This window comes from Pseudomonas sp. NPDC090201 (assembly GCF_044746825.1).
GTDB lineage: Bacteria > Pseudomonadota > Gammaproteobacteria > Pseudomonadales > Pseudomonadaceae > Aquipseudomonas > Aquipseudomonas putida_AD.
In genome coordinates this window covers 1-114,142 of sequence record NZ_JBIVCX010000006.1, presented here as the reverse complement: position 1 = coordinate 114,142, position 114,142 = coordinate 1, and the positions used below count along the sequence as shown (strand labels likewise).

Genomic DNA, 114,142 nt, shown 5'->3' with positions numbered 1-114,142 from the left:
GGTGTGTCAGACACAGGCGTTGGTTGCGCAGGTTCTTCTGCCTGGGGGGTGTCAGGCTTGTCTGTGTCAGGCGCCGGTTTCACCCGTTCCTTGAGGGATGGATCGAACACGTCGATGTAGTCGTCCAGCTTGCGCCTGGCCTTGCGCAGCGCACTTTCTGACTCCGTTTCTTCGGCAGGCGGCGCGTCCTGGGGCGTGTCGTCGACCCACTCGCAATCAGCGTGATGTTCGTAATTGGGATTGGCGCGAAAGTGCGCAGCGATAAACGCCGGATTTTCCTGCGGCTTGACGTCATACCGTACGCCGGTGACCTTCACCCCCAGCGCCCGGCAGGCCTCGGAAGAGCACAGGAAACTGAAGCGCGCCCGCGGCGGCTCCTGGGAAAAGTATTCACGCCGCGCCGCAACGATCGACAGCTCCTGCTGCAGTTCGACACAAAACGCGCGAGTGATGCTCTTGCTGGTCTTCATGAAAGCGGCCGGTTCCTTTGCCCAGGTGACATAAGGGCATGATGCGTAATCGCCATGAACCGGGCAATGGCTTGTGACCGCTTTTGCAGGATCAAGCTCACGCCTACAGGCTTGTCATTGGCCCGGGACCGCCAGCCATTCGCCGACCACTTTCTGATAGGTACCGGTGGCCTTGGCCAGATGCAGCCATTGATCGACGTAGGCCTTCCAGCTCACATCGTCGCGAGGGAGCAGGTAGGCCTTTTCGCCGTACTGCATGTAGCGTGACGGGTTGACTGTGCACAGCCCCGGCAAGCGTTTCTGCTGGTACAGGGCTTCGGACGCATCGGTAATCATCACGTCTGCCTGCTTGTCCAGCAATTGCTGAAAGATGGTCTTGTTGTCATGAAAGGCCAGCTTCGCGTTGGGCAGAAACGCCCGGGCGAACGCCTCGTTGGTGCCGCCCTGAGGTTCGATCAGACGGACATCGGGCTGATTGATCTGCGCAACGGTCTGGTATCTGGCCTCGTCCTCGCACCGTACTAGCGGCACCTTGCCGTCGATATCCAGCGTGTCGCTGAAAAACGCCTTCTTCTGCCGCTCCAGCGTCACCGAAATCCCGCCCACCGCGATGTCGCACTTGCCCGCGGTGAAGTCCGTCATCAGCGTCTTCCAGGTGGTCGGCACCCACTCGACCTGCGCCCCGAGGCTCTGCGCCAGCGACTGCGCCAATTCAATGTCGATGCCCTCGTAGCCACCGTCCGGTCTGTGGAAGGTATACGGCTTGTAGTCCCCGGTGGTGCAGACCGAAAGCTTGCCACTTTGCTGCACCGAATCCAGACGCGAAACCGCCTCGCCCGCCTGCGCCTGCGCCATCCCGAGCAGGCTAACCAGCAGGGTGGCAGTGATGTTTTTGTTGTTCATGTGATCGATCCCTGTGAGGTGACATCCGGGGTGTTGTTATAGAGGTGGGGGAGAGGGATGGGAAGCGTCAATCTGCCACAAGATAGTCGCAACACCAGGGACTGATCTATTTACTGGGTGCCCGAGCCGCCCGGACCTTCGCTCGATGATGCCGCACCAGCGCGACCACTGCCGCAATCACCACCACGCCGATGAAGATCGGCAGGCGGTAGGGTTTGAGGTTGCCCAGCAGGTTCTGCAGCGCTTCGCCGGCCCAGTAACCGGCCATGACGAAGAGGGTGGCCCATACGGCGGCGCCGAGCAGGTTGATCGCGGAAAAACGGATCGGTGACAGGCGACTGGCGCCGATCACCAACGGGCCGATCAGGCGCATGCCATAGAGAAATCGCACCGAGAACACCGAGGCCATAGGGTAACGTTCGATCAGCCCTGACACTCGGTCAATGGTGGCTTGCTGGCGATGCAGGCGCGGCAGGATGCGGGGCCCGAAATAGCGACCGGTCCAGAACAGGATCTGGTCGCCGAGCATGCCGCCCAGGGTGGCGATCAGGATCACATCGACAAGACGCAGGGATGTCTGGTGCGCAGCAAGCCCGCCCAAAATCAGAATGGTTTCGCCTTCCAGCAGGCAGCCTATGAACACGGCCCAGTAGCCGTAGTTGACGAGCAGCGCGTTGATGTCGATATGTTCGAACATGGGGGAAAGCGGCCTCAAGGCAGGGACCTGCCGCAACGGGCGGAAGGTTTGCCGTTCGACCTGATCGGTTCGTCAACAGTTCTATCCCGTTTTCTGCCCCGAAGCCACTCACTCGCTGTATTCGGCTTCCAGTGCCGCGAGATCTTTCTCTATCACCTTCATCAACATTTCCCACTCGCCCTGGGTACGTTTAATCGCCTCACCTTCGCGGGAGTAGAGAAAATCGATGACGTTCGCGGTTTCCTTGGCCTTGGTGGTCGGGCGGAAGGCGTCCATGCTCAGCACCCGCGCCAGCATGTCCAGCTCGGTGGCGTGGTTGACCCACTGCCAATTGTCCTTGATCACCAGCTTGTCGATGAGAATGCATTGCTTCTTGAAGCTGCGCAGGCTGGCGCCAAAGGGGCTGGCCGCCAGTAGCGAAGTGATGCGCGAACCTTCGTTGTTGGCCTTGTCCACCGCATTGGGGCCAAAGAACCACTCGTTGAAGCTCAGTTCGATCTCACGAAAGGCGACATTGGCATCCCAGATGATGCCCAGCGCCTTGTTGTGGATCATCTCGTTCTTCCAGGCGCGATAGGCCTTGAACGCAAGGCCCACCAGGCCTATGGCTGCCAGCGCCTGCACCAGGGCCGAACAGGAATTGATGACGTCGTACGCGCGGGCCGAGCCTGAGACACCAGCGCCCGTGTAGGACTCGTAGAAGACAGCCCCGGTCATTGCCGCGAGGGCAAAGAGGGCACAGTAGAAACCAAATGCATAGGGATCTTTCATTGTTGTTTTTATCCGATCAGCGAGGTTAAACGTATGGTCCATTTCGCTCTGGATCAGTCATTTTTCAGGCTAGTTGAGAACTGGGGATTTGCAGGAAGGGTGACGAAATGAATTCTTACAACCGCCACGAAAACCGTAGCAGCACGGCTTGCCGGCGGGGCGATCCTGAGCCATTCGGCGCCTTGGAAGACGACACGCCGGCAAGCCGGACTGCTACGGGTTGCGGCGATGCGGGAACAGTCGGGGGTCAGCAAGACAGTCCTTCAGGTGGTCATAGACCAGTCGCACACGTGGAGGTACCGGGCCTGACTGCGTGCGGTAAATAATCAGGTCCGTGGAGGGCGGCGCGCAGTCGGCCAGCACTTCGATCAGCCGTCCCTCGCTCAAATGTGGTTCGGCCAGATAATGCGGCATCTGCGCAAAAGCCAGCCCACCGAGAATGAATTCAAGCTCCGTTTCCGGATCGTCGCAGCTGAACGCGGGGGAGGGCGGCAGGTAGTCCTGACCCTGGGCAAAAAACCACGGCCATGGCCGACCATGATTGCGGTCGATCAACAACGACATGGGCAAGGCTTTCAGATCCTCGATGCTGGTGGGCGACCCCACCCTCTCGATCAACGAAGGCGCCGCGACGATTTTCAATGGCACCTGCGCCACCGCCCGCGCGATGTAGCGCCGGTCCCGCACTGCACCGACCCGGATGCCGATGTCGATACGCGACGCCACCGCATCGGTCAGTTGGTCCTCCAGGCTCAACTCGATCCGCAGCCCAGGATGCTGCTCCATCAGCGGCCTGAGAAACCCCGGCAGGTACAGCTTGCCAATGGCATGGGGTGCAGTAATGCCTACCCGCCCCGTGATTTCGGCACTGCGGGATTTGCTGTGGGCCACGAACAGCTGATCGAACCGGTTCAGCGTCTCTCGCGCTTGCTGGGCGATCTCCCTGCCGAACGCGGTGACATGAGCCTGGCGTGTGCTGCGGTGAAACAACGGCTCGGCAAAGGTGCGCTCCAGTTCCTTGATCGCCCGCGTCACCTTCTGCGGCGACGTCCCAAGGCGATGGGCCGCCTCGCGAAAGCTTGGCGCATCTACTGCAACCAAAAATACCCGCAGCATCTCCATGCGATTGAGCATTGCACGCCTCGTGTTCCAGAAAGTGGAATTCTCAAATCCTAACTCTTCCATTTTCTGGATCGGATATCCACTGCAAACTTCTTCTCAAGCACTTACCACTCGCTTGAGGAGATTCAAAATGAGCAATGGCATTCAAAACAAGGTTGTTGTCATCACTGGCGCCAGCAGCGGTCTGGGCGAGGCCACCGCGCGTCACCTGGCCCGCCTGGGCGCCAAGGTTGTTCTGGCTGCGCGCCGTCAGGAACGCATGGACGTCATCGTCAGCGAAATCAAGGCAGAAGGCGGCCAGGCCTCGGCCTACACCGTCGACGTCACCCGCCGCGAAGACCTCAGCACCCTGATCGAAAACGCCGTGCGCGACTTCGGCAAGGTCGATGTCATGATCAACAACGCCGGCTTCATGGCCATCGCCCCCATCTCCGAACTGCGCGTCGAAGAATGGGATCGCATGATCGACATCAACATCAAGGGCGTACTCTACGGCGTGGCCGCCGCGCTGCCCAAGTTCGAAGCCCAGGGCTTCGGCCACTTCATCAACATCTCGTCGGTGGCCGGGATCAAGGTCTTCAGCCCGGGCGGCTCGGTCTACAGCGGCACCAAATACGCCGTACGCGCCATCTCCGACGGCCTGCGCCACGAAGTCGGCGGCAAGATCCGCACCACCACCATCGAGCCAGGTGCCGTTGAATCCGAACTCAAACTCGGCAGCGGCCACCAGCCAAGCGCTGACGTGGTGAACGAGTTCTACAAAATGGCCATCCCGGCCGAGTCGGTCGCACGAGCGATCGCCTACGCCATCGAACAGCCGGGGGATGTGGACATCAACGAAATCGTGTTGCGGCCGACTGCGCAGGATTTCTGATCAGCGCATCACCTGCCAGCGTGGCGCTGTCACCAACGCCTCGCCGGCAAGCCGGACTGCTACGACTCTGCTGTGAAATCTAAACCGCAACCACACCCCAAATCCCGTAGCAGTCCGGCTCGCCGGCGTCAGCGATCTCAAGGCCGCCCCCGCCCGGCAAGCCGTGCTGCTACGGATCTGCAGTGCAATCCAAACCGCAGGCACACCCCGTTCCCGTAGCAGCACGGCTCGCCGGCGTCAGCGATCTCAAGGCCGCCCCCGCCGGCAAGCCGTGCTGCTACGGATCTGCAGTGCAATCCAAACCGCAGGCCCCCCCGTTCCCGTAGCAGTCCGGCTCGCCGGCGTCAGCGATCTCAAGTCCGTCCCCGCCGGCAAGCCGGACTGCTACGGTTCTGCAGTGCAATCCAAACCGCAAGCACACCCCGATCCCGTAGCAGCACGGCTTGCCGGCGGGGGCGATTTCATCAACTCCACACCTCCGAAATCGGATACCCAAGAGCGCCATGGTGGTGGGCCGCCGGTTCGGCATTGATCGCAATTCTTCCAGAAGGAAGCCGGTTCAGCGCTCAAATGCGTCTTCGAGTTCAGCGACAGAATTCTAAAAAAAAGCGGTCATCAAGATGGCTGGCTTTCGCTCTACCTAGGTGGATCCTGTTCTTGGCATTGGCGTTATGATTGGAGTTCCTAATAGCCCACCTGATATGTACAGGCTTGTCGGAGTCACTAGTGTCTCCACTTAGCGTTATCCCAAGGTGCTCGGCGTAGATTCGCCTCTCCCTCACAACATCTTCTTCCCTCATGCCCTCGGACTTGGCAGCAGCAACCACTGCGAGCTCGCAAAGCCGACCCGCCGCATGAGCTCTGATTTTTAGATCTGCACCACATTCCTCTCTGAGCCATCTAATTGCACCGCAACGGTTGCAATCGCAGCTATAGATCTTGTCTCGAAGCTCATCATTCGCTGAAGTGGCCATCCTGACTCCTAAAGCTCATTGGTGTGGGCTCGAAAGCCAACCAACGGATGAATTGACAGAGCGGGGCTGGCTAGCATAGGAAGATTGTATCTTTGTAGGGCGTTTTTGATCGGTGCGACCTACTACTTTGCTCGGGAGGCGCTGATCGACGCGCTGGTGACCGGGCGCAACCAGATTTTCCTGTCGGCTCCGAAGAATCAGGTGCATATCTTCAAGGCGTAAGTTCAAGGCTTTGCGCGCGAGGTGTGCGGCGTTGAGCTGACCGGGGATCCAATCATCCTGGCCAACGGCGCCGAGCTACATTTCCTCGGCACGAACGACCGAACCGCTCAGGGTTATCACGGTAATTTCTACTTCGACGAATTCTTCTGGACCTTCAAGTTCAACGAGCTGAACAAGGTCGCCAGCGGCATGGCGATGCAGAAACAGTACCGCCGCACGTATTTCTCGACGCCGTCGAGTATGGTACATGAGACTTATACGTTCTGGACCGGCGAGCGCTTCAACAAGGGCAAGCCTGCGGCGCAGAAACTCAAGATCGATGTCACGCATGACGCCCTGCAGCAGGGCCGGCTCTGTGAAGACCGGATCTGGCGGCAGATCGTCACCATCTTGGCTTCGACCTGTTCGATCTGGAAGAGCTGCGCCTTGAGTACAACGCCGACGCCTTCGCCAATCTGCTCATGTTCCAGTTCGTTAACGACGGCGCGAGCATCTTCCCGCTCAACGTGCTGCAGCCGTGCATGATCCATAGCTGGGTTGAGTGGTCCGAGGACTACAAGCCCCTCGCCGCCCGCCCGTTCGCCGATCTGCAGGTATGGTTGGGTTACGACCCGGCCGAGACCTGTGACACTTCCGGCCTGACCATTGTCGCGCCGCCGCTGGTGCCAGGTGGAAAATTCCGGATCCTGGAGCGCCACCAATTCCGAGGTATGGACTTCGCAGCCCAAGCCGAGGCGATCCGCCAGGTCACGATGCGGTACTGGGTTACCTACATCGGTATCGATATTATCGGCATGGGTTCGGGCGTCGCCCAACTGGTGCGCCAGTTCTTCCCTGACCACGTTCAGCTACTCGCCCGAAATCAAAACGAAATTGGTGCTGAAGGCCTAAAACGTCATCCACAAGGGCCGGCTGGAATTCGATGCCGGTTGGACGGACATGGCGCAGGCACTGATGGCGATTCGCAGGACCATCACCGCCTGCGGCCGGCAGTTCACCTACACCGCAGGACTTACTGACGAAACAGGGCACGCGGACCTCGCTTGGGCGCTATTCCACGCACTGCAGAACGAACCGCTTGAGGGGCAAACCTCAACGAACACCGGATTCATGGAGATTTACTGATGAGCAAACGCCGAAACAAGGCCCTGCACGCAAGCGGCTCGACTCCACCTGCAATCGAAGGGCAGCTGCTGCCGGCTGCTGGTGGAAAGATGGAGGCATTCACGTTCGGCGATCCCACGCCTGTGCTCGATGAGCGCGGGATCCTCGACTACCTGGAGTGCTGGCTGAATGGTCGCCGGTACGAGCCGCCGATGTCTCTCGATGGCTTGGCCAAGTCTTCCCGGGCAAGCGTGTACTTGCAGTCTGGCCTGAACTTCAAGCGCAACATGCTCGCCCGCACTTTCATCCCGCACCGGCTGCTGTCGCGGCAGACCTTTGAGCAATTCGCCTTGGACTTCCTGAGGTGCGGGAATGGTTTCCTGGAAAAGCGGGAAAACATGCTGCGCAGCACACTCGGTTTGCAGCCGCTCTGGGCAAGTACATGCGTCGTGGCGTCGACCTCGATATCTATTACCAGGTGCGCACCTGGCGTGATGAGTACGAATTCAAGAAGGGCAGCGTGTATCACCAGCGCGAAGCGGACATCAATCAGGAGATCTACGGCCTGCCTGAGTGGTTACGAGCACTGCAGAGCGCGTTGCTCAACGAGTCAGCGACGCTGTTCCGTCGCAAGTACTACAACAACGGCAGCCACGCCTGTTTCATCATGTACATGACCGACACCGCGCAGAACGAAACTGACGTGGCGGCGCTGCGCACGGCGCTCAAGTCAGCGAAGGGCCCCGGTAACTTCCGGAACCTGTTCATGTACGCACCTGGTGGGAAGAAGGATGGTATCCAACTGATCTTGGCCAGCGAAGTGGCGGCCAAGGACGAGTTCGGCTCGATCAAGAACATCAGCAGGGATGACATGCTCGCTGCGCTGCGTATCCCGCCGCAATTGATGGGGATCGTCCCGCAGAACGCAGGAGGCTTTGGATCGTCAAGGAAGCCGCGTAGATCTGGGCGATGAATGAATTGGAGCCGCTTCAGGCCCGGCTCCAGCAGGTAAACGACTGGGTAGGGGAGGAGGTTGTTCGGTTCCGATCGTTTGAGGAAACATCTGGTGTACCAAGCATTCTGAACCGTAGCGCGTCGACGGAATGTGCTGGTCTGATCGGCCGGGTTGATGCAGGCTACTGTAAATAAAAACAGTAGTTTGACGTTCATGAAACCGGACCTTCCGCCATTCCAGCCCCTTACTCAGGATGAATTGCGCCGAATTTGGGTCGAGCGCCCGGAGAGCCGCCTTGTTTTGGAGATCGAGCGGTACCGCCGCGTCATTGCAGAAGTCGACCAACTCTACAAAACCACACATCAAGCGTGGCGCGACAACATAGGCGGCAATCTGATGTCTCTACATCTGCTTGGCCAGGTAATGCTTGATGAACGTATGCGTCTCCCCTGATTCAACCTCATAATGCAGTGAGTTTAAAGTCTCTCGATATTCCTACCGCGCGGTCGAAGTCTAGGGAAAACCACAACATGTGAGCAGGTCCACTAAGTGGTGGTTTGATTGATGCGAGACTGGCGTCGCACCACTCTTCTGCCTCTAGGTCTGATTTAAATACAACGAAAGAGATTGTCCCCATAGATCCGTCACCACGCTTTACTGGGAAGCCACAGAGGACATGTAGCTTCCCAAGTGCCTTATCGATCTGGACAGGTTGATCATTTTCGTCGACATATGTAACTCCAATCGGATAGCCGCCATTTTCAGTGGCAATTTCACAGTTTGCTTCGAAGCCATCATCTGCATCCTCAAGCGTGTGTGTTCTTTTGTGGAATAACGCCAGAATACAAGCCGTTATCTTATCGGATCCAGACTCAATGGCGGATGCGTACTCGCTTAACCCCTGAGCATCGAGTATTTTGAGCAGGCCATGAATGACGTCATGTTGATCGTATGCGGGCATACCGCTTAGCGTACTGAGTAGTTCTTTTACAAGTTCAAAGGTGGGATTGGTAAGTTTTCCTTTCAGTTTCGCTGTGCCTGTTTTTTTATCCTCTATGAACAAGTTGTTCAATCTAGAGATTATTGTTTTTTGTGACTCTTTGTATCGCTTTTCGATATCTGCGGCCGGCGCGGATTCGATTTTTTTTATCAGGATTTTCTTGACGTAAATGGGGAGTCCGGCAAAATCCAATGGTCGCTTTGGGAACGTGTATTCTTGTAGAAATCGCCAGTGGCGATAAAAAATATTAATGTAGGTGTTGGCTGGCCCTTTGTTTCGTTCTTCAGGGTGGGCCACCATATCAGCGATGTCCCTCAACGCGGGGGCGTTTCTAGAGTATGGTCGTAACCCGATTAGCAAACTGTCAATCGTGATTTCATCGAACTGTCCGTCTCGTATGTTTCGTAATATTTTCTCAATTTTGTAACGGTCGTTTCCTTGAATTTCCATTCCGTATCGTCCGTATTTGTAGGTTTCTTATTGATGATTGGATGTTTAGAGAATTGCTACCGGCCCGCCGACGGTTACCTGCGGAAATCATGATCAGGGATAGAACCGAAGCCAGGTCCCAGCTCTAATCTCGTAGGATTCCCCGGCATAGGGCCTACAACTAGATCGTCAACACCGTTTTCAGGTTTGAAATCATACAAATCATAGCCGCCGAATTTTGTGGTGTGGCGGATTTGCCCATCACCGTTGAACGCTTCAAAACCGGCGCGATATTTCCCATATAGATCACCTGATTGGTTTTGTGCCAAAGACTGTGCGATCTTCTGGGCCAGTTCTTCTGGGCTGCATGCAGTAGACGAGTCGAAGATCCCATGACGGGCGCATGTGTCCTTTAGGTAGTACACGGTCATGGCTCGGGAGTCGACCTTTACCTTAACGAAGTACGCTTTCTGGAGCGGATATGTCCGATCTTCCTTAGGTGTTCCCCGGGAACCGAAAATGGTGCAGCAGTCCTGGTATGACCTGTGTTTCTCTATGCCCGCGTCAGCCATGTCGGCGTACCGAACCGAGGTGGTTTGAATCAACGGGTTCGGTGCTGGTAGTGCAACTGGGTCGTCGCTGCGGGCGGCTTGAGCAGCGCAAGTCAGTGCCGCTGCTGATGCGAGAATCCTTATTTTCATAACGGCTGCATATCAGAACTATGCGGGCGATTTCCGTCCCGCGAGCAGCACTCTAAGCCATCACGCTGGCGATGAGCCATAAAAAAGCCCTGTTTTATAAACAGGGCTGTCTTTGCTTACCACCAAATTACTCAAGGGTAAGGCTACTCAAGCGCTATGGTTGGTTCGGCGAAGACCCAGCATTTTACTGTCGCCTTACGGATGACGCTGTCCACGGCTTTCATCTCCAAGAAGCGCGGTTCCGTGCAACGCTTGAGCGCGGAGGTCATGTTACTGCCGATCAAGAGCCTGATACCGTTGGTCGCAAACAGGCACTGTCTCGCTCTCGTGAATACATGCGTTCATGCACGGTGTAACGAGAATCATCAGCAGTGCCGCTGCCAGCCTCATCAATCGTCAGTCGGATCCTCTCCCGGAGATGAAGCCAATGGGGCAGGCGCTTCTATGAGATGCCTTTTAGCCGCTTCAATTTCTTGAAGGCGAGCAAGCACTCGTGCGTGTTCAGCATTCAGCTCGTTAACGTAACGTATGCCATCGTTCAACGTAGCCACGTTGACAGATCTGGCGGCTCTGGCTGCGATGTCTGCCGAGTGCTGGAAGCCTGCCAAATAAGACCGCTTTAACTCTCTGCCAGCAGCCAGAGCCGCGTCGATCGCGGATGTCGTGGGGCGTGCAGAATCGGGGGATCCTGGCAAAGGTCCATTTGGGTATTCCAGATTTTCTCCAGCAGGCCTATTCCAGGGTAGGTCGTCTGAAAATCTTGAGGTGTCTAGCACTGACTCGCTGTTTCGACCGTGGGCGCGTTCATTCAAGCTTCTGGAATACTCAGCTCTGGCGCGATTAAGTGCGGCTTGCGCCGTTTCAGAAAACGGCTCCGCAAAGCCTAGGGCTTTGGCGAGTTCTCCGCGAAGCGGATATGGCAAGTCAGCAATACTCGGAGCGTTGATGCTCACCGGGTGTTTAATAGTCGCGTCGTCAATGGAGCTTTGGTTTATCTTGATTTTTAGAATCTTGCTGCCGTTTCCGAGAAAGTCAGACGTCGAGTACATATGAAATAGCTCGACGTTCTTATGTTTGTAAATTTCAGAACGAAGTGCCTCATGCGGTCCGATGATTTTGTCACCACCAGAGTCGATACTTGACCACCAGTCGTCTTTTGCATCGTCAGTGATGAAAAAAAACATTTCGGGCGTTACCTTTGGAGGCTTCTGCTAAAATTTGCTTCCAAATAATAAGGTCGCCAAACTTTCTTTCATACTTCAGAGAGTTATGAATGAAGGTGGCCTGGTACCTTTGGCTGTCTTTGTCTTTTCCAGCGTCTCGGAAGCCAGGAGGGATTTGGTTGGCATATCTATCCGCCCCCTCCAAATAGAGTTCATCCAGCCATGCTTGATCTGGAGGTGGTCCTATGCGGCCGTCGCTGAAGCCGTCGATGAGCTCGAGGATTTTATCTTCAGAGCGAACATCGGGTTGGCTTTTGTTCCAGGGCTCGATCTTTTTTGAAAACTTGTCGAGGGGAACTTTGATGCTTTTTCTGAGTTCGTTGGCAAATTCAGAAAGCTGCGGAAATTTTTCTCGCAGCCTTAGCTGTTCAAGATCGTCACCGAGTTTTTTTTCAGTGTTAGCAATGAGTTTTGTAAGCTCTCGGAAGGTTTTCTTCTCGTTGCTTATGACTGACAGGCGGCGGAGGTTATATTCCAGTCCGACATGATAGGGTATGAAAATTCTTCCGCCGAGCTTGGCAGTGGTGGCAAAAAAGTCAGTTCTGGTTTGCTCTTCGAAGCCGTAAAGGTTTAACAGAACATTCGTGTCAAAGATAAAGATTGAGTCATCTGATAGCCAAGCTGCCTCTAATTCGGCGACGGATGGCGTCAGGAAGCTTTTAAAAGCAACTCTCATAAGATCCCTCTCTGTACCGCCGCTATGAATGCTGGCGACCGACACGCTGCGTCGCGGAGCTCCAAGGTTGCCAAGTCATGTTTGGCTCGGAACGCACGCCTGAGCTCAGTACGCCATTTTTACGCCGGAAACAAAAAAAGGCCTTGAAATCCAAGGCCTTTCTATTCTGTTCTGGTGCCCCGAGGGAGACTCGAACTCCCACTCCTTTCGAAAACGGATTTTGAATCCGCCGCGTCTACCAATTCCGCCATCAGGGCTTGTGGCGGCGGAGTATAGAGACGCGCCTACCGTTGGTCAATCATGTTTCATGGTCAATTTTGTGCTTTTCCGCTAAACTTCCCGGCCCTGCTAGACGAACCCCATCATGCGTGTCGCCGACTTTACCTTCGAACTCCCTGATGCACTGATCGCTCGCCACCCTCTGGCCGAGCGTCGCAGCAGCCGCTTGCTGACCCTGGACGGGCCGAGCGGTGCGCTGGCACATCGCCAATTCGCTGATTTGCTGGAGCATTTGCGCCCCGGCGATCTCATGGTTTTCAACAATACCCGGGTGATTCCGGCGCGGCTGTTCGGGCAGAAAGCCTCGGGCGGCAAGCTGGAAATCCTGGTGGAACGGGTGCTGGATCAGCATCGTGTGCTGGCCCATGTGCGGTCGAGCAAGTCGCCGAAGGCGGGGTCGACGATCCTCATCGACGGCGGTGGCGAGGCCGAGATGGTGGCGCGCCATGATGCGCTGTTCGAACTGCGTTTTGCCGAGCCGGTGCTGCCGCTGCTCGAGCGCGTCGGGCATATGCCGTTGCCTCCTTATATAGACCGCCCGGATGACGACGCCGACCGCGAGCGCTATCAGACCGTTTACGCCCAGCGTGCCGGCGCGGTGGCGGCACCGACGGCGGGGCTGCATTTCGACCAGGTGATGATGGAGGCGATTGCTGCCAAGGGCGTCGAGACGGCCTTCGTCACGCTGCACGTGGGCGCGGGGACGTTCCAGCCGGTGCGCGTCGAGCGCATCGAAGATCACCACATGCATAACGAGTGGCTGGAAGTCACTCAAGAGGTGGTCGATGCCGTGGCGGCGTGCCGTGCTCGCGGTGGCCGGGTGATCGCGGTGGGCACCACCAGTGTGCGTTCGCTGGAAAGTGCGGCGCGTGATGGCGTGCTCAAGGCGTTCAGCGGCGACACCGATATCTTCATCTACCCGGGCCGTCCCTTCCATGTGGTCGATGCCCTGGTCACCAATTTCCATTTGCCTGAATCCACGCTGTTGATGCTGGTTTCAGCCTTCGCCGGTTACCCGGAAACCATGGCGGCCTACGCGGCTGCGGTGGAGCACGGATACCGCTTCTTCAGTTACGGGGATGCCATGTTCATCACCCGCAATCCGGCGCCGACTGCACCTCAAGGATCAGATGCGGCCCCCGAGGATCTCGCATGAGTCGCACCTGTCGTATGTCGTTTGAGCTGCTGGCCACTGATGGCAAGGCTCGTCGTGGTCGCCTGACCTTTCCCCGTGGCACGGTCGAGACCCCGGCGTTCATGCCGGTCGGTACCTATGGCACGGTCAAGGGCATGCTGCCCCGTGATATCGAGGCCATCGGCGCCGAGATCATCCTGGGCAACACCTTCCACCTGTGGCTGCGTCCTGGCACCGAGGTCATCAAGGCCCACGGCGACCTGCACGATTTCATGCAGTGGAAAGGCCCGATTCTGACCGACTCCGGTGGTTTCCAGGTGTTCAGCCTGGGCGCGATGCGCAAGATCAAGGAGGAAGGCGTGACCTTCGCCTCGCCGGTGGACGGCTCCAAGGTATTCATGGGGCCGGAAGAGTCGATGCAGGTCCAGCGCGACCTGGGCTCGGACATCGTGATGATCTTCGACGAATGCACCCCGTATCCGGCCGACGAAGACGTGGCGCGCACCTCCATGGAGCTGTCGCTGCGCTGGGCCAAGCGTTCGAAGATCGCCCATGGCGAAAACACCGCGGCACTATTCGGCATCGTTCAGGGCGGCATGCATGAAAACCTGCGCATGCGCTCGCTGGAAGGCTTGAGCGAACTGGATTTCGACGGCCTGGCCATTGGCGGCCTGTCGGTGGGCGAACCCAAGCACGAGATGATCAAGGTGCTGGATTATCTGCCTGGTCGCATGCCCGCTGACAAACCTCGTTACCTTATGGGTGTAGGCAAGCCCGAAGACCTGGTTGAAGGTGTGCGCCGCGGAGTCGACATGTTCGACTGCGTGATGCCTACGCGCAACGCCCGCAACGGTCATCTGTTCATCGACACCGGTGTCCTGAAGATTCGTAATGCGTTCCATCGCCACGATGATTCGCCGCTGGATCCGACGTGCGATTGCTACACCTGCAAGAACTTCTCCCGCGCTTATCTGCATCACCTGGACAAGTGCGGCGAAATGCTGGGGAGCATGCTCAATACGATCCACAATTTGCGGCATTACCAGCTGCTGATGGCTGGTTTGCGCGAGGCTATTCAACAGGGTACATTGGCCGCCTTTGTCGATACGTTCTATGCCAAGCGCGGGCTTGCAACGCCGCCCCTGGATTGATTGACAGCCGGTCTATCCGCTTCTTATTAAAATTATGCAACTGGAGTGCTAAATGAGCTTTTTCATTTCCAACGCCATGGCGGACGCAGCCGCGCCTGCCGCTGCGGGTCCGGCGGGTTCGGGTTTCGAGTGGATTTTCCTGGTCGGCTTCCTGGTCATCTTCTACCTGATGATCTGGCGTCCACAGGCCAAACGCGCCAAAGAGCAGAAGAATCTGCTGGGTAACTTGCAGAAGGGCGACGAAGTCGTTACTTCCGGCGGTATCGCGGGCAAGATCAACAAAGTGACTGACGATTTCGTGGTGATCGAAGTTTCCGACACTGTAGAACTGAAGATCCAGAAGGGCGCCATCGCTGCCACCCTGCCCAAGGGCACCCTGAAAGCCATCTGATTCCAGTCTTTTACCAATCGACGGGGCGCGCAAGGCGCCCCGCGTTATAAGCAGGCGGCGTGATGTTGAACAAATACCCACTGTGGAAATACTTCCTGATCCTGGTCGTACTGGGCATCGGCTTTATTTATTCCGCACCCAATCTCTACCCTGACGACCCGGCCATCCAGGTCAGCGGCGCAAGCACTGCGTTGCAGGTCAATCAGGCGGATCTGGATCGCGTAAGCAAGGCGCTTACCGATGCTGGCATCGCGGTCAAGGGCGCGTCTCTGGCCGAGAATGGCAAGGGCGGTTTGTTGCGTCTGACCAAACAGGAAGACCAGCTGCCCGCCAAGGATGTTGCGCGCAAGGCGCTGGGTGACGACTACGTCGTTGCACTGAACCTGGCACAGACCACGCCGAAGTGGCTGCGCAACGTGGGCGCAAGCCCGATGAAACTGGGTCTTGACCTCTCCGGTGGTGTGCACTTCCTGCTGGAAGTCGACATGGAGAAGGCACTCAGTGCGCGTCTGAACGTCTATGAGGGCGAAGTCAAAAGCCTGCTGCGCAAGGAAAAACTGCGTTATCGCAGCCTGCCGCAGGATGGCAATGCCATTCAACTGGGCTTCAGCGACACCGATTCCCGCGAGCAGGCCCGTAGCCTGATCCGCAAGGATTACAGCGATTTCGACATCACCACCAGCGAGCGTGGCGAGATGCCGATCCTGCGTCTGGCCATGACCCAGGCCAAGATCGCCGAGATTCGCGAATATTCGATCAAGCAGAACCTGACCACGGTGCGTAACCGTGTCAACGAACTGGGCGTGGCCGAGCCACTGGTTCAGCGCCAGGGTGCCAACCGCATCGTGGTCGAGCTGCCAGGCGTGCAGGACACTGCCGAAGCCAAGCGTATCCTGGGCAAGACCGCCAACCTTGAGTTCCGTCTGGGCGCAGGCCCCGATGACACCAAGGCCACCACTGAAATGTTCGAGTTCCGCGAAGGCGGTCGTCCGGCTGCAGCGGTGGAGCGTGGCCTGATCATCACCGGTGACCAGGTCACCGACGCCAAGGCCGGTTTTGACGAGCACGGTCGCCCGCAGGTGAACATCAAGCTCGACGGCCACGGTGGTGACCTGATGAGCCGCGCCACCCGCGCCAACGTCGGTCGCAGCATGGCGGTGATCTTCATCGAGCAGCGTCCGCAGACCACCTACGTCAAGCAGATGGTCGACGGCGTCGAGAAAGACGTGCCGGTGCAGACCTTCAAGGAAGACAAGAAGATCATCAGCCTGGCGACCATCCAGTCGCCGCTGGGTGCGCAGTTCCGCATCACTGGCCTGAACGGCCAGGGCGAGTCGTCGGAGCTTGCACTGCTGCTGCGTGCCGGTGGTCTGGCCGCTCCCATGTACTTCGCTGAAGAGCGCACCATTGGCCCGAGCCTGGGTGCCGACAACATCACCAAGGGTGTCGACGCTTCCCTGTGGGGCATGCTGTTCGTCTCGCTGTTCATCCTCGCCATCTACCGTTTCTTCGGCTTGATCGCGACCGTGGCACTGGCATTCAACATGGTCATGCTGCTGGCGCTGATGTCGATCCTGGGTGCCACGCTGACCCTGCCGGGTATCGCCGGTATCGTGTTGACGATGGGTATGGCGGTGGACGCCAACGTGCTGATCTTCTCGCGTATACGTGAGGAGCTGGCCAATGGCATGACCGTGCAACGTGCGATCAACGAAGGTTTCGACCGCGCCTACACCGCGATTCTCGACGCCAACCTGACCTCGCTGCTGGTCGGCGGCATTCTCTACGCCATGGGCACCGGCCCGGTCAAAGGCTTCGCCGTGACCATGTCGCTCGGTATCTTTACCTCGATGTTCACGGCCATCATGGTGACCCGCGCAATGGTCAACCTGATTTATGGCGGCCGTGACGTCAAGAAGCTGTGGATCTAAGGGGCTGCCATGAAACGTACAATCAACTTCATGGGCGTTCGCAACGTTGCGTTCGCCCTGACCATGCTCCTGACCGCACTGGCGTTGTTCAGCTGGTTCCATAAGGGGCTGAACTTCGGCCTGGATTTTACCGGCGGTACGCTGATCGAGCTGACCTACGAGCGTCCTGCCGATCTTGGCAAGGTGCGTGACGAGCTGACCAATGCCGGTTACCACGAGGCAATCGTGCAGAGCTTCGGCGCGACCACCGACCTGTTGGTGCGCATGCCGGGTGAAGACCCGCAGCTGGGCGCCCAGGTAGCCGACGCACTGCGCAAGACCGGTGCCGATAACCCGGCCACGGTCAAGCGCGTCGAGTTCGTCGGCCCGCAGGTGGGTGAAGAGCTGCGCGACCAGGGCGGTATCGGCATGTTGCTGGCACTGGGCGGCGTTCTGATCTACCTGGCATTCCGCTTCCAGTGGAAGTTTGCCGTGGGCGCGATCGTTTCCCTGATCCACGACGTGGTCGTGACCATGGGTATCCTGTCGTTCTTCCAGATCACCTTCGACCTGACGGTGCTGGCGGCGGTCCTGGCGATCATCGGTTACTCGCTCAACGACACCATCGTGGTATTCGACCGGGTTCGCGAGAACTTCCGTCTGCTGCGCAAGGCTTCGCTGATCGAGAACATCAACATCTCCACCACCCAGACCCTGCTGCGTACCATCGCCACATCGGTGTCCACGCTGCTTGCTATCGGCGCGCTGTGGATCTTCGGCGGCGACAGCCTGCACGGTTTCTCGGTGGCGCTGTTCATCGGCGTCATGGCCGGTACCTACTCCTCGATCTACATCGCCAACGTGGTGCTGATCTGGCTGAACCTGCGTACCGAAGACCTGCTGCCACCGGTTGCAGCCGAGCAGGTGGATGATCGTCCATAACGATTTGATCTGACCGGTCGTCACGTTAGAAGGCGCGAGTTTGAACTCGCGCCTTTTTTTGTGCTCCAAGGCTGGGAGTAGCGTAAGAAATTGCGCTGAAAATGGTCAGGAGGTTCACGTGAACAAATCGTTGCTAGTTGGTGCTGTATTGGGCGCTGTCGGTGTGACTGCCGGTGGGGCTTTGGCCACCTATAGCCTCGTTAAAAACAACGGCCCTGAATATGCCGACGTGCTGGCCGTCGAGCCTGTAAAAGAACAGATCAAGACCCCTCGTGAAGTGTGCAAGGACGTCGCGGTGACCCATCGCGCTCCGGTCAAGGACCAGCACCAGATCGTCGGTACAGTTGTCGGTGCCCTGGCAGGTGGCCTGCTCGGTAACCAGGTGGGTGGCGGTAACGGCAAGAAGATCGCCACCGTGGCCGGTGCGGTCGGCGGCGGCTACGCCGGCAACAAGGTGCAGGAAGGGATGCAGAACCGCGATACCTACACCACCACCGAAACCCGTTGCAACACGGTCAACGACATCAGCGACAAGGTCGTGGGCTACAACGTGAAGTACAAGCTGAACGACAAGGTCGGCCAGGTGCGTATGGATCGCGATCCGGGCAGCCAGATTCCGGTCAACAAAGACGGTCAGTTGGAATTGAGCCAGGCCGGTCAGTAAGTTTCGGTCAGCTCCCCAAAAACGCCCCTCTCGCAGGGGCGTTTTTTTTGGCCCATCCGGCCATCCCGTATGAGCGCGCTTGCCCGCGAATGGCCGGTACATCCGATGGCGATGCGTCGAATGCACCACCACCGTCGCGGGCAAGCGCGCTCCTACAGGTTTGGGGTGGAATACATTCCTGCGCCATACACGGCACGGTAGGAGCGCGCTTGCCCGCGAATGGCCGGTACATTCGATGGAGATGTGTCGGATGCGCCACCGCCGTCGCGGGCAAGCGCGCTCCTACAGGTTTGGGGGGAAATACATTCCTGCGCCATACCGCGGAATTACCTCTATATCTAAAACGTATTCAACCGGTACTAACTATATATTTTTTATTTGAATTCTCGCCGCGTAAGCTTTTTGCAGGTGGTCATCCACCTGACAAAACCAATAAAAAACAGCTACGCCACGCGGGAAACAATAATGCAAAAAAGCCCTGTATCTCTTGGCCTCACGTCTGCTGCCGCCCTTGGGTTGAGCCTCACATTTCCAGGTTTTGCCGAAGCCGATTTCCTGGAAGACAGCAAGGCCGACCTCGAATTTCGCAACTTCTATTTCAACAGCGATTACCGCCAGGACAACGCCAGCCAGTCCAGGCGCGATGAATGGGCCCAGGGCCTGATCCTCAACTACGAATCCGGTTTCACCGAAGGCACAATAGGCTTCGGGGTGGACGCCATCGGGCTGTTCGGCCTCAAACTCGACTCGGGCCCCGAGCGCCGCAACTCCGGCCTGCTGCCAGTGGGCGATGAGAAGGCCCCGGACGACTATGGACGCGCCGGTGTAACCGCCAAGGCGCGGATTTCCAAAAGCGTGCTGCGGGTCGGCACGCTGATGCCGAAATTGCCTACGGTCCTGCCCAACGATGGACGACTGCTGCCGCAGACCTTTCGTGGCGCGCAGGTGACATCCAAAGACATCACCGACATGACCCTCAATGTCGGGCGCCTCACCAGCAACAGCGAACGCAACGACAGCGGCCACGAAGACATCGAGGCTGAGGGCAAGGGCATCAAGGGCGGGCGGCCCAGCGACAAGTTCGATTTCGCCAGCGCCAGCTACAGCTGGACCAAGGGACTGACTACTTCCTACAACTACGGCGGACTTGAGAACAACTACAAGCAGCACATCGTGACGCTGCTGCACAATTTCCCCCTGAGCGAGTCGCAGTCGATCAAGAGTGACCTGCGCTATGCGCGCTCGCTCAAGGACGGCAATACCAACGTCGACAACACCGCCATCGGCGCGCGTTTCACCTACAGCGTGCTCGGCCATGGTTTTGGTGTGGCCTATCAGAAGATGAGCGGCGACACAGGATTTCCGCACTTGGCGGGAACCGACTCCTTCCTCGTCAACTACGTGATGATCTCCCCCGATTTCGCCAACCCCGAAGAGCGTTCGTGGCAAGCCCGCTACGACTATGACTTCGCGGCGGCCGGTCTGCCGGGGCTGACCTTCATGACCCGTTACCTGCAGGGCGACAACTTTGCCCGTGGCGCCAAAGAAGGCACCGAGTGGGAACGCAACACCGACATCGCCTATGTGTTCCAGAGCGGCGCGCTGAAGAACCTCGAACTCAGGTGGCGCAACGGCACTTACCGCAGCAATGGCGGCAACAACATCGACCAGAACCGCGTCATCGTCAGTTACACGCTGCCGCTGCTCTGAGTCGCACCTGTGAACAATTTTCCTCAAACGCTCACCCTCGGCTGTTGCCGCAACGGAGCCTGAAATGCCAACCAGAAAGACCCTGATCCATCTCGCCGTCGCCTTCGCGCTGTTCAATAGTCATGGGGCCTGGGCCGCCAATACCGCCGAGGTGCCCTGTGCCACCACCGAAAAATGTGCCGCACAGGCGGCGAAGATCGGCGCGACTGTCGACAAGTCCAAGGCGCGGGCCAGCAAGGGCGAGAGCCAGTTCTCCTGGCTGAACCGCATCAACAAGGCCTCCATCGTCATGCTCACGGAGGAGGGCATCGTCAAACCGGAGATGGGGCAGAAGATCGCTACCGGTGTGCGCTACGCCATCGATCAGGCCGACCAGCCCAACGGCAAGCGCCCCAGCGATGTGCTGCAACTGGAGCAGATCATGACCGACAAGATCGGCCCTGAAGCTTCGCTGATCCACTCTGGCCGCAGCCGCCAGGACATGCTCGCCACCTACCGCCTGGCCAAATTGCGTTCTGACGTGCTGGCCTATAGCGAGGCCTTGAATGCGACCCGCAAGCGCCTGCTGGATCTGGCCGACAAGAACGTCGATACGCTGATCCCGGCGTACACCAACGGCGTGCAGGCGATGCCGATCACCTACGCGCATTATCTGCTGGCGTTCGAGGCGGCATTCGACCGGGACGGCCAGCGGATTCGCGAGTTGTATCAGCGTCTGAACCAGAGCCCGATGGGCACGGCGGTGCTGGCCAACTCGGCCTATCCGCTGAACCGCGAGCGCATGGCCGAGCTGCTGGGCTTTGATGCGGTGCGCGAAAACTCGCTGGATTCGAGCCAGGTTTCCACCTATGACATCCCTATCGAGGCGGCGAACATTGCGTCGTCGTCGGCTATCCGGGTGGGCGCGATGATTGGCGACATTCACACCCAGTACCACCAGATTCGCCCGTGGCTGCTGCTCGATGAAGAGAAAACCTACACCAGCAGCGCCATGCCGCAGAAACGCAATCCGGGGTTGCTGATGCGCGCACGGGAAAGTGCGTCCGATGTGGTAGGACTGGCCCAGACCGTGACCCTGCGGGCGCACAACGTCACCACCGGCATGACCGACTACAAGTTTGCCTTTGATTCGCTGGGAGTGTTCGATTCCACCAGGGAAATGTTCGCCGCGACGGACGCGGTGCTCGATGCCTTGCAGGTCAATCCACAGCGCGCCCGTGAAGAGCTCGAGAACGAGTGGACCACGTCCATGGAGCTGGCCGATACCCTGGAGCGCACGCAGAAAGTGCCGTTCCGCATTGGCCACAGCTTTGCGTCGCTGATCGTCGAGCAGGCCCGCGACCAGGGCCTGACGCCCAAGACATTCCCCTATGCCGACGCGCAAAAGCTTTACACCAAGGCGGCCGACAAATATCAGTGGAAACAGAACACGTTGCCGCTGGATGAGGCGACGTTCCGCGCCTCGCTGTCGCCTGAAAACATGGTCAACACCCGAAAGGGCACCGGCGGCCCGCAACCGCAGGAGGTCAAGCGCATGCTGGCCGAAGCCCACAAGAACCTGGAAGCCGATCAGGCCTGGCTGAGCGAGCGTCGGGGCAAGCTGACCGAGGCCGAAGGCAAGCTGGACCGGGCGTTCGAGAAGTTGTTGTCGTCCAAGGGGTGATACCCCAGGCTCGACGAAACCTGTAGGAGCGCGCTTGCCCGTGATCTGCCGCATTGGCGGCAGCAAAACCTGACACCTCGGTTTGGCTGACACGCTGGGGTCGTCAGGTGTTGCTGCCGCTTCGCGCCAGATCGCGGGCAAGCGCGCTCCTACGCGATGTCAGCGCAGCGCATTTCGGGCAGCATCAAAGACGAAGCCATTCTGCCAGCGCGCAATCGCCAGACACGCCACGCAGTTGCCTAGCACGTTGGTCAGCACGCGGCATTTCATCAGGCGTTCCACGCCCAGCAGCAACCCCACGCTTTCCACAGGCACCAGATTCAGCAAGTTGAGTGTGGCAACGAGGGTGAAGAACGCAGAACCCGCCATGCTGGTAGAACCCAGCGACGTCACCATGGAAATCAGCAGCAGCGTGAGCAGTTGCGCAGCAGTCAGATCGACCCCCGCCATCTGCGCCAGGAACATCACCGCTGTCATCAGGTAAATGTTCGAGCCGCTGAGGTTGAAGGTGTAACCGGTGGTCAGCACCAGGCGCGTCAGTTGGCGGTTGCAGCCGAGCATTTGCATCTTCTCGATCAGGCCGGGCAGGGCAGCGACCGAAGAGCCGGTGAAGGTGACCAGCAACAGTTCGTCCTTCAGATGAAGCACCAGCGACCACAGTGAAATTCCGCAGGCGTGGGTCAGGGGAGTCAGGATCAGCAGGATGAACGCCGCAGACGCCAAATAGATCACTGCAACGAACTTGAGCAGGGGCAGGGCCGAGGCCGGGCCGAATTTGCCGATGGTAAAGGCGATGGCGCCGAAGGCGGCCAGCGGGGCGAAGCGCAGAATCAGCTTCAGGGCGCTGAACAGCCACTGGACGACTTTTTCCAGGGTCAGCCGTAGCGTTTCGGCATGCTGAAAGCCACTTGCACGACCGATCAATACTCCGGTCAACAACCCGGCCAGCATCACTTGCAGGATCGGGTTGTGCATCAGCCCGCGTGCAATCAGCGACCCGAACCCGGTCCACGAAAACCCGCCCGCTGCCTGAGTGCCGAGGGTCAGGGCTGACGCTGTGCCTGAGCCTGGCTGCGTGAAGTCGGCGATCAGGCAGGCCAGTGACAGCGACAACAACGCCATGCCTTGAAAATAGACGAATACCTTGCCCGCCAGTCCACGCTGGCGCACCTGCAGGCCCGCCACGCCGGAGGCGATCAACAGGAACATCATGAACGGCATGAGCCAGCCGATCACCCGAATGAAACCGTCGCTCAGAGGCTTCATGGTCACGGCAAGGGCGGGATCGACAACGCCCAGAAGCGCACCGCAGGCGATGGCCAGCAGAAGTTGCAGGGTGCTGCTGCGAAGAAGCCTTGCAGGCATCGGCGTACCGGTCTGGACGTGCTTATTGTTATTGGTGGACGTGCCTTGTCAGCGTCAGGCGGATTAGGCACGCTTGCCGGCCAATGTCGCATTGACCGGGCGGCAATCATAAAACCTCGCTGCGGGATAGACCACCATGGAGCTTCGTCATCTGCGTTATTTCGTCATGGTGGCCGAAGAGCGACATTTCACCCGCGCCGCCGCGCGCCTGAACATGCAGCAGCCGCCATTGAGCCAGCAGATCCGCGCGCTGGAAGAGGAACTGGGTTTCGATCTGTTCAAGCGACATCCCAAGGGTGTGGATCTGACGGCAGGTGGGCAGGTTTTCCTGCAAGAGGCCCGGGAGATTCTTGCCCGTGTCCAGGAAGGTTCGCTCAAGGCGTCACGGGCCGCCCACGGCATCGAGGGGCAGTTAAGTGTCGGCTTTACCAGCTCGGCGGCGGCCCACCCGTTGATCCCGCGCATCATCCGCGCCTATCGCGAGCGTTTTCCTGCGGTGGCGGTGTCGTTGAAAGAGGGCAGCGCCCAGCAACTGACCGAGGCGGCCATCGAAGGCAGCGTTGATGTGGGCATTGTGCGAGCGCCGGTCGGTCGCCATCAGAGCCTTGAATTTCACCGGCTGCTGAACGAAGAGATGCTGCTGACTTTGCCGGTCGGCCATCCCTTGCTGGCCGACTATGACGGGCACGGCGAGCCACCGGCTGTTGCGCTGGAAAGCCTGAGCCAGGAGCCGTTCATTCTAGTCCGTCGCCCCGGCGCGCCGGGGATGTACGCCAATCTCATCAAGGCATGCCTGAATGCGGGCTTCAACCCGAAGATCGCGTTCGAGGTCGAGCGTATGCTCACCAACGTCAGCCTGGTGGCGGCGGGGGCGGGGGTTTCCATCGTCCCGGCGTCCATGAGGGATGTGCACAAGGAGAGCGTGGTCTATTGCCCGATTGCCAACGCCAAGCCCAGGCTGCACGCGCCGATCACCCTGGTGTGTCGCAGTTTCAACCAGTTGCCGCCGTTGAAGAACTTCATCGATTTGTCTCGGCAGTTGAGTGCGAGACGACCCCGCCGGGGTTAGTCGTTGCCTTTTCATTGGGACACAAAAAAACCGGCACAAGGCCGGTTTTTTCACTGCTGCAAACAAGCTTAGCGCTTGAGCGAAGCCGGTACGAACGGTGCGATCGAGGTCAGTACGGCCTTGAAGCACTTGGTGTTGCCCGCAACGATGTGACCCTTCTCGAGGAATTCATGGCCACCGTTGAAGTCGCTGACCAGGCCGCCTGCTTCCTGGATCAGCAGGGCGCCGGCTGCCATGTCCCACTCGGACAGGCCCGACTCCCAGAATGCGTCGAAACGACCGGCGGCGACGTAGGCCAGGTCCAGGCTCGCGGCACCGGCGCGGCGGATGCCGGCAGTCTGGCCAACCAGCGAACGGAACATGTTCAGGTAGTTTTCCAGGTTGTCCATCTGGTTTTCGCGGAACGGGAAACCGGTGCCCAGCAGGGCGCCTTCCAGGCTCTTGCGCGGGCTGACGCGCAGGCGACGGCCATTGAGCTGGGCGCCACGGCCACGGCTGGCGGTGAATTCTTCCTGGCGGACAGGGTCCAGGACCACGGCGTGCTCCAGGCGACCACGGTATTTGCAGGCGATGCTGACGGCGAAGTGCGGGACGCCGCGAACGAAGTTGGTGGTGCCGTCCAGTGGGTCGATGATCCACAGGTAGTCTGCGCCTTCGCCGCTGCCAGCGTGCAGGCCGCTTTCTTCGCCGAGGATGCCGTGGGTCGGGTAGGCCTTGAGCAGGGCGTCGACGATGACTTTTTCAGCGGCGCGATCGATTTCGGTGACGTAGTCTTTCGCGTCTTTTTCGTCGACCTTGATGGAATCCAGGCGCTCGATGGAGCGGAAAATCAATTCGCTGGCGCTGCGGGCGGCGCGCAGCGCGATATTCAGCATGGGCTGCATGGATGTATCACCTAGGTCGTTAAAGAGAGCCGGCCATTCTATTGGTTCTTGCCGATGATTTCCAGCGCCGGAACCTGCTTTAAGCTGCGTCCGGTCGCCTCACGGGCAGTGGCAAAGCGCAGAGTCCGGGTGTATGAAGGTGATGTCGTGCAAGGGTTCATAGCCTTGGGCCGGGTGCTTCTGTAACATTCGTCCCCCTTTTCACCTGCTAGCGAGACTCCACCATTGCTGCAAAATATTCGTGTTGTCCTGGTCGGTACCAGTCATCCGGGAAATATCGGTGGCGCTGCTCGTGCCATGAAGAACATGGGGCTTTCGCGTCTGGTGCTGGTCGATCCGGCTCACTTTCCCCACGATGACGCCAATGCGCGTGCGTCCGGGGCCAACGACATTCTGGAAAATGCCCAGGTCGTCGGCACGCTGGAGGAGGCGCTGGTGGGTGCCAATCTGGTCATGGGCACCAGCGCCCGCGACCGCAAGATTCCCTGGCCACTGCTCGATCCCCGTGAAGCGGGCGCCATGACCGTCGAGCACGCAGGGCAGGGTGAAGAGATCGCGCTGGTCTTCGGTCGCGAATACGCAGGCCTGACCAACGAAGAGCTGCAACGCTGTCACTACCACGTGCACATCCCGTCCAACCCTGATTTCAGCTCGCTGAACCTGGCGGCGGCGGTGCAGGTGCTCAGCTACGAGACGCGCATGGCGTGGCTGGCGGCGGATGGGCAGGCGACCAAGGTCATGAAGTACGAAACGACCTCGCCGCGCAGCACCGAACTGGTGGCAATGGATGACATGGAAAAATTCTATGAGCATCTGCAAAGCACCCTGGTGGACATTGGCTTCCTCGATCCGGAGAAGCCGCGTCACCTGATGGCCAGGTTGCGCCGGTTGTACGGTCGCTCGGAAATCAGCCGGTCTGAAATGAGCATTTTGCGTGGCATCCTCACCGAGACCCAGAAAGTCGCCCACGGTGAGCCCTACAAGCGGAAGGATCAGTGATGTTCGAGCGTCTGAGAGAAGATATCCAGAGCGTATTTCACCGGGACCCGGCAGCACGCAATGCCTTTGAAGTGCTGACCTGCTACCCCGGCATGCACGCGATCTGGCTGCATCGCCTGTCTGGCTGGTTGTGGAACAGGGATCTGAAATGGCCGGCGCGCATGGTGTCCAACTTCGGGCGCTGGCTGACCGGTATCGAGATTCATCCGGGCGCCAAGGTGGGCCGGCGCTTCTTTATCGATCACGGCATGGGCATCGTCATTGGCGAGACGGCCGAGATCGGTGACGACGTGACGCTGTATCAGGGCGTGACCCTGGGCGGCACCAGCTGGAATAAAGGCAAGCGCCACCCGACCCTGGAATCCGGCGTGGTGGTAGGGGCGGGCGCCAAGGTGCTCGGCCCGTTCACTGTGGGCGCGGGCGCCAAGGTCGGCTCCAATGCGGTGGTGACCAAGCCGGTTCCGGCGGGTGCGACCGTGGTGGGGATTCCGGGACGGATCATCGTCAAGGCTGACGCGGACGATGCCGAAGCCAAGCGCAAGGCCATGGCCGAGAAGATCGGCTTCGATGCCTATGGGGTGGGCGAAGACATGCCTGACCCGGTCGCACGGGCCATTGCCCAGTTGCTCGATCATCTGCAGGCGGTGGATGTGCGCATGGAAGACATGGGCAAGGCGCTCAAGAGCCTGGGCTGCGAGTACCGCGAGAAGGAGCTGCCGGAGCTGCATCAGGATGTCTTCGACTGCATGAAGGAGCGCAGCGAAGCCAAAGTCGCTCAGGAATAAGCGCCCGACGCACCGGGCAAAATGCAGGCATGCCTTTTGCCCCAGTCTTTGCTACCATACCGCCGCGTTTTTGCGGGTAATCCTGAGTGCTTTACTAGGTCTTATAGTTGACTTAAATACTCGGGAATAGCATACTCGCCCTCATTCCGAACCTCCGCGGTACACGTCATGCGATTGACTACAAAAGGCCGATACGCCGTAACCGCCATGCTCGACCTGGCGTTACACGCGCAGCATGGGCCAGTGTCCCTGGCCGATATCTCCGAGCGGCAAGGGATTTCCCTTTCCTATCTCGAGCAACTGTTCGCCAAGCTGCGCCGCGGCAATCTGGTGTCCAGCGTGCGTGGTCCGGGCGGCGGCTACCAGCTGTCGCGCAGCATGCAGGGGATCCAGGTGGCGCAGGTGATCGATGCGGTCAACGAATCGGTCGATGCGACGCGCTGCCAGGGGCTCGGTGATTGCCATGCTGGCGATACCTGTCTGACCCACCATTTGTGGTGCGACCTCAGCCAGCAGATTCACGAATTTCTAAGCGGTATCAGCCTGGCCGACCTCGTCACTCGCCGTGAAGTGCAGGAAGTCGCCCAACGCCAGGACCTGCGTCGTTGCAACAGCAAGGCACAGTTCCTGGACAAGATTGAAACATCCGCCGTTGAGTGAACGCAGATGAACGCGCGGCGCGCCTGCCCGATAGGAGATATTCAATGAGATTGCCGATTTACCTCGATTATTCCGCGACAACCCCGGTCGACCCACGTGTCGCCCAGAAGATGAGCGATTGCCTGCTGGTTGACGGAAACTTCGGTAACCCGGCCTCGCGTTCCCACGTCTTTGGCTGGAAAGCCGAAGAGTCGGTCGAGAATGCCCGCCGTCAGGTGGCCGATCTGGTCAACGCCGATCCGCGCGAAATCGTCTGGACTTCCGGTGCCACCGAATCCGACAACCTGGCCATCAAGGGCGCCGCGCATTTCTATGCGACCAAGGGCAAGCACCTGATCACCAGCAAGATCGAACACAAGGCGGTGCTCGACACCATGCGCCAACTGGAGCGCGAAGGTTTCGAAGTCACTTACCTTGAGCCGACCACCGACGGTCTGATCACTCCGGCGATGATCGAAGCTGTACTGCGTGACGACACCATCCTGGTTTCGATCATGCACGTGAACAACGAAATCGGCACCGTCAACGACATCGCTGCCATTGGCGAACTGACCCGTTCGCGCGGCGTGCTGTTCCATGTAGACGCTGCACAGTCCACCGGCAAGGTCGAGATCGACCTGTCGAAGCTGAAAGTCGACATGATGTCCTTCTCTGCCCACAAGACCTACGGTCCCAAAGGCATCGGCGCGCTGTACGTCAGCCGCAAGCCTCGTGTGCGCATCGAAGCGACCATGCACGGCGGCGGTCACGAGCGCGGCATGCGTTCGGGCACCCTGGCTACTCACCAGATCGTCGGCATGGGCGAAGCCTTCCGTATCGCCAAGGAAGACATGGCGGCCGAGAACGCTCGCATCAAGGCGCTGAGCGACCGTTTCTACAAGCAGGTCGAGCATCTGGAAGAGCTGTACGTCAACGGCAGCCTGACTGCCCGCGTGCCGCACAACCTGAACCTGAGCTTCAACTACGTCGAAGGCGAGTCGCTGATCATGGCGCTCAAGGACCTGGCCGTTTCGTCCGGTTCGGCCTGTACCTCGGCCTCGCTTGAGCCTTCGTACGTCCTGCGCGCCCTGGGCCGCAACGACGAACTGGCACACAGCTCGATCCGCTTCACCTTCGGCCGCTTCACCACCGAAGAAGAAATCGACTGGGCTGCGCAGAAGGTCTGCGAAGCCGTCACCAAGCTGCGCGCTCTGTCGCCGCTGTGGGACATGTTCAAGGACGGCGTCGACATCTCGAAGATCGAGTGGGCCGCACACTAATTTAAAGTCGCCACATGAATGCGGCGCTTTGAAAACCGGGTTTTTGAAGTGTCGCCAGAGCGACAGTCTGATTTGATGAGGATATGAACCATGGCTTACAGCGAAAAGGTCATCGACCACTACGAGAACCCGCGCAACGTCGGCAAGATGAACGCGGAAGACCCTGATGTCGGCACCGGCATGGTCGGCGCCCCGGCGTGCGGCGACGTTATGCGCCTGCAGATCAAGGTCAACGAGCAGGGCATCATCGAAGACGCCAAGTTCAAGACTTACGGCTGCGGTTCGGCCATTGCTTCCAGCTCCCTCGCTACCGAGTGGATGAAGGGCAAGACCCTGGACGAAGCAGAGACCATCAAGAACACCCAGCTGGCTGAAGAACTGGCCCTGCCGCCAGTGAAAATTCACTGCTCCGTACTCGCCGAAGACGCCATCAAGGCCGCCGTTCGCGATTACAAGCAGAAGAAAGGCCTGCTCTGAGCAGTCTTCATCCCGCTTGCAAGTAAGGAGTCACGATGGCTATCAGCATGACCGAAGCTGCCGCCAACCACGTGCGCCGTTCCCTCGAAGGGCGCGGCAAGGGTGATGGCATTCGTCTGGGCGTTCGCACGACTGGCTGTTCGGGCCTGGCGTACGTACTCGAGTTCGTCGACCAGCCGGAAAGCGAAGACACGGTGTTCGAGCACCACGGCGTCAAGGTGATCATCGATCCCAAGAGCCTGGTTTACCTGGACGGCACCGAGCTTGATTTCGTCAAGGAAGGGTTGAACGAAGGCTTCAAGTTCAACAACCCCAACTCGCGCGGTGAATGTGGCTGCGGCGAAAGCTTCAACGTCTGAGGCTTATCGTGGGTACTCCTTGTCACTTTGCTCTGTTCGATCTGCAGCCGGGTTTCCTGCTGGACCTCGATTTGCTGGCCACGCGCTATCGCGAGCTTGCCCGTAGTGTGCACCCCGACCGTTTTGCCGACGCTTCCGAGCGTGAGCAACGTGTTGCGCTGGAGCGCTCGGCAAGCCTGAACGATGCCTACCAGACGCTCAAGAATGCGCCTAAGCGGGCGCGTTACCTGCTGGCGCTCAAGGGCGAAGTGCCCCTGGAAGTCACAGTGCACGACCCTGACTTCCTGATGCAGCAGATGCAGTGGCGCGAAGAGCTCGAAGACCTGCAGGACGAAGCGGACCTGGATGGCGTGGCGACGTTCAAGCGTCGCTTGAAGGTGGCGCAGGAACAACTGAACGATAGCTTCGCGGCCTGTTGGGACGATGCTGCACAGCGTGAGCAGGCCGAAAGGCTGATGCGCCGCATGCAGTTCCTCGACAAGCTCTCCTACGAAGTGCGCCAGCTCGAAGAGCGCCTCGACGATTAACCCCGCGCCGCCTTTTGGGCGGCGCGCCAGTGATATCAGAAAAGCAATGGCTCTACTGCAGATCGCCGAACCCGGCCAAAGTCCAAAACCACACCAGCGCCGTCTGGCCGTCGGGATTGATCTCGGCACCACCAACTCGCTGGTTGCTGCCCTGCGCAGTGGCATCAGTGAGCCGCTCCCGGATCAGGATGGCCAGGTCATCCTGCCGTCGGCCGTGCGTTATCACGCCGATCGCGTCGAGGTCGGCCAGTCCGCCAAGGACGCTGCCGCCACCGATCCTTTGAACACCATCATTTCGGTCAAGCGCCTCATGGGGCGTGGTATTTCCGATGTGAAGCACCTGGGCGAGCAGTTGCCTTACCGCTTCATCGGCGGCGAGTCGCACATGCCGTTCATCGAGACCGTTCAGGGTGCGAAAAGCCCGGTTGAAGTGTCCGCCGACATCCTCAAGGTGCTGCGCCAGCGCGCAGAAGCCACCCTGGGTGGCGAGTTGGTCGGTGCGGTGATTACTGTTCCTGCCTACTTTGACGATGCTCAGCGCCAGGCCACCAAGGACGCCGCCAAGCTGGCGGGTCTGACCGTGCTGCGTCTGCTCAACGAGCCCACCGCTGCGGCGGTGGCCTATGGTCTGGACCAGAACGCCGAAGGCATCGTGGCCATCTATGACCTGGGCGGCGGCACTTTCGATATTTCGATTCTGCGCCTGACTGGCGGTGTGTTCGAAGTCATGGCCACCGGCGGCGACAGCGCCCTGGGCGGTGACGACTTCGACTACGCCATTGCCAGCTGGATCATTGCCGAGGCGGGTCTGTCGGACGACCTGGATCCTTCAGCCCAGCGCAGCCTGATGCAGACCGCTTGCGCCGCAAAAGAAGCGCTGACCGATGCCGATTCGGTGGACGTCGCTTATGGCTCGTGGACTGGCGTGCTGAGCCGCAGCGGTTTCGACGCGCTGATCGAACCGATGATCGCCCGCAGCCTCAAGGCCTGCCGTCGCGCCGTGCGTGACAGCGGCATCGAGCTGGACGAAGTCGAGGCGGTGGTCATGGTCGGTGGATCGACCCGCGTGCCTCGCGTACGTGACGCCGTTGCCGAGCTGTTCGGTCGCCAGCCGCTGACTGAAATCGATCCGGATCAAGTGGTTGCCATTGGTGCAGCGATCCAGGCCGATACGCTGGCAGGCAACAAGCGCGATGGTGGCGAGTTGCTGCTGCTGGATGTGATTCCATTGTCCCTGGGTCTTGAGACCATGGGCGGCCTGATGGAAAAGGTCATTCCGCGCAACACCACGATTCCCGTGGCCCGTGCCCAGGAATTCACCACTTACAAGGACGGCCAGTCGGCCATGATGATTCACGTGCTGCAAGGCGAGCGTGAACTGATCAGTGACTGTCGTTCGCTGGCCCGCTTTGATCTGCGCGGCATTCCGGCCATGGTGGCCGGCGCTGCGAAGATTCGTGTCACCTTCCAGGTCGATGCCGATGGATTGCTGAGTGTTTCCGCTCGCGAGCTGGCTTCGGGCGTGGAGTCGAGCATTCAGGTCAAGCCGTCTTACGGCCTGACCGATGGCGAAATCGCCCGCATGCTCAAGGATTCGTTCCAGTATGCCGGCGATGACAAGGTGGCCCGTGTGCTGCGTGAGCAGCAGGTCGATGCCCAGCGGCTGATCGAAGCCGTCGAAGGCGCGCTGCAGGCCGACGGCGAGCGTTTGCTCGACGCCGAAGAGCGCATGGTCATCGAGATGCAGGTCGAAGAACTCCGTGAATTGATGAAGGGCACCGACGGTGCGGCCATCGAGCAGCAGACCAAGCGTCTGTCGCAGGTGACCGATGCGTTCGCGGCCCGCCGCCTGGACTCGACGGTGAAAGCCGCGCTGGCCGGGCGCAACCTGAATGAGATTGAGGAATAACGATGCCGCAGGTGATTTTTCTGCCCCACAAGGAATTCTGCCCGGACGGGCTGGTGGTCGAGGCTGAGCCGGGCACGTCGATCCTGGAGCTCGCCCACGAGCACCATATCGAGATGGAAAGTGCCTGCGGCGGCGTCTGTGCCTGCACCACTTGCCACTGCATCATCCGCGAGGGCTTCAACTCGCTGGAGGAAGCCGACGAGCTGGAAGAAGACTACCTCGACCGTGCCTGGGGCCTTGAGGCGACTTCGCGCCTGGCGTGCCAGGCCAAGGTCGGGACCGAAGACCTGACCGTCGAAATTCCGAAATATTCGCTTAACCATGCAGCCGAAGCGCCGCACTGACCGAGGGATTGTCATGAGCTACGGTTGGAATGACGTACAACGCATCGCCGAAGAGCTGGCCGAAGCCCATCCGGGCGTCGATCCGTACTCGGTAGGGTTCGTCAAACTGCAACAGATGATTCAGCAACTGCCGGATTTCGATGACACTTCTGGCCGGGTCGGCGAGAAGGTCCTGGAGGCGGTTCAGACCCTTTGGGTCGACGAAATAGACTGATCGTCTCTGCAGGTTAGGCAATACATGAGAACCCGCGTATAATTCGCGGGTTTAATTTTTCGCAAAACTCACTGTTTCTGGAGTTACACCATGGCTGTTCAACGTACTTTCTCGATCATCAAGCCTGATGCCGTTGCCAAAAACGTAATCGGCGAGATCACCACCCGCTTCGAAAAAGCCGGTCTGCGCGTCGTGGCTTCGAAACTGAAGCAACTGTCCAAAGCCGAAGCAGAAGGTTTCTACGCTGAGCACAGCGCTCGCGGTTTCTTCGGTGACCTGGTTGCCTTCATGACTTCCGGTCCAGTTGTCGTTCAGGTTCTGGAAGGCGAAAACGCCATCCTGGCAAACCGTGAGCTGATGGGCGCTACCAACCCTAAAGAAGCTGCTGCCGGCACCATCCGCGCTGACTTCGCCGAGTCCATCGACGCCAACGCCGTTCACGGTTCGGACTCCGAAGCTGCTGCTGCTCGCGAAATCGCTTACTTCTTCGCTGCTACCGAGGTAACCACTCGCTAAGCTGCCGCTGCGAGTGAGGGTGAATCCATGACTGATACAACTGGTAAAATCAACCTGTTGGGCCTGACCCAGCCGGAAATGGAAAAATTCTTCGAGTCCATCGGGGAGAAACGCTTCCGTGCCGGTCAGGTCATGAAGTGGATTCACCACTATGGCGTCGATAACTTCGAAGCCATGACGAACGTCGGCAAGGCGCTGCGCGAAAAGCTCGAGCGTCGTGCCGAAATTCGTGGTCCTGAAGTCGTCAGCGAGGACATCTCCAGCGACGGTACCCGTAAATGGGTCGTTCGCGTGGCGTCCGGCAGCTGCGTCGAGACCGTCTACATTCCGCAGGGCAAGCGCGGCACCTTGTGCGTGTCTTCCCAGGCGGGCTGCGCCCTGGATTGCAGTTTCTGCTCCACCGGCAAGCAAGGCTTCAACAGCAACCTCACCGCCGCCGAAGTCATTGGCCAGGTGTGGATTGCCAACAAATCCTTCGGCAGTGTCCCGGCGACCGTCGACCGTGCCATCACCAACGTGGTGATGATGGGCATGGGCGAGCCATTGCTGAACTTCGACAATGTCATTTCGGCCATGCGTCTGATGATGGACGACTTTGGCTATGGCATTTCCAAACGTCGGGTGACCCTGTCTACCTCCGGCGTGGTGCCGATGATCGACGTGCTGGCCCAGCACATCGACGTCTCCCTGGCCCTGTCGCTGCACGCACCAAACGACGCGCTGCGCAACCAGTTGGTGCCGATCAACAAGAAATACCCGCTCAAGATGCTGCTCGAGTCCTGCCGCAACTACATGTCGGCGCTGGGCGAGAAGCGCGTTCTGACCATCGAGTACACCTTGCTCAAGGATATCAACGACAAGCCTGAGCACGCGGTCGAGATGATCGAACTGCTCAAGGACACTCCTTGCAAGATCAACCTGATTCCGTTCAACCCGTTCCCGCATTCCGGTTACGAGCGCCCGAGCAACAACGCGATCCGTCGTTTCCAGGATCTGCTGCACCAGGCTGGATTCAACGTCACCGTGCGCACCACCCGCGGTGAAGACATCGATGCTGCCTGCGGCCAGTTGGTCGGGCAGGTAATGGACCGCACTCGTCGCAGCGAACGCTACATCGCTGTGCGCGAACTCAGCGCCGAGCCCGACGGGGCCCAGGCCGCTGCCGCTCGCAACTGACTGCGAACTTGACCGAGAGGATCTCTATGTCCCTGCGCGCTGCGCTGCTGCTGTGTCTTGTCACGTTGATGGCCGGTTGTGTGTCCACCGGCAATGTCGATCCGCTGAGTACCAGCAAGGGACGTGATGAGGCTCGTCAGGCGTATGTGCAACTGGGGCTGGGATATCTTCAGCAAGGTCAGACGGAACGGGCCAAGGCGCCGCTGAAGAAGGCGCTGGAACTCAACAGCTCCGATGCCGACGCCAACGCCGCCCTGGCCCTGGTGTTCCAGACCGAGCTCGAGCCGCAACTGGCCGATGAGTATTACGCCAAGGCGCTGTCCTCGCGGCCTGGAGATGCCCGCATCCTCAACAACTACGGCGGTTTCCTCTACGAGCAGAAGCGCTACAAGGAAGCCTACGCGCGCTTTGAGCAGGCCGCCGATGATAATCTCTACGCTGAGCGTGCCAGGGTGTTCGAAAACCTGGGCATGACGGCGCTCAAGCTCGATGACCGCGCCCAGGCGCTGGAGCACTTCAACAAAGCCTTGAGGCTCGATCGTCAACAACCACGCGCTTTGCTGGAAATGGCTGAGTTGTCTTACGAAGACAGGCATTATGTGCCGGCGCGTGACTATTACGACCGTTTCAGCCAGCTTAGCGAGCAGAATGCACGCAGTCTGTTGCTCGGCACCCGGTTGGCGAAGATTTATGACGATCGCAACAAGGCGGCCAGTTATGGCCTGCTACTCAAAAGACTCTATCCCGGTACCCCGGAATATCAGCAATACCTGTCGGAGCAATGATGAAAGCGGCGCATCCCGAAGTTGTAGCAGCCACTCGCACGAACCCTGGTGAAACCCTGCGCCAGGCTCGCGAGAGCAGAAACTGGTCGCTGCCAGATGTGGCTTTGAGGCTGAACCTCACCTCGACTTCCCTGGGTTATGTGGAAGCGGGCGATTTTGACAAGCTCCCCGGCCATACATTTGCCCGGGGCTACATCCGTGCCTACGCGAAATTGCTGGGCCTGGACCAGGCAGCCTTGGTCAACGATTTCGACCAGTACACCGGCACCGACGGCAAGGGCAGCAACGTCCATGCCCTGGGGCGCATCGAAGAACCCGTGCGCCTGTCCCACAACATCCTGCGCATCGTCAGCCTGTTGCTGCTGGTTGCCCTGATCGGCGGCGGCTTCGTCTGGTGGCAGGATCAGGCGACCCTGCGCGGCAAGGAACCGACCAGCCTGGGCATGGAACACGTCGAAGTCGAAAGCGCCGACGGCACCACCCAGATTCACCCACTGGACGAGCCTGAAGACCAGGCTGCGACCCAGGCCCAGAACAGCACCACCGCGCCGCTGCCGCTCAACAATGTCGAGCCGGCCGCGCCCGCCACCACGACGCCTGCTGCGCCAACCGCGCCTGCGCCGTCCACCACTGCGCCTGCCACGGCCACCGCCACAGCGCCTGCCCACGGCACCGTTGCCAACCCGGCCGCACCGGTTGCGCCTGCGCACACTGCACCTGCACCAACCACTGCGGCGACCGCAACTGCTCCAGCCCCGGCCACTGCGCCTGCGCCTGCAGCGACTGAAACTGCACCGACCCCGGCAGGTTTTGGCCAGGTCCAGATCCAGTTCAGCGCCGATTGCTGGTTCCAGGTCACCGACGCCAATGGCAAGGTCCTGACCAGTGGCCTCAAACGCAGCGGCGACAGCATCAACGTCAGTGGCAAGCCGCCGCTGGCCGTGCGCCTGGGCGTCGCCCGTGCCGCGCAAGTGAGCTACAACGGACAGCCTGTGGACGTCGCACCATTCACCTCGGGCCAGACCGCCCGTATGAAGCTGGGGCAATAAGTCATGCACGGCCAATCTCCGATCAAGCGTCGCGAATCTCGTAAAATCTGGGTCGGCTCCGTGCCGGTTGGCGGCGATGCGCCAATCGCAGTACAGAGCATGACCAACAGCGACACCAACGATGTGGCCGCCACGGTCGCCCAGATCAACCGTCTGGAAGCGGCGGGCGTGGACATCGTTCGCGTTTCCGTTCCGGACATGGACGCCGCCGAGGCGTTCGGCCGCATCAAGCAACTGGTCAAGGTGCCTCTGGTCGCCGACATCCACTTCGACTACAAGATCGCCCTGCGCGTGGCTGAGCTGGGTGTCGATTGCCTGCGCATCAACCCGGGCAACATCGGCCGCGAAGACCGCGTGCGTGCTGTGGTCGATGCTGCGCGTGATCGCGGCATCCCGATCCGGATCGGCGTCAACGCAGGCTCCCTGGAAAAGGACCTGCAGAAGAAGTACGGCGAGCCGACGCCGGCGGCCCTGGTCGAGTCCGCCCTGCGCCACGTCGAACATCTGGAGCGCCTGAATTTCCAGGACTTCAAGGTCAGCGTTAAAGCCTCCGACGTGTTCATGGCCGTTGAAGCCTACCGCCTGCTGGCCAAGGAAATCGTCCAGCCGCTGCACCTGGGCATCACCGAAGCCGGTGGTTTGCGTTCAGGCACAGTGAAATCGGCCGTCGGCCTAGGTATGCTGCTGGCCGAAGGAATCGGCGATACCATCCGTATCTCGCTGGCCGCCGATCCTGTGGAAGAAGTGAAAGTCGGCTACGACATCCTCAAGTCGCTGCACCTGCGTTCCCGTGGCATCAACTTCATCGCCTGCCCGAGCTGCTCGCGGCAGAACTTCGATGTGGTCAAGACCATGAACGAGCTGGAAGGGCGCCTTGAAGACCTGCTGGTGCCGCTGGACGTGGCGGTGATCGGTTGTGTGGTCAACGGTCCAGGCGAAGCCAAGGAGGCCCATGTCGGCCTCACCGGCGGTACGCCGAACCTGATCTACATCGATGGCAAGCCGTCGCAAAAGCTGACCAATGACAACCTTGTGGACGAGCTTGAACGCCTGATCCGCGAGAAAGCGGCCGAAAAGGTCCAGGCCGACGCAGCGCTGATCGTTCGCGGCTAACCCGTTTTCAAGGAATTTTTGTGAGTAAGTCTCTGCAAGCCATTCGTGGCATGAACGACATCCTGCCGGACCAGACGCCACTGTGGCGCTATTTCGAGGGCACCGTGGCCGGTCTGCTGGATAACTACGGTTATCGCCAGATCCGCATGCCGATCGTCGAGTTCACCGACCTGTTCAAGCGCTCCATCGGCGAAGTCACCGACATCGTCGAAAAAGAGATGTACACCTTCGCCGATCGCAACGGCGACTCGCTGACCCTGCGCCCCGAAGGCACGGCAGCCTGCGTGCGCGCGGTGCTGGAACACGGCATCACCGGCGGTGGCCAGGTGCAGAAACTCTGGTACATCGGCCCGATGTTCCGCCACGAGCGCCCGCAGAAAGGCCGCTATCGCCAGTTCCACCAGATTGGTTGCGAAGTGTTCAACCTGGACGGCCCGGACATCGACGCCGAGCTGATCGTGCTGACCTGGCGCCTGTGGGGCCTGCTGGGCATCCGCAACGCCGTCAAGCTCGAACTCAACAGCCTGGGCACCAGCGAGGCCCGTGGGCGCTATCGCGAAGCGCTGGTCGAGTACCTCTCGGCCCGCCATGACCAACTGGACGAAGACAGCCAGCGCCGCCTGAAGACCAACCCGCTGCGCGTGCTCGACACCAAGCACCCTGAAACCCAGGCCGTGCTGGTCGATGCACCCAAGCTTGCGGACTACCTGGACGAAGAATCGCGGGTTCACTTCGAAGGCCTCAAGGCGCGTCTGGACGCTGCCGGCATTCCTTACGTGATCAACCCGAAACTGGTTCGCGGCCTGGATTACTACAGCAAGACCGTTTTCGAATGGGTCACCGACCAGCTCGGCGCCCAGGGCACCGTGTGCGCGGGCGGCCGTTACGACGGTCTGGTCGAGCAGATGGGCGGCAAGCCCACCACCGGCGTCGGTTTTGCCATGGGCATCGAGCGCCTGGTGCTGCTGCTGGAAACCCTGGAGCAGGTCCCGGAAGAAATCTCGCGCACCATCGACGTTTACGTCTGCGCCTTCGGCGAAGCCGCCGAACTGGCCGCACTGGCGCTGTCCGAGCGCCTGCGTGACCAGGCGCCGAACCTGCGCCTGCAGGTCAATGCCGGCGCCGGCAGCTTCAAGAGCCAGTTCAAGAAAGCCGACAAGAGCGGTGCGTTGTACGCGCTGATCCTGGGCGATGAAGAACTGGCGCGCAAGGAAGTGGGCGTCAAGCCTCTGCGTGGTCAGGGCGAACAACAAAACATTGCCTGGGATGCTCTGTCCGAGCACTTGGCCACCTGCATTGCGCAGGGTTGAAGCCAGGCCAGGCCTGATAACAAGCAGAATTAGCGAATAGGAGTGTTGGGGTGTCGAATACTGATGATGAGCAGTTGGCCGCGGTCAAGGACTGGTGGCAGCGTAACGGCAAGCCCCTGGTCACTGGTGGCCTGCTGGCAGTGATCGTTGTGCTGGGCTGGCAAGCCTGGCATCGCTATCAGAACAACCAGGCGCAAGGCGCTTCGGCCCTGTATCAGCAATTGCTGGAAACAGCCCTGACGCCAAGCGGCCAGGCCGATGCTGGCCAGGTGGCCCAGATCGCCGGCAAGCTGAAAAGCGATTTCGGCGGCACTGCCTACGCCCAGTACGGCAGCCTGTTCGTGGCCAAGGTGGCTGTCGACACCGGCAAGCTGGACGACGCGGCGAGCGAATTGAAGGCCGTCAGCGACAAACCGGCCAACCCGACGCTGGGCGAGATCGCCCGTCAGCGTCTGGCCCGTGTACTGGCGGCGCAGAACAAGGCTGACGAAGCCCTGAAACTGCTCGACGGCGACGCTGACAAGGCGTTCGCCGCCAGCCGTGAAGAACTGCGTGGCGACCTGCTGGTTCAGTTGGGTCGTACCGACGATGCCTACGCTGCATACAAGAAGGCCAAGGCTTCGCTGTCCGAGCAATCGGCAGTGGGCGGCCTGCAAATGAAGCTCGACGATCTGGCGAAAGGGGATGCGTGACGTGATTCGTTGGAAACATGCGGCAGTGCTGGCTCTGGTCGTTCTGGCCGCGGGTTGCAGCAGCAACAGCAAAAAGGAATTGCCTCCTGCGGATCTGGTCGACTTCAAACCCGAAGTGACCCTGCAGAAACTGTGGAGCCGCTCGGTCGGTGATGGCCAGGGCGACATCTACAACATGCTGGTTCCGGCCATCGACGGCGAGCACATCTACGCCGCCGACGCCAATGGTCTGGTCATGGCCATCGACCGCAGCAACGGCGACGTGCTGTGGAAGAAAGAAATCGAACAGCCTGTTTCCGGCGCCGTGGGCGTAGGTTCCGGCATGGTCATGCTCGGCACCCTGCGTGGCGAAGTGATCGTGCTGGACCAGTCCACCGGCGAGCAGAAGTGGAAGGCCAAGGCCACCAGCGAAGTGCTGTCGGCTCCTGCCACCAACGGTGACGTGGTCGTCGCCCAGACCCAGGACGACAAGGTCATCGGCTACGATGCCGCGACCGGCAACCAGCGCTGGATCTACGAAAGCAGTCCTGCGGTGCTGACCCTGCGCGGTACCGGCGCACCGATCGTCACCGGCCAGCTGGCCGTTGCCGGTCTTTCCACCGGCAAGGTCGTGGCGCTGGACACCAGCAACGGCGTGCCTGTGTGGGAGCAGCGCGTAGCGATTCCACAAGGTCGCTCGGAGCTGGATCGTGTGGTGGATATCGACGGTGGTCTGCTGTTGTCCGGCAGCACGCTGTATGTCGCCACCTACCAGGGTCGCGTTGCGGGCCTGGAGCTGCAGAGCGGCCGCGTGCTGTGGCAGCGTGATGCATCGAGCTACTCGGGTGTCGCCCAGGGCTTCGGCAGCGTCTACGTTTCCCTGGCCAGCGGCACTGTGGAAGGCGTCGACGAGCGTTCGTCAACTGCACTGTGGAGCAACGACTCGCTGGCCCGTCGTCAACTGGGCTCGCCGGAAGTGTTCTCCAGCTACGTGGCGGTCGGCGACATGGAAGGCTATCTGCACCTGCTCAGCCAGGTCGACGGTCACTTCGTCGCCCGTGAAAAGATCGACAGCGACGGCCTGCGTGCCCGCCCTCTGGTGTCGGGCAACACCATTTACGTCTTTGGCAACAGCGGCAAGCTGGAAGCCCTGACGATCAAGTGATGGCTGTCTATGCTTGGGGAGGCCGGTGACCGGCGTTCCCCTCGCGGCCCCGCCTGACGGGGCTTGCGGCACTTCGGGTGCCGCCCCGAACTCCGGCCGCTGCCTTGCAGCGGCTTTTGTATTTTCTGAAATAACGAAGTGGAGAGCCGCATGGTTCCCGTAATCGCCCTGGTGGGTCGACCGAACGTCGGCAAGTCCACCTTGTTCAACCGCCTGACCAGGAGTCGCGACGCCATCGTCGGTGACTTGTCCGGTCTGACCCGCGATCGCCAGTACGGTGAGGCCAAGTGGCAAGGGCGTTCCTACATTGTGATCGACACCGGCGGTATCTCCGGTGACGAGCATGGCATGGACGAAAAGATGGCCGAGCAGTCGCTGCTGGCCATCGAAGAAGCCGATGTCGTGCTGTTCCTGGTGGACGCCAAGGCCGGCTTCACCGCTGCCGACCAGATGATTGGCGAGCACCTGCGCAAGCGCAACAAGACCTCGTTCGTGGTCGCCAACAAGGTCGACAACATCGACCCTGACATGGCCCGCGCCGAGTTCGCCCCGCTGGGCATGGGCGACGCGATCCCGATCGCCGGTGCTCACGGTCGCGGCATCACGCAGATGCTGGAAGTCGCGCTGAGCCGTTTCCCCAAGGACGCCGACGAAGTCGAAGAAGGCGAAGAAGAGGAAGTCGCCGAGGGCGAGGAAGCCAAGCGCATTCCGGGCCCGGGCGAGAAAGACGGCATCAAGATCGCCATCATCGGTCGTCCGAACGTGGGCAAATCCACGCTGGTCAACCGCATGCTGGGTGAAGATCGGGTCATCGTCTATGACCAGCCCGGCACCACCCGCGACAGCATCTACATCCCGTTCGAACGCAACGACGAGAAGTACACGCTGATCGACACCGCCGGTGTGCGCAAGCGCGGCAAGATCCACGAGGAAGTCGAGAAGTTCTCGGTGGTCAAGACGCTGCAGGCGATCAAGGACGCCAACGTGGTGATCTTCGTCATGGACGCCCGCGAAGGCGTGGTCGACCATGACCTGAACCTGCTGGGCTTCGCGCTGGAGGCCGGTCGTGCGCTGGTCATCGCGCTGAACAAGTGGGACGGCATGGAGCCGAGCGAACGCGACTACGTGAAGACCGAACTGCAGCGTCGGCTGTTCTTCGTCGACTTCGCCGACATTCACTTCATCTCCGCGCTGCACGGCACCGGCGTCGGCAACCTGTACCAGTCGGTGCAGGCCTCGTTCAAGTCGGCGGTCACCCGCTGGCCGACCAGCCGCCTGACCCAGATTCTCGAAGACGCCGTCAGCGAGCACCAGCCACCGATGGTCAATGGCCGCCGGATCAAGTTGCGCTACGCTCACCTGGGTGGTGCGAACCCGCCGCTGATCGTGATCCACGGCAACCAGGTCGAGAAGGTGCCCAAGTCGTACATTCGTTACCTTGAGAACACCTATCGCCGCGTGCTCAAACTGGTCGGTACGCCGATCCGCATCGAGTTCAAGGGTGGCGAAAACCCGTACGAAGGAAACAAGAACACGCTGACCGACCGCCAGGTCAACAAGAAGCGTCGCTTGATGTCGCACCACAAGAAGGCCGAGAAGAAGCGCAAGGACAAGCGCTGATTCTGTAACGGACTTTCTTCGAAAAGGCGCCAATGGCGCCTTTTTTTGTGCTTGTCATTCGGGCTATCCTGCGGGTTCCCCTGCCGTTCTTGAGTGGGGTGTGGAGCAGGAAAACCCTATGATCACCAGCAAATTACCGAATGTTGGCACCACCATCTTCACCGTGATGTCCCAGCTTGCAGCCGAGACCGGGGCGATCAATCTTTCCCAGGGTTTTCCCGATTTCGACGGGCCCGACGCACTGCGTGAGGCCCTGTGCCGCCACACGATGGAAGGCCACAACCAGTACGCGCCCATGGCCGGCCTGCCTGCGTTGCGCGAGCAGGTGGCCGCCAAGATCGCCCGTTCCTACGGCCGCCAGGTCAATCTCGACAGCGAGATCACCATTACCCCCGGTGCGACCCACGCCATTTTCTGCGCCATCCAGACCGTGGTGCGGCCAGGTGATGAAGTCATCGTCTTCGATCCGAGCTACGACAGCTACGAGCCTTCGGTGGAACTGGCCGGTGGCCGCTGCGTGCACGTCCAGCTCACCGACGGCGACTTCTCCATCGACTGGGAAAAGCTCGGCGCCGCCTTAAGCCCGCGCACCCGCATGATTATCATCAACAGTCCGCACAACCCCAGCGGCGCGCTGATCACCCGCAGCGAGCTGGACAAGCTGGCCGCGCTGATTCGCGATCGGGATATCTATCTGGTCAGCGACGAGGTGTACGAGCATCTGGTGTTCAATGGCGTGAAACACGCCAGTGTGCTGGCCCATGATGAGCTGTATCAGCGTGCGTTCGTGGTCAGTTCCTTCGGCAAGACCTACCACGTCACTGGCTGGAAAACTGGCTACCTGGTGGCGCCGCCCGCGCTGACCGCCGAGATGCGCAAGATTCACCAGTTCGTCGGCTTCTGTGGCGTGACGCCCTTGCAGTGGGCGCTGGCGGATTTCATGGCGGCATGCCCCGAGCATGTCGAGGAGTTGCCTGCGTTCTATCAGGCCAAGCGCGATTTCTTCTGCGACCGCCTCGAGGCTTCGCGTTTCAGCTTCACCCGCGCCAGCGGCACCTACTTCCAGCTGGTGGACTATTCGAAGATCCGCCCGGACCTCAACGACGTCGAGATGTCACTGTGGATGACCCGCGAGCATGGCGTGGCCAGCATCCCGATTTCAGTGTTCTACCAGAATCCGCCCGAAGGCCAGCGTCTGATTCGCCTGTGCTTTCCCAAGCGTGAGGAGACGTTGCTCAAGGCAGCGGAAAAACTATGCGCGATCTGAGTCAATTGCCCAACCTGAACATCGCCCTGGTGCAGACCACGCTGGTCTGGCACGACTGCAAGGCCAACCACGCCCACTTCGAGGAGTTGCTCGACCAGGCCCAGGGTGCTGATCTGGTGATTCTGCCGGAGATGTTCACCACCGGTTTTTCCATGGATTCCGAAACCCTGGCCGAGCCTGAGCACGGTGTCACTGCCAAATGGCTGCTCAACCAGGCCAAGCGTATCAATGCCGTGGTCACCGGCAGCGTGATCGTTCGCGCCGCCGACGGCAGTCATCGCAATCGCCTGCTGTGGGCGCGGCCGGACGGCGAGTTGCTGCATTACGACAAGCGCCACCTGTTCCGCATGGCTGGCGAGCATGAGCATTACAGCCCGGGTGACAGGCAGGTGCAGTTCGAGCTCAAGGGCTGGCGGATTCGTCCGCTGATCTGCTACGACCTGCGCTTCCCGGTCTGGAGCCGTGGTTCGCAAGACACCGACCTGCTGCTGTACACCGCGAACTGGCCGGGAGCCCGTCGCCAGCACTGGAACCGTCTGTTGCCTGCCCGGGCTATCGAGAATCTGTGCTACGTCGCGGCGGTCAATCGCATCGGCACGGATGGCAAAGGCTTTGCCTACACCGGCGACAGCCAGGTGCTGGACTTCCAGGGCGAGAGCCTGCTGAACATCGGCGAGGCCGACGGCGTGTTCCATGTCAGCCTGTCTGCCGAGAGCCTGGCGGCGTACCGGCAGCGGTTCCCGGCATATCTCGACGCTGATACATTCGAGATACACTAAGTGCATGGAGTTTGCGGGGTGTGCGGTCGATAGCGGTTGTACCAAAACAGGAGATCGGTATGACCACCATCAGTACATCCTCATTGAGTGCCTACACCAGCAGTTTCACCGTAGCGGTCAAGAAAGACACCACGACCACCGACGCCACTGACACTGACAGCTCGACCACCGCAGCCGCCTCGACCACTTCCGCTTCTCCAGCGGGCGGGGCGGGTGGGGCGGCCGGTGCTGGCGGCGCAGGCTCAAGCTCTGATTCCTCCAGCGAAAGCGAGCAGGCCATCGAGAAGCTCGAGCAGCAGATCAAGGAAACCGAGAAGCGCCTGCAAGAGCAGGAGCAGCAACTGGCTGCGGCTCAGGCGAGCAAGGGTTCCGATGAAGAGAAAGCCCAGCGGGTAATGGCCATTCAAGGGCAGATTTCCACTACTACCGCCAGCCTGGCGACCCAGGAAGCGGCGCTGGTTCAATTGCAGAAATCCGGCAGCATCAACACCACCGCCTGACGAACGCTTGAAGAAGCACTCCATGGCCAACGCCGTGGGGTGTTTTCGTGCGTGCTCGATCAGTGGACTTCAGTTCTTTGTAAGCCGGCCGATACAAAGGGCACTGAAAAAGGAGTTCATCATGACAACGATCAATGTCGGTGGCCTGAGCGCTTATCCCAGCGTTTTCACGGCTGGCTTCAAGAATGACGAGTCCACGAAAGACGACTCGGTGAAGGTGGCGGCTGACCTGAGCACAGCTGTTGCGCCGAGCAAGCCTTCGACCGTGGGCACCACCACGCGCGAGCAGATGATCAAGCAGATTCAGGAACAGATCAAAGAAGTGCAGAAACGGCTCCAGGAACAGCAGAAACAACTGGCGGCGATTCAGCACAGCAAACTGGCGGAGCAGGACAAGGCCGCGCAGGTGTCGGCCATTTCGCAGCAGATTGCCAACACCACGTCACAATTGATGGCGTTGCAGGCGTCGTTGCTGGAGCTGATGAAAGGCTCCGTCAACACTACCGCCTGACCGATCCGCATCCACAAAAAAGGCCCTGAAGCGTTTGCGTCAGGGCCTTTTTTATCGCCTCAAGATCGCCCCGCGGGCAAGCCCGGCTGCTACGGGATGTGGGCGTTCACAGATCTATCGACCACCTCAACACCCGTAGCAGCACGGCTTGCCGGCGGGGGCGTCCTTGAGAACGCCCCCGGCCATCAGGCAGCTTTGGCGGCCACTTCTGCCTGGATCAAACCACGGTTCAGCGCACTGAACAGCGCCTTGAAGCTCGCAGTAGTGATGTTTTCATCGATGCCCACGCCGTGTACCGCACGGTCGCCGTTCACGCGCAACTCGATGTAGGCAGCGGCCTTGGCTGTGGTGCCCGCACCGATGGCGTGTTCGTTGTAGTCCATGATCTCCACCGGAACCGGCAGGCCGGCGACCAGTGCTTCCAGCGCACCGTTGCCCTTGCCGCGCCAGTGCAGGTTGCTCTCGCCGTCACCTTTGCCAGTGACCTCGACTTCCACCGCACTGTGGCCGTTCTCTTCCTGCAGGCGATGGCTGACCAGCGCGTACGGCTTGTTGGCTTGCAGGTACTCGTTCTTGAACAGCGAGTAGATCTGCTGCGCAGTCATTTCCAGGCCCAGACGGTCGGTTTCACCCTGAACCACCTGGCTGAACTCGATCTGCATGCGACGAGGCAGGGAGATGCCGTATTCCTGTTCCAGCAAGTAGGTGATACCACCCTTGCCAGACTGGCTGTTCACACGAATCACCGCTTCGTAGCTGCGGCCGATGTCTGCCGGGTCGATCGGCAGGTACGGCACTTCCCACAGCGCATCTTCTTTCTGCTGGGTGAAGCCCTTGCGAATGGCGTCCTGGTGCGAGCCGGAGAACGCGGTGTGAACCAGGTCACCGACGTACGGATGACGTGGGTGAACCGGAATCTGGTTGCACTCCTCGACGACCTTGCGCACGCCGTCGATGTCGGAAAAGTCCAGTTGCGGGTTCAGACCCTGGGTGTACATGTTGAGGGCAACAGTCACCAGGTCGACGTTACCGGTGCGCTCGCCGTTGCCGAACAGGCAGCCTTCGACGCGATCGGCACCGGCCATCAGGCCCAGCTCGGTCGCGGCAACGCCGGTGCCACGGTCGTTGTGGGTGTGCAGGCTGATGATGACGCTGTCACGACGGTTGATGTTGCGGCAGAACCACTCGATCTGGTCGGCGTAGATGTTGGGCGTCGCCACTTCAACGGTGGCCGGCAGGTTGAGGATCACCTTGTTCTGCGGCGTGGCGTTCCACACTTCGATCACGGCGTCACACACTTCCTTGGCGAAATCGAGTTCGGTGGCGCTGAAGGTTTCAGGCGAGTACTCGAACTGCCACTGGGTTTCCGGCTGCTGGGCGGCGTATTTGACGAACAGCTTGGCCGCGTTGACCGCGATGGCCTTGATGCCGTCCTTGTCCTGGTTGAACACGATGCGACGGAAAGAAGGGGAGGTGGCGTTGTACAGGTGAACGATGGCCTTCTTGGCGCCACGCAAGGATTCGAAGGTACGGGCAATCAGGTCTTCACGGCCCTGGGTCAGCACCTGGATGGTGGTGTCGTCCGGGATGTGGCCATCTTCGATCAGGGTACGCACGAAGTCGAAGTCGGTCTGCGAGGCCGCAGGGAACGAGGCTTCGATTTCCTTCACGCCCACCTGCACCAGGGTTTTCCAGAAGCGCAGTTTCTTGACCGAGTCCATTGGCTCGATCAGCGATTGGTTACCGTCGCGCAGGTCAGAGCTGCACCAGATCGGCACTTCGGTGATGGTCTTGGAAGGCCAGGTGCGATCAGGCAGGTCGATGACAGGAAACGGACGGTACTTCTTCGAGGGATCTTTGAGCATGGTCATGTGAATAATCCTTTTTGTACTCAGGGCCGAGAGAAGGCGGCCAACCGGTTGTTACGAATAGAGGGGGCGAGGCACCGCAATTCAACCTGGCAGTCGTGCACTGACGAGACTGAGGCAGCGATGTTGACGCAGCAGGATGAGGGTTTGAGCGGTTTTCATAGGTCCAACCGTAACCAATGGGGTGAAAGCTGGCAAGTAGTTGGAAAAAATTGGGAGGAAATGTCGAGAATGGGTGTTTTAGGTGATCTGCTAGCGAATTTCGGTGTGAGATTGAGATTTTATTGCCGGACATATTTAGTCCGCGCAACTCAATCATGTAGGAGCGCGCTTGCCCGCGACCGCAGTGTGTCAGGTTAATCATCCTGGATGACACACCGCGGTCGCGGGCAAGCGCGCTCCTACAGTTCGGTGTTACGGCTGGAAGGCGTTAATAAAAATTGCCGGATCCACTCGCGCATCGTTCAGGCTCACGTTCCAGTGCATGTGCGGCCCTGTCGCACGCCCCGTCGAACCCACACGCCCGACCACACCACCACGAGCCACGGCGTCCCCGACCTTTACGTCGATCTTCGACATATGGCAGAACATGCTGATAAAGCCCTGGCCGTGATCCACGAACACCGTGTTGCCATTGAAGAAGTAATTGCCGATCAGGATCACCTTGCCGGCTGCTGGCGATTTGATCGGCGTGCCCGCCGGCACCGCGAAGTCCAGACCTGCGTGGGGGTTGCGCTCTTCGCCATTGAAGAAGCGGCGCACGCCGAACTTGCTCGACAGCGGGCCATCGACCGGTTTGTCCAGCAACAGGTTGCTCGGCGTAACCGGGCTGAAACTGCGATAGGCGCGAACCTGCACGTCCAGTTCCTGCTCGATACGCTTCAGATCATCCGGATTCGGATTGACCTGGCGCTGATTCTTCAGGGTGATGTGCTGCTCGGGGTATTTCTTGTTGCCCACGCTGAACGGCAGGTTGCGACCGCCGCTGCTGACCTGCTGTGAGGTGCCCGGTTTGACGCTCAGCGGGATGCCGACAATCGCCAGCCAGCGCGCGTCCTGATCCTTGACCACCAGCACCGGTTTGCCTTGGAACGTGGCCTTGGGCGCTTGCGCCGACGTGCCCAGATCGACCACGGCAACGCCACCCGGCACGGGCTTGTTCAGCAGGCGGGAAATGTAGCTGTCAGCATGGGCCGGAAGCGCCAGGCACATCGCCAGCGCAGCGCCAGCCAGAGAGCGGGAAATAAAAGGCAGCATCGATCAATCCAGAAGAGAAAGGGTGACGGGCGTCAGGTGGTTGTCTTCCACACGCACTTGCAGTTCGCCCTCGGCCAGCTTCGCGGTCAGGCGTTGCCCGGTTTGCGTCTGTTCGGCCGAGCGAATGGCCCTGCCGCGATCATCCAGCAGAATGCTGTAGCCACGGCCAAGGGTCGCCAACGGGCTGACCACGTTCAGCGTCTGCACCTGGCTTTGCAGTTGCAGGCGGCGGGTCTTGATATTTTCCTTTATGGCCCGGGGCAGGCGCTCGGCCAGCACATCCAGGCGCTGGCGCAGGAAGGCCAGGGTACGCCCCGGGTGCTGCGCGGCCAGCCGGCTCTCCAGATGGCCCATGCGCACCTGGCGTTTGTGCATCTGCTGCTCGAAGGCGCGACGCATGCGCATGTCCAGATCATCCAGACGCTGGGCACGCTGACGCAGACGCTCGCCGGGATGGCGCAGGCGGCGGGAGATGCCGTCCAGCCGCAGCTTCTCGCGCATCAGACGATCCTGCATGCGGCTGACCAGGCGCCGTTGCAAACTGTCGACGCGCCGATGCAGGTCGCTGGAATCCGGGGCCAGCAGTTCGGCGGCGGCCGAGGGCGTGGGGGCGCGCACGTCGGCCACGAAATCACTGATCGAGACATCGGTTTCGTGTCCGACCGCGCTGACGATGGGCGTCACGCAGGCATCGATGGCGCGGGCCACGGCCTCTTCGTTGAAGCACCACAGATCTTCCAGCGAACCGCCGCCACGGGCCAGAATCAGCGCATCGAAGCCTCGGGCATCGGCGAGCTTGAGCGCGCGCACGATCTGGGCAATCGCCTCGCGGCCTTGCACGGCGGTGGGGATCAGGGTCAGCTCGACCTGCGGCGCACGGCGGCGGAACACGCTGATGATGTCGCGGATCACCGCGCCCGTGGGCGAACTGATGATGCCGATGCGCTGCGGATGCAGGGGCAGGGCGACCTTGCGTTCGGCGCTGAACAGCCCTTCGGCGTTGAGCTTGTCCTTCAGGGCATCGAACGCCATCCGCAACGCGCCATCGCCGGCGGGCTCCACGGTGTCGAGAATCAGCTGGTAATCGCCGCGCCCTTCGAACAGCGAAACCTTGCCGCGCACTTTGACCGCCAGGCCGTCCTTGAGCACCTGCCGAACCCGCGCCGCATTGCTGCGAAACAGCGCGCAACGCACTTGGGCACCGCTGTCCTTGAGGGTGAAGTAGACGTGGCCCGAGGCCGGGCGCGACAGGTTGGAGATCTCGCCCTCGACCCAGATGTTCGAAAACACATCTTCCAGCAGCACGCGCGCACGGCCGTTGAGCTGGCTGACAGTGAGGACTTCCCGGTCAAGGCCGAGTCTTGCGAAGGGGTCTTTGATCATGGCAGGCATGATAAAGGCATTGCGGGCTAGCCCACCACCGTTGTCACGCTTTTGCCCGTGTAGGAGCGCGCTTGCCCGCGATTGCGGTGTGTCAGGTTCAACGCCGTCAATGTCACACCGCAATCGTCCGCATGCGGCCCAGACCAAGCGCGCTCCTATATTATCCTCCCCGCACCGTACCCCTTCCAAGGAGGAAACAATGCTCGCCGCGCTCAACGACCTTTCGGTCGCCTTCGACCAATTGGGCCTGACCCCGACCGACTGGCTGTTCATCGAAGCCGGCGTCATCGCCGCTTACCTGGTCTTCGCCATCGCAGGCTTCGGCACGGCGCTGGTCGCAGGCCCGGTGCTGATCCACTTCATGCCGCTGTCGCGGATCATCCCCCTGCTGGTGATGCTGGATTTTCTCGCCGCATTCAGCCACCTGCTGCCGTCGCGGCAATCGGTGGTGCGCTCAGAGCTGTTTCGCATGGTGCCGTGCATGGCGGTCGGCTGCACCCTGGGCGTGCTGTTTCTGCTCAACCTCAAATCCGACGTCCTTCTATTAATGATGGGCCTGTTTCTGATCGGTTATTCGGTCTACAGCCTGGCCGTGAAAGTGCGTCCGACCCAGTTGTCTGCCGCATGGTCGATTCCCATGGGTACCACGGGCGGGCTGTTCGGCGCGCTGTTCGGCAGCGGCGGCTTTCTCTACGCGATCTACCTCAACGGCCGGCTGACCGACAAGGTCCAGGCCCGCGCCACGCAGAACGCGCTCATCAGTTGCAGCACCATCGTGCGTCTTAGCCTGTTCGTGATCACTGGCGTTTACGCGCAGATGTCCCTGCTGGTGCTGGCGGTCTGTCTGTTACCGGCGATGATCGTCGGCTCGTGGGTGGGGCGGCATCTGGTCATGCGCATGTCGCGGGAGATGTTCGTGCGCTTGGTGACCTGGATGGTGCTCATCAGCGGCATCACCCTGATCGGTCGCTACCTGGCCGGTTAAGGTCAATACTTGACGTGACCGGCGCGGGCATTAAGCTGCGCGCCCCGATTCAATGTCAGTGGCAGGCCCGTCATGAACACCCAGAGCATCATCGTCCCGCAAATCTCCAGCTTTCCGGCCCACGAAGCCAAGGCCCGGGCGATCCTGCGCTGGCTGGTGAAGCTGGACGTGGTTGAAGAGTCGCTGACCACCTGTGGGCGCAGCTTCAATCGCATGGCCTACGCGATTGCCCCCGGCGCTCGGCGTTTTGTCGAGAATCCCGACGCGCTGCCCTATGGCCAGGCCATCAACGGGCTGGAGATCGTGCTCAAGCGCTGCATCTACACCCCGCAGCAGGGGTTCAAGGAGGAGGCGGGGTGCCCGGAGTGCCGGCGCGAGATCGGCGAAGCGCTGTTTGACAGCCTCGAAGAATGGACCCCTAAGCACACCGACAACTTCATGTGCCCCGAGTGTCGCTTCGAAGACGACATCAACGGCTTTCTGTTTCTCGACCCCTGCGGCTTCTCCAACCTGGGCTTCATCTTCAATAACTGGCTGGATGCAGGCTTCAAACCGGCGTTTCTCGAAGAATTCGCCGAGCGGCTGGATCGCCCGGTGTCGTGGGTCAAAGTCCGTCTGTAGACAGGTTTTCGGTCGATAGCGAGCAACTATCAAGAACATTATCAAATTGCCTGATCTTTACATTGAGCAAGGGCAGGTGTCTGGGTATAATGGCGCGCTTCCATTTTCCCGCTCGGGAGCCCAGCGATGCTGCGTATCAGCCAAGAAGCCCTTACATTCGACGACATTCTCCTTGTGCCCGGTTATTCCGAGGTGCTTCCCAACGAAGTCAGTCTGAAAACCCGATTGACCCGTGGCATCGAACTGAACATCCCCCTCGTTTCCGCCGCTATGGACACCGTCACTGAAGCCCGTCTGGCAATCGCCATGGCTCAGGAAGGCGGCATCGGCATCATCCACAAGAACATGACCGTCGAGCAGCAAGCTGCCGAAGTGCGCAAGGTCAAGAAGTTCGAAGCGGGTGTGGTCAAGGATCCTATCACCATCGAGGCGGATGCAACGGTTCGTGACCTGTTCGAACTGACCCGTCTGCACAACATTTCCGGCGTACCGGTCCTGCATGACGGCGAACTCGTCGGCATCGTGACCTCCCGTGACGTGCGTTTCGAAAACCGTCTGGACGTGCCTGTCCGCGAAGTGATGACGCCTAAAGAGCGCCTGGTCACTGTCCGCGAAGGCGCCGACAAGAACGAAGTGCGCGAGCTGCTGCACAAGCATCGCCTTGAAAAAGTCCTGATCGTCGACGGCAAGTTCGCGCTCAAGGGCATGATGACCGTCAAGGACATCGAAAAAGCCAAGGCCTACCCGCTGGCCAGCAAGGACGATCAAGGTCGTCTGCGCGTCGGCGCTGCCGTCGGCACCGGTAAAGACACCGGCGAGCGCGTCACCGCCCTGGTCGCAGCCGGCGTTGACGTCATCGTCGTCGACACCGCCCACGGCCACTCCAAAGGCGTGATCGACCGCGTTCGCTGGGTCAAGCAGAACTTCCCTGAAGTGCAGGTCATCGGCGGCAACATCGCCACCGGCGCTGCCGCTCGCGCACTGGTCGAAGCCGGCGCTGACGGCGTCAAAGTCGGTATCGGCCCAGGCTCCATCTGCACCACCCGCATCGTTGCCGGTGTCGGCGTGCCGCAGATCAGCGCCGTCGCCAACGTGGCCGCTGCACTGGAAGGCACCGACGTTCCCCTGATCGCCGATGGCGGCATCCGTTTCTCCGGTGACCTGTCCAAGGCCATCGTGGCCGGCGCCTCGTGCGTGATGATGGGTTCGATGTTCGCCGGTACCGAAGAAGCACCGGGCGAGATCGAGCTGTTCCAGGGCCGTTCCTACAAGGCTTACCGCGGCATGGGTTCGCTGGGTGCGATGTCCCAGGCGCAAGGCTCCTCGGACCGTTACTTCCAGGATTCGTCGGCAGGTGCCGAGAAGCTGGTGCCGGAAGGCATCGAAGGCCGTGTCGCCTACAAGGGTTCGCTGTCTGCCATCATCCATCAACTGATGGGCGGCCTGCGTTCTTCCATGGGCTACACCGGCAGCGCCGACATTCAGGAAATGCGCACCAAGCCTGAATTCGTCCGCATCACCGGCGCCGGCATGGCCGAATCCCACGTCCACGACGTACAGATCACCAAGGAAGCGCCGAACTATCGCGTAGGTTGATCTGAAATACGCCTGATCTTTCAGGCGTATTTCTGGAATTCTGTAGCGGGGCTGTTCATTACAGCCCCGTCTTGTTTCTGATTTTCGACGAGAATGACTCATGGCCCTCGACATTCACGCCCACCGCATCCTGATCCTGGACTTCGGTTCCCAGTACACCCAACTGATCGCCCGTCGCGTTCGCGAGATCGGTGTCTACTGTGAGCTGCACCCTTTCGACATGGACGACGAAGCGATTCGCGAATTCGCTCCCAAAGGCGTCATCCTCGCCGGTGGTCCCGAGTCCGTACACGAAGCCAACAGCCCGCGCTGCCCGCAAGCCGTGTTTGACCTGGGCGTTCCGGTTTTCGGTATCTGCTACGGCATGCAGACCATGGCCGAGCAGCTGGGCGGCAAGGTCGAAGGCTCCGAGCTGCGTGAGTTCGGTTACGCCCGTGTCGACGTGGTCGGCAAGAGCCGCCTGCTCGACGGCATCGAAGACCACGTCGACGCCGACGGCCTGCTGGGCCTGGACGTCTGGATGAGCCACGGTGACAAGGTCACTAAACTGCCGTCCGAATTCCACATCCTCGCCAGCACCCCAAGCTGCCCTATCGCCGGCATGGCCGACGACGCCCGTGGCTACTATGGCGTGCAGTTCCACCCTGAAGTGACCCACACCAAGCAGGGCGGTCGCATCCTGTCGCGCTTCGTGCTCGACATCTGCGGTTGCGAAGCACTGTGGACCCCTTCGAAGATTGCCGAAGACGCCATCGCCCAGGTTCGCGCCCAGGTCGGTACCGACAACGTCCTGCTGGGCCTGTCCGGCGGCGTCGACTCCTCGGTTGTCGCGGCCCTGCTGCACAAGGCCATTGGCGACCAGCTGACCTGCGTTTTCGTCGACAACGGCCTGCTGCGCCTGCACGAAGGTGAGCAAGTGATGGCCATGTTCGCCGAGAACATGGGCGTCAAGGTCATCCGCGCCAACGCCGAAGAGCAGTTCCTCAGCAACCTGGAAGGCGAAGCCGACCCGGAGAAGAAGCGCAAGATCATCGGCCGTACCTTCATCGACGTGTTCGATGCAGAGTCCACCAAGCTGCACAACATCAAGTACCTGGCCCAGGGCACCATCTACCCTGACGTGATCGAGTCCGCTGGCGCCAAGAGCGGCAAGGCTCACGTCATCAAGTCGCACCACAACGTGGGCGGCCTGCCGGAAGAGATGAACCTGAAACTGGTCGAGCCACTGCGCGAACTGTTCAAGGACGAAGTCCGTCGTCTGGGCCTGGAACTGGGCCTGCCGTACGACATGGTCTACCGCCATCCGTTCCCGGGCCCGGGCTTGGGCGTGCGCATCCTGGGTGAAGTGAAGAAGGAATACGCCGACCTGCTGCGTCGCGCCGACCACATCTTCATCGAAGAACTGCGCAAGGCCGACTGGTACCACAAGGTCAGCCAGGCCTTCGTCGTGTTCCAGCCAGTGAAGTCGGTTGGCGTGGTCGGCGACGGCCGCCGTTACGCCTGGGTCGTCGCACTGCGCGCCGTCGAAACCATCGACTTCATGACCGCACGCTGGGCGCACCTGCCATACGAACTGCTGGAAACCGTCAGCGGCCGTATCATCAACGAAATCGACGGCATCTCCCGCGTCACTTACGACGTGTCGAGCAAGCCGCCGGCGACGATTGAGTGGGAATGATCGGGCGTCCGGCATTGCCCGGCACGATCTAGCAAGAAATGCCCTGGAGCCCGCTTAATTGCGGGCTTTTGGCTTTTTGGGTCTGGCAATCCAGACCTTCTTTTGAACAGTTCAGGGATCGAATGAACACTGCACTAGTGTTTCCGTTAGCAATCACTTTCGCGTGGTACTGACAGCATCAGCCAGTTGCTGAGCTCAAGAGAGCATCAACGCTCAGAGCGACTCACTCCGATCAATGAGCTATTGCGGCTGCGGTGAAGTTGGCCAGCACGTCGATGCTGTCGAAGATCGCGCCCTACACGCCGCTATAGCTGCTGATCGCTTTATTCAACGCCGCAACTGATCAAGAATCATCAGGTGAACAGGCATGTCCACTTTAACCATATGTTCTAGATCAGCCTTCCCGCCAATACACAGTGCAGGCTCAAATGCGTACATCTCATCTTCACCCACGGGCCCAAGTTTCTGCACTGCACGCTGGAAGAGGGGCTTGCCTTGATTATCTTCAAAATCGAGACTTTCTCGGCTTGAGGAACCAAGGAAAATCCCTAGTGTTCTGTCTGGGTGGGGGTTGGGTTTGTGTAACTGGTTTTTCAGCGCGACGATGCCGCCTGCCAGGCTTGAAATCGTGATTTTGCGCTGATACCGCTCTCCCCAGGCATACAGCGAACCAAAGGCATCTCTGGCGATGACATGGTAGTTATCGATTTCCTCAAGGCCGCTGCCTTGCAGCCAGCTATCAAGCGTTGCCTTGTGCGGCGCTGGATCGACGATCCAGAACAACCCGTCGGCATAAGAGCACCACCCCTCGTTCTGCCAGTAACCCAGCAGGGCGTCCGGCAAGATGGATCGGTACCTGTCGATACTTGATCCGGGCACTTCTCGACGGGTGTTTGCTTCACCCAGGTTGTCGATAAGCGACTGAAAAAATTCGTCTCTCAATTTTGACGTCCTCTTAGTAACTCCAGCCTGACGTTCATCTTCGCCTCCCCGGAACCATTGGCGATGGCTGAAGACACGGCTCCATCCAAACCTTTCAATCGGCTCGGCCAACTGCCTCCGATCGAGGAGTTGACCAATGAGTCGCCCATTCTGACAGGCTCGGGACTGAACCAGCCACCTGCTACCATGTCCGGGTCGTGCAACGCGGCCAGGTGGGAGCGAATCGCCTTGGCTGGACGTGCCTTTAGCGTCCTGCGTGACGCATGTAGGGCCTGAGCAGGTAACAATTTGTGACGCCAAGGTCGGGCTTGAGATCAGGCACCCGCTTAAGGTTTTGCCGATGCGCCTGTATCCTGTTCGCGCTTCGTACCGGTTCGCATATGCGTTGATCATCGCTTTCAGAGTCCCTCACATGTCTTTCACCCGTCGACAAATTCTCGGAGGCCTTGCCGGTCTTGCCATTGTTGGCCTGGGCGCCGGTGGTGCATCACGATACTGGCTGGGTCGCACCGGGCCGGGGGAGGGGCATGATTACGAATTGATCGCGGCACCGCTTGATGTGGAGTTGGTGAGCGGGCATCAGACGCCTGCCTGGGCGTTTGGCGGATCGGCCCCGGGCACGGAGCTGCGGGTGCGTCAGGGCGACTGGTTGCGGGTGCGGTTCATCAATCACCTGCCGGTGGAGACGACCATTCATTGGCATGGCATTCGTCTGCCGCTGGAGATGGACGGTGTGCCCTACGTCTCGCAGTTGCCGGTCAAGCCGGGCGAGTATTTCGATTACAAATTCCGCGTTCCGGATGCGGGCAGCTATTGGTATCACCCCCACGTCAGCAGCAGTGAGGAACTGGGGCGTGGGCTGGTGGGGCCTTTGATTGTCGAGGAGCGCGAGCCTACGGGTTTCCTGCATGAGCGCACGGTGAGCCTCAAGAGCTGGCACGTGGACGAGCAGGGCGCGTTTACCGAGTTCAGCATCACCCGGGAAGCCGCGCGTGAGGGCACGGCGGGGCGGTTGTCGACCATCAATGGCGTGCCCCAGGGCGTGATCGAATTGCCCGCCGGGCAGATCACCCGGGTGCGGATTCTCAACCTCGACAATACCGTGACCTATCGGCTTAACCTGCCGGATGCCGAAGCGATGATCTATGCGCTGGACGGCAACCCGGTCAAGCCGCGCCCGCTGGGCAAGGATTACTGGCTGGGGCCGGGGATGCGCATCTGTCTGGCGATCAAGGCGCCGGCGGCGGGTGAGGAGTTGTCATTGCGCAACGGCCCGGTGCGGCTGGGCACTTTCCGTTCTGTCGCCAACAACGACGCAGCCACTGACTGGCCGCCTGAGTTGCCCGCTAACCCGGTGGCCGAGCCTGATCTGGCCAACGCCGAGAAGCTGAATTTCAATTTCGAATGGGCGGGCGCGGTGTCGGTCAATACCGATAACGGCAAGCCGCCGAGCCTGTGGCAGATCAACGGCCAGGCCTGGGACATCACCGACAAGACCTGCGCCGACCGGCCCATCGCCAGGCTTGAAAAGGGCAAGAGTTACATCTTCGAACTGAAGAACATGACTCAGTATCAGCACCCCATTCACCTGCACGGCATGAGCTTCAAGGTGATCGCGTCGAATCGCAAAGAGGTGATCCCTTATTTCACCGACACCTATCTGTTAGGACGAAACGAGCGCGCACGGGTGGCGCTGGTAGCGGATAATCCCGGCGTGTGGATGTTCCACTGCCATGTGATCGATCACATGGAGACCGGTCTTATGGCAGCTATCGAGGTTTCTTAATGCGGCAGCCGCAAATCATTGATCGCAGCCGCGATCAGCATTTCATGCGCGAGGCCCTGGCCCTGGCCGCCGAAGGGGCGATGCTGGGCGAGGTGCCGGTGGGCGCGGTAGTGGTGCACGATGGCGTCATCGTCGGGCGGGGCTACAACTGTCCCATCAGCGGCAATGATCCCAGCGCCCATGCAGAAATGGTCGCCATTCGCGACGCCGCCCAGGCGCTGAGCAATTACCGTCTGCCGGGCAGTACGCTGTACGTGACGCTGGAGCCGTGCAGCATGTGCGCGGGGCTGATCGTGCATTCGCGTATTGGCCGGGTGGTGTATGGCGCTACCGAGCCCAAGGCCGGCGTGGTGCAGAGTCAGGGGCAGTTCTTTACCCAGCCGTTTCTCAACCATCGGGTGCTGTTCGAGGGCGGCGTGCTGGGGGAGGAGTGCGGGACGATACTGAGTGAGTTTTTCAGGATGAGACGGGCGAAGGGCTGAGGGATCACCTCAGGTGGCGCATCAAACACCGTCCCTGTAGGAGCGCGCTTGCCCGCGACGGCGTTCATCCAGACACCGCTGCATTGACTGACCCACCGCAGTCGCGGGCAAGCGCGCTCCTCCAGGGCATTTGCAGATTCTAGAGAGGTGCCTTGTCTTCCGGCGGCTTGGTCTTGTCGACGCCCGGCACGTGCAGGGCGCCTTCGGCCACCTGGCTGCCTTCGAGCTGCGGCTGGGTCACCCAGGTCAAAATGTCGTAGTAGCGGCGGATGTTGGCCACGAAGCTGACCGGCTCACCGCCACGGGCGTAGCCGTAGCGGGTCTTGCTGTACCACTTCTTCTGGGAAAGACGCGGCAGCATCTTTTTCACGTCCAGCCATTTGTTCGGGTTCAGGCCTTCGTTTTCAGCCAGCTTGCGGGCGTCATCGAGGTGGCCGGTGCCGATGTTGTAGGACGCCAGCGCAAGCCAGGTGCGATCAGGCTCCTGAATCGAGTCGTCCAGTTGCTCTTTCACGTAGGCAAAATACTTGGCGCCACCCTGGATGCTTTGCTTGGCGTCCAGCCGGTTGGACACGCCCATGGCCTGCGCGGTGCTCTGGGTCAGCATCATCAGGCCACGCACGCCGGTCTTGGAGGTCACGGCCGGTTGCCAGAGTGATTCCTGGTAACCGATGGCGGCCAGCAGGCGCCAATCGACCTGCTCCTGCTTGGCGGCGGCCTGGAAATGCTTCTCGTATTTGGGCAGACGTTCCTGCAGATGCTGGGCAAAGGTATAGGCGCCGACATACCCCAGAACGTCCACATGCCCGTAATAGCGGTCCTTGAGCCGCTGCAGCATGCCGTTCTTCTGCATCTTGTCGAGGAAGGTGTTGATCTCGTTGAGCAGGCTGTTGTCGTCGCCCAGCGCCACGGCCCAGCGTTGATCGCGGCCATCGCCCAGGTCGAACGCCACGCGTACGTTCGGGAAATACACCTGGTTCATCGCCAGTTCGTTGGAATCCACTAGGGTCAGATCGATCTGCCCTTCATCGACCATCCGCAGCAGATCGACCACTTCGACCTGATCGGACTCTTCATAGTTGATGCCGGGGTACTTCACTTTCAGGGCCGCCAGCTGCTCGGCGTGGCTGCTGCCCTTGAGCACGAGGATTTTCTTGCCCACCAGATCGCCAGGGTCGGTCGGGCGGTTCTGGCCATTGCGGTAGATGACCTGCGGCGTCACTTCCAGATACGAATGGGAGAAGCGCACCTGTTTGGCGCGGTTCTCGGTGCTGACAAGGCCCGCTGCCGCCAGTACCGGGCCGCCGGGTTTGTTCATCTGGTCGAAGAGGTCGTCCAGGTTGTCAGCGGTTTCGATCTTCAGTTCGACGCCCAGATCGTCGGCGAAGCGCTTGACCAGTTCGTATTCGAAACCGGTTTCACCGTTGCGATCCTGGAAATAAGTGGCCGGGCTGTTGCGAGTGACAACGCGCAGGACGCCATCCTCCTTGACTCGTTCCAGTGTGTTGGGTTTTTCAACACAGGCACCGAGCAGCAGGAAGATTCCGGTTGCGATGAGCCACTTGGCGCAGCGTGGGCGGAAATCCGATGGGGAAAACATCGGTGCAGTATACGCAAAGCGCCGTTGCCGCCATATCTCGACAGCGATGATTGCGTCTGATAGAGCAGTAGGATTTTTTACCAATTCGGCACGGCAAACGGCAAACCCCGATATTCGGGTGCGTCCGGCCCATGGTTTCGGGTGCTGAAAGTGACGGTTTAGGCTAGAATGCGGGGCCTCAAAGCACACCCCCTTCCCTGAGGCTGTCCCGACGATGTTGATCCTGCGTGGTGCTCCCGCTCTTTCCGCCTTCCGCCACAAGAAATTACTTGAGCAGCTGAACGAAAAAGTTCCGGCTGTCAGTGGCCTGTACGCTGAATTCGCCCACTTCGCCGAGGTCACCAGCGCGCTGACCGAAGACGAGCAGCAAGTGCTTGCCCGTCTCTTGAAATACGGCCCGAGCGTGCCGGTTCAAGAGCCTCGCGGTCGTCTGTTCCTGGTGCTGCCGCGTTTCGGCACCATTTCGCCTTGGTCGAGCAAGGCCACCGACATCGCCCGCAACTGCAGCCTGACCAAGATCCAGCGTCTTGAGCGCGGCATTGCCTTCTATGTAGAAGGCCAGTTCAGCGACGCCGAAGCGCAACTGATCAACGACAGCCTGCACGACCGCATGACCCAGCTTGTGCTGGGCAAGCTGGAAGACGCTGCCAGTCTGTTCAGCCATGCCGAGCCCAAGCCGCTGACCGCAGTGGACGTGCTGGGTGGCGGTCGCGCCGCGCTGGAAAAAGCCAACGTCGAACTGGGTCTGGCCCTGGCCGATGACGAGATCGACTACCTGGTCAATGCATTCATCGGTTTGAAGCGCAACCCGCACGACATCGAACTGATGATGTTCGCCCAGGCCAACTCCGAGCACTGCCGCCACAAGATTTTCAACGCCAGTTGGGACATCGACGGCCAGAGCCAGGAAAAAAGCCTGTTCGGCATGATCAAGAACACCTACCAGATGCACAACGAAGGCGTGCTGTCCGCTTACAAGGACAACGCTTCGGTCATCGTCGGTAGCGTCGCCGGCCGCTTCTTCCCGAACCCTGAAACCCGCCAGTACGGCGCGGTGCAGGAGCCGGTGCACATCCTGATGAAGGTCGAGACGCACAACCACCCGACCGCCATCGCTCCGTTCCCTGGCGCCTCCACCGGCTCCGGCGGCGAGATTCGCGACGAAGGCGCAACCGGTCGTGGCGCCAAGCCTAAGGCTGGCCTGACCGGCTTCACCGTTTCCAACCTGAACATTCCGGGTTTCGTACAGCCTTGGGAGAAGCCATACGGCAAACCCGAGCGTATCGTCACCCCGCTGGACATCATGATCGAAGGCCCGCTGGGCGGCGCTGCGTTCAACAACGAATTCGGTCGTCCGGCCCTTACCGGCTACTTCCGTACCTTCGAGCAGTCGATCAACACCCCGCACGGCGAAGAAGTCCGTGGCTACCACAAGCCGATCATGCTGGCCGGTGGCATGGGCAACATCCGTGCAGAGCACGTGCAGAAAGGCGAGATCACCGTTGGCGCCAAGCTGATCGTGCTCGGCGGCCCGGCAATGCTGATCGGCCTGGGCGGCGGCGCGGCATCCTCCATGGCCACCGGCGACAGCTCGGCGGACCTGGACTTCGCATCGGTCCAGCGTGAAAACCCTGAAATGGAGCGTCGTTGCCAGGAAGTGATCGACCGCTGCTGGCAGCTGGGCGACAAGAACCCGATCGCCTTCATCCACGACGTGGGCGCGGGCGGTCTGTCCAACGCCTTCCCTGAGCTGGTCAACGACGGCGGCCGTGGCGGTCGTTTCGAACTGCGCAACGTGCCGAACGACGAGCCTGGCATGGCGCCGCTGGAAATCTGGAGCAACGAGTCCCAGGAACGTTACGTTCTGGCCGTCAGCGCCCCTGACTTCGAACGCTTCAAAGCCATCTGTGAGCGCGAGCGCTGCCCGTTTGCCGTGGTCGGTGAAGCCACCGAAGAGCCGCAACTGACCGTGACCGACAGCCACTTCGGCAACAGCCCGGTGGATATGCCGCTCGAAGTGCTGCTGGGCAAAGCCCCGCGCATGCACCGTTCGGCCACTCGCGAAGCCGAACTGGGCGACGATTTCGATCCGAGCACCCTGAGCCTGGAAGACAGCGTTCAGCGCGTGCTGCGTCACCCGGCGGTGGCGAGCAAGAACTTCCTCATCACCATCGGCGACCGCAGCATCACAGGCCTGGTCAACCGCGACCAGATGGTCGGCCCATGGCAGGTGCCGGTGGCTGACGTTGCGGTCACCGCGACCAGCTTCGACGTCTACACCGGTGAAGCCATGGCGATGGGCGAGCGCACGCCGCTGGCCCTGCTGGATGCTCCGGCGTCCGGCCGCATGGCGATTGGCGAAACCCTGACCAACATCGCAGCGTCGAGCATCGCGAAGATTTCCGACATCAAGCTGTCGGCCAACTGGATGTCCGCAGCCGGTCACCCGGGCGAAGACGCGCGTCTGTACGACACCGTGAAAGCGGTCGGCATGGAGCTGTGCCCTGAGCTGGGTATCACCATTCCGGTGGGCAAGGACTCCATGTCCATGAAGACCCGCTGGAACGAAGAAGGCGCGGAAAAAACCGTCACATCGCCGCTGTCGCTGATCGTCACCGGCTTTGCGCCCGTCACCGACATTCGCAAGACCCTGACCCCGCAACTGCGCATGGACAAGGGCGAAACCGACCTGATCCTGATCGACCTGGGCCGCGGCCAGAACCGCATGGGCGCCTCGATCCTCGCCCAGACCCACGGCAAGCTGGCCAACGCCGCGCCGGACGTCGATGACGCCGAAGACCTCAAGGCGTTCTTCGCCGTGATCCAGGGCCTCAATGCCGACGGTCACCTGCTGGCCTACCACGACCGTTCCGACGGCGGCCTGATGGCAACTGCGCTGGAAATGGCTTTCGCCGGCCACTGCGGTCTGAACCTGGAACTCGACACCCTGACCGGCAAGCGCGAAAAAGTCGCCGCCATCCTCTTCAACGAAGAGCTGGGTGCAGTGATTCAAGTGCGTCAGGATGCAACCCCGGTGGTGCTGGCCCAGTTCAGCGCTGCGGGCCTGGGTGAAGACTGCGTTGCGGTGATCGGCAAGCCGGTCAACAACAGCGAAGTCAGCATCAGCCTGAACGGCGAACAACTGTTCAAGGGTGATCGCCGCCTGCTGCAACGCCAGTGGAGCGAAACCAGCTACCAGATCCAGCGCCTGCGCGACAACGCCGACTGCGCCGATCAGGAATTCGACGCCCTGCTGGAAGAAGACAACCCGGGCCTGAGCGTCAAGCTGGGCTACGACGTCAACGACGACATCGCCGCGCCTTACATCAAGAAAGGCGTTCGCCCGCAAGTGGCGGTCCTGCGCGAGCAGGGCGTGAACGGCCAGGTCGAAATGGCCGCTGCATTCGACCGCGCAGGCTTCGCCTCGGTTGACGTGCACATGAGCGACATCCTCGCTGGCCGTGTCGACCTGAACGAGTTCAAGGGTCTGGTCGCCTGCGGTGGCTTCTCCTACGGTGACGTGCTCGGCGCCGGCGAAGGCTGGGCCAAGTCGGCACTGTTCAACAGCCGCGCCCGCGATGCGTTCCAGGGCTTCTTCGAGCGTACCGACAGCTTCGCCCTGGGCGTGTGCAACGGTTGCCAGATGATGTCCAACCTCAGCGAACTGATCCCGGGCAGCGAGTTCTGGCCGCACTTCGTACGCAACCGCTCCGAGCAGTTCGAAGCGCGCGTGGCCATGGTCGAGATCCAGAAGTCGGCGTCGATCTTCCTGCAAGGCATGGCCGGTTCGCGCATGCCGATCGCCATCGCCCACGGCGAAGGCCATGCGGAATTCAAGTCGGCCGATGCACTGCTGGAAACCGACGTCTCCGGCACCGTGGCGATGCGTTTCGTCGACAACCACGGCAAGGTCACCGAAACCTACCCGGCCAACCCGAACGGCTCGCCGCGCGGTATCACCGGCCTGACTACCCGCGACGGTCGCGTCACCATCATGATGCCGCACCCCGAGCGCGTGTTCCGCGCGGTGAACAACTCGTGGCGTCCTGATGAGTGGGCTGAAGATGGCGCCTGGATGCGGATGTTCCGAAACGCGCGCGTCTGGGTTAACTGATAGGAGATGTACAAGCTCGCCTTCTTCGTGCCACCTGGCCACGTGGAGCAGGTCAAGAGTGCACTATTCGCCGCCGGTGCGGGGCGGATAGGTGCTTATGACAGCTGCTCATGGCAGGTGCTGGGTCAGGGCCAGTTTCGCCCGCTGGACGGCAGTCAGCCGTTCATTGGGCAAACCGGGCAGATCGAGCAGGTTGAAGAATGGAAGGTCGAGCTTGTCGTCGCCGATGAGTTGATCCGCGAGGCGGTGGCAGCCCTCAAAAGCAGCCACCCCTACGAAACCCCGGCTTACGAAGTGTGGAAGCTGGAAGATTTCTGATGTCCGGCGCAAACCCTCTGTAGGAGCGCGCTTACCCGCGACGGCGGTGTGTCATTCGACGCAGCAGCGTCGGTTGGAATGCCGTCGCGGGCAAGCGCGCTCCTACAGTGGTCGGTGTTAAGTCCAATCCACTGCCATGCCAATCAGTTCAGGTAATGCCTGATAAAGCTGCGAAACAGGTCCAGTCCGTTTTCCGTGAGGATGCTTTCGGGATGGTACTGAACGCCCTCGATTGGCAGCGTACGATGACGAATCCCCATAATGTAGCCATCGTCGGTTGACCTCGAGGTCACCTCCAGACAGTCCGGCAAGCCTGCGTCTGCGATCATGAGGGAGTGATAGCGGGTTGCGTTGATCGATAGACCCTCGGTGTGGCCATAAATACCCTTACCATCGTTTTCTATCTGACTTACCTTGCCGTGCATGACGCGAGGGGCGCGGCAGACCTGAGCCCCAAACGCCAGCCCCAAGGCTTGATGGCCGAGACAAACGCCTAGCAGCGGCAGGCGGTGCTCGAAATGCCGGATGAGTTCGACGTAACCGACATCCGCCGGGTGGCCAGGCCCAGGGCCAAGCACGCAAAAGTCAGGTGCGAAGTCTTCGATCCGCTGAATGAGATCATGCTGGTCATGGCGCTCGACACGAGTTTCCAGCCCAAGCTGCTCAAGGTATTGGCTGATGATAAAGACAAAACTGTCGTAGGCATCAATCAAGAAAACTTTCACAGTGCGATCTCCTTTCCGGTCACTGCACGGTAAACGGAGCCCATCTTGTATAACGTTTCTTTCCACTCCATTTCGGGCGTCGAGTCGGCTACGACACCTGCGGATGCGCGCAGGCAGTAGATGCCTTGATCATGCACGGTGGATCGAATGCACAGCGCCGTATTGACGCTGCCATCGAACCCGATCAGTCCAAGGGCGCCTGCATAGATGCCTCGCCGGTTGCTTTCCAAGGTTTCGATCAGCTCCATCGCTCTGACCTTGGGAGCGCCCGACATCGTCCCGGCCGGGAATGAGGCCTTCATCACGTCGTAGGCATCCATGCCTGGGCGCAGCAACCCCCGAACATTCGAGACCATGTGGTAAAGGTGCGAATACTCCTCGATCAGCATGAATTCATCGACCTCCAGGGATCCTGGCTGGCAGACTCTTCCTATGTCATTGCGACAAAGGTCGATGAGCATGAGGTGCTCCGCGCGTTCCTTTTCTGAACGCGTCAGTTCCAACACCAGTTCGGTGGAATCGACGTTAGGCCTTTTACCTACGGTCCCGGCGATCGGGCGCATTTCGATCAAGTTGTCCTTGATCCTGACGAACAGTTCAGGGCTCGCACCGATCAGGTCGATCCCGCCGACGTGTGCCAAGTACATGTAGGGCGACGGATTGCGCATGCGCAGGCTCTTGTAGACATCGAAAGGCGTGATCTTGGAACGAATGCGGATCTCGTGACCCAGCTGAATCTGGTAAACATCCCCGGCTCGTATGTGCTCCATGGCCACTTCTACCCGACGCTCGAACTCTTCCGGGGTGACCGTGCGGGTTTCTTCGAAGACTTGTGGATAGTCAGGGTGTTCCTGCGGACTGACCGGATTTTCGGCCTGTAGAAAAGGGTAGTCTGCCAGTCCGCGTGTCTTCCATAGGGGGTGATTATTGATCAGGGTTTCGACAGTCCCATCGCTGTGGAAGTAGAGCAGTGTCTGGTAAACCGACAGAGCAATGAGTGGGTAATCGTGAGTCCGCTCCGTCAAATCAGGCAGGCGTTCGATCAACCGCACGCTGTCGTATGAGAAGTAACCGAAGTACGCAAGACTTTGCAGCTTAGTCGGAGTCGGCTGGAACAGGCTCTGAATGTATCGGAGTAGGTTCCAGGCTGCTTCGCTGTCGGGCAATTCGATCTGCTGCTCGGGGCCGATCTTCAAACCGTGCTGGTGCAGGCAGTGGTACAGCTGTTCGCAAAGTGCAGGCTGGCCGCGCAAGCGTGCCTGTCTTTCATCGATGCACACTTCAAAGAGTGGCTCCATGCCAATGATCGTCGCCCTTAGATCACGGCTGGGTCCTGAAAGTGACTCAAGAATGAATACCGACTGTGGGCCTAATTGCGCAAGCGCATGCGTATATACACCAAGTGCATCAGTTGTTTGACGATCTTCGTGACGAAGAACATCTATATTAAGAATATTATTGTTCACAGATAATTCCGGTTTTAGTTTGCAGTGTTGTCGGTGCTTTCTCTAGAAAGCACTAAAAGATAAGCGGTGCAGTATCTGGGGTTAGCCCAATACTGATGGTCTTGATTTCAGCCGATTGCCGTCACTACCACACCGAACATACCCTTGATAGGCATGCCGACGGGTAGCAACAGTGCTTCAGACGCGGATGCCGGGTTCGGGAAAAAGATCAAGAGCACTTGGTAGACAGCAGGTATCTGCTTGTTGAGGATTAGCGACGCCAGATATTACTTTTGAAGATGGCCAGGACGGCACGACAGCAGCGAGTGTGGGTATTGTGCGGGGAGTGTGGCTCAGAAATATAATAATACATTTTTAGACATCCCAGTCTTGGCTACTAACTGAGGTGTAGGGCCGCAGTGATTTGAAAGTAGCAGTGTGGTCGTGGGGTGTCAATCGCAATGAATGAATTACATGTGATGCATTGCAGTATTACGTAACAAGGTTTGAACTCGTGCACAACTCTGAAATGCAGCAGCTATGTAACTGGAAGTTTTGACCTTGATATGTCGATCAATTGCTGATGTCCGGCACAAATCCTCTGTAGGAGCGCGCTTGCCCGCGACGGCGGTGTGTCATTCGACGCAGCAGCGTCAGTTGGAATGCCGTCGCGGGCAAGCGCGCTCCTACGGTGGTCGGTGTTAGTTGGTTGTCACCATCCCCCGCAACGCCTCGCTCAACCCCTGGGCACCTTCCCCCACCAGCACATGCCACACACCACTGCCCAGGCTTCTCACGCCCTGGCATCCCAGCGCTTCCAGTTGGCCGGCGGCCAGTGATTGGCCTTCCTTCAACTGCACCCGCAGGCGCGTCAGCGCGACACATTCCACATCGACTACCGCCTTGCCGCCCAGCGCCTTGAACCACTGCGCGGCCTGACCGATATCCACCGTTTGCTGAGCCAGCGCTTCGGGCTGCGTAACGGGCTGGGCAGATGTCGAGTGTGGCAGGGCTTCACGCAGTTCGTCGGCGATGCTGTCTGCCAGCGGGCCGACCACGATCTGCAGGCTGCCGCCACTGCCCGGGCGCACTACCGCCATCGCTCCCAATGCTTTCAGTTCGGTATCCTTGGCCAGTGTGCGGTCCGCCAGTTGCAGGCGCAGGCGGGTGGTGCAGGCACCGATGCTCAGCAGGTTTTCAGCGCCGCCCAGCGCCTTGATGTAGGCGCCCGCACGGTCGCTCTGCGCGACATGGGCGGTGCTGCTGGACACCTGTTCACGGCCCGGGGTTTTCAGGTTGAAGCGCTTGATGCACTGGTCGAACACCAGGTAATAGACCACGGCGTAGGCAGCGCCCAGCGGCAGTACGCGCCAGCCGTTGGTGGACTTGCCCCAGCCCAGCGCCATGTCGATGGCGCCGCCGGAAAAGGTGAAGCCCAGGTGGATGTCCAGCAGGCTTGCCAGCGCCATGGCCAGCCCGGTCAGCAGGGCATGCAGCACATAGAGCAGAGGCGCCAGAAACATGAAGGCGAATTCGATGGGTTCGGTGACGCCGGTCAGCGCCGAGGTCAGTGCCATCGACAGCAGGATCCCGCCGATCAGCTTGCGCTGGCCCGGCAGTGCATTGCGGTACATCGCCAGGCACGCGGCGGGCAGGCCGAAGATCATCATGGGGAACATGCCGGTCATGAACTGCCCGGCGTTCGGGTCGCCGGCAAAATAACGCGCCAGATCGCCGGTGACCACGCGACCGGTTTCAGGATCGGTGAAGCTGCCGAAGACGAACCACACCAGGTTGTTGAGGATGTGGTGCAGGCCGGTGACGATCAGGATGCGGTTCATCACTCCGAAGAAGAACGCGCCGACGCTGCCGCTCTCCAGCATCAGTTGGCCAAGAGCGTTGATGCCGTTCTGCACGGGCGGCCAGACCAGGCCGAAGACCAGCCCCAGCACCACGGCGGACAGCCCGGTCGCAATCGGCACGAAGCGCCGACCGCCAAAGAACGCCAGGTACTCCGGCAGGGCGATGTCCTTGAACCTGTTGTACAGCCCGCCCGCCAGCAGGCCCGAGATGATCCCGGCCAGCATGCCCATGTCGATGTGCGCGTCGAGCACCTTGAGCGTGGAAGTCATCACCAGGTAGCCGATGGCACCCGCAAGGCCCGCAGTGCCGTTATTGTCCCGGGCGAAACCCACGGCGATGCCGATGGCGAAGATCAGTGCCAGGTTGCTGAAGATCGCGTTGCCCGCCGCGTGGATGATCGCGATGTTCAACAGGTCGGTGTCGCCCAGGCGCAGCAGCAGGCCGGCAATCGGCAGGATGGCGATGGGCAGCATCAATGCGCGCCCCAGCCGTTGCAGCCCTTCGATGAAATGTTGGTACACGGCGTCTCTCCTTGGCGTTCTGTTCTTGTGCTTGTTATTGAGGAGCAGGGGCTCTGTTCAGGCAGATCGCTTGCTCTGGACCTGAGTCTGGAAGGTGTTGCAGGCCGCTCGCACCTCGGCGGCGCTGCCCAGGGTCAGCAGGTGCTGGGCCAGGGCCTGGCATTGGCGGGTATCGAGTTCGCGGACCTGCGCCTTGATCTGACCGACCTGTGGCGGGCTTACCGAAAGCTCGCGCACGCCCAGGCCAATCAGCGCGGCGGTGGCGAGCGGGTCGCTGGCCAGGGCCCCGCACACACCGACCCAACGACCTTTGCTGGCGGCAGCGGTGCAGGTCATGTCGATCAGTTTCAGCAGCGCCGGGTGCATGGCATCGACCCGCGCGGCGAGGCCTGCGTGATCGCGATCCATGGCCAGGGTGTATTGCGACAGATCGTTGGTACCGATGGACAGAAAGTCCGCATGCTCGGCCAGCCGTTCTGCCAGCAATGCCGCAGAGGGTACTTCGACCATCACGCCCAACTCAGGGCGTTCGTGGATGCCGGCCAGTTGCGCGAGTTCGTCGATACGCCGACGCACCGCGATCAATTCGCTGACCTCGGTGATCATCGGCAGCAGAATGCGGCAGCGGCTCAGGGGTGTTACGCGCAACAAGGCGCGCAACTGCTGGTCGAGCAATTCGGGTCGGGCCTGGCCCAGGCGAATCCCGCGCAGGCCCAGCACCGGGTTGGCTTCGGCCGGCAGGGGCAGGTAGTGCAGTTGCTTGTCGCCGCCGATGTCGATGGTGCGGATGATCACCGGCTTCTGCGCGATTGCATCGAGCACCGACTGATAGGCCGCCAGTTGTTCGTCTTCGGTGGGTGCCGCGCTGCGGTCGACGAAGAGGAATTCCGTGCGCAGCAGGCCCACGCCATCGGCGCCATTGAGCTGCGCGTTTTCGGTGTCGGCGCGAGACGCAACGTTGGCGGCAACTTCCACTGCCACGCCATCCTGAGTCAGGGCGGGCAGGTGAGCGCTTTGCTGCTCGCGCTGGCGTTGTTCGAAGCGTTGGCTGCGTAGCGCTTGAATCGCCTGCAGGCGAGTGGCGTCTGGTGCCAGCTCAAGATGACCGTTGTCGGCGTCCAGTACCACTTCCTGTTCCTGCGCTGCGTCGAGCAGATCGCCACCCATGGCCACCAGGCACGGCAGACCCTTGCCCCGCGCCAGAATCGCCACATGGGAAGTGGCGCCACCCTCGGCCATGCAGATACCGCCGATGCCGCACTCGGCCAGCATCAACAGATCCGAGGGCGTCAGTTCGGTTGCGACAACGATAGCCCCGGCCGGCACCTCGACGCAGCGCGCTTCACCCAGCAGGCTCAACAGCACCCGCTGGCGCAGATCGCGGAGGTCGTTGGCGCGCTCGGCCAGCAGCGGGTTGCCCAGTGTCTGCAGATGGTCACACTGAGCCAATACCGCCTGACTCCAGGCGTGGGCCGCGCTCTTGCCCTGGTCGATGGCATCGACGGCGGCGTCCAGCAGGGCAGGGTCTTCGAGCATCGCAAGGTGGGTGGCGAAAATCGTGCTCTGTTCGCCCTGATCGTGATTGAGCGAGGCACTGATTTCTGTGCGAACCTGCACCAGCGCTTCGCTGAGGATCTGCCGTTGCTCGTCCGGGCGGTGGCCGCCGGTGTCTTCGTCCAGTTCGATGGTGCCCAGCCGGAACAGCGGGCCGCTGGCCAGCCCCGGGGATGCGGTGACGCCGGTGAGGATGCCGGGTTCGTTGCTCGAAGCGGCGCGCGGCTGTGCAATAGCAGCGATCCCTTGGGGCTTCTCATCCGGAGAGGGTGTGGACAGCGCCTTGAGCAGCGCCTGCAATGCCACTTCACTGTCGTGACCCAGGCACACCACTTCCACTTCGTCCTGCTCGGCAACGCCCAGGCCCATGAGGCCGGTGACGCTGTCGGTGGAGGCGCTGGTCCCGGCGAAATGCAGCTCGGCATGGCTGGCGAACTGGCGTGCGGTCTGGCGCACCAGCGCCGCCGGGCGGGCGTGCAATCCGCCGTTATGGGCGACGCGAATGGTGCCCCGTGCCTGCTTGGCCCGAGGGTCATGGGCGGAGTCTGAATCATCAGATCGGGCCAGCGCTGCGACGTTAAGTAGCGGCTCGCCCACGTTGACCGTGCCAGAAGCCTGAACAGGGTCGAGCGAGAAGCGGTCGCCATTGAGCAGGATCAGCGCGCTGACCAGGCTGCGGCAATGGCGCGCCACGTGATCCAGATCGAAACGCAGCAATGGCAGACCTTCGCTCACGCGCTGGCCTTCCTTGACCAGGGCTTCGAAACCTTCGCCGCCCAGTTCGACCGTATCGATGCCCACGTGCAGCAGCCACTCGCTGCCGTTGTCGGCGCGCAGGTTGATGGCATGGCGAGTGCGGGCGATGTTGATGACCACGCCGGCAAAGGGCGCGTGCAGCACGTCATCCAGCGGGTCGATGGCCAGGCCGGTACCCATCGCGCCGCTGGCGAAAACCGGGTCGGGAATCTGCGCCAGTGTCAGCAGGGCTCCGCTGAACGGGGCGCTGAACGTCATCTGTTTATTGTTATTCATGACATCGTCCTTGCAGGCATCGGCCGGGGCGGCGTGCGGTCAGTGAGTTTTGGTGACTTTGCTCAGGTGGCGCGGCTGGTCCGGGTCCAGGCCCCGGGCCTGCGCCAGTGCAGCGGCCATCACGTAGAAGCTTTGAATGGCGAGAATCGGATCGAGGGCCGGGTGGTCGGCGCAGGTCAGCGTCAGGTCACGTTCGGCAATGTCGTCGGGCGCAGCCAGCAGCACGGTGGCGCCGCGCTCGCGCATGTCGGCGGCGAGCGCCAGCAGGCTGGCCTGTTCGGCACCTCGGGTGGCGAAGATCAGCAGCGGGTAGTGGTCGCCCACCAGCGCCATCGGGCCGTGGCGCACTTCGGCGCTGCTGAAGGCTTCGGCCTGGATGGACGAGGTTTCCTTGAATTTGAGCGCCGCTTCCTGGGCAATCGCGAAACCTGTGCCGCGGCCAATGACCATCAGCCGCTGACAGTCGCGCAGCGCATCGACGGCGGCGGACCAGTCCTGACGCGCCGCAGCCTGCAACTGGCCGGGCAGGGTGCGACCGGCTTGCAGCAATTGCGCGTCCTGCTGCCAGTGGGCGACGAGGCGGGCGCTGGCGCTCAAGGTCGCGATGAAGCTCTTGGTCGCGGCGACGCTCAGTTCAGGGCCGGCGCAGAGTGGCAGTACGCATTCGCAGGCCTGCTCCAGGGGCGAGTCTTCGGCGTTGACCAGGGCCACGGTGAGCGCGCCTTGCTGGCGCAGTTTCTCCATGCTGCCGACCAGATCCGGGCTTTGCCCCGACTGTGAGAAGGCGAAGGCGGGCTGGCCCTGCACCCGCATGGGCGAGTCGTGCAGGGTGACCACCGACATCGGCAGCGACGCCACTGGCACGCCCGTCAGTTGCATGGTCAGGTAGGCGAAGTAGCTGGCCGCGTGGTCGGAACTGCCGCGCGCCACCGAGACGATCACCTTTGGCTCACTCTGGCGCAGGCGTTCGGCTACAGCGATCAGGCGCGGTTCCAGCACGTCCAGTTGGCGCTGGATGACATCATGGGAGGCAAGTGCCTCATCAAGCATTCTTGAGTTCAATGGTTTCTCCTTCAACCATGACGGCGGTCAGTTTCAGATCGCGATCCAGATAAACGGCGTCGGCCCAACTGCCTTTTTCCAGCCGGCCACGTTCCTGAATACCCAGGTAATCCGCAGGAAATTGCGACAGGCGCTGTGAGGCTTCACTCAATGGCAGGCCGATCTTCACCAGATTGCGCAGCGCCTGGTCCATGGTCAGCGTGCTGCCGGCCAGGGTGCCGTCGGCCAGGCGCACACCGCCCAGGCATTTGGTGACGGTGTGGCTGCCCAGTTTGTACTCGCCATCGGGCATGCCGGTGGCGGCGGTGGAATCGGTGACGCAATACAGGCAGGGGATCGAGCGCAGCGCCACGCGGATGGCGCCGGGGTGCACATGCAGCAGGTCGGGAATCAGTTCGGCATAACGTGCATGGGCCAGCGCCGCACCAACGATGCCAGGCTCGCGGTGATGCAGCGGGCTCATGGCGTTGTATAGGTGGGTGAAGCTGCTGGCGCCTGCTTCCAGCGCCTTGACGCCTTCTTCATAGCTGCCCAGGGTGTGGCCGATCTGCAGGCGCACGCCGCGGCTGGACAGGGTCTTGATCAGTTCCACATGCCCGGCGATTTCCGGGGCGATGGTGATGACTTTGATCGGCGCGCGCGTGAGGTAATCATCGACTTCACCCAGCAGCGCGGCGTGGGCATGGTTAGGCTGCGCGCCGAGCTTTCCGGGATTGATGTAGGGCCCTTCCAGATGCACGCCCAGCACGCGGGCGGTGCCCGGTTGGCGGGTTTCGCAGAAGCCACCCAGCGCACTCAGCACCTGGCTGATTTCATGGGCCGGCGCGGTCATGGTGGTGGCCAGCATCGATGTGGTGCCGAAGCGCAGGTGGGTGCGGGCGATGGTGGCGAAGCTGTCGGCCCCTTCCATGATGTCCGCGCCGCCACCGCCGTGCACGTGCAGGTCGATGAAGCCCGGCAGCAGGTACGGCAGGTCGTTCGCAGCGGGGTCGCACGGCACGCCGTCGATCTGCGTCACGCGACCGTCCTGGTGATTCAGGCGGCCGCGAATCCAGCCGTCAGGGGTAAGGATGTTGAAGTCGGACATGCTGGCTCCGTGGTCAGGCGCTCAACGCCGCAGTTCGGCGACGAAGTCGTAGTAGTCGTCGCGGCAATAGGTGTCGGTCAGCTCGATGGGGGTGTTGTCCGCCAGATAGCCGATACGGGTCATCAGCAGCATCGCGGTGCCGGTTTCGATGCCCACCATCGCCGCCATTTCCTCGGATGCGTTGATCGCGCGGATGTGCTGCAGGGCGCGCACCACGGGACGCCCGATCGAATCGAGATGGGCATAGAGTGAATCGCCAATCGCCTCGGGTTCAGGCAGGAGGGCTGCAGGGAGTGCACTGAGCTCGACGGCCATGACGATGCCGTCGGCCTTGCGCAGGCGTTTGAGCCGCGCGACTTTCTCGGTGGGCGACAGGCCGAGGCGGATAAGTTCTTCGTGGGTCGGCAGGGCGATGTCACGCTCAAGCCACTGGGAGCTGGGGGTGAAGCCTTTGAGCCGGAGCATTTCGCTGAAACTGGAAAGGCGCGACAAGGGTTGTTCCAGGCGCGGCGTTATGAAGGTGCCCGAGCCCTGGCTGCGTCGGATCAGGCCCTGCTCCAGCAGGATTTCCAGTGCCTTGCGCGCGGTGACGCGGGAAATGTTCAGGGTTTCGCTGAGGCTGCGCTCGGAGGGCAGCGCCTGCTCGGCTTTCCACTGACCTGCATGGATGGCCGCTTCCAGGTTGCGCGCCAGTTGCAGATAGAGCGGCGTCGGCTGGCTGTCGTCGGGGCGCAGGGCGAGGATCGAGGTCATGTACGGGGTCCGAAGTGGTTGGAATTATGTTCGGAGAGTGCATCCGAAAGTAATACCACTTGAATACCACGTCAATGACGGGTTCGTCACTGCCCGGTGACAAAACCGTTGCTGTGGCATCGTTCAACTATCTTGCAAACGACACGCCTCGTAGCAGCACGGCTTGCCGGCGGGAGCGGAGTGTCAGCTTGAAGGGATGGATCTGATACACCGCTCCCGCCGGCAAGCCGTGCTGCTACGGGGGGAGTGCGGTGAGCAGTATGGGATGCGGTGCCGCACGAGGATGCGGTGAGCCGTATGGGGGAAGTGCAGGCGAGAAGTGGTGTTAGATTGGTTACGGACGGATCTCGATCATCGTGCCGTCCTTGACCAGGTCCCAGACTTCGCGGATGTCGCTGTTGCGCATGGCGATGCAGCCGTTGGTCCAGTCCAGGGTGTGGAAATACCACTCCGGGTATTCTTCGTTGATCGGCGTGCCGTGGATCATGATCATGCTGCCGGGGTTCACGCCTTCGCGGCGGGCGCGTGCGGAATCGGAGATGTTGGGGTAGGAAATGTGCATCGACAGGTTGAAGGCATCGCTGGTCTTGCGCCAGTCGAGCCAGTAGAAACCTTCCGGTGTGCGCTGGTCGCCTTCCTGCAGTTTCGGGCCCTTGGGCGCCTTGCCCAGCGAGATGCGATAGGTCTTGAGCGGCTCGCCCTTGCTGATCAACTGCAACTGGTGCGCGGACTTGAGCACCAGCACCTTGTCGATGGAGCGCTCGGAAATGTCAGCGGTGTCCACCACCTTGCCGTCGACGAATTTCTGCTCGCTGCCCTTGGGCACGATGGTCTGGGTGAACGCGGCCTGGGACATCGGAGCGACAGACAGACAGGCGAACAGGCATGAAACGGCAAGCAGACAGCGCATCGAAACGGTATCCCTGAAGCCTGCGCGTCGTGGCGCCGGGCTCATGTTATCAAGTGGTCTTGAGTGCAGGTGTAACAGACAGGCAATCGGTATGCACGGGGAAAACTTGATGCCGCCGGTCGTGGAAGAAGCATTCTAGGGTACGCCTGACCGTGTGGAAAGCCAGCTCGGACCAGGGAATGTCAGCTTCGTCGAACAGCTTTACCTCAAGGCTTTCCACGCCGGCAGCGTAATCTTCGCTGGCCATGTTGGCGCGGTAGAAGATGTGCACCTGGCTGATGTGCGGCACATCGATCATCGCGTACAGGTGCAAGTCTTCCAGTACCGCGCAGGCTTCCTCGACGGTCTCCCGGCGTGCGGCCTGCTCGACCGACTCGCCGTTCTCCATGAAGCCCGCCGGCAGCGTCCAGTAGCCCAGGCGCGGCTCGATGGCGCGCCGGCACAGCAGCACCTTGTCGCCCCAGACCGGCAGCACACCGGCCACGATATTGGGGTTCTGGTAATGAATGGTCTGGCAGTGGTCGCACACGAAGCGTGGGCGGCTGTCGCCTTCCGGAATGCGCTGGGTAACCTGTTCGCCACACTGGCTGCAGAATTTCATGTTCGAGTCGTTCCTTGCGTCAGCGGCTATCTTGGCGTGTGGCGCAGGTGTCCGGCAAGGGGGCGTTGCCAGGCAAACCCGACAAACGGCCCGGCCCCCCGACAAGGGCTTGGGCGCGCCGCCGCTTTGGTGCATCATGCCGGGTAGGCAAAAGATCGAGGCTTCCCATGCTGGACGAGCTACTTCGCCGTATAAGCAGCCACACGCCAGGCACCCTGGAGACTGATGCGCGCTTCCCTGAAGCGGCGGTGCTGCTGCCCATCACCCGCGGCGACGACCCCGAGCTGGTCCTGACCCTGCGCGCCAGCGGCCTGTCCACCCACGGTGGCGAGGTGGCGTTTCCCGGCGGGCGCCGCGACCCCGAAGATCCTGACCTGGTGTTCACCGCCCTGCGCGAGGCAGAGGAAGAAATCGGCCTGCCGCCCGGGCTCGTGGAGGTCGTCGGCCCCCTTGGCCAGTTGATTTCCAAGCACGGGATCAAGGTCACGCCTTATGTCGGGGTGATCCCCGATTTTGTCGAATACCGCCCCAACGATGGCGAGATCGCCGCCGTGTTCAGCGTTCCCCTCGAATTCTTTCGCCAGGATGCGCGCGAGCACACCCATCGCATCGATTACCAGGGCCGCAGCTGGTACGTGCCCAGCTACCGCTACGGCGAGTTCAAGATCTGGGGCCTGACCGCGATCATGATCGTCGAGCTGATGAACGTACTGTTCGACAGCGACATCGACCTGCATCGCCCGCCCAGCCGTTCGACCATCCTGACCCTGAAGTCCTGAGCCCTGTTGTCATACCGTGAGCCCCTGCGCTCGACCTGCGGCCGTAGAGCTGCGTCATGAAGGAAGAACAATATGAAATACCGTCTGGGAGACGCCCGCGTCGAAGCTCATCCGCAAAGCTGGATCGCCCCCACCGCGACCCTGATCGGCAAGGTACGCCTGCAGGCCAACGCCAGCGTCTGGTTCGGTGCAGTGCTGCGCGGCGACAACGAGCTGATCGACATCGGCGAGAACAGCAATGTGCAGGATGGCACCGTGATGCACACCGACATGGGCTCGCCGCTGACCATCGGCAAGAACGTGACCATCGGCCACAACGTGATGCTTCACGGCTGCACGGTCGATGACAACACGCTGATCGGCATCAATTCGGTGATCCTCAACGGCGCGAAGATCGGCAAATACTGCATCATCGGCGCCAATTCGCTGATCGGGGAGGGCAAGGTGATCCCTGATGGCTCGCTGGTCATGGGCTCGCCGGGCAAGATCGTGCGCGAACTGACCGAAGCCCAGAAGAAAATGCTCGAAGCCAGCGCCGCTCACTACGTTCATAATGCCCAGCGTTATGCACGTGATCTGGCACCACAGGAAGACTGATGTCCACCGAAAACCCTGCTCATGAAAGACCCGTACGTTCGCCCTGCGTGAACATCTGCGCGCTGGACGACCACGACGTTTGCGTTGGCTGCCAGCGCACCGTGGCCGAGATTACCGGCTGGAGCCGCATGAGCAACGACGAGCGGCGCGCGGTGCTGTTGCTGTGTGGCGAACGGGCGAGAGCGGGCGGGATGATGTTTTCGGTTCGCTGACCCTGTAGGAGCGCGCTTGCCCGCGATGGCGATGTGTCTGTCACATAAATGTTTCAGACACATCGCGGTCGCGGGCAAGCGCGCTCCTACAGAAAGTGACGTCGGCCATCAGTGACCGGCGTCGGCCATCAGACGGCCAGCCAAATCTGCGTCCTTCATGTTAAATTGCGCGCCTTTCTCCCCTGTGGTCGCTCGCACATGCCGGGCTGCCCTCGATATCCGCTCCACGAGGACCTGAGATGACTCAAATCGGAACTCCACTGTCGCCGACCGCGACCCGCGTCATGCTTTGCGGTTGTGGCGAGCTTGGCAAGGAAGTGGTCATCGAACTGCAACGCCTGGGCGTTGAAGTCATTGCCGTCGACCGTTATGCCAACGCCCCGGCCATGCAGGTCGCGCACCGCAGCCACGTCATCAACATGCTCGACGGCACGGCGCTGCGTGCAGTGATCGAAGCGGAGAAACCGCATTACATCGTCCCGGAAATCGAAGCCATCGCCACCGCGACCCTGGTCGAACTCGAGTCCGAAGGCTTTACCGTCATCCCGACCGCCCGTGCCACCCAGCTGACCATGAACCGCGAAGGCATTCGCCGCCTGGCCGCTGAAGAGCTGGACCTGCCGACCTCGCCATACCACTTCGCCGACACCTTCGAAGACTACAAGAAGGCCGTCGAAGACCTGGGCTTCCCGTGCGTGGTCAAGCCGGTGATGAGTTCGTCGGGCAAGGGCCAGAGCCTGCTGAAAACCGAAGCCGACGTGCAGAAAGCCTGGGACTACGCCCAGGAAGGCGGCCGGGCGGGTAAAGGTCGCGTCATCATCGAAGGCTTCATCGACTTCGACTACGAAATCACCCTGCTGACCGTGCGCCACGTCGGCGGCACCACCTTCTGCGCGCCGGTCGGCCATCGTCAGGAGAAGGGCGACTATCAGGAATCCTGGCAGCCACAGGCCATGAGCCCGGCGGCACTGGCCGAATCCGAGCGCGTTGCCAAGGCTGTGACCGAAGCACTGGGCGGCCGCGGCCTGTTCGGCGTCGAGCTGTTCATCAAGGGTGATCAGGTGTGGTTCAGCGAAGTCTCGCCGCGCCCCCACGACACCGGCCTGGTGACCCTGATTTCCCAGGATCTGTCGCAGTTCGCACTGCACGCCCGCGCCATTCTCGGCCTGCCGATCCCGCTGATCCGTCAGTTCGGCCCGTCCGCTTCTGCGGTGATCCTGGTGGAAGGCACTTCGACCCAGACCGCTTTCGCCAATCTGGAGCAGGCCCTGAGCGAGCCAGACACCGCGCTGCGCCTGTTCGGCAAGCCGGAAGTCAACGGCCAGCGCCGCATGGGCGTGGCCCTGGCGCGTGACGAGTCCATCGAAGCGGCCCGCGCCAGGGCGACCCGCGCGTCCATGGCGGTCAAGGTCCAGTTGTAAGCGACACTGCTGCCGGGTCAGTCTCGACCCGGCAGCGACCCCTAGCTGACGGTCCGGGTGTGTTCCCGGATGAACGTCATCACCGCCTGCGGCTCATTCCACATCAGCACATCCAGAATCGACAGGTTTTCGATGAAGTCGTACGGCGCTGTGTCGTACTGGAAGGGCGTAAGGTCGAGAAAGTGCAGGTCGATCTGGCGGTCCTGCCAATCGCTGCTGGTGAATATGTCCCTGCCTCCCGGCGCATTGATATAGCGCGTCGCACCCAGCCGGCTGCTGATTTCCAGCGCCCAGCCGCCAGGGTGGGTGATGGGTGGCAGTTGCAGGTCCATGGCCGAGAGCGGCGTCCAGCCAAACTTCAAACCCAGGTATTCGCACGTGACCTTGAGCGACTGCACGTTCAGTTCGCCCAGCCCGCTGCCCTTGACCGCGTTGAAGGTCTTGCGCAGCAGGTCTGTCACCTGTGGGTGAAACGGCGCCTTGCCCCGATACAGGTCCAGTTGCCCGAGAATGCGCTGCAAGGCTGCCTGGCGATCGATGACCGTGGCCGCCTGAATCGACGTGCCCAGTGACGCGCTGACCGGCACGTTGATGTACTGGGTGCCGCCCTTGCCATCGAGCATCCGGTTGCGATTCATCCAGCTTTTGCGGCCGTACTGCGCCGTGTCGAAGATGACCCCGCGCTCGACCGAAGCTATCAGCTGGAAGTAGCCAAGATAAGGAAAGAAGTAAGGTTGCATGATGCCGAGCGTGTTGTGCTGGGCAATTGACTGGCGTGCAGAGGCAGCAGGCATAAAGTCTCGCTGGGTCGGACTAACGTCGGCGGGTATCTCGATGCAGGCATGCGATTGAAAGGGTGCCGGACGCAAAGTTGAACATTAGAGTTATGCCGCAAGCGTAGCCGAACTTTCGCCAAACGCTACTTGCAGTGCAATGACTGCAAGCAGCGTCCGGTTGGGAGGGGGAGGGTCAGGCGATCTTGTCCAGATCGGCGTCGCGGGTTTCCTTCAGGCACAGCACGGCGATCACGCTCAACAGGGCCGCTGCGGAAACGTATCCGCCCACCCAGCTCAGGCCGCCCATTTCCACCAGCTTCTGGGCGAAGAACGGCGCCACCGAAGCACCGACGATTCCGCCGATGTTGTAGGCCGCTGACGCGCCGGTGTAACGCACGCGGGTAGGAAACAGCTCGGGCAACATGGCGCCCATGGGTGCGAAGGTCACGCCCATCAGGAACAACTCGATGGACAGGAACAGCGTGACCGCCCAGGTGGTGCCGTGGGTCAGCAGCGGCTCCATCAAAAAGCCCGACAGGATCGCCAGCACGCCGCCCACGACCAGCACCGGCTTGCGGCCGAAGCGGTCGCTGGCCCAGGCAGACAGCGGTGTCGCCAGCGCCATGAACAGCACCGCGAAGCACAGCATGGCCAGGAACGACTCGCGGCTGTAGCCCAGGCTCTTGACCCCGTAGCTCAGGGAGAACACGGTCGAGATGTAGAACAGCGCGTAGCACACCACCATCGACGCCGCGCCCAGCAGCATCGGCGCCCAGTATTGGGCGAACAGCTCGGCAATCGGCATTTTCAGCCGTTCATGGCGGGCGATGGCCTTGGCGAAGATCGGCGTTTCTTCCAGTTTCAGGCGCACATACAGGCCGATGACCACCAGCACCGCGCTAAGCAGGAACGGAATGCGCCAGCCCCAGGAGCGGAACTGTTCGTCGCTCAAGGTCATGGCCAGCGTCAGAAACAGGCCGTTGGCCGCGAGGAAACCGATCGAAGGACCCAGTTGCGGGAACATGCCGAACCAGGCGCGTTTGCCCTTTGGCGCGTTTTCGGTGGCCAGCAGCGCCGCGCCGCCCCATTCGCCGCCCAGGCCCAGGCCTTGGCCGAAGCGCAGCACGCACAGCAGGATCGGCGCCCAGGAGCCAATGGCGTCATAGCCGGGCAGTACGCCGATCAGCGTGGTGCAGATGCCCATCAGCAGCAGCGAAGCGACCAGCGTCGACTTGCGGCCGATGCGGTCGCCAAAGTGGCCGAACAGCGCAGAACCCAAGGGGCGTGCGAGAAAGGCGATACCGAAGGTCAGAAACGCCGACAGCATCTGTGCGGTGCTGGAAGTCTGCGGGAAGAACACCGGCCCGATCACCAGGGCCGCTGCGGTGGCGTAGACGTAGAAATCGTAGAACTCGATGGCGGTGCCGATGAAGCTGGCGGTGGCCACCCGAGCGGCGGAGTTGGCCGGACGGCTCTCGCGCTCGTCGCTGGGTTGGTAGGCGGAAGTGCTGGTCATGCGGGTATCCCTGGCAGTCGTCTTGCCTGTCAGCCGGCGACGAAAATTCGCACGCGTGCTGGGGCAAACATTAATTATTTTGGGTACAGCGCTGAACAGACTAGCCCGGATGCGGGTGCAGGCATCGCGCACGCTCGGGATGGGAGCGGGCGCCAGAGGTGTTGCGAAAAGACGTCAGGCTGGGTGACTGGCCGGATCACGCACGGTGCGGGTAGCACGCGGATCGGCGGGGCTGGGTAAGCGCCCCGATTATAGGAACGGCGCAGGCGCCAAAACAAGTGTTTCAAACATGCCGAACAGCCTAGTGGACCTGTTTAGTCCGGGCGTTCTGCCACATCAGCACCCGCGTGACGCGGTTGTCTTCGGTTTCCAGGGTTTCCAGCCGGTAGGGGCCGATCTTCAGGCACACCGAGCTGTCGGGAATGGTTTCCAGCGCCTCGGTGATGAGGCCGTTGAGGGTCTTCGGCCCGTCGGCCGGCAAGTGCCAGCCAAGGCTTTTGTTGAGGTCGCGAATCGATGCAGCACCTTCGACCACCAGGCGGCCGTCGGGCTGCGGGTGAATGTGCGGGTTGTCCAGCGATTGCTCGCTTTCGAATTCGCCGACGATCTCTTCCAGAATGTCTTCCAGGCTGACGATGCCCAGCACTTCGCCGTATTCGTCCACCACCACGCCCATGCGCCGCTGCTGCTTGTGAAAGTTCAGCAACTGCAATTGCAGCGGGGTGCTTTCGGGCACGAAGTAGGGCTCGTAGCAGGCGGCTTTCAGCGCCTCCACCGTCAATTGCCCGCGTGGCAGCAGGTGGCTGATCATGCGGGTGTTGAGCACGCCTTCGACCTGGTTGATGTCGTTGTGATAGACAGGCAGGCGGGTGTGGCGGGAAATGATCAACTGGTCGGCGATCTCTTCGATGCTGTCGTCCAGATTGATCCCGTCCACTTCACTGCGCGGCACGAGGATGTCATTGACGGTCATGCTGTCCAGCGCATGGATGCCGGAAATGACCTGGGCGCGGCCGAAAGTGTTGTCGTTGTCCTGATACATCGTGGCGCCCAGATCGTCGTCATCGGCGGCGGTATCCGGGCGCCGCCTGGACAGGAACGGGCGTAGCAGCAACTTGGCGACGTTCTTGTAGATCCAGGTCAGCGGACGCAGCAGGCGCATCGGCATGCGCAGCACGCTGTTGCCCAGCAGCAGGATGGCCTCGGGACGGCGGGAGGCCAGCTTGCGCGGAATGAACTCGGTGATGATGACCAGTGCGCTGGCCACCACGACCCAGGCGATCATTGCGCCATGGACGTACCACTGGGCAACGGCCAGCAGAGTCGCCAGCACGGTGATCAGCACCTTGAGCAGCGTGTTGCCCAGAATCAGGCTGTTGAGGTTGAACGCCAGCACCGGCTTGGGCGGTTCGGTCGAGCGCGGGTTGATGCGCGCGGCACGCAGGTTGTGATGGGCGGCTTCAACGGCGGTCATCAGGCCCGACCACAGCGTGAGCAGGGCCAGGATCGCGAGCATCGTGCCAATTGGCAGGTTATCCATGATCGGCGCCCGTCAGATATGCAGGATGTATTCGCGTACCAGCTTGCTGCCAAAGTAGGCCAGCATCAGCAGCAGGAATCCGCCCAGGGTCCAGCGGATCGCCTTGTGACCGCGCCAGCCCAGGCGGTTGCGACCCCACAGCAGCACGCTGAACACCACCCAGGCGAGAATCGACAGCAGGGTCTTGTGCACCAGGTGCTGGGCGAACAGGTTCTCGACGAACAGCCAGCCGGAAATCAGCGACATCGACAGCAGCGTCCAGCCGGCCCACAGGAACCCGAACAGCAGGCTTTCCATGGTTTGCAGCGGCGGGAAGTTGCGAATCAGGCCTGAGGGGTGCTTGTTCTTCAGTTGATGGTTCTGCAATAGCAGCAGCAAGGCCTGGAACACCGCGATGGTGAACATGCCGTAGGCCAGGATCGACAGCAGGATGTGCCCGATCAGGCCCTGTTCGCCGATGATCGGCTGCAGCGTGCCGGTGGGGGCGAACTGCGCCATCAAAGTGGTCAGCAGCCCTAGCGGAAACAGCAGGATGAGCAGGATTTCCACCGGAATGCGGATGCAGGCGAGCATGGTCACGATGATCACCGCCACCGCGATCAGGCTGGCGGCGCTGAAGAAGTCCAGGCCCAGGCCGATGGGTCGTACCAGTTGGCCGAACAGCGCGCTGGCCTGGCAGGCGACCGCCAGGGTGCCGATCAGGCACAGCAGCCATTTGTCGGCCTTCTTGCCCTGACGCAGGCGAGTACCTTGATAGAGGGTCGCAGCGGCGTAGAGAGCGGCGGCGGCGAGGCTGAATAGCAAACTCGGTGGCAAGGGGAACATAGATCCTGGAGGGCGTGCCCGAAAGCCGCTGAGTTTGGCATAGAACCCTCAGTGCACGAAAGACCACAGAAGCAGACGTCATGGTGTGCGCAGGGCCGACTCTTCGCTATAATCCGCGACCTGCTCAAGCCACAGGCTCGCCGAGCGCTGTTTTCGCTGCCCTGTATACAGGCTGCTTCTATATAGATAGCCACTGTAGAACCGGTGCGCCGTGACAGGGCGGCCGCACAACCGGGGTTCGACACGAACTCAAAGGATCACGCATGTTTGAAAATCTGACAGATCGTCTCTCGCAGACGCTGCGCCAGGTCACCGGCAAGGCCAAGCTGACCGAGGACAACATCAAGGACACACTGCGTGAAGTGCGTATGGCGCTGCTCGAAGCCGACGTCGCGTTGCCTGTGGTCAAGGATTTCGTCAATCGCATCAAGGAACGCGCGGTCGGCACCGAGGTGTCGCGCAGCCTGACGCCGGGCCAGGCGTTCGTGAAGATCGTCCAGGCCGAACTCGAAGAGATGATGGGGGCCGCCAACGAAGAGCTGACCCTCAACGTCGCGCCGCCTGCCGTCGTGCTGATGGCCGGCCTGCAGGGTGCGGGTAAGACCACCACTGCGGGCAAGCTGGCCAAGTTCCTCAAGGAGCGCAAGAAGAAGAGCGTGATGGTGGTGTCTGCGGACGTCTACCGTCCTGCGGCGATCAAACAGCTCGAAACCCTGGCCAACGACATCGGCGTGACCTTCTTCCCGTCCGATATCAGCCAGAAGCCAGTGGCTATCGCTGAAGCGGCGATCAAGGAAGCCAGGCTCAAGTTCATCGACGTGGTGATCCTCGACACCGCCGGTCGTCTGCACATCGACGCCGAGATGATGGGCGAGATCCAGGCCCTGCACGCAGCGGTCAAGCCGGCTGAAACCCTGTTCGTGGTCGACGCCATGACCGGCCAGGACGCGGCCAACACCGCCAAGGCATTCGGCGATGCGCTGCCGCTGACAGGCGTGATCCTGACCAAGGTCGACGGCGACGCCCGTGGCGGTGCTGCGTTGTCGGTACGTGCCATCACCGGCAAGCCGATCAAGTTCATCGGTATGGGCGAGAAGACCGACGCCCTCGAGCCGTTCCACCCTGACCGCATCGCTTCGCGGATCCTGGGCATGGGCGACGTGCTCAGCCTCATCGAGCAGGCCGAACAGACCCTCGACAAGGAAAAGGCCGACAAACTGGCCAAGAAGCTGAAGAAGGGCAAGGGCTTCGACCTCGAAGACTTCCGCGACCAGCTGCAACAGATGAAGAACATGGGCGGCCTGGGTGGCCTGATGGACAAGCTGCCGACCATGGGTGGCGTGAACCTGGCCCAGATGGGCAACGCCCAGAGCGCTGCCGAAAAGCAGTTCAAGCAGATGGAAGCCATCATCAACTCCATGACCCCGGCCGAGCGCCGCGACCCCGAGCTGATCAGCGGCTCGCGCAAGCGTCGTATCGCCATGGGTTCCGGCACCCAGGTGCAGGACATCGGGCGTCTGATCAAACAGCACAAGCAGATGCAGAAGATGATGAAGAAGTTTTCGACCAAGGGCGGCATGGCCAAAATGATGCGTGGCATGGGCGGCATGCTGCCCGGCGGCGGCATGCCCAAGATGTGATTCGTATCGCGCGAGACCCCGTTTCGCGCGACTTTCTTTGGGGCGACGCCCCACTGGCCTGCTAACGCAGGCGCTAACCAGTCGTCAGAGATGATGGCTTCATGGCAAGTCTTGAGTGGCCCAGACGGCTCGTGCCCGAAAAAGTCATTTGCAAAAGTCCGGATATTCCTTAGAATATGCGGCCTTTCGGGCACCCGTGCCCGTCCGTGCACCTTAGATTTGCAGCACCGACTACAGGAAATTGTTCAATGCTAACAATCCGTCTGGCCCTTGGCGGCTCGAAGAAGCGCCCGTTTTACCACCTGACTGTCACCGACAGCCGTAACCCACGTGATGGTTCCCACAAGGAACAAATCGGTTTCTTCAACCCGGTTGCCCGTGGTCAGGAAATCCGTCTGTCCGTGAACCAAGAGCGTCTGAACTACTGGCTCAGCGTTGGTGCACAACCTTCCGAGCGCGTAGCTTCGCTGCTGAAGGAATCTGCTAAGGCTGCGGCCTGAGCAATATGAACGCGACGCCAGCTTCTGCCGACGATCTCATCGTCATCGGCAAGATTTATTCGGTACATGGCGTTCGCGGCGAGGTGAAGGTGTATTCCTTTACCGATCCGACTGAAAACCTGTTGCAGTACAAAACCTGGACGCTCAAGCGCGAAGGTAGTGTGAAACAGGTCGAGCTGGTCAGCGGACGCGGAACTGACAAGTTCCTGGTCGCAAAGCTCAAGGGTCTTGATGATCGTGAAGAAGCTCGTCTTCTGGCCGGTTACGAGATCTGCGTGCCAAGCAACCTGTTCCCTGAATTGACCGACGGCGAGTACTACTGGTACCAGCTGCAAGGTCTGAAGGTCATTGATGGTCTTGGGCAACTGCTCGGGAAGATCGATCATCTTCTGGAAACCGGCGCCAATGATGTAATGGTGGTCAAGCCCTGCGCAGGCAGCCTTGATGATCGCGAACGCCTGTTGCCCTATACGGAGCAATGCGTGTTGGCCGTCGATCTGGTTGCAGGCGAGATGAAGGTGGAATGGGACGCGGATTTCTAGCAATGGCCAGCCTGCGCATAGAAGTCATCACGCTGTTTCCCGAGATGTTTTCCGCCATCAGCGAATACGGCATTACCAGCCGTGCGGTGAAACAGGAGCTGTTGCAGCTTACCTGTTGGAATCCGCGGGACTACACCACGGATCGGCATCACACTGTGGACGATCGCCCTTTTGGCGGTGGCCCTGGCATGGTGATGAAGATCAAGCCCCTGGAAGATGCTCTGGTCCAGGCCAGGCAGGCAGCAGGGGAGGCGGCGAAGGTGATTTACCTCTCGCCCCAAGGCCGCAAGCTGGAGCAGTCCGCTGTACGCGAACTGGCCCAGGAACAGGCACTGATCCTGATTGCGGGTCGTTATGAAGGCATTGATGAGCGTTTCATTGAAGCGCATGTCGATGAAGAGTGGTCGATAGGGGATTACGTGTTGTCTGGCGGTGAGCTGCCGGCCATGGTCCTGATCGATGCGGTTACACGACTGCTGCCCGGAGCTTTAGGGCATGCGGACTCCGCGGAGGAAGATTCCTTCACGGATGGTCTGCTCGATTGCCCGCACTACACCCGACCTGAGGTGTATGCGGATCAGCGTGTACCCGACGTGTTGCTCAGTGGCAACCACGCACATATCCGGCGCTGGCGTTTGCAGCAGTCCCTTGGGAGGACCTACGAACGACGTGCCGATCTTCTGGAAAGGCGCTCGCTTTCTGGAGAAGAGAACAAGCTGCTTACGGAATACCTCCGCGAGCGGGACGATAGTTAACGTATCGATGGTAGATCCGAACGATTTACCTTAGGAGCACAACATGACAAACAAAATCATTCTGGCCCTCGAAGCAGAGCAGATGACCAAAGAGATCCCTCCATTTGCACCGGGCGACACCATTGTCGTTCAGGTTAAAGTGAAGGAAGGCGATCGCGCTCGTCTGCAGGCGTTCGAAGGCGTTGTAATCGCCAAGCGTAACCGTGGTGTGAACAGTGCTTTCACCGTTCGCAAAATCTCCAACGGTGTTGGCGTTGAGCGTACTTTCCAGACCTACAGCCCGCAAATCGACAGCATGGCTGTGAAACGTCGCGGTGACGTTCGCAAGGCCAAGCTGTACTACCTGCGTGACCTGTCGGGTAAAGCAGCTCGCATCAAGGAAAAACTGGTTTAAGTCCGGTTTTTCGATGCAAGAGAAAGCAGCCTTCGGGCTGCTTTTTTTATGCCCGGTGTTTACACGATCCCTGTAGGAGTGAGCTTGCTCGCGATTGCGGTGTATCTGTCACCGCATCGGGGCCTGACACAACGCTATCGCGAGCAAGCTCACTCCTACAGTGTTATGGGCCGGGGCTGGGGGCAGCCGCAAGACCGCCCCCGCCGGCAAGCGGTGCTGCTACGAGGAGGTGGTCAGCCCCGGATCGCGCAAACGCCCCAACCCTGTAGGAGCGCGCTTGCCCGCGACCGCGGTGTGTCAGGTGGCATATCTGGGTCAGACGCGCCGCCGTCGCGGGCAAGCGCGTTCCTACGGTGTTATGGGCCGAGGCTGCGGGGCGTCCGCAAGATCGCCCCGCCGGCAAGCCGTGCTGCTACAGTGCGGTGGTCAGCCCCAGATCGCGCAAACGCCCCAATCCCTGTAGGAGCGCGCTTGCCCGCGACCGCGGTGTGTCAGGTGGCATATCTGGGTCAGATGCGCCGCCGTCGCGGGCAAGCGCGCTCCTACAGTTTTGTGCTGGTCTGTTGGATATGAAAGACTTCCGCTGTTCCCCTTTCAAGACCAATTCCATGCCCGCCATCGACCACCCCATGATCGACCGCTTTCTCGACGCCTTGTGGCTTGAGAAGGGGCTGTCGGACAACACCCGCGATTCTTACCGCAGCGATCTGACGCTGTTCAACGGATGGCTGCAGGAAAGAGGCATCGACCTGATGGCGGTGGGGCGTGGGGCGATTTTCGATCATCTGGCCTGGCGCGTGGACAATGGCTACAAGGCGCGCTCCACTGCACGATTACTCTCGGGAGTGCGGGGCTTCTACCGGTACCTGCTGCGTGAAAAGCTGATTTCGATCGATCCAACCTTGCAGGTCGACATGCCGCAGCTCGGCAAGCCGCTGCCCAAGTCCCTCTCCGAAGCCGACGTCGAGGCGCTGCTCGCAGCCCCCGACCTGAGCGAAGCCATCGGCCAGCGTGACCGGGCCATGCTGGAAGTGCTCTACGCCTGCGGGCTGCGCGTCACCGAACTGGTCAGTCTGACGCTGGAGCAGGTGAACCTGCGCCAGGGCGTGTTGCGCATCATGGGCAAGGGCAGCAAGGAGCGTTTGGTGCCCATGGGTGAAGAGGCCATTGTCTGGGTCGAGCGCTATATGCGTGATGCCCGTCAGGAGTTGCTCAACGGCCGCCCCAGCGACGTACTGTTCCCCAGCCTGCGCGGCGAGCAGATGACGCGCCAGACTTTCTGGCACCGCATCAAGCTGCAGGCCAAGGTGGCCGGAATCGGCAAGTCGCTGTCGCCCCACACGCTGCGCCATGCCTTCGCCACCCACTTGCTCAACCACGGGGCCGACCTGCGCGTGGTGCAGATGTTGCTGGGCCACAGCGATCTGTCCACCACCCAGATCTACACCCACATTGCCCGCGCCCGTCTGCAGGATCTGCACGCCACGCATCACCCGCGAGGATAAAACCCCAGGCAATAAACGACGTGTCTTACATCAGTCGGCGTCGGTGTTGCGAGCCTTATGTGATAGGCTTTGCCGGTTTCGCAGATTGGAGCCACGAAAACCTTCCGGTACCGCTTGTGTCCAACGTTTTCCATTTCGCCCGTCTGCTCACCGCCCGAGGAGTTTTCATGCGCGTGACTCGTATTATTGGCGCTGCCGTCGTAGCGCTGGCCAGCACGTTGAGCCTGTTCGCCCACGCTGACGAAGCGTCCGACAAGGCCATCCGCAAGACCCTGGAATCGCTGAACCTGGAGATTCCTGTCGAAAGTATTTCCAGCAGCCCGCTCAATGGCCTGTATGAGGTCAATCTCAAGGGCGGCCGCGTGCTCTACGCCAGCGCCGACGGCCAGTTCGTGATGCAGGGCAACCTGTACCAGATCCAGGGCGGCAAGCCGGTCAATTTGACCGAGAAGGTCGAGCGTCAGGCGATCTCCAAGACCATCAACGGCATTCCGAGCGCCGAGATGGTGGTTTATCCGGCCGTGGGTGAAACCAAATCGCACATCACCGTATTCACCGACACCACCTGCCCGTACTGCCACAAACTGCATGGCGAAGTGCCTGAGCTGAACAAGCGCGGCATCGAAGTGCGTTACGTGGCGTTCCCGCGTCAGGGCCTGGGCTCGCCGGGTGACGAACAACTGCAGGCCGTGTGGTGCTCCAAGGATCGTCGCGACGCCATGGACCGCATGGTCGATGGCAAGAACATCAAGGCGCCCAAGTGCGATAACCCGGTCACCAAACAGTTCGAGATCGGCCAGTCAATCGGCGTGAACGGCACGCCGGCCATCGTTCTGGCCGACGGCCAGGTGATCCCGGGCTACCAGCCGGCGCCGCAAGTCGCCAAACTGGCATTGAGCGCCAAGTAATTCAACAGTGAGCCGCACTGCAATGCGGCTGTTTCACGGCTGGCTGAACGCCGGCCGTTTCATGGGGAGTTCATAGTGAAACCGGTCAAAGTAGGCATCTGTGGGCTGGGTACTGTCGGTGGCGGTACCTTCAATGTGCTAAAGCGTAACGCCGAGGAAATTGCCCGCCGTGCCGGGCGTGGAATCGAAGTGGCGCAGATTGCCATGCGTAGGCCAAACCCCAATTGCCAGATTACCGGTACCGCGACCACCGCCGATGTATTCGACGTGGCCAGCAACCCCGAAATCGATATCGTCATCGAGCTGATCGGTGGCTACACCGTCGCCCGCGAACTGGTGCTCAAGGCCATCGAGAATGGCAAGCACGTGGTTACTGCGAACAAGGCGCTGATCGCCGTGCACGGCAACGAAATCTTCGCCAAGGCCCGCGAGAAGGGCGTGATCGTCGCGTTCGAAGCCGCTGTGGCTGGCGGCATTCCGGTGATCAAGGCCATTCGTGAAGGCCTGTCTGCCAACCGCATCAACTGGGTGGCGGGCATCATCAACGGCACCGGCAACTTCATCCTGACCGAGATGCGCGAGAAGGGCCGTACCTTCCCTGACGTGCTGGCCGAAGCCCAGGCGCTGGGTTATGCCGAAGCCGACCCGACCTTCGACGTCGAAGGCATCGATGCGGCGCACAAGCTGACCATCCTGGCGTCCATTGCGTTCGGCATCCCGCTACAATTCGACAAGGCCTACACCGAAGGCATCACCAAGCTGACCACCGCTGACGTCAACTATGCCGAAGCGCTGGGCTACCGTATCAAGCACCTGGGCGTGGCCCGCAGTACGCCGGCCGGTATCGAGCTGCGCGTGCACCCGACGCTGATCCCGGCCGATCGCCTGATCGCCAACGTCAACGGTGTGATGAACGCCGTCATGGTCAACGGTGATGCCGCAGGTTCGACGCTGTTCTACGGCGCCGGCGCCGGCATGGAGCCGACTGCATCGTCCGTGGTCGCTGACCTGGTAGACGTGGTGCGTGCCCTGACCACCGATCCGGAAAACCGCGTGCCGCACCTGGCCTTCCAGCCGGACTCGCTGTCGGCCCACCCGATCCTGCCGATCGAGGCGTGCGAGAGTGCCTACTACCTGCGCATCCAGGCCAAGGATCACCCGGGCGTACTGGCTCAGGTGGCCAGCATCCTGTCCGAGCGCGGCATCAACATCGAGTCGATCATGCAGAAGGAAGCCGAGGAACAGGACGGCCTGGTCCCGATGATCCTGCTGACTCACCGCGTGGTGGAAAAGCGCATCAACGACGCCATTCAGGCCCTGGAAGCGCTGGAAGGCGTTGCCGGCCCGGTCGTTCGTATCCGCGTAGAACATCTGAACTAAGACAGCTACAAGCTTCAAGCTGCAAGCTTCAAGCAAGAGCAAAACAACTTCGCGGTGAGCTTCATGCTGCGCCAGGCAGGTAAAAACGGATTCGCTTTTACTTGTGGCTTGCAGCTTGGAGCTTGCCGCTCAAACCAAAGGTTTGCCCCAATGCGCTATATCAGTACTCGCGGCCAGGCGCCGGCCCTGAATTTCGAAGACGTCCTGCTCGCCGGCCTCGCCAGCGATGGCGGTCTGTACGTCCCTGAGAACCTGCCACGTTTCACCCAGGAAGAAATTGCTTCCTGGGCCGGTCTGCCGTATCACGAACTGGCCTTCCGGGTCATGCGTCCGTTCGTCACCGGCAGCATTCCCGATGCCGATTTCAAGAAGATTCTCGAAGAAACCTACGGCGTATTCGCTCACAACGCCGTGGCGCCGCTGCGTCAGCTCAACGGTAACGAATGGGTGATGGAGCTGTTCCACGGTCCGACCCTGGCGTTCAAGGACTTCGCCCTGCAACTGCTGGGTCGCCTGCTCGACTACGTGCTGGAAAAGCGCGGCGAGCGCGTGGTCATCATCGGTGCCACTTCCGGCGATACCGGTTCTGCGGCCATCGAAGGCTGCCGTCGCTGCGACAACGTCGACATCTTCATCCTGCACCCGAACAACCGTGTCTCGGACGTTCAGCGCCGCCAGATGACCACCATTTTCGGCGACAACATCCACAACATCGCCATCGAAGGCAACTTCGACGACTGCCAGGAAATGGTCAAGAACAGCTTCGCTGACCAGAGCTTCCTCAAAGGCACGCGGCTGGTGGCGGTGAACTCGATCAACTGGGCGCGGATCATGGCCCAGATCGTCTACTACTTCCACGCGGCCCTGCAGTTGGGCGGCCCTGCGCGTTCGGTGGCGTTCTCGGTACCGACCGGCAACTTCGGCGACATCTTCGCCGGTTACCTGGCCCGCAACATGGGTCTGCCGATCAGCCAGCTGATCGTGGCCACCAACCGCAACGACATCCTGCACCGCTTCATGAGCGGCAACCAGTACGTCAAGGAAACCCTGCACGCCACGCTGTCGCCGTCCATGGACATCATGGTGTCGTCGAACTTCGAACGCCTGCTGTTCGACATGCACGGTCGCAACGGTGCGGCTATTGCCGAGCTGATGGAAAGCTTCAAGAAGGGTGGCGGTTTCAGTGTCGAAGAAGACCGCTGGACCGAAACCCGCAAGCTGTTCGACTCCCTGGCCGTCACCGACGAGCAGACTTGCGAGAGCATCGCTGAAGTATTCGCCAGCACTGGCGAGCTGCTCGATCCGCACACCGCCATCGGGGTGAAGGCGGCTCGTGATTGCCGTCGCAGCCTGGACACGCCGATGGTGGTGCTGGGCACCGCGCACCCGGTCAAGTTCCCGGAAGCCGTACAGAAGGCCGGTGTAGGAAAAGCACTCGAGCTGCCTGCACATTTGTCTGATTTGTTCGAACGCGACGAGCGCTGCACCGTGCTGCCGAACGACCTCAAGGCCATGCAGGCCTTTGTCAGCCAGCATGGTAACCGTGGCAAGCCGCTCTGACGGTTGCTCCGTGTAACAACTAAGGCCCGCTCTCCAGCGGGCCTTCTTGTTTGTGCGTGCCACACTTTCCGGACATTTGTGATTTCCCGGATCAATACGTGGGGTGCAGTACATGAACATGGACAAGCAGGGAGTGCCCGTCCAGACCCGAACAATCGAACGCCTGTTGTGCACCCTCCTGGTGCTGGCATGTGTTTTCGCGCCGGCAGCGAACGGCACCGAAAAGCTTCCATTCAACCTGAGCCCGCCATTCGTGGCGCAATCGGCACTAACGCTCGACAGCCATGACCGCCAGTGGCTCGACGAACGTGGGGTGGTGCGGGTCGCGATTGCAACGGCCGACTACGAACCCATCGACATCACCAGCGACCGCAATCGCTATCAGGGCCTGAGTGCCGATTATCTGAGCCTGGTCGGCGCAAAGCTCGGGGTGACGTTACAGATCACCGGCTTCGCCCGGCCCGAGGATATGGTCGAGGCGCTGCTCGAGGGCAGCGTCGATGTGCTGGCCAGCGCGAATCGCTATGATCGCGGGATCGGCGGTCTGGCGTTCACCCGTGAATACCTGCCAGACCGGGCGGTGGTCGTAGTCCGGGAAAATGACCATTCCCTGAGCGCCGGGTTGGTCGGCAAGCGCGTGATCCTCCAGGACGGATACGCCGACATCGCCGCCGTGGAGCGTATCTACCCGAAAAGCCAGGTCATCCTGGCGCCCACGCTCTACAGCGCCATGGAGGCCCTGGAGCACGGTGAAGCCGATGCTGTCATCGTCAATGAGGTCGTCGCACGTGCCTACATCAGCATGCGCCGCTACCTGGGGTTGCAGATCCGGTTCGACAGCCTGTTGCCAGCGGCAGGTTTCGCCTTTGCCATGCGGGAGCAAGACGCGAAATTGCTCGGGTTGTTCAACCGGTCACTGGATGAGCTGGACGAGTCGGTCGCCCGTGAAATCCTGCACCGCTGGACCAGCGGGCTGGGCGTCGATGCCGGGCGCCAGAGGATTCGCCTCAGTCCCGACGAGCAGGCGTGGGTCCGTCGTCACCCGCAAGTGATGGTGGCCTCGACCCTGCACCCGCCCTATATCTACAAGGACGAACACGGCCAATGGGTGGGGCTGAACATCGATGTGCTCAACCGCATCTCGCGCATGACGGGGTTGATGTTCGTACATGAGGCGATGCCTTCGACCCAGGCCGCCATCGAGGTCCTGCGCGCCGGATCCGCCGACATGAACACCACGCTGGCCGAATCGTCCGAACGCCGGAAATTCCTCGACTTCACCTATGCCTACGGCGGGCACAGCTGGGTCTATGTGATCCGTGATGATCGTGAATCCCCGGTCACTCTCACCGAGTTGTCGGGAAAGGTTCTGGCGATGCCGACGGGCCATGCCCTGCTTGAGTTCATCCGCACCAGCGCGCCCGGTATCAAACTGCGGCTGGTTCCGACCTATCAGGAGGCCCGGGCGCTGGTGGAGGCCGGGGAAGCGGATGCGACCATTCAGAATGAGGCCGGAGCGGTGATGGCCGGCCGTGGGCGCTTGAAGGTCGGACGCGGTGTCGAGGGGCGCTGGTCCCCGGATCGCCTGGCGGTGGTCAAGGAGCATCCCGAACTGCTCAGCATCCTCAACAAGGCCCTGGTGGAGTTTCCCGTGGCCGAGCTGCGCGCCATTCGCATGAAATGGCTCGGCGGCGTCATGCCGCAGGAGCCTTTGTTGCACCGCATCCCGGGTTGGGTCTATTGGTTACTGGCGATGACAACGCTGTCGGTGGGCGTTTCGCTGTTCTGGCGCCACAGGATCAGAGGCCAGATCCATCAACGCATGCACGCCCAGAGACAGCTGAATGATCAACTGGTGTTTCAGCGGGCGTTGTTCGACGGCATCCCCCAGCCTCTGTATGTGCGGGACCTGACCGGTCGTCTGGTGGCCTGCAACGCCAGTTACGAGCAGGCGTTGGGCATCAGCTTCGAGCAGATGAACGGGCGGCGACTGATCGACGTCGACCTCATTCCCAAGGCTGTCGCGCTGGCGATGCATGAAGAACACATGGGGCTGCTGCAATCACGGGAGCCAGTGCTTGTGGACCGTTGCCTGGATCTCCCAGGGCGGCGGCTGGAGACCCGGCAATGGTCAGCACCCTTTTATCTGGCGGACGGACAGTTGCAGGGATTGGTCGGGGGCTGGACCGAACTGAGTGAGTGCAAGGGCGCCCGCCCGGTGTCTTCGGCATGAATTCTGCCTGTCACATTGGGCAGGCATGCTCCAGTGAACGGGTAGGGGGCAATCACCCAGGCTACGGCAGGACGAACTTTGTGCGCTTGCCGGTGGTCATTGATAAGCACCTTTGCATTCAACCTCTTGAGTGGTGAACCAGATGGAAAATATCAGCTTACTGCTAAGCGAAGCACTGGCACCGTATCAGGCGAGCCTGGGGGCTGCCGGTGTGAATGGCGAGCGTCTGGTGACGCTGAGAAATGCGGCCGGTGCGATCGTGATCGAAAGGGTTTTTTCGGCCGGGCAACTGTGTGACAAACGCCAGCTGACCGACGTGGTAGACGGCTTGCATCGTGACTTGATGGTGGCAGAGGGGCGCATCGAGCCTTGCGTCATCGCGGCCATGCGCAACGTTTCGCAATCTGCTGCCTATGCCGCCGGTCGGGCTTTTGTCTGATGCCTGCGGAACCTTCCGGGTCCGATAGGCTCCTATCCATTACGGCAGGCGCAGGCATTGTGCTCCGGTGTTTATGTTGCCTGCCGTACGGGTCCAAGATGGACCACGGTTGACCCCGAGTAGTCTCCCCGCTGCTCGGGGTTTCTTTTTGCCCGCTCGCCTGTGTCGGATGGCTCACTCGCCGGCGTCGTCGAAAAAGGTTTTGGAGTCGCGCAGGTATTCCTCTTTCTTGACCATCCACTCGGCGTAGAAGCCGATCAGCCGGGTCACGCGCAACGTGCGCATTTCCCGATTGATGATCTCGATGGCCGCACGGCCCTTGTCCGTCTTCGAGCAACCGATATGGGCGAACTGGTACTTGGGCGCATCCTTGACCGGAAAAAACTCCAGTTCATCCAGCGCGATGCCCTGTTGCTGTGCGTGAAACCGTGCCTCCGGCCAGTAACTGATGATGGCCTGGAAGCGATCCATGCGTTCCATCTGCAACATGCTGCCCACGGCGGCGTTGCCGTAGTGCAGGATCAGGTTGTCCGGCTGCGTCGTGGAACGGATGACCTTGTCGATCACCGGACCGTAGCTGCGCTCGCCGACAATGCCGACCTTGACCGTATTGCTCGCCAGTACCGCAGCGAGGTCCAGATGGCCATCTTCAGTCAGGTAGGGCGCGAACAGCTTGTGGTTGCTGCGTTCGATGGTGATGCCGTTGCCCGGCGTTGCGTAAGTCGGAATCGAAAACAGGATGGTCTTGTCCCGTTCCGGGGTCCACAGCAGGGTGGGGTCGCAGGCGAACACATCGGGATCCTGCAGCATCTGCGTTCCCCGTGCGCGGTTCACGTGCATGATCTGGTGCTCGTATTCGGGCATGCGGGCGATCAGCTCGGGCATGATCCTGTCGATGGCGCCCTGGCCGGCCTGCGGGCCTGCAAATATGGTCAGCGGCGGAAAATCACGCAACAGCCACGTCAGCGTTTCCTTGGCTTCTGCCGTTCCGGCCGTGGTACCCAGTGCCGATGTGAAAAGCAGTGCCACAAGCCCGGCTCTGTGGCGGTGGGAAGAACGATTGACCATCCGTCGATATGAATCCTGAAAAAGCTGACGGCTGCCCGGACTGGCACAACCCTGATCACTAAGGCCTGTCGTCGCAACGGGCCGCGCTGTGTACTTCATGCTAGAGGGTCTCGCACCAAGGTATCGGCGTTGTGGATCATTTGTTTAACACTCGTCACCGTTGGATCAGTAAAGCACCGGGATCAGGGTCCGGCCCGGCTATTTACACAGATCGGCTGGCAAGGTGCACGGTCCGGTCGTTCAATGGGCCGGCATCGGGTAGACTTGGCGCCTTTCCAGCCTTTAGAAGCCCGTTCATGGCCCAGCCGTCCACGACCTACAAATTCGAACTGAACCTCACCGACCTTGATCGCGGGGTGTACGAAAACGTCAAGCAGACCATCGCCCGCCATCCTTCCGAAACCGAAGAACGGATGGCCGTGCGCCTGCTGGCCTACGCGCTCTGGTACAACGAGCAGCTGTCGTTCGGCCGTGGTCTGTCGGAAGTCGATGAACCTGCATTGTGGGAAAAAAGCCTGGACGACCGTGTCCTGCACTGGATCGAAGTCGGCCAGCCGGACGTTGACCGTCTGACCTGGTGCTCGCGCCGCACCGAGCGCACCAGCCTGCTGGCCTACGGCAGCCTGCGCGTCTGGGAAGGCAAGGTGGTACCCGCCGCCAAGGCGCTGAAGAACGTCAACATCGCTGCGGTGCCGCAGGATGTGCTGGAAACCCTGGCCAAGGACATGCCCCGGGCGATCAAGTGGGACGTGATGATCAGCGAAGGCACGGTGTTCGTCACCGACGATCGCGGCCAGCATGAAGTGCAGTTGCAGTGGCTGGCAGGTGAGCGCGGCTGATCCGCTGCCTCAGCCTTCTGCCACACATCAAAAGCTCAAAAGAAGAACATCAGCGGAAACCGCATGCGCATCGAATCACGCCAGTTGCCCGACACCCTGCCATTTCTCGGCGACCTGCCACCCTTGCTGACTCGCCTGTACGCGGCGCGCGGCGTCGTTTCGCAGGATGAGCTGGACAAGGGGCTGGCGCGGCTGATTCCGTATCAGCAGCTCAAGGGCATCGATGCCGCCGTCGATCTGCTGGTGACGGCCTTGCAGCAGCGCCAGCGCATTCTCATCGTCGGCGATTTCGATGCCGACGGCGCCACGGCCAGTACCGTCGGCGTGCTGGGCCTGCGCCTGCTGGGCGCTGCTCATGTCGATTACCTGGTGCCCAACCGGTTCGAATATGGCTACGGCCTGACCCCGGAAATCGTCGGCGTGGCCCTCGAGCGCCAGCCTGATCTGCTGATGACCGTGGACAACGGCATTTCCAGCGTCGAAGGCGTTGCCGCTGCGAAGGCGGCGGGGCTGCAAGTGCTGGTGACCGATCACCACTTGCCGGGCCATGAACTGCCCGCCGCCGACGCCATCGTCAACCCGAACCAGCCCGGCTGCACCTTTCCGAGCAAGGCGCTGGCCGGCGTTGGCGTGATGTTCTACGTGCTGATGGCGCTGCGCGCGCGACTGCGGGAGCTCGGCTGGTTCGAGGCCAATGGCCGCGCCCAGCCGAATCTGGGCGAACTGCTGGACCTGGTGGCGCTGGGCAGCGTGGCCGACGTCGTACCGCTGGACGCCAACAACCGCATCCTGGTGCATCAGGGGCTGATGCGTATTCGCGCCGGTCGCGCACGGCCTGGCTTGCGCGCGATCCTGGAAGTTGCCCGCCGCGAAGCGTCGCGCATCACCTCGACCGACCTTGGGTTCATCCTCGGCCCGCGGCTGAACGCTGCCGGGCGTCTGGACGACATGAGCCTGGGCATCGAATGCCTGCTCTGCGAGGACGAAACCCTGGCCCGGGAAATGGCCGTACAACTGGATGAGTTGAACCAGGACCGCAAATCCATCGAGCAGGGCATGCAGCGTGAAGCGCTAGCCCAGCTCAAGGATCTGCCGGTGGAATCGATGCCGTTCGGCCTGTGCCTGTTCGAGGCCGAGTGGCACCAGGGTGTGATCGGGATTCTGGCCTCGCGCCTCAAAGAGCGCTATCACCGCCCAACCATCGCTTTCGCCAGTGCCGGGGAGGGCGTATTGAAAGGCTCCGCGCGCTCGGTGCCGGGCTTTCACATTCGCGACGCGCTGGACGCCGTGGCGGCCAAGCATCCTGAGTTGATCAGCAAGTTTGGTGGCCACGCTATGGCGGCCGGGCTGTCGCTGCCCGAGGAAAACTTCCCGGCATTCTGCGATGCCTTCGATGCCGAAGTGCGTCGTCAGCTCACCGAAGAGGACCTGACCGGCCGGCTGCTGTCTGACGGCACGCTGGCCGTCGAGGAGTTCCACCTGGAACTGGCCCGCGCCCTGCGCAATGCCGGTCCCTGGGGCCAGCATTTCCCTGAGCCGCTGTTCCATGGCGTGTTCCAGCTGGTGGAGCAGCGCATCGTTGGCGAACGGCATTTGAAGATGGTGCTCAAGACCGAATGTGGCACGGTGAAGCTCGATGGCATCGCGTTCAGCATCGACCGTGACGTATGGCCTAACCCGGGCATTCGCTGGGTCGAGCTGGCCTACAAGCTGGACCTGAACGAGTTTCGTGGCAACGAGACGGTGCAATTGATGGTGGCGCATATCTCGCCGCGCTGAATCAGGGACCAGGAACCCCACTTCTCTCAGGTTGTCGACTAGGCTCAAGGTTCAGAACGAGAAGGAACCTTAGACTCGACCCTGAGAGGTGCCCATGAGCCTGTTGCTTGAACCCTACACCCTTCGCCAACTGACCCTGCGCAATCGCATCGTGGTTTCGCCGATGTGCCAGTACTGCTGCGCCGACGGTCTGGCCAATGACTGGCATCTGGTCCACCTTGGCAGTCGTGCCGTGGGCGGTGCCGGCCTGATTTTCACCGAAGCCGCTGCCGTGACGCGCGATGGCCGCATCACCCCGGAAGACCTGGGGATCTGGAACGACGAGCAGATCGCCCCACTGCAACGCATTACTCGATTCATCACTGCCCAAGGCGCGGTGGCGGGCATTCAACTGGCCCACGCCGGGCGCAAGGCCAGCACCTTCCGCCCCTGGTTGGGCAAGCACGGCAGCATCAAGGCCGATGAAGGTGGCTGGACGCCTTGGGGGCCCTCGAAGATCGCCTTCGATCCCCAGCACACGCCGCCCACGCCGCTGGACGAGTCGCAGATCCAGAAGGTCATCCAGGCCTTCGTCGATGCCGCCAAACGGTCGCTGGAGGCAGGGTTCTCGGTGGTGGAAGTCCATGCCGCCCATGGATACCTGTTGCACCAGTTCCTGTCGCCGTTGAGCAATCAGCGCCAGGACCGTTATGGCGGCTCGTTCGAGAACCGCATTCGTCTGACCCTGGAAGTGTCCGAAGCCGTGCGTAACGTCTGGCCGCAGGAGTTGCCGGTGTTCGTGCGCGTGTCGGCGACCGACTGGGTCGAGGATGGCTGGAATCCCGATGAAACCGTGGAGCTGGCCAAGCGGTTGAAAGCGCTGGGGGTGGACTTGATCGATGTGTCTTCGGGCGGGACCGCGGCCAATGCCGAGATACCTGTGGGGCCGGGCTACCAGACCGAGTTCGCCGGGCGTGTGCGCCGCGAGTCGGGCATCGCCACGGGGACGGTGGGTATGATTACCGAACCCTTCCAGGCCGACACCATCCTGCGCACGGGGCAGGCCGACCTGATCCTGCTGGCCCGCGAGCTGCTGCGTGACCCGTACTGGCCCCTACACGCCGACGACGACCTGGGCGGTCGCAACGCCGTATGGCCGGCGCAATACCAACGCGCAACCCACCGCGACCAACCGATCCACGAGTCGGATTTGCGCGATTGAAGAGCGCTCAGGACAGTGGGCGAAACTAACGACTGTGGGAGCGGGCTCGCCCGCGAAAGCGGTGGGTCATGCAGCGATGATGGCGGCTGACCCCAAGTATTCGCTGGCAAGCCAGCTCCCACAAAGGAGGCGCGTGGTCATGTCATTCGGGACGAACCCGTAGCAGCACGGCTTGCCGGCGGGGGCGGCCTCAAGACCGGTCACCCTTCAAGCAACCCCTTCACCCGCTCGCTGAGCACCGGAATCGAAAAGGGTTTGGTCAGCACGTGCATCCCCGGCTCAAGCCGTCCCTTCCCCAGTGCGGCGTTTTCCGCATAACCGGTCACGAACAACACCTTGAGCCCGGGTCGCAATGCCCGCGCCGCGTCGGCCAACTGCCGGCCATTCATGCCACCGGGCAGGCCGACATCCGAGACCAGCAGGTCAATGTGCTGGCGCGATTGCAGGATGGTCAGTGCACCTGGGCCAGTGTCCGCCTCAAGCACTGTGTAGCCCTGATCGGTCAGCGTTTCGATCATCAATGCACGCACCGAGGGTTCGTCATCGACCACCAGCAGCGTCTCGCCGCCACTGGTGTGTGTCAGCGGATCAAGGTGTGCATGAGGTTCAGCGCTCACCGCGGCCACCTCGGTGTAGGCCGGCAGATAGATGCAGACCCGCGAGCCGCACCCCGGCACCGAATGGATATGCACGCCACCGCCGGACTGGCGGGCAAAGCCGTAGGTCATCGAAAGCCCCAGCCCCGTGCCCATGCCAATGGGTTTGGTGGTGAAAAACGGGTCGAAAGCGCGCTTGACCACCTCTTGGGTCATGCCGCATCCGTTGTCGCTGACACACAGCATCACATAACGCCCGGCAGGCAGCTCCAGCTCGGCGGCCTGTAGCGGGTCGAGCTGCGTGTTGCAGGTTTCGATCAACACCTGGCCACCCTCGGGCATGGCGTCGCGGGCGTTGAGGCACAGGTTGAGCAGGGAGTTTTCCAGCTGATGCAGATCGACCAGCGTTGGCCACAGCCCTGGCGTGCCGATGATGTCCATGGCAATGGAAGGTCCGACCGTACGCCTGATCAGTTCAGCCATCCCGTCGACCAGATCATCGACATCGACAGGTTGCGGATCCAGCGTCTGCCTGCGTGAAAATGCCAGCAGGCGATGGGTCAACGCAGCGGCCCGGCGTGAGCCTTCCAGGGCCGAGTCGATGTAGCGCGCAAGGTTCTCGGTCCGCCCTTTGGCGACACGGCCTTTGAGCAATTCGATATTGCCGCTGATGCCCATCAGCAGGTTGTTGAAGTCATGGGCCAGCCCACCGGTCAGTTGTCCGACCGCTTCCATTTTCTGCGATTGGCGCAACGCATCTTCGGCGGCGCGCAGGGCAGCCGATCGCTCTTTTTCGGCGCTCATGTCCTTGCCCAGGGCGAAGATCAGGCCGTGGTCGGGCGCTGCGGTCCAGCCGATCCAGCGGTAGGAACCGTCCTTGTGCCGGTAGCGATTCTCGAACAATGGCAGAACGCCGCTGGTGGCCTGGGTCAGCGCTGACTCGGTGGCGTGCACGTCGTCCGGATGAGCCAGGCTCGTGACATGAGTGCCGACCAGTTCGTGGGATTGGTAACCCAGGACCGTCGTCCAGGCAGGACTGACCCGTAGGAACAAGCCATTGGGATCGACCATCGCCAGTAAGTCCGGAGAAATCTCCCACAGGCAACTCAGCTCTGCGCTCAAGTCGATCTGCCTGAGCGTGAGACCAGCCTGACTGTCACCTGCGGGGAAGCGGGGGTATCTGGTCAACGGACAGGCTCCAGTCAGAAGAAATCAGTATACGGAGCCGGATCGAAAGAGTCCCTGCCATTCATATCCAATTGAATGGTTGTTGGATGAGGCTTTAAGCGATTTGGCCATCATATGAGTGCCAGAAAACCCCTGCCCATCCAAAGCAGCGCATTCACTGTTGACCATGGGAACGTTCAGGGGTTGCGGGTGATATCAAATTAAAATCAGGTTTGCGTCGCGTGACAGAGCAAATCGCTGACCCACTGATTGATGCTTTTGTGAGCAAGCTCAGCCTTGCACGCGACGCTTGCGTGAAGCGCGGGCTCCAGGCGCAGGCTCAATTTCCCGGAATAGGTTTTTTGTGGTGCGCGGCCCAGCTTCGCACAAGTATCGAGATAATCGTCGACCGCTTCTTCGAAGGCTGCCCGCAGCTCATGGACGGACTCACCGTGAAAACCGATGACATCGCGGACGCCGGCAACGTGTCCCACGAACAGACCATCTTCGTCGCTGTAGTTGATTCGGGCTGCGTATCCCTTGTAATTCATGATGTTCATGGGGTAACTCCTGCTTGCTCCAGGAACGTTCGCGCATCACGAATCTGATACGGTTTGGCTTCCTTGTCTGGGTGAGGGCGGTGGAATGTGGCCACCACCCCGTTGAGTTCGAATCGAACCCTGGAACCATTTCCTTCGATGCTTCTTGCGCCCAGTGCATGGGACAGAGCCTCGATTCGGCTCCATTCCAGCGTGCTGGGAACAGGCCTGGAAAAGATGATTTTTAAGGTCTTGGCTTGTCTGGTATTCATGGTATCAAAATATGATACCGCCGGATTATAACCAAGGGTCGGTTTGTAGGAAAAGGGGACGTGAGATGTGTCTCACGTCCGAATTTGTCCTCGCGTTGTTCAAGCAGGCACTTATGTCACCTCCCGCTCTTCCACGCATCCCCGGCTGGCGCAGTCCCGTGGTCATACGGCCGGCCGATCCACATGTAGATCAGCCCCAGGGCGATGACGATCACGGTGGTCAGCACCATCGAGTAATTGATGTACCACGCCGCATCCGGGGTGCGCGGCCAGGCCATGTTGATGATCGCCAGCACGCCGTAGATCAGCGCGCCGAGGTTCACCGGCAGGCCCCATTTGCCCATGCTGAACTGGCCACTCGGGACCCAGCCGCGCATGCGGGCGAAGAGGGCGGCGAGGACGATCATCTGGAACGCGAGGTAGATGCCGATGGCCGCGAAGCTGACGATGGTGGCGACGGCGTCCTGCAGCACGAAGCCCATGCAGATGATGATCGCGGGCAGCACGCCGGAGACGAACAGCGCAGCGACCGGCACCTGGGTGTTGGGCGAGATGCGTTTGAGCAGGTGGCTGCCGATGATCATTTCATCCCGGGCGTAGGCGTACAGCAACCGGCTGGCGGCGGCTTGCAGGCTGATGACGCAGGAGATGAACGAGACCATGACGATCGCCATCACCACTTTGGAGCCGGTCACGCCGAAGGCATTGCTGAGGATGGTGGTGACCGGGTCCTTGTCGGTGCCGTTGATGACGGCGTTCATGTCCGGCACGGCGAGGATCAGCGCCAGGCAGGCGAACATCGCGGCGGCGCCGCCGATCCAGATGGTCATGCGCATGGCGCGCGGGATCTGTTTGCTCGGGTTGGGCGTTTCTTCGGCGACGTCGCCACAGGCTTCGAAGCCGTAATAAAGGAACATCCCGGCCAGGGAGGCGGTGAGGAAGGCCGGCAGGTAAGAGCCGTCGATGCGGATATCGAAGGTGTTGAAGAACACGCTCAGCGGCTGATGACGCTCGAAGATCAGCAGGTAGCCGCCCACCAGCACCGCACCGATCAGCTCGCAGAGAAAGCCGAACATGGCGATGCGCGACAGTACCTTGGTGCCGCTCAGGTTGACCAGCGTGGCGAACAGCGTCAGCACCAGAGCGATGACGATGTTGGTGTTGGCGCTCGGTTCGAAGCCCATCATGGCCGCCAGGTAGGGACCTGCACCCACCGCCACGGCGGCGATGGTCACGCACAGGGCAATGGAGTAGATCCAGCCGACCATCCACGCCCAGCGCTTGCCCACCAGGCGCCGTGCCCAAGGGTATACGCCGCCGGAGATGGGGAATTGCGAGACCACTTCGCCGAACACCAGGCACACCAGCATCTGGCCGATGCCCACCAGCAGATAGGCCCAGAACATCGGCGGCCCGCCTGCGGCCAGGCACAGTCCGAACAGGGTGTAGACGCCGACGACCGGCGACAGGTAGGTAAAGCCCAGCGCGAAGTTTTCCCATAGGGTCATGCTGCGGTTGAAGTTGGAGGTGTAGCCCAGTTTTCTCAGTTGCTCGGCGTCGTGGTCGGCGGCCGGTGGAACAGGGACGCTGCTCATGGTGTTTCTCCAGAAAATCGGCAGATTTTGGATGGCCGAACCCGTGGCTGTGCCGCAAGGGCCAGCCAGGATCGGTAGTTATTGTTTTAAAGCCGTTGCCGGTAGCGCGAATGATCGTTGGAATTCGTTGCCGTGTAGGAGCGCGCTTGCCCGCGATTGCGGTACGTCTGCACCTGATGTGTTGAGTGACACACTGCCATCGCGGGCAAGCGCGCTCCTACAAGGGTTTATCAGTGCTTGAACATCACATGCCGCACCGTGGTGTAATCCTCCAGCCCATACATCGACATGTCCTTCCCATAACCAGACAGCTTCTGCCCGCCGTGGGGCATTTCGCTGACCAGCATGAAGTGGGTGTTCACCCAGGTGCAGCCGTACTGCAGGCGCGCAGACAGCCGGTGGGCTCGGCCCACGTCCTGGGTCCAGACGGACGACGCCAGGCCGTAATCCGAATCATTGGCCCAGCCCAGCACCTGTGCTTCATCGTCGAACCGGGTGACCGATACCACCGGCCCGAACACTTCGCGGCGCACGATCTCGTCGTCCTGCTGCACATCGGCAATCACCGTTGGCTGGAAGAAGAAACCGTTGCCCTCGATGGCCTTGCCACCGGTTACCAGGCGGGTGTGGGATTGCGCCACGGCGCGCTCGACGAAGCCGGTCACGCGGTCGCGATGTTGCGCGGTGATGAGTGGGCCGAGTTCGGTTTCCGGGTCATCCTGCTGGCCGACCTTGATGGTGCTGACCGCCTCGCCGAGCTTCTCGACGAACTTCTCGTAGATGCCCTTCTGCGCGTAAATGCGGCAGGCTGCGGTGCAGTCCTGGCCTGCGTTGTAGAAGCCGAAGGTACGAATGCCCTCGACCGCCGCGTCGATGTCGGCGTCGTCGAAGATGATCACCGGGGCCTTGCCGCCCAGCTCCATGTGCATGCGTTTGACGCTGTCGGCGGTGCTGGAAATGATGTGCGAGCCGGTGGCGATGGAGCCGGTCAGCGACACCATGCGCACCTTGGGGTGAGTGACCAGCGGATTGCCGACAGTCTGGCCGCGGCCGAACACCAGGTTGAGCACGCCAGCGGGGAAGATGTCGTTGGCCAGCTCCACCAGGCGCAGCGCGGTGAGCGGGGTCTGCTCGGACGGTTTCAATACCACGGTATTGCCGGCAGCCAGGGCCGGGGCGATCTTCCAGGCCACCATCATCAGCGGGTAGTTCCAGGGTGCGATGGAGGCGATCACACCCACCGGGTCGCGACGAATCATCGAGGTGTGGCCGGGCAAGTATTCGCCTGCTGCCGAGCCGCCCATGCAGCGGCTGGCCCCGGCGAAGAAGCGGAACACATCGACAATCGCCGGCAGCTCATCGTTCAGCGCGGCGTGGTAAGGCTTGCCGCAGTTGTCCGACTCAAGGCGCGCCAGTTCTTCGGCATTGGCGTCGATGGCGTCGGCCAGTTTGAGCAACAGCAGCGAGCGGTCTTTCGGCGCGGTCTGCGACCAGCTTTCGAACGCGGCATCGGCGGCGCGCACGGCGGTGTCGACCTGGCCTTCGGTGGCCTCGTTGATTTCCACCAGCACCCGGCCCAGCGCGGGGTTGAACACCGGTTGCGCGGGACCTTCACCGGCGACCAGATGGCCGTTGATCAGCAGTTTGGTTTGCATGGGTTTTGTCCTCTCCAGACGCATTGTTGTGTTCCTGTGGGAGCGAGCTTGCTCGCGAAGGCAATCTGCCGGCCGGCATATGCGTTGGATCTGCCGGCCTCTTCGCGAGCAAGCTCGCTCCCACAGGGGATGTTTGTTGTCCGCAGCTACGTCATTTCCCGCCACTGCCGGCCACGCTTTCGCCGCCGCGGGTCAGGTAATAGGCGCCGAGAATCGGCAGCATGGTCACGGTCATTACCAGCATCGCGACGACGTTGGTCACCGGTACGTCGCGAGGGCGGCTGAGCTGGTTGAGCAGCCAGATCGGCAGGGTGCGTTCATGCCCTGCGGTAAAGGTGGTGACGATGATTTCGTCGAACGACAGCGCGAACGCCAGCATGCCGCCGGCCAGCAGCGCCGAACCCAGGTTGGGCATGATGATGTAGCGGAAGGTTTGCCAGCCGTCGGCCCCCAGGTCCATCGACGCCTCGATCAGGCTGTGGGACGTTCGGCGCAGGCGGGCGATGACGTTGTTGTAGACGATCACCACGCAGAAGGTCGCGTGGCCGACGATGATGGTGAACATCCCGGGTTCGATGCCCAGCGTCTTGAACGCCGACAACAGCGCAAGCCCCGTGATGATGCCGGGCAGGGCGATGGGCAGGATCAGCATCAGCGAGATGCCGTCCTTGCCGAAGAAGTCCCGGCGATACAACGCCGCCGACGCCAGGGTGCCCAGCACCAGGGCGATCAGCGTGGCGACGCAGGCGATCTGCAGCGACAGCTTGATCGACTCCAGCACATCGGGCCGCGAGAACGCCACGCTGAACCACTTCAAGGTAAACCCTTGAGGCGGGAAGCTGAAGGCTGCGTCCTCGGTGTTGAAGGCGTACAGGAAGATGATCAGGATCGGGAAGTGCAGGAACACCAGCCCGCCCCAGGCGGCGATTTTCAGGCCCCATGAGGCCTGATCGCCTTGTTTGATAACCGGCTTAGAGCGCATCGAAAGCTCCCAGTCGCTTGACGATGGACAGGTAAATGGCGATCAGCACAATCGGCACCAGCGTGAAGGCTGCGGCCATGGGCATGTTGCCGATGGCGCCTTGCTGGGCGTAGACCATGCTACCTATGAAGTAGCCGGGCGGGCCGATCAGTTGCGGCACGATGAAGTCGCCCAGGGTCAGCGAAAAGGTGAAGATCGAACCTGCGGCAATGCCCGGCACCGACAGCGGCAGGATCACCTGCATGAAGGTCTGCCGGGGTTTGGCGCCCAGGTCCGCCGAGGCTTGCAGCAGCGAGGGCGGCAGGCGTTCGAGGGAGGCCTGGATCGGCAAGATCATGAACGGCAGCCAGATGTAGACGAACACCAGAAACCGCCCCAGATGCGAGGTCGACAAGGTGCTTCCGCCCACGCCGGGAATCCCCAGGATCACCTGCAACACCGGCTCCAGCCCCAAGTGCTGGACGAACCACTGCGCCACGCCGCCCTTGGCCAGCAGCAGCGTCCAGGCGTAGGCCTTGACGATGTAACTGGCCCACATCGGCATCATCACCGCGATGTAGAAAAACGCCTTGGTCTTGCCCGTGGTGTAGCGCGCCATGTAGTAGGCGATGGGAAAGGCGACGATGGCGCTGGCGATGGACACGGCGATGGCCATGCTCAGCGTGCGCTGGATCACGTCGAAGTTCGACGGGTTGAACAGCGCGCCGAAGTTGACCAGCGTCAGGTCCGGGGTGACCGTCATGCTGAAGTCGTCGAAGGTGTAGAAACCTTGCCACAGCAGGGTCAGCAGCGAGCCGAGGTAGATCGCGCCGAACCACAGCAGCGGCGGAATCAGCAGCAGCGACAGGTACAGGTTGGGCCGTCGGTACAGCAGGCTGGAGAAGCGCCGCATGGGCGATTGCCCTGGCATCGGCGCTGAATGGGTGAGTGTCTGGCTCATCTCACTGGGCCTCGGCAACGGTGTCATGCAGCGGGATCATCGCCTCGCGGGCCCAGCGTGCGGTGACGCGCTGGCCGGGCTGGTGCTGCGCGCTGGTGTCCAGCCACTGGGTGTTGGCCTGGCTGACGCTCAGGGTCTGGCCGTTGTCCAGTTTCAGCTCGTAGCGGGTGGCGCTGCCCTGATACTGAATGTCGTGGAGCAGGCCGCTGACTTCGATCTCGTGACTGCCCACAGGGCCATCGGCGAAGCGGATGTGCTCGGGACGAATCGAGAACGCGTTGGGTTTGCCACTCAGGTGTTGCGCCAGTTCGCCGCGCAGCACGTTGGAGGTGCCGACGAACTCGGCGACGAAAGTGGTGGCCGGCTTCATGTACAGGTTGCGCGGGGTATCGACCTGCTCGATGCGGCCCTTGTTGAACACCGCCACGCGGTCGGACATCGACAGCGCTTCGGTCTGGTCGTGGGTGACGAAGATGAAGGTGATGCCCAGTTGGCGCTGAAGCTTTTTCAGCTCGCTCTGCATCTGCTCGCGCAGCTTCAGATCAAGGGCGCCGAGGGGTTCGTCCAGCAGCAACACACGCGGGCGATTGACCAGTGCGCGGGCCAGGGCCACACGCTGGCGCTGGCCGCCCGAAAGTTGCACCGGCTTGCGATCGCCGTAGCCGCCGAGCGCCACCATGCTCAAGGCTTCTTCGGCGCGGGCCAGGCGTTCACTTTTGCCCACGCCTTTGACCTTGAGGCCGTAGGCGACGTTGTCGCGCACGTTCATGTGGGGGAACAGCGCGTAGTCCTGAAACACCGTGTTGACGTCTCGCTCGTAGGGCGGCAGCCCTGCGGCTTCCTCGCCGTGAATGCGGATCGAGCCTGCACTGGGCTGCTCGAAGCCTGCGATCAGGCGCAGGCAGGTGGTCTTGCCCGAGCCCGAGGGGCCGAGCATGGAAAAGAACTCGCCGTCCTTGATATCGATGGAAACCCGGTCAACGGCCTTCACTTCGCCGAACTGACGGGAAACGTGGGTGAACTGGACTGCAAGGGTCATGGTGAAACTCCAATTGGCCCTCGTGGGAGCGGATCGATCCGCGAAAGGGCCGGTACCGGCGGTGTAGGTGTGACGAGAGGGCGCCGAACTTTGTAGGAGCGCGCTTGCCCGCGACGACGGTGTGTCATGCACCATCAACGTCTCAGACAGATCGCTGTCGCGGGCAAGCGCGCTCCTACAGGCGTTACGCTGTAAGTCGGGGGTTAACGCCCGCCCATGATCGCGATGTAATCCTGGGTCCAGCGGCTGTACGGCACGTATTTGCCGCCCTGGGCCTCGGGGGTTTTCCAGAAGGCGATCTTGTCGAACAGGTCGAAGCCGTTGGTGGCGCAACCTTCGGCGCCCAGCAGTTCACTGCCCTTGCACGCCGCGGGCACCACCGGCAGCGAGCCGAACCAGGCGGCTACGTCGCCCTGGACCTTGGGTTGCAGCGACCAGTCCATCCACTTGTAGGCGCAGTTCGGGTGCTTGGCGTCGGCGTGCAGCATGGTGGTGTCGGCCCAGCCAGTGGCGCCTTCCTGCGGGATGGTCGAGGCCACAGGCTGCTTGTCGGCCACCAGGCCGTTGACCATGTAGCCCCAGGAGCTGGACGCGGCGACGCCTTCGTTTTTCACGTCGCTCATCTGTACCGTCGCGTCATGCCAGTAGCGGTGCACCAGCGGGTGCTGGGCGCGCAACAGGTCGAGCACGGCCTTGTACTGGGTTTCGGTGAGCTGGTAGGGATCTTCGATCTTCAGTTCCGGCTTGGCGGATTTCAGATACAGCGCAGCGTCGGCGATGTAGATCGGGCCGTCGTAGGCCTGCACGCGGCCTTTGTTCGGCTTGCCGTCCGGCAGGTTCTGCGGCTCGAACACCACGCTCCAGCTCACTGGCGGCGTCTTGAACACATTGGTGTTGTACATCAGCACGTTCGGGCCCCACTGGTAGGGCGTGCCGTAGGTTTGCTTGTTGACGGTGTACCACGGCCCGTCCTTCAGGCGCGGATCCAGGCTCTTCCAGTTGGGGATCAGGTCGGTGTTGATCGGCTGCACCCGCTTGCCTGCCACCAGGCGCAGCGAAGCATCGCCGGATGCCGTCACCAGGTCATAACCGCCCTTGGTCATCAGGCTGACCATCTCGTCCGAGGTGGCAGCGGTCTTGACGTTGACCTTGCAGCCGGTCTCCTTCTCGAAGCCGGTGACCCAGTCATAGGCCTTGTCGCTCTCGCCGCGCTCGATGTAGCCCGGCCACGCGACGATATCCAGCTGGCCTTCGCCGTCGCCGACAGCCTTGAGCGCTTCGGCCGCTTGCAGCGTGCCGCTGGCGAACAGCGCAGTGATGATGGCGCTCAGGAGCGCGGTCTTGTGTACTGACATGGTGCTTCCCCTCGTTTATTTATGTTCTTGGGCAGAGAGACATCAGTTGCGAGCTTCAAGCGGCAAGAGGTCGTCACTCATGCCCTTTACTTGTAGCTGGAAGATCGCAGGTACAGCTGTTCTTATTGCTTTACTTGAAGCTTGCCGCTTACAGCTCGTAGCTGCTCCTGGCCATGATGTGGCGCACCACGCTGTAGTCCTGAAGCGAATCACTGGACAGATCTTTCCCGTACCCCGAGCGCTTCAAGCCGCCGTGGGGCATTTCGCTGACCAGCATGAAATGGCTGTTGATCCAGGTGCAGCCGTATTGCAGACGCGCCGCAACCTGCATGGCCTTGTCCAGATTCTGGGTCCAGATCGAGGAGGCCAGGCCGTATTCGGAGTCGTTGGCCCAGTCCACGGCCTGGGAGAGTTCGTCAAAGCGGGTCACGGTCACCACCGGGCCGAACACTTCGCGCTGGACGATCTCGTCGCCCTGTTTGCAGCCTGCGAGCAGGGTCGGCTGATAGAAAAAGCCCGGACCTGAATGCACGGCGGCGCCGGTGATGCGTTCGATGTGTGGCTGGCTCAGGGCGCGCTCGACGAAGCTGGCCACGCGGTCGCGTTGACGGGGGCTGATCAGTGGCCCGATTTCGTTATCGGCGTCGCGTTTACTGGCAAAGCGCAGGCTGCTGACGGCGGCGCCGAGTTCGGCCACCAGCTTGTCGTGGATCCCGGCCTGGGCGTAGATGCGACAGGCGGCGGTGCAATCCTGGCCTGCGTTGTAGTAGCCGTAGGTGCGCACGCCTTCGACCACTGCGGCGATGTCGGCGTCATTGCAGACGATCACCGGCGCCTTGCCGCCCAGTTCCAGGTGAGTACGCTTGAGGGTCTTGGCAGCGGCCTGGAGGATTTTCTGGCCCGTGACGATATCGCCGGTCAGCGACACCATGCGCACTTTCGGATGGCTGACCAGGTGGCTGCCGACCCCTTCGCCGCCACCGCAGACAATATTGATCACGCCGTTGGGCAACAGGTCTGCGAACACCGGGGCCAGCGCGAGGATCGACAGCGGCGTGTGCTCCGATGGCTTGAACACCAGGGTGTTGCCCGCCGCCAGCGCCGGGGCGATTTTCCAGGCGGCCATCATGATCGGGTAGTTCCACGGTGCGATGGACGCAACGACACCAATCGGGTCGCGGCGCACCATGCTGGTGTAGCCCGGCACGTATTCACCGGACAACTGTCCTGTCTGGCAGCGCACGGCACCGGCAAAGAAGCGAAACACATCGACGGTGGCGCTCAGGTCATCCTGACGCGCCAGGTGCAGCGGCTTGCCGCAGTTCAGCGATTCCAGGCGGGCGAGGTGGTCGGCGTGTTTTTCGATGGCGTCGGCGATGCCGAGCAGAATGTTGGAGCGTTGTTGCGGGGTGGTCCGGGACCAGCCGATGAACGCGCGGTTGGCGGCCAAGATCGCGCTTTCTACCTGCTCGATGCTGGCTTCGGCGATATGAACCAGCACCTCGCCGGTGGCCGGATTGACGATCGGCTCGACAAACCCCTGGCCCGCGACCAGTTCACCGTCGATCAACAGCGAGGTGAAGATTTGTGGGGTTGCAGTGCCAGCCATTGTTCGAGCGTCCTTGTGTCAGTGTCCGATCCGATGAAACGGTCGTTGATGCCAACGTCGTCGCGGGCAAGCGCGCTCCTACAATTGATCACATTCCCCTGTAGGAGCGCGCTTGCCCGCGACGAAGATGGAACTGTTTCCAAGCCTCAGAGCCTAGTGCCACATAAAGCGCTCGACAAATTCTAAATAAAGAATGCAGCGTTCGATTAAATCGATGGCCTGCGTCCGGGATGCGGCTGTTCCCGGGCCACGCTCAAGAAGGGATCGACCAGCGAAGGCCGTGCCGTGCCCCGGCGCCAGGCCAGACCCACGTCCAGCGTCTGGGTCAGGTCGGCAATCGGGCGCGCCTCGATGATGTCGCCTTCCAGCGACCAGGGCCGGTAGGTCATGTCCGGCTGGATCGAGACGCCAAGCCCTGCGGCCACCAGGCTGCGCACCGCCTCGGTGGACGCGGTGCGCAGCGTTACCTTCGGCTGCAACCCGGCGCGGGACCAGATGCGTTGGGCGTTGACCCCCATCTCGTCGACGTTGAGCTGAATCAGCGGCTCGCACGCCACGTCGCTCAGGTTGATGTTGTCGTGCTCAAGCAGCGGATGCTGCGCCGGGAGCCACAACCGGTGCGGGGAGTGGGTCAGCACTTCTGTCTGCAGCGCGTGGCGGTCTTCGAGGTTGGACAGGATCAGCACCCCGACATCGATCTCGCCGCTGACCAGCAAATGCTCGATGTATGGGCGTTCGTCCTCCATGACGCGGATGTCGACATTGGGGTAGGCGCGCTGAAAGCGGATCAACAGGTCCGCCAGATAATAACCGGCTACCAGGCTGGTCACCCCGATGATGAGTTGCCCGGCCACCTGTTCGGCGCCTTGTTGCAGGCTGCGCTTGGCGTTTTCCACGGTGGCGAGAATCAGATGCGCTTGCCGCAGGAACTGGTGCCCCTGATGGGTCAGGGTCATGCCCTTGGCGTGGCGGCTGAACAGGCTGACGCCGATGTCCTCTTCCAGTTGCTGAATGGCCAGGGTCAACGTGGACTGGGAAATGAACACCGCCTGGGCCGCAGCGGAAATCGATCCGGTCTCGGCCACGGCGATGAAGTGACGGATCTGGCGCAGCGTCATCATGAAAAGGGTCGCTCGCTTGGTTTTTTTGATTTTGTCGAGTGTATATCGTTTTTTTAGAAAGGCTGCCAGCGGCCTGGAATACCGCCGCAACATCTGGAAGCACTCCCGAAAACCGGGCCTGACGACTTCGCCTTAACCTGCGAGTCGAATGGTCTGTTCCGTTATCACGAGGTTTTCCATGAATACGCGCGGCTTGCTCGATCAGTTGTTGAAATCCGGCCAGGACCTGCTGCAAAGCAAGGCTGGCGGCCAAGGCAGAAGCGTTCAGGGCAGCGGCGGGCAGGGCGGCCTGGGTGACTTGCTCGGCAAGGTCGCTGGCGGTAATGCAGGCGGGTTTCTGTCCGGGGCCGGAGGCGGCGCGCTGGCGGCCGGGGCCATGGGTTTGCTGCTGGGCAACAAGAAAGCGCGCAAGATCGGCGGCAAGGCGCTGACCTACGGCGGCCTGGCCGCGCTGGGAGTGCTGGCCTACAAGGCCTATGACAACTGGCAGGCCAACCAGGGCGCTGCGAGTGCCGCCGAACCGCAAACCGTCGACCGCGTTCCGCCCGCTCAGGTCGAGCAGCACAGCGAAGCGATCCTCAAGGCGCTGGTGGCGGCGGCCAAGGCCGATGGGCATGTGGATGACAATGAGCGGCAGTTGATCGAGGGCGAATTCACCCGCCTGACCGGCGATCCACAGTTGCAGCACTGGCTCCACGCCGAGCTGAACAAACCGCTGGACCCCGCCGACGTCGCCCGCGCCGCCCAGACCCCGGAAATCGCCGCCGAGATGTACCTGGCCAGTGTGATGATGGTCGATGAGGAGCACTTCATGGAGCGCGCATACCTGGATGAATTGGCCCGCCAACTGAAGCTTGAACCGAGCCTCAAGGCCGAGCTGGAAAATCAGGTCCGCCAAGCCCAACAATAACAAGCGCGAAGCGCTCAATTTTTGCTTTTGCTTTTGCTTTTGCTTTTGCTCTTCTTACGCGCAAGTCCAGTCACCGCCAAACGCGACGTCAAGGCGCCAGGCCGAACGCAGGTGTCGCGCAGTGGGTTGAGCGGCAGGAAGCCGCGAAAGCCGTGCAGGCCATGGATGGCCCATCACGGCGGACCCACGGAGCGGCGCCGGAGTGCGGGAACCGAGACGAAGTCGCGGCCCAGCCTGTCGCAAATGGTTTGGTTACTTTGCCGAAACAAAGTGACCCGCCGTAAGGGCGGAAAGGGGATTCAGAGTCAACATCACAACCGGATATGCTCACCGAATTCTAAACCACCGTGACGCTCGCATTCGGGACATATCCATTGTCGTGTTGGCTGGGCTTATGGGTTTCGCCCCTTACGGGCGACCTACTTTCTTTCGGGAAAGTAGGCAAACCATTTGCTCCTGGCTGGGGTCCTCCTTCGTCGGACTTCCCTCGA

General features: G+C 61.0%; 102 protein-coding genes, 1 tRNA gene and 3 pseudogenes (1 of these 106 cut by a window edge). 63 read left to right on the top strand and 43 right to left on the bottom strand.

From position 1 onward, the window contains the following. The 5 genes from ACIPOO_RS18210 to ACIPOO_RS18190 form a co-directional block, all read right to left on the bottom strand. Positions 1–470 carry the beginning of an ATPase gene (locus ACIPOO_RS18210; protein ID WP_400608791.1) on the bottom strand. Its footprint begins 493 nt before the window's first position, so only the first 470 of its 963 coding nucleotides appear in the window; its start codon is at positions 468–470; its stop codon lies beyond the left edge, outside the window. A 114-nt stretch (positions 471–584) separates the two neighbouring features. Then, a complete protein-coding gene (locus tag ACIPOO_RS18205) occupies positions 585–1,373 on the bottom strand; it encodes a transporter substrate-binding domain-containing protein (protein WP_400608790.1) in 789 nt (262 codons plus the stop codon). A 106-nt stretch (positions 1,374–1,479) separates the two neighbouring features. Beyond that, entirely contained in the window at positions 1,480–2,070 is a 591-nt protein-coding gene (locus ACIPOO_RS18200) for a DedA family protein (protein ID WP_400608789.1), read from the bottom strand. A 108-nt stretch (positions 2,071–2,178) separates the two neighbouring features. Continuing rightward, entirely contained in the window at positions 2,179–2,841 is a 663-nt protein-coding gene (locus ACIPOO_RS18195; protein WP_400608788.1) for a hypothetical protein, read from the bottom strand. Between the two features lie 213 nt (positions 2,842–3,054). Next, a complete protein-coding gene (locus ACIPOO_RS18190) occupies positions 3,055–3,975 on the bottom strand; it encodes a LysR family transcriptional regulator (RefSeq protein ID WP_400608787.1) in 921 nt (306 codons plus the stop codon). A gap of 118 nt (positions 3,976–4,093) precedes the next feature. Between ACIPOO_RS18190 and ACIPOO_RS18185 the strand changes: the two genes are divergently transcribed. From ACIPOO_RS18185 to ACIPOO_RS18170, 4 genes and pseudogenes are all read left to right on the top strand, one after another. Next, complete coding sequence (locus tag ACIPOO_RS18185; protein ID WP_400608786.1) at positions 4,094–4,837, top strand: SDR family oxidoreductase; 744 nt, start codon at positions 4,094–4,096, stop codon at positions 4,835–4,837. A 1,082-nt stretch (positions 4,838–5,919) separates the two neighbouring features. Then, positions 5,920–7,158: pseudogene (locus tag ACIPOO_RS18180) on the top strand (terminase large subunit domain-containing protein); the annotation flags it as partial. After that, positions 7,158–8,202: pseudogene (locus tag ACIPOO_RS18175) on the top strand (phage portal protein); the annotation flags it as partial. The pseudogenes ACIPOO_RS18180 and ACIPOO_RS18175, both read left to right, overlap by 1 nt. 103 nt (positions 8,203–8,305) lie before the next feature. After that, positions 8,306–8,545, top strand: a complete 240-nt coding sequence (locus ACIPOO_RS18170) for a hypothetical protein (protein ID WP_400608785.1) — start codon at positions 8,306–8,308, stop codon at positions 8,543–8,545. A gap of 7 nt (positions 8,546–8,552) precedes the next feature. Here the strand turns inward: ACIPOO_RS18170 and ACIPOO_RS18165 are convergent, their stop codons facing one another. From ACIPOO_RS18165 to ACIPOO_RS18145, 5 genes are all read right to left on the bottom strand, one after another. Further along, on the bottom strand, positions 8,553–9,542 hold the full coding sequence (locus ACIPOO_RS18165) for a hypothetical protein (protein ID WP_400608784.1): 990 nt from the start codon (positions 9,540–9,542) through the stop codon (positions 8,553–8,555). Positions 9,543–9,616: 74 nt separating this feature from the next. Further along, the gene (locus ACIPOO_RS18160; protein ID WP_400608783.1) at positions 9,617–10,222 is read right to left on the bottom strand and encodes a hypothetical protein; all 606 of its coding nucleotides are present in this window, start codon (positions 10,220–10,222) and stop codon (positions 9,617–9,619) included. A 389-nt stretch (positions 10,223–10,611) separates the two neighbouring features. Then, positions 10,612–11,406, bottom strand: coding sequence for a hypothetical protein (locus tag ACIPOO_RS18155; RefSeq protein ID WP_400608782.1), 795 nt, complete (start codon positions 11,404–11,406; stop codon positions 10,612–10,614). Then, the gene (locus ACIPOO_RS18150; RefSeq protein WP_400608781.1) at positions 11,387–12,121 is read right to left on the bottom strand and encodes a PIN-like domain-containing protein; all 735 of its coding nucleotides are present in this window, start codon (positions 12,119–12,121) and stop codon (positions 11,387–11,389) included. Before ACIPOO_RS18150 ends, ACIPOO_RS18155 begins: the two co-directional genes overlap by 20 nt. 172 nt (positions 12,122–12,293) lie before the next feature. Further along, positions 12,294–12,378: transfer RNA gene (locus tag ACIPOO_RS18145), tRNA-Leu, on the bottom strand. A 107-nt stretch (positions 12,379–12,485) separates the two neighbouring features. Between ACIPOO_RS18145 and queA the strand changes: the two genes are divergently transcribed. From queA to ACIPOO_RS18105, 8 genes are all read left to right on the top strand, one after another. Continuing rightward, on the top strand, positions 12,486–13,556 hold the full coding sequence (gene queA, locus ACIPOO_RS18140) for a tRNA preQ1(34) S-adenosylmethionine ribosyltransferase-isomerase QueA (RefSeq protein WP_400608780.1): 1,071 nt from the start codon (positions 12,486–12,488) through the stop codon (positions 13,554–13,556). A 14-nt stretch (positions 13,557–13,570) separates the two neighbouring features. Then, on the top strand, positions 13,571–14,686 hold the full coding sequence (gene tgt / locus ACIPOO_RS18135; protein ID WP_274134067.1) for a tRNA guanosine(34) transglycosylase Tgt: 1,116 nt from the start codon (positions 13,571–13,573) through the stop codon (positions 14,684–14,686). A 52-nt stretch (positions 14,687–14,738) separates the two neighbouring features. Continuing rightward, on the top strand, positions 14,739–15,077 hold the full coding sequence (yajC, locus tag ACIPOO_RS18130; protein ID WP_062383548.1) for a preprotein translocase subunit YajC: 339 nt from the start codon (positions 14,739–14,741) through the stop codon (positions 15,075–15,077). A 62-nt stretch (positions 15,078–15,139) separates the two neighbouring features. Beyond that, positions 15,140–17,008 carry a protein translocase subunit SecD gene (gene secD / locus ACIPOO_RS18125; RefSeq protein WP_274134036.1) on the top strand — a complete coding sequence of 623 codons (1,869 nt, stop codon included), beginning with the start codon at positions 15,140–15,142 and terminating at the stop codon, positions 17,006–17,008. A gap of 9 nt (positions 17,009–17,017) precedes the next feature. Next, positions 17,018–17,929: a protein translocase subunit SecF gene (gene secF, locus ACIPOO_RS18120; RefSeq protein ID WP_274134037.1), complete on the top strand. Its 912-nt coding sequence runs from the start codon at positions 17,018–17,020 to the stop codon at positions 17,927–17,929. Between the two features lie 118 nt (positions 17,930–18,047). Beyond that, positions 18,048–18,593 carry a glycine zipper 2TM domain-containing protein gene (locus ACIPOO_RS18115; protein WP_274134038.1) on the top strand — a complete coding sequence of 182 codons (546 nt, stop codon included), beginning with the start codon at positions 18,048–18,050 and terminating at the stop codon, positions 18,591–18,593. A 465-nt stretch (positions 18,594–19,058) separates the two neighbouring features. Then, entirely contained in the window at positions 19,059–20,303 is a 1,245-nt protein-coding gene (locus ACIPOO_RS18110) for an OprD family porin (protein WP_400608779.1), read from the top strand. 64 nt (positions 20,304–20,367) lie between these two features. Next, positions 20,368–21,966, top strand: a complete 1,599-nt coding sequence (locus ACIPOO_RS18105; protein ID WP_400608778.1) for an argininosuccinate lyase — start codon at positions 20,368–20,370, stop codon at positions 21,964–21,966. 159 nt (positions 21,967–22,125) lie between these two features. Here ACIPOO_RS18105 and ACIPOO_RS18100 read toward each other — a convergent pair whose 3' ends face one another. Beyond that, positions 22,126–23,331 carry a cation:dicarboxylate symporter family transporter gene (locus ACIPOO_RS18100; RefSeq protein WP_400608777.1) on the bottom strand — a complete coding sequence of 402 codons (1,206 nt, stop codon included), beginning with the start codon at positions 23,329–23,331 and terminating at the stop codon, positions 22,126–22,128. A gap of 136 nt (positions 23,332–23,467) precedes the next feature. Between ACIPOO_RS18100 and ACIPOO_RS18095 the strand changes: the two genes are divergently transcribed. Continuing rightward, positions 23,468–24,400, top strand: a complete 933-nt coding sequence (locus tag ACIPOO_RS18095; RefSeq protein WP_400608776.1) for a LysR substrate-binding domain-containing protein — start codon at positions 23,468–23,470, stop codon at positions 24,398–24,400. Positions 24,401–24,468: 68 nt separating this feature from the next. Here ACIPOO_RS18095 and suhB read toward each other — a convergent pair whose 3' ends face one another. Continuing rightward, entirely contained in the window at positions 24,469–25,284 is an 816-nt protein-coding gene (gene suhB / locus ACIPOO_RS18090) for an inositol-phosphate phosphatase (RefSeq protein ID WP_274134043.1), read from the bottom strand. Positions 25,285–25,509: 225 nt separating this feature from the next. Here suhB and trmJ point away from each other — a divergent pair, with 225 nt between their 5' ends. The 23 genes from trmJ to ACIPOO_RS17975 all read left to right on the top strand — a co-directional run bounded on the left by trmJ (position 25,510) and on the right by ACIPOO_RS17975 (position 45,279). Continuing rightward, positions 25,510–26,283: a tRNA (cytosine(32)/uridine(32)-2'-O)-methyltransferase TrmJ gene (trmJ, locus tag ACIPOO_RS18085; RefSeq protein WP_400608775.1), complete on the top strand. Its 774-nt coding sequence runs from the start codon at positions 25,510–25,512 to the stop codon at positions 26,281–26,283. Further along, positions 26,283–27,068, top strand: a complete 786-nt coding sequence (gene cysE / locus ACIPOO_RS18080) for a serine O-acetyltransferase (protein WP_400608774.1) — start codon at positions 26,283–26,285, stop codon at positions 27,066–27,068. The genes trmJ and cysE overlap by 1 nt, the downstream gene beginning before the upstream one ends. A gap of 168 nt (positions 27,069–27,236) precedes the next feature. After that, positions 27,237–27,728 (top strand): Fe-S cluster assembly transcriptional regulator IscR, encoded by a 492-nt coding sequence (gene iscR, locus ACIPOO_RS18075; protein WP_274134046.1) that lies wholly within the window; start codon positions 27,237–27,239, stop codon positions 27,726–27,728. A 44-nt stretch (positions 27,729–27,772) separates the two neighbouring features. After that, positions 27,773–28,987 (top strand): IscS subfamily cysteine desulfurase, encoded by a 1,215-nt coding sequence (locus ACIPOO_RS18070; RefSeq protein ID WP_400608773.1) that lies wholly within the window; start codon positions 27,773–27,775, stop codon positions 28,985–28,987. A 90-nt stretch (positions 28,988–29,077) separates the two neighbouring features. Beyond that, positions 29,078–29,464 carry a Fe-S cluster assembly scaffold IscU gene (gene iscU / locus ACIPOO_RS18065; protein WP_062383507.1) on the top strand — a complete coding sequence of 129 codons (387 nt, stop codon included), beginning with the start codon at positions 29,078–29,080 and terminating at the stop codon, positions 29,462–29,464. 35 nt (positions 29,465–29,499) lie between these two features. Continuing rightward, the gene (iscA, locus tag ACIPOO_RS18060; protein ID WP_274134048.1) at positions 29,500–29,823 is read left to right on the top strand and encodes an iron-sulfur cluster assembly protein IscA; all 324 of its coding nucleotides are present in this window, start codon (positions 29,500–29,502) and stop codon (positions 29,821–29,823) included. An 8-nt stretch (positions 29,824–29,831) separates the two neighbouring features. Beyond that, on the top strand, positions 29,832–30,350 hold the full coding sequence (gene hscB / locus ACIPOO_RS18055) for a co-chaperone HscB (protein ID WP_274134049.1): 519 nt from the start codon (positions 29,832–29,834) through the stop codon (positions 30,348–30,350). A 46-nt stretch (positions 30,351–30,396) separates the two neighbouring features. Beyond that, entirely contained in the window at positions 30,397–32,259 is a 1,863-nt protein-coding gene (gene hscA, locus ACIPOO_RS18050) for a Fe-S protein assembly chaperone HscA (RefSeq protein ID WP_400608772.1), read from the top strand. 2 nt (positions 32,260–32,261) lie between these two features. Then, positions 32,262–32,603: an ISC system 2Fe-2S type ferredoxin gene (fdx, locus tag ACIPOO_RS18045; protein WP_274134051.1), complete on the top strand. Its 342-nt coding sequence runs from the start codon at positions 32,262–32,264 to the stop codon at positions 32,601–32,603. Between the two features lie 13 nt (positions 32,604–32,616). After that, positions 32,617–32,817, top strand: coding sequence for a Fe-S cluster assembly protein IscX (gene iscX, locus ACIPOO_RS18040; protein WP_274134052.1), 201 nt, complete (start codon positions 32,617–32,619; stop codon positions 32,815–32,817). Positions 32,818–32,907: 90 nt separating this feature from the next. Then, positions 32,908–33,333 carry a nucleoside-diphosphate kinase gene (gene ndk / locus ACIPOO_RS18035; protein WP_081565735.1) on the top strand — a complete coding sequence of 142 codons (426 nt, stop codon included), beginning with the start codon at positions 32,908–32,910 and terminating at the stop codon, positions 33,331–33,333. 27 nt (positions 33,334–33,360) lie between these two features. Continuing rightward, a complete protein-coding gene (rlmN, locus tag ACIPOO_RS18030; protein ID WP_274134053.1) occupies positions 33,361–34,509 on the top strand; it encodes a 23S rRNA (adenine(2503)-C(2))-methyltransferase RlmN in 1,149 nt (382 codons plus the stop codon). A 26-nt stretch (positions 34,510–34,535) separates the two neighbouring features. Next, positions 34,536–35,294 (top strand): type IV pilus biogenesis/stability protein PilW, encoded by a 759-nt coding sequence (gene pilW, locus ACIPOO_RS18025; RefSeq protein WP_274134054.1) that lies wholly within the window; start codon positions 34,536–34,538, stop codon positions 35,292–35,294. Beyond that, entirely contained in the window at positions 35,294–36,343 is a 1,050-nt protein-coding gene (locus ACIPOO_RS18020) for a RodZ domain-containing protein (protein WP_400608771.1), read from the top strand. The genes pilW and ACIPOO_RS18020 overlap by 1 nt, the downstream gene beginning before the upstream one ends. Positions 36,344–36,346: 3 nt before the next feature. Then, entirely contained in the window at positions 36,347–37,456 is a 1,110-nt protein-coding gene (ispG, locus tag ACIPOO_RS18015; protein ID WP_400608770.1) for a flavodoxin-dependent (E)-4-hydroxy-3-methylbut-2-enyl-diphosphate synthase, read from the top strand. Between the two features lie 20 nt (positions 37,457–37,476). Then, on the top strand, positions 37,477–38,766 hold the full coding sequence (gene hisS, locus ACIPOO_RS18010; protein ID WP_400608769.1) for a histidine--tRNA ligase: 1,290 nt from the start codon (positions 37,477–37,479) through the stop codon (positions 38,764–38,766). Positions 38,767–38,816: 50 nt separating this feature from the next. Continuing rightward, positions 38,817–39,458, top strand: coding sequence for a YfgM family protein (locus tag ACIPOO_RS18005; RefSeq protein WP_274134058.1), 642 nt, complete (start codon positions 38,817–38,819; stop codon positions 39,456–39,458). Next, positions 39,451–40,602, top strand: a complete 1,152-nt coding sequence (gene bamB, locus ACIPOO_RS18000) for an outer membrane protein assembly factor BamB (RefSeq protein WP_274134059.1) — start codon at positions 39,451–39,453, stop codon at positions 40,600–40,602. Before ACIPOO_RS18005 ends, bamB begins: the two co-directional genes overlap by 8 nt. A 150-nt stretch (positions 40,603–40,752) precedes the next feature. After that, positions 40,753–42,222 (top strand): ribosome biogenesis GTPase Der, encoded by a 1,470-nt coding sequence (der, locus tag ACIPOO_RS17995; RefSeq protein ID WP_274134060.1) that lies wholly within the window; start codon positions 40,753–40,755, stop codon positions 42,220–42,222. Positions 42,223–42,340: 118 nt separating this feature from the next. After that, positions 42,341–43,489, top strand: a complete 1,149-nt coding sequence (locus ACIPOO_RS17990; protein ID WP_400608768.1) for a pyridoxal phosphate-dependent aminotransferase — start codon at positions 42,341–42,343, stop codon at positions 43,487–43,489. Then, complete coding sequence (locus tag ACIPOO_RS17985; protein WP_400608767.1) at positions 43,477–44,268, top strand: amidohydrolase; 792 nt, start codon at positions 43,477–43,479, stop codon at positions 44,266–44,268. Before ACIPOO_RS17990 ends, ACIPOO_RS17985 begins: the two co-directional genes overlap by 13 nt. 59 nt (positions 44,269–44,327) lie before the next feature. Beyond that, complete coding sequence (locus ACIPOO_RS17980; protein ID WP_400608766.1) at positions 44,328–44,768, top strand: hypothetical protein; 441 nt, start codon at positions 44,328–44,330, stop codon at positions 44,766–44,768. Between the two features lie 22 nt (positions 44,769–44,790). Continuing rightward, entirely contained in the window at positions 44,791–45,279 is a 489-nt protein-coding gene (locus tag ACIPOO_RS17975; RefSeq protein WP_274134064.1) for a hypothetical protein, read from the top strand. Positions 45,280–45,464: 185 nt separating this feature from the next. On the opposite strand, the gene leuA is transcribed toward ACIPOO_RS17975, so the two are convergent. The 3 genes from leuA to xseA form a co-directional block, all read right to left on the bottom strand. Further along, on the bottom strand, positions 45,465–47,150 hold the full coding sequence (leuA, locus tag ACIPOO_RS17970; RefSeq protein ID WP_400608765.1) for a 2-isopropylmalate synthase: 1,686 nt from the start codon (positions 47,148–47,150) through the stop codon (positions 45,465–45,467). Positions 47,151–47,561: 411 nt separating this feature from the next. Continuing rightward, the gene (locus tag ACIPOO_RS17965; RefSeq protein WP_400608764.1) at positions 47,562–48,404 is read right to left on the bottom strand and encodes a peptidoglycan DD-metalloendopeptidase family protein; all 843 of its coding nucleotides are present in this window, start codon (positions 48,402–48,404) and stop codon (positions 47,562–47,564) included. 3 nt (positions 48,405–48,407) lie between these two features. Then, positions 48,408–49,787, bottom strand: coding sequence for an exodeoxyribonuclease VII large subunit (gene xseA, locus ACIPOO_RS17960; protein ID WP_400608937.1), 1,380 nt, complete (start codon positions 49,785–49,787; stop codon positions 48,408–48,410). A 199-nt stretch (positions 49,788–49,986) separates the two neighbouring features. Between xseA and ACIPOO_RS17955 the strand changes: the two genes are divergently transcribed. The 4 genes from ACIPOO_RS17955 (at position 49,987) to guaA (ending at position 54,667) form a co-directional block, all read left to right on the top strand. Then, on the top strand, positions 49,987–50,772 hold the full coding sequence (locus ACIPOO_RS17955) for a sulfite exporter TauE/SafE family protein (RefSeq protein WP_400608763.1): 786 nt from the start codon (positions 49,987–49,989) through the stop codon (positions 50,770–50,772). 72 nt (positions 50,773–50,844) lie between these two features. Next, complete coding sequence (locus ACIPOO_RS17950; protein WP_274133807.1) at positions 50,845–51,393, top strand: sugar ABC transporter ATPase; 549 nt, start codon at positions 50,845–50,847, stop codon at positions 51,391–51,393. Positions 51,394–51,519: 126 nt separating this feature from the next. Beyond that, the gene (gene guaB / locus ACIPOO_RS17945; protein ID WP_274133806.1) at positions 51,520–52,989 is read left to right on the top strand and encodes an IMP dehydrogenase; all 1,470 of its coding nucleotides are present in this window, start codon (positions 51,520–51,522) and stop codon (positions 52,987–52,989) included. Positions 52,990–53,089: 100 nt separating this feature from the next. Next, positions 53,090–54,667: a glutamine-hydrolyzing GMP synthase gene (gene guaA, locus ACIPOO_RS17940; RefSeq protein ID WP_274133805.1), complete on the top strand. Its 1,578-nt coding sequence runs from the start codon at positions 53,090–53,092 to the stop codon at positions 54,665–54,667. A gap of 327 nt (positions 54,668–54,994) precedes the next feature. Here guaA and ACIPOO_RS17935 read toward each other — a convergent pair whose 3' ends face one another. Both ACIPOO_RS17935 and ACIPOO_RS17930 read right to left on the bottom strand, forming a co-directional pair. Continuing rightward, a complete protein-coding gene (locus tag ACIPOO_RS17935; RefSeq protein ID WP_400608762.1) occupies positions 54,995–55,609 on the bottom strand; it encodes a GAD-like domain-containing protein in 615 nt (204 codons plus the stop codon). Next, positions 55,606–55,896, bottom strand: a complete 291-nt coding sequence (locus ACIPOO_RS17930; RefSeq protein WP_400608761.1) for a polymorphic toxin type 15 domain-containing protein — start codon at positions 55,894–55,896, stop codon at positions 55,606–55,608. Before ACIPOO_RS17930 ends, ACIPOO_RS17935 begins: the two co-directional genes overlap by 4 nt. 125 nt (positions 55,897–56,021) lie before the next feature. Between ACIPOO_RS17930 and ACIPOO_RS17925 the strand changes: the two genes are divergently transcribed. Both ACIPOO_RS17925 and tadA read left to right on the top strand, forming a co-directional pair. Then, a complete protein-coding gene (locus ACIPOO_RS17925) occupies positions 56,022–57,395 on the top strand; it encodes a multicopper oxidase family protein (protein ID WP_400608760.1) in 1,374 nt (457 codons plus the stop codon). Further along, complete coding sequence (gene tadA / locus ACIPOO_RS17920) at positions 57,395–57,877, top strand: tRNA adenosine(34) deaminase TadA (RefSeq protein ID WP_400608759.1); 483 nt, start codon at positions 57,395–57,397, stop codon at positions 57,875–57,877. The genes ACIPOO_RS17925 and tadA overlap by 1 nt, the downstream gene beginning before the upstream one ends. A gap of 139 nt (positions 57,878–58,016) precedes the next feature. Here the strand turns inward: tadA and mltF are convergent, their stop codons facing one another. Further along, on the bottom strand, positions 58,017–59,477 hold the full coding sequence (gene mltF / locus ACIPOO_RS17915; protein ID WP_400608758.1) for a membrane-bound lytic murein transglycosylase MltF: 1,461 nt from the start codon (positions 59,475–59,477) through the stop codon (positions 58,017–58,019). Between the two features lie 214 nt (positions 59,478–59,691). On the opposite strand from mltF, the gene purL reads away from it, so the two are divergent. Both purL and ACIPOO_RS17905 read left to right on the top strand, forming a co-directional pair. Then, on the top strand, positions 59,692–63,591 hold the full coding sequence (purL, locus tag ACIPOO_RS17910) for a phosphoribosylformylglycinamidine synthase (protein ID WP_400608757.1): 3,900 nt from the start codon (positions 59,692–59,694) through the stop codon (positions 63,589–63,591). Positions 63,592–63,597: 6 nt separating this feature from the next. Next, positions 63,598–63,909: a YqfO family protein gene (locus tag ACIPOO_RS17905; protein WP_274133800.1), complete on the top strand. Its 312-nt coding sequence runs from the start codon at positions 63,598–63,600 to the stop codon at positions 63,907–63,909. A 143-nt stretch (positions 63,910–64,052) separates the two neighbouring features. On the opposite strand, the gene ACIPOO_RS17900 is transcribed toward ACIPOO_RS17905, so the two are convergent. The 9 genes from ACIPOO_RS17900 to ACIPOO_RS17860 all read right to left on the bottom strand — a co-directional run bounded on the left by ACIPOO_RS17900 (position 64,053) and on the right by ACIPOO_RS17860 (position 75,462). Then, a complete protein-coding gene (locus ACIPOO_RS17900; RefSeq protein ID WP_400608756.1) occupies positions 64,053–64,634 on the bottom strand; it encodes an anthranilate synthase component II in 582 nt (193 codons plus the stop codon). Further along, positions 64,631–66,100, bottom strand: a complete 1,470-nt coding sequence (locus ACIPOO_RS17895; protein ID WP_400608755.1) for an anthranilate synthase component I family protein — start codon at positions 66,098–66,100, stop codon at positions 64,631–64,633. Before ACIPOO_RS17895 ends, ACIPOO_RS17900 begins: the two co-directional genes overlap by 4 nt. Before the next feature lie 680 nt (positions 66,101–66,780). Further along, positions 66,781–68,463, bottom strand: coding sequence for an N-acetylglucosamine-specific PTS transporter subunit IIBC (gene nagE, locus ACIPOO_RS17890; RefSeq protein WP_400608754.1), 1,683 nt, complete (start codon positions 68,461–68,463; stop codon positions 66,781–66,783). A gap of 57 nt (positions 68,464–68,520) precedes the next feature. Beyond that, complete coding sequence (gene ptsP / locus ACIPOO_RS17885) at positions 68,521–71,049, bottom strand: phosphoenolpyruvate--protein phosphotransferase (protein ID WP_400608753.1); 2,529 nt, start codon at positions 71,047–71,049, stop codon at positions 68,521–68,523. Positions 71,050–71,088: 39 nt separating this feature from the next. Continuing rightward, entirely contained in the window at positions 71,089–72,099 is a 1,011-nt protein-coding gene (locus tag ACIPOO_RS17880; protein WP_400608935.1) for an SIS domain-containing protein, read from the bottom strand. Further along, positions 72,092–73,198, bottom strand: a complete 1,107-nt coding sequence (gene nagA, locus ACIPOO_RS17875) for an N-acetylglucosamine-6-phosphate deacetylase (protein ID WP_400608752.1) — start codon at positions 73,196–73,198, stop codon at positions 72,092–72,094. Before nagA ends, ACIPOO_RS17880 begins: the two co-directional genes overlap by 8 nt. 21 nt (positions 73,199–73,219) lie before the next feature. After that, positions 73,220–73,951, bottom strand: a complete 732-nt coding sequence (locus ACIPOO_RS17870; RefSeq protein WP_274133796.1) for a GntR family transcriptional regulator — start codon at positions 73,949–73,951, stop codon at positions 73,220–73,222. 334 nt (positions 73,952–74,285) lie between these two features. Then, positions 74,286–74,861, bottom strand: a complete 576-nt coding sequence (locus ACIPOO_RS17865) for a murein L,D-transpeptidase family protein (protein WP_274133795.1) — start codon at positions 74,859–74,861, stop codon at positions 74,286–74,288. A gap of 49 nt (positions 74,862–74,910) precedes the next feature. Next, complete coding sequence (locus ACIPOO_RS17860) at positions 74,911–75,462, bottom strand: NUDIX hydrolase (protein ID WP_274133794.1); 552 nt, start codon at positions 75,460–75,462, stop codon at positions 74,911–74,913. 167 nt (positions 75,463–75,629) lie between these two features. Here ACIPOO_RS17860 and ACIPOO_RS17855 point away from each other — a divergent pair, with 167 nt between their 5' ends. The 4 genes from ACIPOO_RS17855 to purT all read left to right on the top strand — a co-directional run bounded on the left by ACIPOO_RS17855 (position 75,630) and on the right by purT (position 78,471). Next, positions 75,630–76,241 carry a CoA pyrophosphatase gene (locus ACIPOO_RS17855; RefSeq protein ID WP_400608751.1) on the top strand — a complete coding sequence of 204 codons (612 nt, stop codon included), beginning with the start codon at positions 75,630–75,632 and terminating at the stop codon, positions 76,239–76,241. 72 nt (positions 76,242–76,313) lie between these two features. Then, positions 76,314–76,838 (top strand): gamma carbonic anhydrase family protein, encoded by a 525-nt coding sequence (locus tag ACIPOO_RS17850; protein ID WP_274133792.1) that lies wholly within the window; start codon positions 76,314–76,316, stop codon positions 76,836–76,838. Next, a complete protein-coding gene (locus ACIPOO_RS17845; RefSeq protein ID WP_400608750.1) occupies positions 76,838–77,050 on the top strand; it encodes a DUF1289 domain-containing protein in 213 nt (70 codons plus the stop codon). Before ACIPOO_RS17850 ends, ACIPOO_RS17845 begins: the two co-directional genes overlap by 1 nt. A 239-nt stretch (positions 77,051–77,289) precedes the next feature. After that, complete coding sequence (purT, locus tag ACIPOO_RS17840) at positions 77,290–78,471, top strand: formate-dependent phosphoribosylglycinamide formyltransferase (protein ID WP_400608749.1); 1,182 nt, start codon at positions 77,290–77,292, stop codon at positions 78,469–78,471. Positions 78,472–78,512: 41 nt separating this feature from the next. On the opposite strand, the gene ACIPOO_RS17835 is transcribed toward purT, so the two are convergent. The 4 genes from ACIPOO_RS17835 to ACIPOO_RS17820 all read right to left on the bottom strand — a co-directional run bounded on the left by ACIPOO_RS17835 (position 78,513) and on the right by ACIPOO_RS17820 (position 83,128). Beyond that, a complete protein-coding gene (locus tag ACIPOO_RS17835; RefSeq protein ID WP_274133789.1) occupies positions 78,513–79,265 on the bottom strand; it encodes a WbqC family protein in 753 nt (250 codons plus the stop codon). A 175-nt stretch (positions 79,266–79,440) separates the two neighbouring features. Further along, a complete protein-coding gene (locus tag ACIPOO_RS17830) occupies positions 79,441–80,763 on the bottom strand; it encodes an MFS transporter (protein WP_274133788.1) in 1,323 nt (440 codons plus the stop codon). Between the two features lie 301 nt (positions 80,764–81,064). Continuing rightward, positions 81,065–82,303, bottom strand: a complete 1,239-nt coding sequence (locus ACIPOO_RS17825) for a CNNM domain-containing protein (RefSeq protein WP_400608748.1) — start codon at positions 82,301–82,303, stop codon at positions 81,065–81,067. Between the two features lie 12 nt (positions 82,304–82,315). After that, a complete protein-coding gene (locus tag ACIPOO_RS17820; RefSeq protein ID WP_274133786.1) occupies positions 82,316–83,128 on the bottom strand; it encodes an inner membrane protein YpjD in 813 nt (270 codons plus the stop codon). 263 nt (positions 83,129–83,391) lie between these two features. On the opposite strand from ACIPOO_RS17820, the gene ffh reads away from it, so the two are divergent. The 11 genes from ffh (at position 83,392) to ACIPOO_RS17765 (ending at position 94,984) form a co-directional block, all read left to right on the top strand. Then, a complete protein-coding gene (ffh, locus tag ACIPOO_RS17815; protein WP_274133785.1) occupies positions 83,392–84,768 on the top strand; it encodes a signal recognition particle protein in 1,377 nt (458 codons plus the stop codon). A 248-nt stretch (positions 84,769–85,016) separates the two neighbouring features. Next, positions 85,017–85,268: a 30S ribosomal protein S16 gene (gene rpsP, locus ACIPOO_RS17810; RefSeq protein ID WP_166593605.1), complete on the top strand. Its 252-nt coding sequence runs from the start codon at positions 85,017–85,019 to the stop codon at positions 85,266–85,268. Between the two features lie 5 nt (positions 85,269–85,273). Beyond that, on the top strand, positions 85,274–85,810 hold the full coding sequence (rimM, locus tag ACIPOO_RS17805) for a ribosome maturation factor RimM (RefSeq protein ID WP_274133784.1): 537 nt from the start codon (positions 85,274–85,276) through the stop codon (positions 85,808–85,810). Between the two features lie 2 nt (positions 85,811–85,812). Continuing rightward, entirely contained in the window at positions 85,813–86,565 is a 753-nt protein-coding gene (gene trmD, locus ACIPOO_RS17800; protein ID WP_400608747.1) for a tRNA (guanosine(37)-N1)-methyltransferase TrmD, read from the top strand. Between the two features lie 43 nt (positions 86,566–86,608). Then, the gene (rplS, locus tag ACIPOO_RS17795; RefSeq protein ID WP_037012438.1) at positions 86,609–86,959 is read left to right on the top strand and encodes a 50S ribosomal protein L19; all 351 of its coding nucleotides are present in this window, start codon (positions 86,609–86,611) and stop codon (positions 86,957–86,959) included. A gap of 608 nt (positions 86,960–87,567) precedes the next feature. Beyond that, the gene (xerD, locus tag ACIPOO_RS17790; protein ID WP_400608746.1) at positions 87,568–88,464 is read left to right on the top strand and encodes a site-specific tyrosine recombinase XerD; all 897 of its coding nucleotides are present in this window, start codon (positions 87,568–87,570) and stop codon (positions 88,462–88,464) included. 167 nt (positions 88,465–88,631) lie between these two features. Beyond that, complete coding sequence (gene dsbC / locus ACIPOO_RS17785; protein WP_400608745.1) at positions 88,632–89,372, top strand: bifunctional protein-disulfide isomerase/oxidoreductase DsbC; 741 nt, start codon at positions 88,632–88,634, stop codon at positions 89,370–89,372. A gap of 75 nt (positions 89,373–89,447) precedes the next feature. Beyond that, a complete protein-coding gene (locus ACIPOO_RS17780; protein ID WP_274133780.1) occupies positions 89,448–90,752 on the top strand; it encodes a homoserine dehydrogenase in 1,305 nt (434 codons plus the stop codon). 150 nt (positions 90,753–90,902) lie between these two features. Continuing rightward, positions 90,903–92,312, top strand: coding sequence for a threonine synthase (thrC, locus tag ACIPOO_RS17775; protein ID WP_400608744.1), 1,410 nt, complete (start codon positions 90,903–90,905; stop codon positions 92,310–92,312). Between the two features lie 112 nt (positions 92,313–92,424). Beyond that, positions 92,425–94,545: a transporter substrate-binding domain-containing protein gene (locus ACIPOO_RS17770; protein WP_400608743.1), complete on the top strand. Its 2,121-nt coding sequence runs from the start codon at positions 92,425–92,427 to the stop codon at positions 94,543–94,545. 142 nt (positions 94,546–94,687) lie between these two features. After that, the gene (locus ACIPOO_RS17765) at positions 94,688–94,984 is read left to right on the top strand and encodes a DUF3509 domain-containing protein (RefSeq protein WP_274133777.1); all 297 of its coding nucleotides are present in this window, start codon (positions 94,688–94,690) and stop codon (positions 94,982–94,984) included. 174 nt (positions 94,985–95,158) lie between these two features. On the opposite strand, the gene ACIPOO_RS17760 is transcribed toward ACIPOO_RS17765, so the two are convergent. Then, on the bottom strand, positions 95,159–96,052 hold the full coding sequence (locus tag ACIPOO_RS17760; RefSeq protein ID WP_400608742.1) for a TIGR02285 family protein: 894 nt from the start codon (positions 96,050–96,052) through the stop codon (positions 95,159–95,161). Between the two features lie 296 nt (positions 96,053–96,348). Between ACIPOO_RS17760 and ACIPOO_RS17755 the strand changes: the two genes are divergently transcribed. The 3 genes from ACIPOO_RS17755 (at position 96,349) to ACIPOO_RS17745 (ending at position 99,871) form a co-directional block, all read left to right on the top strand. After that, a complete protein-coding gene (locus ACIPOO_RS17755) occupies positions 96,349–96,891 on the top strand; it encodes a YaeQ family protein (RefSeq protein WP_274133775.1) in 543 nt (180 codons plus the stop codon). Between the two features lie 63 nt (positions 96,892–96,954). Beyond that, the gene (gene recJ / locus ACIPOO_RS17750) at positions 96,955–98,670 is read left to right on the top strand and encodes a single-stranded-DNA-specific exonuclease RecJ (protein ID WP_400608741.1); all 1,716 of its coding nucleotides are present in this window, start codon (positions 96,955–96,957) and stop codon (positions 98,668–98,670) included. Between the two features lie 94 nt (positions 98,671–98,764). Beyond that, positions 98,765–99,871 (top strand): NADH:flavin oxidoreductase/NADH oxidase, encoded by a 1,107-nt coding sequence (locus ACIPOO_RS17745; RefSeq protein WP_274133773.1) that lies wholly within the window; start codon positions 98,765–98,767, stop codon positions 99,869–99,871. Positions 99,872–100,071: 200 nt separating this feature from the next. Here ACIPOO_RS17745 and ACIPOO_RS17740 read toward each other — a convergent pair. The 11 genes and pseudogenes from ACIPOO_RS17740 to ACIPOO_RS17690 all read right to left on the bottom strand — a co-directional run. Then, a pseudogene (locus ACIPOO_RS17740) lies at positions 100,072–101,580 on the bottom strand (response regulator); the annotation flags it as partial. A gap of 281 nt (positions 101,581–101,861) precedes the next feature. Continuing rightward, entirely contained in the window at positions 101,862–102,194 is a 333-nt protein-coding gene (locus tag ACIPOO_RS17735) for a type II toxin-antitoxin system HicB family antitoxin (protein WP_274133771.1), read from the bottom strand. Beyond that, positions 102,191–102,445 (bottom strand): type II toxin-antitoxin system HicA family toxin, encoded by a 255-nt coding sequence (locus ACIPOO_RS17730; RefSeq protein ID WP_400608740.1) that lies wholly within the window; start codon positions 102,443–102,445, stop codon positions 102,191–102,193. The genes ACIPOO_RS17735 and ACIPOO_RS17730 overlap by 4 nt, the downstream gene beginning before the upstream one ends. Before the next feature lie 116 nt (positions 102,446–102,561). Beyond that, positions 102,562–104,040 carry an APC family permease gene (locus tag ACIPOO_RS17725; protein ID WP_274133769.1) on the bottom strand — a complete coding sequence of 493 codons (1,479 nt, stop codon included), beginning with the start codon at positions 104,038–104,040 and terminating at the stop codon, positions 102,562–102,564. A 230-nt stretch (positions 104,041–104,270) separates the two neighbouring features. Next, complete coding sequence (locus ACIPOO_RS17720) at positions 104,271–105,695, bottom strand: gamma-aminobutyraldehyde dehydrogenase (protein ID WP_400608739.1); 1,425 nt, start codon at positions 105,693–105,695, stop codon at positions 104,271–104,273. 151 nt (positions 105,696–105,846) lie between these two features. Beyond that, a complete protein-coding gene (locus tag ACIPOO_RS17715) occupies positions 105,847–106,677 on the bottom strand; it encodes an ABC transporter permease (protein ID WP_274133767.1) in 831 nt (276 codons plus the stop codon). Further along, on the bottom strand, positions 106,667–107,587 hold the full coding sequence (locus ACIPOO_RS17710; protein WP_400608933.1) for an ABC transporter permease: 921 nt from the start codon (positions 107,585–107,587) through the stop codon (positions 106,667–106,669). Before ACIPOO_RS17710 ends, ACIPOO_RS17715 begins: the two co-directional genes overlap by 11 nt. A 31-nt stretch (positions 107,588–107,618) precedes the next feature. Beyond that, positions 107,619–108,656, bottom strand: a complete 1,038-nt coding sequence (locus ACIPOO_RS17705; protein ID WP_400608738.1) for an ABC transporter ATP-binding protein — start codon at positions 108,654–108,656, stop codon at positions 107,619–107,621. A gap of 203 nt (positions 108,657–108,859) precedes the next feature. Next, the gene (ydcS, locus tag ACIPOO_RS17700; protein WP_400608737.1) at positions 108,860–110,011 is read right to left on the bottom strand and encodes a putative ABC transporter substrate-binding protein YdcS; all 1,152 of its coding nucleotides are present in this window, start codon (positions 110,009–110,011) and stop codon (positions 108,860–108,862) included. A gap of 148 nt (positions 110,012–110,159) precedes the next feature. After that, positions 110,160–111,620, bottom strand: a complete 1,461-nt coding sequence (locus ACIPOO_RS17695; protein ID WP_400608736.1) for a gamma-aminobutyraldehyde dehydrogenase — start codon at positions 111,618–111,620, stop codon at positions 110,160–110,162. Between the two features lie 206 nt (positions 111,621–111,826). Next, the gene (locus ACIPOO_RS17690; protein WP_274133762.1) at positions 111,827–112,741 is read right to left on the bottom strand and encodes a LysR substrate-binding domain-containing protein; all 915 of its coding nucleotides are present in this window, start codon (positions 112,739–112,741) and stop codon (positions 111,827–111,829) included. 178 nt (positions 112,742–112,919) lie between these two features. On the opposite strand from ACIPOO_RS17690, the gene ACIPOO_RS17685 reads away from it, so the two are divergent. After that, positions 112,920–113,651: a tellurite resistance TerB family protein gene (locus ACIPOO_RS17685; RefSeq protein WP_400608735.1), complete on the top strand. Its 732-nt coding sequence runs from the start codon at positions 112,920–112,922 to the stop codon at positions 113,649–113,651. Positions 113,652–114,142: the final 491 nt, after the last annotated feature.

What these genes read in the sequence shown, in the direction of transcription:
- ACIPOO_RS18165 (WP_400608784.1), bottom strand. Translation starts at nt 9,542, where the DNA reads ATGGAAATTCAAGGAAACGACCGTTACAAAATTGAGAAAATATTACGA.
- iscU (WP_062383507.1), top strand. Translation starts at nt 29,078, where the DNA reads ATGGCTTACAGCGAAAAGGTCATCGACCACTACGAGAACCCGCGCAAC.
- ACIPOO_RS18020 (WP_400608771.1), top strand. Translation starts at nt 35,294, where the DNA reads ATGAAAGCGGCGCATCCCGAAGTTGTAGCAGCCACTCGCACGAACCCT.
- ACIPOO_RS17730 (WP_400608740.1), bottom strand. Translation starts at nt 102,445, where the DNA reads ATGAATACCAGACAAGCCAAGACCTTAAAAATCATCTTTTCCAGGCCT.
- queA (WP_400608780.1), top strand. Translation starts at nt 12,486, where the DNA reads ATGCGTGTCGCCGACTTTACCTTCGAACTCCCTGATGCACTGATCGCT.
- ACIPOO_RS17955 (WP_400608763.1), top strand. Translation starts at nt 49,987, where the DNA reads ATGCTCGCCGCGCTCAACGACCTTTCGGTCGCCTTCGACCAATTGGGC.
- ACIPOO_RS18185 (WP_400608786.1), top strand. Translation starts at nt 4,094, where the DNA reads ATGAGCAATGGCATTCAAAACAAGGTTGTTGTCATCACTGGCGCCAGC.
- yajC (WP_062383548.1), top strand. Translation starts at nt 14,739, where the DNA reads ATGAGCTTTTTCATTTCCAACGCCATGGCGGACGCAGCCGCGCCTGCC.
- ACIPOO_RS17735 (WP_274133771.1), bottom strand. Translation starts at nt 102,194, where the DNA reads ATGAACATCATGAATTACAAGGGATACGCAGCCCGAATCAACTACAGC.
- ACIPOO_RS17825 (WP_400608748.1), bottom strand. Translation starts at nt 82,303, where the DNA reads ATGGATAACCTGCCAATTGGCACGATGCTCGCGATCCTGGCCCTGCTC.
- ptsP (WP_400608753.1), bottom strand. Translation starts at nt 71,049, where the DNA reads ATGAATAACAATAAACAGATGACGTTCAGCGCCCCGTTCAGCGGAGCC.
- leuA (WP_400608765.1), bottom strand. Translation starts at nt 47,150, where the DNA reads ATGACCATGCTCAAAGATCCCTCGAAGAAGTACCGTCCGTTTCCTGTC.
- nagA (WP_400608752.1), bottom strand. Translation starts at nt 73,198, where the DNA reads ATGTCCGACTTCAACATCCTTACCCCTGACGGCTGGATTCGCGGCCGC.
- ACIPOO_RS17745 (WP_274133773.1), top strand. Translation starts at nt 98,765, where the DNA reads ATGAGCCTGTTGCTTGAACCCTACACCCTTCGCCAACTGACCCTGCGC.
- der (WP_274134060.1), top strand. Translation starts at nt 40,753, where the DNA reads ATGGTTCCCGTAATCGCCCTGGTGGGTCGACCGAACGTCGGCAAGTCC.
- ACIPOO_RS17990 (WP_400608768.1), top strand. Translation starts at nt 42,341, where the DNA reads ATGATCACCAGCAAATTACCGAATGTTGGCACCACCATCTTCACCGTG.
- ACIPOO_RS17755 (WP_274133775.1), top strand. Translation starts at nt 96,349, where the DNA reads ATGGCCCAGCCGTCCACGACCTACAAATTCGAACTGAACCTCACCGAC.
- dsbC (WP_400608745.1), top strand. Translation starts at nt 88,632, where the DNA reads ATGCGCGTGACTCGTATTATTGGCGCTGCCGTCGTAGCGCTGGCCAGC.
- ACIPOO_RS17835 (WP_274133789.1), bottom strand. Translation starts at nt 79,265, where the DNA reads ATGCCTGCTGCCTCTGCACGCCAGTCAATTGCCCAGCACAACACGCTC.
- ispG (WP_400608770.1), top strand. Translation starts at nt 36,347, where the DNA reads ATGCACGGCCAATCTCCGATCAAGCGTCGCGAATCTCGTAAAATCTGG.
- ACIPOO_RS18070 (WP_400608773.1), top strand. Translation starts at nt 27,773, where the DNA reads ATGAGATTGCCGATTTACCTCGATTATTCCGCGACAACCCCGGTCGAC.
- ndk (WP_081565735.1), top strand. Translation starts at nt 32,908, where the DNA reads ATGGCTGTTCAACGTACTTTCTCGATCATCAAGCCTGATGCCGTTGCC.
- purT (WP_400608749.1), top strand. Translation starts at nt 77,290, where the DNA reads ATGACTCAAATCGGAACTCCACTGTCGCCGACCGCGACCCGCGTCATG.
- rplS (WP_037012438.1), top strand. Translation starts at nt 86,609, where the DNA reads ATGACAAACAAAATCATTCTGGCCCTCGAAGCAGAGCAGATGACCAAA.
- thrC (WP_400608744.1), top strand. Translation starts at nt 90,903, where the DNA reads ATGCGCTATATCAGTACTCGCGGCCAGGCGCCGGCCCTGAATTTCGAA.
- pilW (WP_274134054.1), top strand. Translation starts at nt 34,536, where the DNA reads ATGTCCCTGCGCGCTGCGCTGCTGCTGTGTCTTGTCACGTTGATGGCC.
- ACIPOO_RS17845 (WP_400608750.1), top strand. Translation starts at nt 76,838, where the DNA reads ATGTCCACCGAAAACCCTGCTCATGAAAGACCCGTACGTTCGCCCTGC.
- ACIPOO_RS18190 (WP_400608787.1), bottom strand. Translation starts at nt 3,975, where the DNA reads ATGCTCAATCGCATGGAGATGCTGCGGGTATTTTTGGTTGCAGTAGAT.
- tadA (WP_400608759.1), top strand. Translation starts at nt 57,395, where the DNA reads ATGCGGCAGCCGCAAATCATTGATCGCAGCCGCGATCAGCATTTCATG.
- ACIPOO_RS17765 (WP_274133777.1), top strand. Translation starts at nt 94,688, where the DNA reads ATGGAAAATATCAGCTTACTGCTAAGCGAAGCACTGGCACCGTATCAG.
- ACIPOO_RS17965 (WP_400608764.1), bottom strand. Translation starts at nt 48,404, where the DNA reads ATGCTGCCTTTTATTTCCCGCTCTCTGGCTGGCGCTGCGCTGGCGATG.
- rpsP (WP_166593605.1), top strand. Translation starts at nt 85,017, where the DNA reads ATGCTAACAATCCGTCTGGCCCTTGGCGGCTCGAAGAAGCGCCCGTTT.
- ACIPOO_RS17975 (WP_274134064.1), top strand. Translation starts at nt 44,791, where the DNA reads ATGGCCAACGCCGTGGGGTGTTTTCGTGCGTGCTCGATCAGTGGACTT.
- ACIPOO_RS17760 (WP_400608742.1), bottom strand. Translation starts at nt 96,052, where the DNA reads ATGGTCAATCGTTCTTCCCACCGCCACAGAGCCGGGCTTGTGGCACTG.
- fdx (WP_274134051.1), top strand. Translation starts at nt 32,262, where the DNA reads ATGCCGCAGGTGATTTTTCTGCCCCACAAGGAATTCTGCCCGGACGGG.
- ACIPOO_RS17880 (WP_400608935.1), bottom strand. Translation starts at nt 72,099, where the DNA reads ATGCTTGATGAGGCACTTGCCTCCCATGATGTCATCCAGCGCCAACTG.
- ACIPOO_RS18100 (WP_400608777.1), bottom strand. Translation starts at nt 23,331, where the DNA reads ATGCCTGCAAGGCTTCTTCGCAGCAGCACCCTGCAACTTCTGCTGGCC.
- ACIPOO_RS17715 (WP_274133767.1), bottom strand. Translation starts at nt 106,677, where the DNA reads ATGCGCTCTAAGCCGGTTATCAAACAAGGCGATCAGGCCTCATGGGGC.
- ACIPOO_RS17710 (WP_400608933.1), bottom strand. Translation starts at nt 107,587, where the DNA reads ATGCCAGGGCAATCGCCCATGCGGCGCTTCTCCAGCCTGCTGTACCGA.
- ACIPOO_RS17950 (WP_274133807.1), top strand. Translation starts at nt 50,845, where the DNA reads ATGAACACCCAGAGCATCATCGTCCCGCAAATCTCCAGCTTTCCGGCC.
- ACIPOO_RS17980 (WP_400608766.1), top strand. Translation starts at nt 44,328, where the DNA reads ATGACCACCATCAGTACATCCTCATTGAGTGCCTACACCAGCAGTTTC.
- ACIPOO_RS18200 (WP_400608789.1), bottom strand. Translation starts at nt 2,070, where the DNA reads ATGTTCGAACATATCGACATCAACGCGCTGCTCGTCAACTACGGCTAC.
- ACIPOO_RS18195 (WP_400608788.1), bottom strand. Translation starts at nt 2,841, where the DNA reads ATGAAAGATCCCTATGCATTTGGTTTCTACTGTGCCCTCTTTGCCCTC.
- ACIPOO_RS17855 (WP_400608751.1), top strand. Translation starts at nt 75,630, where the DNA reads ATGCTGGACGAGCTACTTCGCCGTATAAGCAGCCACACGCCAGGCACC.
- ACIPOO_RS17820 (WP_274133786.1), bottom strand. Translation starts at nt 83,128, where the DNA reads ATGTTCCCCTTGCCACCGAGTTTGCTATTCAGCCTCGCCGCCGCCGCT.
- ACIPOO_RS17860 (WP_274133794.1), bottom strand. Translation starts at nt 75,462, where the DNA reads ATGAAATTCTGCAGCCAGTGTGGCGAACAGGTTACCCAGCGCATTCCG.
- ACIPOO_RS18170 (WP_400608785.1), top strand. Translation starts at nt 8,306, where the DNA reads ATGAAACCGGACCTTCCGCCATTCCAGCCCCTTACTCAGGATGAATTG.
- ydcS (WP_400608737.1), bottom strand. Translation starts at nt 110,011, where the DNA reads ATGTCAGTACACAAGACCGCGCTCCTGAGCGCCATCATCACTGCGCTG.
- cysE (WP_400608774.1), top strand. Translation starts at nt 26,283, where the DNA reads ATGTTCGAGCGTCTGAGAGAAGATATCCAGAGCGTATTTCACCGGGAC.
- ACIPOO_RS17870 (WP_274133796.1), bottom strand. Translation starts at nt 73,951, where the DNA reads ATGACCTCGATCCTCGCCCTGCGCCCCGACGACAGCCAGCCGACGCCG.
- tgt (WP_274134067.1), top strand. Translation starts at nt 13,571, where the DNA reads ATGTCGTTTGAGCTGCTGGCCACTGATGGCAAGGCTCGTCGTGGTCGC.
- ffh (WP_274133785.1), top strand. Translation starts at nt 83,392, where the DNA reads ATGTTTGAAAATCTGACAGATCGTCTCTCGCAGACGCTGCGCCAGGTC.
- ACIPOO_RS17985 (WP_400608767.1), top strand. Translation starts at nt 43,477, where the DNA reads ATGCGCGATCTGAGTCAATTGCCCAACCTGAACATCGCCCTGGTGCAG.
- xseA (WP_400608937.1), bottom strand. Translation starts at nt 49,787, where the DNA reads ATGATCAAAGACCCCTTCGCAAGACTCGGCCTTGACCGGGAAGTCCTC.
- suhB (WP_274134043.1), bottom strand. Translation starts at nt 25,284, where the DNA reads ATGCAGCCCATGCTGAATATCGCGCTGCGCGCCGCCCGCAGCGCCAGC.
- ACIPOO_RS18105 (WP_400608778.1), top strand. Translation starts at nt 20,368, where the DNA reads ATGCCAACCAGAAAGACCCTGATCCATCTCGCCGTCGCCTTCGCGCTG.
- recJ (WP_400608741.1), top strand. Translation starts at nt 96,955, where the DNA reads ATGCGCATCGAATCACGCCAGTTGCCCGACACCCTGCCATTTCTCGGC.
- purL (WP_400608757.1), top strand. Translation starts at nt 59,692, where the DNA reads ATGTTGATCCTGCGTGGTGCTCCCGCTCTTTCCGCCTTCCGCCACAAG.
- guaB (WP_274133806.1), top strand. Translation starts at nt 51,520, where the DNA reads ATGCTGCGTATCAGCCAAGAAGCCCTTACATTCGACGACATTCTCCTT.
- ACIPOO_RS18155 (WP_400608782.1), bottom strand. Translation starts at nt 11,406, where the DNA reads ATGTTTTTTTTCATCACTGACGATGCAAAAGACGACTGGTGGTCAAGT.
- ACIPOO_RS17830 (WP_274133788.1), bottom strand. Translation starts at nt 80,763, where the DNA reads ATGACCAGCACTTCCGCCTACCAACCCAGCGACGAGCGCGAGAGCCGT.
- secF (WP_274134037.1), top strand. Translation starts at nt 17,018, where the DNA reads ATGAAACGTACAATCAACTTCATGGGCGTTCGCAACGTTGCGTTCGCC.
- ACIPOO_RS17695 (WP_400608736.1), bottom strand. Translation starts at nt 111,620, where the DNA reads ATGGCTGGCACTGCAACCCCACAAATCTTCACCTCGCTGTTGATCGAC.
- iscX (WP_274134052.1), top strand. Translation starts at nt 32,617, where the DNA reads ATGAGCTACGGTTGGAATGACGTACAACGCATCGCCGAAGAGCTGGCC.
- bamB (WP_274134059.1), top strand. Translation starts at nt 39,451, where the DNA reads ATGCGTGACGTGATTCGTTGGAAACATGCGGCAGTGCTGGCTCTGGTC.
- iscR (WP_274134046.1), top strand. Translation starts at nt 27,237, where the DNA reads ATGCGATTGACTACAAAAGGCCGATACGCCGTAACCGCCATGCTCGAC.
- ACIPOO_RS17685 (WP_400608735.1), top strand. Translation starts at nt 112,920, where the DNA reads ATGAATACGCGCGGCTTGCTCGATCAGTTGTTGAAATCCGGCCAGGAC.
- ACIPOO_RS17720 (WP_400608739.1), bottom strand. Translation starts at nt 105,695, where the DNA reads ATGCAAACCAAACTGCTGATCAACGGCCATCTGGTCGCCGGTGAAGGT.
- ACIPOO_RS17705 (WP_400608738.1), bottom strand. Translation starts at nt 108,656, where the DNA reads ATGACCCTTGCAGTCCAGTTCACCCACGTTTCCCGTCAGTTCGGCGAA.
- ACIPOO_RS17690 (WP_274133762.1), bottom strand. Translation starts at nt 112,741, where the DNA reads ATGATGACGCTGCGCCAGATCCGTCACTTCATCGCCGTGGCCGAGACC.
- ACIPOO_RS17905 (WP_274133800.1), top strand. Translation starts at nt 63,598, where the DNA reads ATGTACAAGCTCGCCTTCTTCGTGCCACCTGGCCACGTGGAGCAGGTC.
- ACIPOO_RS18160 (WP_400608783.1), bottom strand. Translation starts at nt 10,222, where the DNA reads ATGAAAATAAGGATTCTCGCATCAGCAGCGGCACTGACTTGCGCTGCT.
- ACIPOO_RS17725 (WP_274133769.1), bottom strand. Translation starts at nt 104,040, where the DNA reads ATGAGCAGCGTCCCTGTTCCACCGGCCGCCGACCACGACGCCGAGCAA.
- ACIPOO_RS17865 (WP_274133795.1), bottom strand. Translation starts at nt 74,861, where the DNA reads ATGCGCTGTCTGCTTGCCGTTTCATGCCTGTTCGCCTGTCTGTCTGTC.
- guaA (WP_274133805.1), top strand. Translation starts at nt 53,090, where the DNA reads ATGGCCCTCGACATTCACGCCCACCGCATCCTGATCCTGGACTTCGGT.
- iscA (WP_274134048.1), top strand. Translation starts at nt 29,500, where the DNA reads ATGGCTATCAGCATGACCGAAGCTGCCGCCAACCACGTGCGCCGTTCC.
- ACIPOO_RS18205 (WP_400608790.1), bottom strand. Translation starts at nt 1,373, where the DNA reads ATGAACAACAAAAACATCACTGCCACCCTGCTGGTTAGCCTGCTCGGG.
- ACIPOO_RS17925 (WP_400608760.1), top strand. Translation starts at nt 56,022, where the DNA reads ATGTCTTTCACCCGTCGACAAATTCTCGGAGGCCTTGCCGGTCTTGCC.
- mltF (WP_400608758.1), bottom strand. Translation starts at nt 59,477, where the DNA reads ATGTTTTCCCCATCGGATTTCCGCCCACGCTGCGCCAAGTGGCTCATC.
- rlmN (WP_274134053.1), top strand. Translation starts at nt 33,361, where the DNA reads ATGACTGATACAACTGGTAAAATCAACCTGTTGGGCCTGACCCAGCCG.
- ACIPOO_RS17850 (WP_274133792.1), top strand. Translation starts at nt 76,314, where the DNA reads ATGAAATACCGTCTGGGAGACGCCCGCGTCGAAGCTCATCCGCAAAGC.
- trmD (WP_400608747.1), top strand. Translation starts at nt 85,813, where the DNA reads ATGGCCAGCCTGCGCATAGAAGTCATCACGCTGTTTCCCGAGATGTTT.
- ACIPOO_RS17770 (WP_400608743.1), top strand. Translation starts at nt 92,425, where the DNA reads ATGAACATGGACAAGCAGGGAGTGCCCGTCCAGACCCGAACAATCGAA.
- ACIPOO_RS18110 (WP_400608779.1), top strand. Translation starts at nt 19,059, where the DNA reads ATGCAAAAAAGCCCTGTATCTCTTGGCCTCACGTCTGCTGCCGCCCTT.
- ACIPOO_RS18150 (WP_400608781.1), bottom strand. Translation starts at nt 12,121, where the DNA reads ATGAGAGTTGCTTTTAAAAGCTTCCTGACGCCATCCGTCGCCGAATTA.
- rimM (WP_274133784.1), top strand. Translation starts at nt 85,274, where the DNA reads ATGAACGCGACGCCAGCTTCTGCCGACGATCTCATCGTCATCGGCAAG.
- xerD (WP_400608746.1), top strand. Translation starts at nt 87,568, where the DNA reads ATGCCCGCCATCGACCACCCCATGATCGACCGCTTTCTCGACGCCTTG.
- hscA (WP_400608772.1), top strand. Translation starts at nt 30,397, where the DNA reads ATGGCTCTACTGCAGATCGCCGAACCCGGCCAAAGTCCAAAACCACAC.
- ACIPOO_RS18095 (WP_400608776.1), top strand. Translation starts at nt 23,468, where the DNA reads ATGGAGCTTCGTCATCTGCGTTATTTCGTCATGGTGGCCGAAGAGCGA.
- secD (WP_274134036.1), top strand. Translation starts at nt 15,140, where the DNA reads ATGTTGAACAAATACCCACTGTGGAAATACTTCCTGATCCTGGTCGTA.